This is a genomic window from Klebsiella sp. OBRC7 (genome assembly GCF_000293135.1).
GTDB classification, from domain to species: Bacteria; Pseudomonadota; Gammaproteobacteria; order Enterobacterales; family Enterobacteriaceae; genus Klebsiella; species Klebsiella michiganensis.
In genome coordinates, this window is the sequence record NZ_ALNJ01000151.1 from 1 (window position 1) to 105,181 (window position 105,181).

Sequence of the window (105,181 nt, forward strand, 5' to 3'; positions counted from 1 at the left end):
GATGTTTGCCAATGCGATTATTTCCGGTTGGCTGGTCGCCACTATGGTGTGGATGTTTCCTGCCGCAGGTTCTGCAAAGATTGTCGTCATCATTCTGATGACCTGGCTTATCGCCCTCGCTGACACCACGCATATTGTGGTTGGCAGCGTCGAGATTTTCTACCTGGTATTTAATGGGACGCTATCGTGGCAGGAATTTATCTGGCCTTTTGCTCTGCCAACGCTTGCCGGCAACATATGCGGCGGGACCTTTATTTTCGCTTTATTAAGCCATGCCCAGATTCGCAATGACATGAGTCACGAGAAGAAAGCTCGTGCAGCCGAGGAGGCAAAAAGGCGCTAAATGGCTATAGATTAAGCAGTTGGCCTGTACAAGCTTAACGAGCGCCGAAAATAACGCTATAATCCCGGCGCTTCGTCCCCTTAGTTAAATGGATATAACGAGCCCCTCCTAAGGGCTAGTTGCAGGTTCGATTCCTGCAGGGGACACTTTTGAGTCGTTCACCTCCGTTCACAGCATTCGTTTAACCATCACCACCGCAGAAAAACGCCAGCCCCGTAGCAGATGAATCACAGAGGTTTATCGATACCTGCATAGATCTTATCAAGTTGCTGTAACCGGTCTTCATATGATTTCGTCAAACAACGGCTGTCGCTGCCGCATTTGTGCCGGCTATAGAGCCATGTTTTTTGTGCATCCATCATCTCGCCACGCGTCCCCATTGGAAAAAGCCCCAGCAGAAACGCATACTTCGTCGCCATCACCACATCCATATCGTTCAGGCTCCGGTTAGCGCAGATAGCCTTTTCATCCGCCTGCGTCGCATTCTGACAATCAAAACTCGCGGAGTACCCCGCTATCGGATACAACACAGCAATAGTCATCAATACTTCTCTTATCTTCATATGCGCTCCATTTCTATACTCCCGCCATTTGTGCTACCCGTGTATAACGAGTGGCCCTCGCTACGAAGCCCAGCGTAAGCTTTTGACACACTGACGCTCTGATCTATGCGTGCTGTTGATAATTATAGTTAATCCACCTTAAGGCTCCCATTGAATGAACCGCGCGCCTTCCGCAATATGTTTTTCCCCGACGCTGATGCACCCTACAGCCTGGCTGAATTATTGGTCATAATTGCATCAGCGCGGGTCGCGGCATTGCTTGCCAGCGAGGGGGTATATTTTTCTCGCGCAGCGATTTTCATATTTATGCCTGGCCTGACGTCCCATCAATAAATATAAACTCATTTAAAATCAATGTAATAAATTAAACGCTATCATTCACGGTAGTTATCATTGTTGATTGTTTCCTTGCGTTACGATTCGCAAAACAATGCCGCTAGATTAATCCCCACCGTCAAGTATTCTTCCCGCTGCCGGATGCGCTGAACTGCTGTTCTTTCAGTATCAGTGTTGTTTAAAAGCAGCGCGTCCGGCGATTTATGGCGGATGAAAGGCTATCTTTTCAGCCATCCGCTTCATATTGCGGCAGGATGTCTGCGACAAAAATCGGGTTCTGTGCAGGACTTGCGGACAGCCTGTTGCCTTACCTAAGTTGGTTATACGGATAGATATGATGAAAAAACTCGCAATGGCACTGGGTATCTGTGCGCTTATGGCTTGTGGCGCTGCCAGCGCGGCAAATGGTCAGGTCGTTTCAAAGGCGAAATCAGCCTGCCAGAATAACGCGACGCAGTGCGCCCAGGCAAAGTCCACGGCGAAAGCGGATGCGCAGAAAGAGGCAAAAGCCGCCAAAGACGCCTGTGCTAAAAACCAGGCAGCCTGCGACAACGCAAAAACTGCCGCTAAAAACGCCGTGAAAAAATAAAAACAGTACGGTGGGGTATACCCCACCGTACTTTCAAAAATATGCTCCACCGTACGCCAGCTTGATTCCCGCAGGGAAAATCCTGTTTTGCATATGGCATATTTGGCAGGATTCTTTACACACGATCCCGCATCAAAACAAGCAGTGACACGATACAGGCCTGACCCATGGCGATCCCTCTTCTGTCTATTCACCAGCCGCATCGGCTATCCGAGGATTTTCAAGCAGGTTCCACACTCGATGAATCATCAGATTTTTGACTCAATATCACCCTCCCGTATTATTAGCAATTTCACATAATCACCCAGAATTTAATTCACCCACAAAATAATTAAAACTCATTAATTCTTCACAAGGATAATGAGTGCTGCAGATCTTTTTAGCCGCGATACATTTAATTATTACAGGAAAGCTGATAAGATGCATTAGAGATAATATTATGACCAGATTCAACATGACACGCCAATATCAAAGTTTGATATAAAACATTTGTTTTGATAAAAGTCTTGTATGAATCACAATCTTCGCAACGTCGATAGCGGTCATTTTAAGAAAACCACAACTGCCCAATTTTTCATAAGATGATATAGATCATGGAAAGAAAAGAAAGAAACATATGGAAACTAAACAACCTTCCCCCGCTGGAATATTGTTCTATCTCTCGCGCCAAAAAATTGTTGAATTGTGAAATAGAAGATCTGCTTCATTGGCATGATATAGGTGCGATAAACCTTTGTATAAAAATGGGTAAAACTAACGGGACTTTAAAGGGCGTGTTCCAACATGACCAGAGCAGTAATAATCTCTATTTTCTTAACGCACCCAATATTGATGAATTGAGCATCAACGAAAGATCGTGGTCACGGCATTCAATAATTAACAAAATTTTTAAATTTAATGATAGTGAAGCAAATCAGGAAGCCCAATATGGTATGCCGATTACCCAGCTGAAACTCCGGGTTTCCGTCTCCGGGCTATGGTACTGCCACACAAGAAATTTAATGGAGATCTTAGAAACGCCTGATGGCATGATTACCGAGGAGAGGATAAGCATCATATCACCGGCCACCAATGTCCTCTTCTGTCACTTCATACCCGACGAGGATGAGAGACCAACCATCACGCAGAGTAAGCTTTACATCACGAGTCAGGCGATTGAGAAAATTTATGAACATACCATCAGCAGTCGCCCTCTCGAACTTTCTGAAAAAGCCTTACATTTACCTGAGGAGCAAGATATGGCGACGCCCTCAACGATTATGCAAAATAAGTTGCTCATTGAATTTATCAATCACATCATTCAATCCAATCCACATTTTGGCGATAACATGCTTAACGCGACTGACAACAAAAAAAATAAACTATTTAATAGAGCTATGGATAAACTCAGGTCTGAAGGCGTGGTTTCCAGTTACGGCAGCATTAATCTTCCGACGTCAGAATATACATTCGAATGATACTTCTTTAATTTAATTATATCAGAATGAATTATTTCAGCGCATGGATACAGTAGCGCACAATGCAGTAGTAAATGTGAAATCTATTTCAATGTGAATTCAGGTATAAAACGGACTTTATAATACAGTCGTTCTATACAAACGCTCCTGCGGTTTATGAAACACTTCATATACAGCGAATCAACGTGACGTCGAATCTCCGCCAGTCGATTCCAGCCCCCCCTGCCCTGCGCTCAATATTGACGCAGCCTGATGTGCCATTAATATAAACTCTCGGGCTGCGGCGCTTTGCCAGGCCCCCTTTCGCTGTATCAAACACGCGATTCTTTCCAGCAATGAGGGAGTGAGTTCGATCGCGGTTAAATCGTCACGCCCCTGAACAATGGCAGCAGGAAGCAAGGTTGCCAGCGACGTGCGTTCAACCACGGTCAGCACTGCGCTAATCGAGTTGGCCTCCATCTGCACTTTCGGTTGAATACCATGCTGTCGGCAATCGCGATCGATTTGTTTGCGAGTAGCAAAAGCCCTGCTTAGCAGAATCAGTGACGCCTGATTGAGCGCCGTCAGCGCCACACGGCGGGCCGCCGCCAGAGGATGAGAGCGGCCAACTACCAGCGCCAGGGTTTCAGGGAGCAGCGGCTGAGACACAATATCCCGCGAATCGCTACCGTCGAAAGCCATACCGATATCCAGCTCATCATTGAGCAGCAGAGTCTCCATTCGATCCTGCGCCAGCTCTTGTATATCCAGCGTTATATTCGGGTAACGTTGATAAAAGGAAGCCACCAGCGGCCCGATAAAATAATGGGTAAAGGTTGGCATCATCGCCACACGTAAGGTGCCGCGCTGCAAATCGTCAACATCATGGAGCGCACGCTGCCCCTCGGCCAGTTCCCGTAAAGCCCGGCGCGCATAAATCAACCAGACCTTGCCGGCGTCCGTCAGGCAAGTGTTGCGCCCGCTGCGATCAAAAAGCCGTACTCCCAGAGTCTCTTCCAGCTGTCGAATCTGCTGTGACAAAGCCGGCTGTGAAACATGCAGGATGGCTGCCGCTCGCGTAAAGCCGCCGTATTCAGCAACGGCAATGAAGTAGTTAAGGTGTCGCGGCAACATGAATTCATCCATAAGAAATTCAAATGAACTCAATCATAATTAAGTATTTTAACTTATGAAATAAGTTACGTACTCTGCTCGCGATTCTTTAACAAACGCCACAGGTGATCGGCATGAACTGCCTCAAGACCTTCCCCACTGCGAAACAAACGCCGGCCACTCAACGATGAACCTGACGCAACGTAATGGCACGATGCTGCTGGTACTGGTGCTTATCGGTATCAATATGCGTCCGCTGCTGACCTCTGTTGGACCGCTCCTTCCGCAGATCCAGCAGGCAAGCGGCATGAGCTTCACGCTTGCCTCTCTGCTCACCGCGCTACCGGTGATCGCTATGGGTCTGCTGGCGCTGGCCGGCGGCTGGATTAACCGTCATTTCAGCGAGCGTCAAAGTATCTCCCTCAGCCTGTTAACGATCGTCGCCGGGGCTTTACTTCGCGAACTGGCACCGCAGAGCGCGCTATTACTCAGCAGCGCGCTCCTTGGCGGAATCGGCATTGGTATTATTCAGGCGCTCATTCCCGCAGTGATAAAACGTCTTTTTCATCGCCGGACGCCGCAAGTGATGGGGCTCTGGTCCGCGGCGCTGATGGGCGGCGGCGGCCTGGGCGCGGGATTCACGCCGTGGCTGGCGCAGCATAGCGCTATCTGGTATCACGCGCTTGCGTGGTGGGCGTTACCCGCCGCCGCCGCGCTCGTCTGCTGGTGGCCGCTAAGCCGAACGTTACCCGCCCGGACGCCATCAACAACCCGGGTCACACTTTTTCGCCATCGTCGCGCGTGGACGCTTAGCCTCTATTTTGGTTTGATTAACGGCGGCTATGCCAGCCTGATTGCCTGGCTGCCGCCTTACTATATGCAGTCGGGCTACAGCGCGCAGTTCAGCGGTACCCTGCTGGCGTTAATGACCATCGGCCAGACCGGCGGAGCGCTCCTGCTGCCCATCCTGGCCAGACATGAGGATCGACGAACGCTTCTGATGCTGGCATTGGCCTTACAGCTTGTCGGCTTCTGCGGTTTTATCTGGCTACCGCAGCAGGTACCGCTTGTCTGGGCCATCTGCTGCGGTATTGGGCTTGGCGGCGCATTTCCGCTGTGTCTGGTCCTGGCGCTCGATCATGCCAGGCACCCCGCCATTGCGGGCCGACTGGTCGCGTTTATGCAGGGAGTAGGCTTTATTGTCGCCGGGCTTTCCCCCTGGCTGTCGGGACTGCTGCGGAGTTTAAGCGGCAATTACCAGCTCGACTGGATGCTTCACGCCGCCTGCATCCTGGCCTTAATGGCCATAACGCTGCGTTTTGCCCCCGCACGCTACCCGCAAGAGTGGCAACATCAGGATTCAGCCGCTCGCTAAATCCGCTTGAGGGCAGAAAAAAGCACAAAATCAAACAACTATATCAGTACAAAAACTGTTGTTAATGGCCGTCGCCAGAATTAAATTTAATACCGAATGAAATTAATGTGTCGCCGAATCACGACACTCGTAAGTAACTAAAAATTAATAAAAAAATGGATCTTGTTTCCCTCATTTTTTAGGCGTACATTAGCGCCATCTGGAGCCGTTTACGCTCAGAATTTACAGCTACCGCCCGCTGAAAAAGCGTCGTTTTCTTGAGCGATAGCTGAGCAGGCAATGAAGAGAAAATTCATTTAAGGCGTCTCGCCGAGAGCGCGGAGTGATGAGTCGTGAAATATTTCTTAATGGGCATTTCTTTTATGGTCATCGTTTGGGCCGGTACTTTCGCCCTGATGATCTAGCTTTAACGGTGTTAAAAAAAAGGAGCCTCTCGGCTCCTTTTTTTTATTCGTGGCTTTCGCTGGTCAACTTAGCCGACGCGGGAAGCAGTCCGTCGGCACGGAACATTGATTTAATACCGCGCACCGCCTGGCGGATACGATCGCGGTTCTCAATTAACGCGAAGCGTACATGGGTATCGCCATAGTCCCCAAAGCCAATGCCCGGGGAAACGCAGACTTTTGCATCCTGCAGCAGCTTTTTAGCAAACTCCAGTGAGCCCATCGCCGCATACTGCTCTGGGATCTTCGCCCAGACATACATTGACGCCTTCGGACATTCCACCATCCATCCGGCCTCATGCAGCCCTTTCACCAGCACATCGCGACGACGTTTATACTGTTCGGCAATGTCGCGAACGCACTGCTGATCGCCTTCAAGCGCGGCAATCGCCGCAACCTGTAGAGGGGTGAAAGTGCCGTAATCGTGATAGCTTTTAATGCGCGCCAGCGCATTAACCAACGTTTTGTTACCGACCATGAAGCCGATACGCCAGCCCGCCATATTATAGCTTTTAGAGAGCGTAAAGAATTCGACGGCGACATCGCGCGCGCCGGGGACCTGCATGATAGAGGGCGCTTTCCAGCCATCGTAAACAATATCGGCATAGGCCAGATCGTGCACCACCAGCACGTCATAACGCTTCGCCAGCGCCACGACTTTCTCAAAGAACTCCAGTTCGACGCACTGTGCGGTCGGATTGGAAGGGAAACCGAGGATCATCATTTTCGGCTTCGGGTAACTCTCACGAATCGCGCGCTCAAGCTCGTTGAAGAAATCCACGCCTTCGACCAGAGGTACCGAACGTACCTGGGCTCCGGCAATCACCGCACCATAAATATGGATGGGATAGCTGGGGTTTGGCACCAGTACGGTATCGCCATGGTCGAGCGTCGCCAGCATCAGATGCGCCAGCCCCTCTTTTGAACCAATGGTGACTATCGCTTCTGATTCCGGATCGATCTCAACGTTATAGCGCTCTTGATACCAACGAGAAATCGCCCGACGCAGGCGCGGGATGCCGCGGGAAGTAGAATAGCCGTGGGTATCGGGACGCTGGGCAACGGTGCAAAGTTTCTCAACGATATGCGGCGGAGTGGCGCCATCGGGGTTACCCATGCTGAAATCAATAATATCTTCGCCGCGGCGTCGCGCAGCCATTTTTAGTTCAGCAGTGATATTAAAAACGTACGGGGGGAGACGATCGATACGCGTAAAACGGCGTTCAGGACTGAATTCAGCCATAGATTCCTCGGATTAACGTTAGCGCCCGGACCGTCCGAGCGACGCTGCTGCATGTGCAGCACGTTTAGAAAATAACCCGAAAATTTTCCTGCTGTCGAGAGGGGTAGAGAAAAATAATTTCTGGCGATAAAAACGGGCATCAGTACGTCTAAATACGGCAGCAACGTTCTTTCCCCTCCTCACCTGGCCCATTAAAATTAACATGCTGATATCTTTAATTTTACTTAAATGCTTGCTCATCCGTAGACGCTATTGAATCGCGGGTGTTTGTTATTAATCCCCTTTTATTTGTAAGACTTTTCCCTATTCATGCCTTCAGCTGGCCTTCTGCCGCGAGGTTTTCTATCATGTTGCTTTCTCGCGATTAACACGGCGCACACATGCACGAAATATTTACTATGCTGCTGGCGGTTTTTGACCGCGCGGCATTAATGCTGATTTGTCTCTTTTTCCTCATTCGCCTGCGCCTGTTTCGTGAACTTCTGCATAAATCCGCGCACACCCCTAAAGAATTGCTGGCCGTCACCGCGATCTTCTCTCTCTTTGCCCTCTTTAGCACCTGGTCAGGCGTACCGGTCGAGGGATCGCTGGTCAACGTGCGTATTATCGCGGTCATGTCCGGCGGGATCCTGTTCGGCCCGTGGGTTGGGGCTATTGTCGGCGCGATCGCCGGCGTACATCGCTACCTGATTGATATTGATGGCGTCACCGCCGTCCCCTGCTTTATTACCAGCATTGTCGCCGGTCTGCTCTCTGGTTTTATTGGTCGTAAAGTGCCGAAAGCCCAGCGCTGGAAAGCGGGGATCCTCGCCGGGATGCTATGCGAAACCTTAACAATGATTCTCGTGATCGTGTGGGCGCCTTCATTCGCGCTGGGGATAGACATCGTGTCTAAGATTGGTATTCCGATGATCCTTGGCAGCGTATGTATCGGCTTTATCGTTTTGCTGGTGCAGAGCGTTGAGGGGGAAAAGGAAGCCAGCGCCGCCCGTCAGGCAAAACTGGCGCTCGACATCGCCAACAAAACGCTTCCGCTATTTCGCCACGTCAACAGCGAGTCCCTGCGTCAGGTATGCGACATTATCCGCCGCGATATCAGTGCCGATGCCGTCGCGATTACCAATACCCAACACGTGATGGCCTACGTCGGCGTCGGGGAAATCAACTACCGCGATAACGATGACTTTATTAGCCCAACGACGCAACAGGCGATCCGCTATGGAAAAATCATTATTAAAAACAATGATGAGGCTCATCGGACGCCGGAAATACACTCTATGCTGGTCATTCCTCTGTGGGAAAAAGGCGTCGTCACCGGTACGCTAAAAATCTATTACTGCCACGCGCACCGCATCACCTCTTCATTGCAGGAAATGGCGGTAGGCCTGTCGCAAATCATCTCTACGCAGCTGGAGGTGTCCCGCGCTGAACAGCTGCGTGAAATGGCCAATAAAGCCGAGCTGCGGGCGCTGCAAAGCAAAATCAATCCCCATTTTCTATTTAATGCGCTGAACGCCATTTCATCGTCGATTCGCATGAATCCGGACACCGCGCGCCAGTTAATTTTTAATTTGTCGCGCTATTTACGCTACAACATTGAATTAAAAGATGATGAACAGATAGATATCAAAAGGGAGCTGTATCAAATCAAGGATTATATCGCGATTGAACAGGCTCGCTTCGGCGACAAGCTGACGGTGATTTATGATATTGATGATGAAGTCAGCTTTATGATCCCCAGCCTGCTAATTCAGCCTCTGGTGGAGAATGCTATCGTCCACGGGATTCAGCCCTGCAAAGGAAAAGGCGTGGTGACCATTGGCATCAATGAGTGCGGGAATCGGGTACGAATTAGCGTTCGCGATACGGGAAACGGTATCGATCCTGCGGTGGTAGCGAGGGTAGAGGCTGACGAAATGCCGGGAAATAAAATCGGTTTGCTCAATGTTCATCACCGGGTCAAGCTACTGTACGGGGAAGGACTGCATATCCGACGTCTGACGCCAGGGACCGAAATTGCCTTCTATGTGCCAACCCAACACGCGCCCCAGGTGGCTACGGAGTCGCTGCTGTCATGAGCGGAGATAAAATGAAGGTCATCATTGTGGAAGATGAGTTCCTCGCGCAGCAAGAGCTCACCTGGTTGATTAACACCCATAGCGAAATGGAGATTGTCGGCACCTTTGACGACGGTCTGGATGTGCTGAAGTTTTTACAGCACAACAAAGTCGACGCCATTTTTCTCGATATCAACATTCCATCTCTGGATGGCGTACTGCTGGCGCAAAACATCAGCCAGTTCGCGCATAAGCCCTTTATCGTTTTTATTACCGCGTGGAAAGAGCATGCGGTGGAAGCCTTTGAGCTGGAGGCGTTTGATTATATTCTCAAGCCCTACCAGGAATCGCGCATTATCAACATGCTGCAAAAGCTGACCGGCGCCTGGCAGCAACAGCAGCAGGTCAGCGCCGGTAGCGGGGCAGCGGCCAATCCACCCAGGGAAAACGACACGATTAATCTGGTTAAAGATGAACGGATTATCGTCACCAGCATCCACGATATTTACTACGCGGAAGCGCATGAAAAGATGACGTTCGTTTATACCCGGAAGGAGTCCTTCGTGATGCCGATGAATATCACGGAGTTCTGCAACAAGCTACCGCCGGCGCACTTTTTCCGCTGTCACCGCTCGTACTGCGTCAACCTGAACAAAATTCGCGAAATCGAACCCTGGTTCAACAACACCTATATTCTGCGGCTACGCGACCTTGAGTTTCAGGTTCCGGTAAGCCGCAGCAAGGTGAAAGAGTTTCGCCAGCTCATGCATCTGTAGAGGATTTACCCGAATAATCATTTTATTCGGGTAAGGGACGGGGCTTACAGAATCTGCCCCAGAGTCTGACGCAGGTGCGCGCCGGAGCCCAGCAGTCCCGGATTGTCGTGGACAATCAGATAGACCGGAATATCCTGGACGAAGGCTTTAAATCGGCCTTTATCTTCAAAACCGCCGCGAAAGCCGGAGGCTTTGAAGAATTCAAGGAAGCGCGGCACGATACCGCCAGCAATATACACGCCGCCAAAGGTGCCGAGGGTCAGCGCCAGGTTACCGCCAAATCGGCCCATAATGACGCAAAACAGCGACAGCGCGCGGCGGCAATCGATGCAGGTATCGGCCAGCGCGCGTTCGGTCACATCTTTAGGCTGAAGATTTTCCGGTAGACGCCCGTCAGACTTCACGATCGCATGGTAAAGATTAACCAACCCCGGTCCAGATAAGACGCGTTCAGCGGAGACGTGCCCCAGCTCGCTGCGCAGCTCTTCAAGAATAATGCCTTCCTCTTCGCTATTGGGGGCGAAATCCACATGGCCGCCCTCACCCGGCAGGCTCACCCAGCGCTTATCAACATGTACCAGATGAGCAACGCCCAGCCCGGTACCGGCACCGTAGACGGCAATCGGCTTGCCTTCCACCGGTTCCGCGCCGCCAAACTGAATCAGATGTTCAGCTTTTAGCATGGGGATCGCCATCGATACCGCGGTAAAATCGTTAATGATTTCCAGATGCGAGAAACCCAGGTTCTTTTTCATCTCAGCGATAGAAAATGCCCAGGTGTGGTTGGTCATCGCCACCCAGTCGCCGGTAATCGGACAGGCGATGGCAATACAGCCGTCTTCTACCTGGACGTTATGCTCTTCCAGATAGACCTGAACAACGGCTTCAAGACTGGGATAATCGAGCCCGGAATAGGTCTTAGCACGGGAGATCTCCCCGCTTGCCAGATCGCATAACGCCAGACGAGCATTCGTTCCGCCAACGTCCCCTACTAAAGCAAATTTTGTCATTCCGTTACGGCTCCGCTAAAGTCAAAATGATTCTTTGGCACACTCTAAATTCATGACGTCCTAACAACAACGACCAACGCATAAGCGCCCTTTGTTTAGCGACCTACGTCACAGTTAGGCTGTAATTTATGAAATTATTGTGCGGCCGATCGTCAGGCCAGCTCTTTACTTTATCGTTTCAGCACCATTTGCGCCAACGGCCTTAACGCGCCTGGGCAAAGTAGTGCGTCGAAACCTTCAGAAGGATATTTTCATGCTGCACCCGCGCGCCAGAACGATGCTGTTGTTATCGATACCCGCAATCGTGATTGGTATTGCTGCCAGCCTGGTCTTGATTGTGGCGATGAAAACGGCAGCCATGCTGCAGAATATTCTCTGGAGTAGTCTGCCTGGATTGCTGGGTATGAACGCCAGCGGCCCTTTCTGGACGATAGCTATCCTCACCGGCACCGGCATCGCCGTGGGTCTGGTCGTGCGTTTTAGTCCTGGTCACGCCGGACCCGATCCGGCCACTGAGTCACTCATTGGCGCACCGGTGAGTCCCGGCGCTCTGCCCGGCCTGATCGCTGCGCTGATCGTCGGCCTGGCGGGCGGCGTTAGCCTGGGGCCGGAACATCCTATCATGGTGGTTAATATCGCCCTCACGGTGGCGCTTGGCTCCCGTCTTTTCCCGCGAGTCAGCGCGCTGGACTGGACGATCCTGGCGTCCTCCGGCACCATCGGGGCGCTATTTGGCACGCCAGTTGCCGCGGCGCTGATCTTTTCGCAAACGCTGAACAGCAGTAACGATGTCCCGCTTTGGGACCGACTCTTCGCCCCCTTACTTGCCGCGGCGGCGGGTTCTCTGACCACCGGGCTGTTTTTCCACCCCAACTTTTCGTTACCAATTGCGCACTACGAGCGATGGCAGCTTGTCGATATCTTTAGCGGGGCTATCGTGACGCTGATTGCTATTGCCGTCGGCATGGTTGGCGTTTGGTGCTTACCGCGCCTACACGCGCTGATGCAGCGGCTGAAAAATCCGATCTTAACCCTCGGTATTGGCGGATTTTTATTGGGGATCCTGGGCGTCGTCGGCGGGCATATTACGCTGTTTAAAGGCCTGGATGAAATGCAGCAATTAGCCTTCAGCCAGACGTTAACCGCCAGCGATTACATGCTTATTGCTATGGTGAAGCTGGCGGCGCTGGTGCTGGCGGCCGCCTGTGGTTTTCGCGGCGGTCGAATTTTTCCGGCGGTGTTCGTCGGCGTCGCGCTAGGCCTGATGCTTCACGCACACGTGGATGCCGTGCCGGCAGCCATCACCGTTTCCTGCGCCATCCTCGGACTGACGCTGGTAGTGACGCGTGATGGCTGGTTGAGTCTGTTTATGGCAGCGGTCGTGGTGCCCGATTCCACGCTGCTTCCGCTGCTGTGTATCGTCATGCTTCCGGCCTGGCTGCTGCTGGCCGGTAAACCCTTGATGATTGCCAGGAAGCATGGAGATTAAGCCCGGCTGTTTCTCTCTTCCAGCGCCTGAGTGACCGTGCGCAGAAAGTCGGGAATATCCATTTTTGGCAGCATCACCTCCACCAGCGTCAACCTGTCTGAGGCGACGCTGCTATTCATCGCTTCCTGCAGTTCGTGGGTGCGCGTCACTCGCCAGCATCGGGAAGGGACATCGGGCGCAAAAGCGTCAGGCAGGCGATTCCAGTCCCAGAGCGCAATATCGTTATAGCGCTGCTCGGGGCCGTGAATCGCGCGCTCGACCGTATAGCCTTCGTTATTGAGCAACAGGATCAGCGGGCGCTGCTTGTCTCTGAGCATCGACCCCAGCTCCTGAATAGTTAACTGCGCAGCGCCATCGCCAACAATCAGCACCACCCTTCTGTCCGCTGCCGCGATTTGCGCCCCGTAAGCTGCCGGAAGGGTAAAACCTATCGATCCCCATAGCGGCTGGACAATCAGCGTTGCCTCAGCGGGCAGCTTAAGCGCGGCGGCGCCAAAAGCGGCCGTCCCCTGATCGGCAAGGATAATATCTCCCGGGCGCAGCTGTTTCTGCACCGTACTCCAGAAGTTTTTCTGCGTCAGGCCCCCCTCTGGCGCGCCCCTGACGCCCGGCGCCTGAACATTTGGCGCATGCCATTCTGCCGCCAGGCTGGCAGAGAGTTCGATCAAGACATTGAGCGCCTTTTCCATCGGTATCCGGCTAAACCAGCGATCGCCAACCCGAACGGCGAAGGGCTGGACTTCTATCGTTTTTTCCTGCGGAAGGTGGTGGGTGAAGCCAGCGGTAATAGTATCGGTAAAACGCGTGCCGACGCAGATAATGGTATCCGCGCTTTCAATGGCATCGCGGGTATCCTCTGCGCTGGCTATCCCACTATAAGTCCCGACGAACCCGGGCTGCTGCTCATCAAAAAGCCCTTTGCCCATCAGCATCGTGGCGTAAGCAACCGGCACCTTCGCCACCCACTCGCGCAGAGCGTTTTGTAGTCCATAGCGCTGGGCGAGGAAATCCGCCAGCAGCGATACGCGACGGCTGCTTCTGAGCATCCGCTCGGCGTGCTCGCGGAACCCCGCCAGCTGGTTCTCGTCGGCGGGCAGCGTGTGAATAAGCAAGCGGTGAGCTGGCGGGGTGGCCTTTGCTTTGGCCACATCAGCCGGCAGCATGAGATAACCAGGGCGATGCTGGGTCAGCATTTCACTCAGTACCCGGTCTATTTCATGACAGGCATTTCCCGCCGCCAGCACCGCCTGAGAGCAGGTAATATGTTCACTCATACGCGAAAAGTGGCTGAAATCACCGTCGCCAAGCGTATGGTGCAGCAGCTCGCCGCGCTGCTGTGCGCCGGTACAGGGAGCGCCGACGATATGCAGGACCGGCACATGCTCAGCGTAGCTCCCGGCAACGCCGTTGAGCGCGCTCAGTTCACCGACGCCATAGGTGGTCAACAGCGCGCCCGCGCCCTTAATACGCGCATAGCCATCAGCGGCATAGGCGGCGTTTAGCTCGTTAGCACAGCCTACCCATCCTAAGCTCTGCTGCGCGATAACGCTGTCGAGAAACTGTAAATTGTAATCACCCGGTACGCCAAACAAGCGGTCTATGCCGCAATCTACGAGACGATCCAGCAGATAATCGCCAATGGTATAAGTCGGTTGCATATCCTTACTCTCCTCTCGTGCAGGTAAGTTGAGTATTGAATAAGCAGGTGCGCTGTCCAGATTGCGCTCAACAATGGCGGTGGAAAGCAAAATTTACGCCTTCAGGGTGTGTACTCCGCGGCAAACATTCTTTAGTGTAAACGTATACACACCCTGTTTTATCTGCGGAGGAAGTATGGTTTACCAGGCAAACGCCACGCGATATCAAACGATGGAGTACCGCCGCTGCGGTTATAGCGGACTAAAGCTACCGGCGATTTCTCTTGGGCTTTGGCACAATTTTGGCGACGAAACGCTGGTGGAAACCAGCCGCCAGCTTCTGCGTCACGCATTCGATCTCGGCATGACTCATTTCGATTTAGCCAACAACTATGGGCCACCGCCGGGTTCGGCGGAGAGTCATTTTGGCCGCATCATGAAAGAGGATTTTTTGCCCTATCGCGATGAACTGATTATCTCCAGTAAAGCCGGTTACACCATGTGGGACGGCCCCTATGGCGACTGGGGATCGCGCAAGTACCTGATTGCCAGCCTCGACCAGAGCCTTAAGCGAATGGGTCTCGACTATGTCGACATCTTCTACCATCACCGCCCCGATCCCGAAACGCCGCTGCGGGAAACCATGCGCGCGCTGGACCACATCGTCCGCCAGGGGAAAGCGCTCTACGTCGGATTATCGAATTATCCGCTCGAACAGGCCCGGGAAGCCGTCAATATCCTTAACGATCTCGGCACGCCGTGTCTGATTCATCAGCCCAAATATTCGATGTTTGAACGCTGGGTCGAGGAGGGGTTACTCGATTTCCTGCAGAGCGCGGGGGTGGGAAGTATAGCGTTTTCACCGCTTGCGGGCGGCCAGCTCACCAACCGCTACCTGCACGGTATCCCGGCGGACTCCCGCGCCGCCAGCGGCAGCCGGTTCCTGCAACCGGAGCAGCTTACTGAAAGCAAACTGGAAAAGATTCGTCAGCTGAATACGCTGGCCGAATCCCGCGGACAGAAGCTCTCACAGATGGCGCTGGCCTGGGTACTGCGCGATGAGAAAGTGACGTCGGTACTGATTGGCGCAAGTAAAACTTCGCAGCTCGACGATGCGGTTGGCATGCTGGAAAACCGCCATTTCAGCGCCGAAGAACGGGCCACCATTGACGCGATCCTTGCGGTGTAAATTCATTGTTACTTTAGCAAAAAGTGCTCTCACTTGCGATTTAGGAGTTCCTCCGATGCGGCGGGGCTTTACCGCCCCGTAATATCAGGTTAACAGGCCGACAACGGCCCCGATCGTGAAGGAGAAGAGTATGTTCAGGTCACTGATTTTGGCTGCAGTGCTTCTGGCTTCAGCGCCATTGGTCGCTAACGCTGGTGAAATCACCCTGTTGCCATCAATAAAATTACAAATTGGCGATCGCGACAATTACGGTAACTACTGGGACGGTGGCGGCTGGCGCGACCGTGATTACTGGCGTCGACACTATGAGTGGCGCGATAACCGCTGGCGCCGTCACGACAACGGCTGGCATCGCGGCTGGGATAAAGGCAAAGCCTACGAACGCGGCTATCGCGAAGGCTGGAATGATCGCGATGACCGACGCGGCGGCTGGGGGCGTGGGCCAGGCGGCGGACGCGGACATGGCCACGGGCATCATTGATCGCAAAAGGGAGCCATTCGGCTCCCTTTTTCATCGTCACGCTTAACTGAATATCGTTCCAATAATCAGCCAGCCGTTAAGTAGCACAACGACCGCAACAATCCCCCACCCCAGCAGTTTTACCCACCGTGAATTGACCAGGTCGCCCATTAACCGGGAATCGCTGGTGAATATCAGTAGCGGCACCAGGGCGAGGGCGATACCAAAACTCAGTAATACCTGGCTCATCACCAGAATACGCGTGGGATCCAGCCCCATTAAAATGACGATAAACGACGGCAGCATGGTGATTGCCCGGCGAAACCACAGCGGGATATGGAAGCGGATAAAGCCCTGCATTACCACCTGCCCTGCCAGGGTTCCCACAACCGTGGAGGATAAACCCGCCGCTATCAGGCTCAGACCAAAGATGGTAGCTGCCGCGTGGCTCAGTAAGGGCTCCAGCGTCAGATAGGCCTGATCGAGGTCGGCAATCCCGGTGTGGCCGTTAAAGTGGAAGGCGGCGGCGGCGGTCGCCATCATAGCCAGGTTAACAAAACCCGCGATGGTCATGGCGATGGCGACATCCCAGCGCGTGGCGTTATAGCGCTCTTTGCGCGTCCCCCCGTGCAGGTGCTGAGTGAGCGATGAGTGTAAGTAGATAACATGCGGCATGATGGTCGCCCCCAATACCCCGGCGGCAAGAAACACCGCTTCGCTGGTCGGCAGTGAAGGCACGATCATCCCTTTCGCCAGCGGTGCCAGCGCGGGCCGGGAGAAGATAAGCTCAACGACATACGCTGCGGCGACAAACAGCAGCAGCCCGCCTATCACTTTTTCCAGCGGCTTTTGACCGCGACGCTGCAGCATCAGAATCAGGAACGTCGCAATTCCGGTTAATACAGCGCCCTGAAGCAATGACACGCCGAGCACCAGCTTAAATCCGATAGCCGCGCCAATAAACTCGGCAAGATCGGTCGCCATAGCGATAATTTCGGCCTGCACCCAGTAGAACCAAACCACAGGACGCGGGTAGTGGTCGCGAATTTGCTCCGCCAGATTTTTACCGGTGGCGATGCCCAGCTTCGCCGACATCACCTGAATCAGCATCGCCATCAGGTTAGCCCATACCACCACCCACAGCAGCTGGTAGCCAAAGCTGGCGCCGGCCTGAATGTTGGTGGCGAAGTTACCCGGATCGATATAGCCAATGGCAGCAATGAACGCAGGCCCCATCAGGGCGAGCTTAATCTTGCGCGCTGCGCGACCGCTGCTATTCTCAACGCGACTGTTGGTCATTTTCTGCCTCTGGAAATATAGCCTTTGCTATGTTTCATGCTATCAAAATGCGAATGATTATCAAGTTCATTTGTAGCGATGATAATGATTGCTGTGATAGGAGAGAACGATAGCGGGTTGGCAACGGAAAACCGGGGAACTGATAAACGCTTTTAATTAATCACCAGAATAGTACAACCGAGCAACTTTTAAAACCTTTACGTAACATAACAAAAATGCATGGTTGATCACTATTTTTGCCATTAGTCACATATCCTTGCAATAGTGTGTGCTGGCTCTCGTTTTCTTTGCGCTTGTTACATAGAATGTGCACAGAAATTTAACCTGCCTCATATTTGGAGCAAATATGGACCGCGTCCTGCACTTTATTCTCGCGCTCGTAGTGGTGGCCATTCTGGCCCTGTTGGTCAGCCACAACCGTAAGCAGATTCGTATTCGTTATGTCATTCAGCTGCTTGTCATTGAAGTGCTGCTGGCCTGGTTCTTCCTGAACTCTGACATTGGTCTGGGTTTTGTGAAGGGCTTCTCTGAGATGTTTGAAAAACTCCTCGGTTTCGCCAACGAAGGGACAAACTTCGTCTTCGGCAACATGAACGACAAAGGCCTGGCGTTCTTCTTCCTGAAGGTTTTGTGCCCGATCGTCTTTATTTCTGCGCTGATTGGTATTTTGCAGCATATTCGTATTCTGCCTATCGTCATTCGCGCGATTGGTACCGTGCTGTCCAAAATCAACGGCATGGGCAAGCTGGAATCCTTTAACGCTGTCAGCTCGCTGATTCTGGGCCAGTCCGAAAACTTCATCGCCTATAAAGATATTCTTGGCAAGATGTCCCGCAACCGCATGTACACCATGGCGGCAACCGCGATGTCTACGGTATCCATGTCTATCGTGGGCGCGTACATGACCATGCTGCAGCCGAAATATGTTGTTGCGGCGCTGGTACTGAACATGTTCAGCACCTTTATCGTGCTGTCGCTGATTAACCCGTATCGCGTTGACGAAAGCGAAGAAAATCTGCAGATGTCAAACCTGCATGAAGGGCAGAGCTTCTTCGAGATGCTGGGTGAATACATCCTGGCGGGCTTTAAAGTGGCGATTATCGTGGCCGCCATGCTGATTGGTTTTATCGCGCTGATTTCCGCGCTGAACGCCCTGTTCGCCACCGTCACCGGCTGGTTCGGCTATAGCATCTCCTTCCAGGGGATCCTCGGCTACATCTTCTATCCGGTTGCGTGGGTGATGGGCGTACCGGCAGGTGAAGCGCTGCAGGTAGGAAGTATTATGGCCACCAAGCTGGTTTCTAACGAATTCGTCGCCATGATGGATCTGCAGAAAGTTGCCGCCACGCTCTCTCCGCGTGCGGAAGGCATCATCTCTATCTTCCTGGTCTCCTTCGCCAACTTCTCTTCTATCGGTATCATCGCCGGCGCGATTAAAGGCCTGAACGAAGAGCAAGGTAACGTGGTTTCCCGCTTCGGCCTGAAGCTGGTGTACGGTTCTACGCTGGTGAGCGTGCTCTCTGCGTCTATCGCCGCGCTGGTACTGTAATTCGTCAGCGGTATCGCGAAAGCCGGGCAAGTCCCGGCTTTTTCATGCCCGCAGTTCGCTCAACGGCAGCGGCTTACCCACCAGATACCCCTGGAGATAATCGACGCCTAACTCGAGAAGCTTTTCCCGCTGCTCCGGCGTTTCAACGTATTCCGCCACCACTTTCATCTTCTTAACCTTAGCCATTTCAATAATGGATTTGACCATAATGGCGTCCAGCGGATCGGTCTCAATATCACGTACGAAGCAGCCGTCAATTTTCAGGATATCGGCGCGCAGGCTTTTCAGACGCTCGTAGTTTGCGTAGCCGGTACCAAAGTCATCAATCGCTATACCGCAACCGAAATCTCGCAGCAGCTGGATGTTATGCATGCTGGTCTCGATATCGGAAAACGCCTGCTCTTCGGTAACTTCAATCGTTATCGCCTCCGCCGACAGGTTATAGCGTTTAAACAGCGCGATGATTTGCGCCGCGCTATCCTTTTGCATCAGCGTATAGGGCAGAAGGTTGACGGAGAAATGCTGGCCATGATGGTGATTGAGCGAACTAAACAGCGTTTCCAGCACCTGCATATCAAAACGCTGGCTCAGGTTAAACTGCGCAATCAGCGGGATAAACCGATCGGGCGTAATGATGGTATTACCGCAGCGCATACGACTCAGTATCTCGTAATACCCCTCTCCGGAGGCGTCCCGGATAGGCTGGGCGTACAGCACCAGCCCACGTTCGTTAAGCGCTTGCTTAATCTTCGCCAGCAGCCGTACCTGTTCGCTCGTTTGATCGGAAATCTGCTCTTGCGCCGCGTCCAGCGGTAATACCCGCCGCGCCGCGCCGGCCTGCTCCGATAACCAGCTAAGCTGACCAAGCATCGGGTGAAGCTCAGATTCTATGCCGCGGTAGCCGCCCCACGATGCGCCAAATTCCAGATCTAACGCCTGGTTATTCCAGCTAAACTTTTTATGGTTAAGCGTGGAAACAATATGACTTAACCGCGCCTCTGGCTCCGGCCCCTTCAGTACCAGCAGTAGCTCGCTGCCGGGGAGCTGAAATATTCGCTCGCCGGGAGCTAATAGCGGCTGTAGCTTCCGGGCTATCTGCCGTTTGCTCTCCACCCTCATCATCATGCCATAATGGCGGCTCAGGAAGTCCAGATTCTGAATGCGCAGGCTACTGATGGCCACAGCAGGATTCCGCTGCAGGTAACTCTCCAGCGCGCGCAGATTCGGTAAACCGGTTAGGGGATCTTCTTCCGCCTGATCCCGCCATCTGAACTTCATTCTTTCACTGCGAGCGTAGATATCCGCCATATAAAACAGGCAGATAGTGAAACAAATGAGTACCGAAAGGACAAACGACAGCGAATATTCAGTTTGTACGCCGTGTAAAAAATTCTGGTTATACGCCACGAGTAAAAAGGCTGAAACGGACCATGAAATGCGAATCAGCGTATGCCCCAGGCGGCTAATACCAATGAAGTATAAAATGAAAATAAGCGGGACTAAATAACCGGCAATAAAAACAGAATCATAAGGCGTACACAGCACCAGTAATATTGCCGCCAGGGCCACAAACCAATACAACGTAAATACCCGCTGCTCGCGCGCCCGCCATGAGTGGCAAAGATTGCGCCAGAATGCTCGCGCATAACGTGGACTGATAATCATCCGCAACGGATAATAAAAGAATGTCGTGAAAATTAATGCGGCGCTAATCAGGCTTTGTATATCGATAATGGTGTAAATAACCGACATACTGCCGAAATAGCTGGATATTGCCAACGGAAAAGCAAAAAAACGCCCCGCCAGATACATGGTGACCTTCAAAAGGAGCGGTGCAAAAAAGCCGCCCCAAAAAATCCTCGCGCCCATATGTTTTGCCGTCAGCCCAGCGCGCCAGCGCCTTCCAAGCTGAAAGCGAACAATCGCGCAGGACAAGAAAACCGAGAAGAGCTGGCAAAATAGCAGGATCAGCGCCTGGGTTAGCGTCAGATCGATTATCCAGGCATTAGTGATCGCAAACGCGATAATCAATGGCGCAACGGCGTAGCGGCCAAAAATAAAAAGTACGGAATACATTAAGCTCAGCGGTAGCCACGCCAGATAAATTTGATTTCCGTCAATAATGGTTTGTGGGGAAATAAATCGGGACAGCGGAATTGCGATAAAGCAGACCAGGAGCGCCAGCAGAGTTTTTTTGATCTTAATGTTAAAATGATCAATCATTATTGTTAATTAAAACTCCGGCTGCAATAAATATATCCAGGCAACAGATATTATGTTGCTTAATAAAGGCAGGCAAGATTTTAAATAGTGAAAAAATCTGAAATTACTTAACGCAGAGGTTTGCTGACTTATTCAGAGAATGCTTTACATTTCCTCCGCCAGACAAACAAAAAACCCCCGCCGTAGCGAGGGTTCCGAATTTGGTGGAGCTAAGCGGGATCGAACCGCTGACCTCTTGCATGCCATGCAAGCGCTCTCCCAGCTGAGCTATAGCCCCACAGGACCCCTTTACGAACCAAACCTGATGGGTGCAGGTGTTGGTGGAGCTAAGCGGGATCGAACCGCTGACCTCTTGCATGCCATGCAAGCGCTCTCCCAGCTGAGCTATAGCCCCGTAACGTAAAGCGTGTCGTGTTGACGGGCGGCATAATATGAATTCCTTCGCCAGGTGTCAACGGCAAAATCAATCCCGGCTATTTGATCGCTGAAAAAGCAGGCAAACGGCTGACATTGCGAGCCTTATCGCAGCCAGAAGTTAAACATGTCACCCTTTCCTTTAAAAGGATGCTATAACATGTGCAACTAATTCCCACATATTTACTCAGGAAATAGTATGCTCAAGGAACGAATGACACCTGAAGAAATAGCGCATCTGACTGGCTTCAGTCGGCAAACGATTAACAAATGGGTACGTAAAGAGGGATGGCAAACGTCCCCGCGCCCCGGCGTACAGGGCGGCAAAGCGCGCCTCGTACATGTTAATGAGCAGGTTCGCGAGTTTATTCGCAGCGCGCAGCGCGTGGCTGAAAACCCTGTCCCCTATTCCGCAACGGATAACGATCTCGAATCTCTGCTGCTTACCCTGTGTAAAGAGATGACGCCGGGAGAGCAAAAGCTGCTGATGTCGCTGCTGCTGCGTGAAGGAATCACCGGGTTACTCAACCGACTCGGTATTCGCGATCGGTGAAAGCATGATGAAACTTAAAGATAAAATGACCCCAGCGGAGCTCGCCGAGTGCCTTAACCTCGCCCGGCAAACCATTAACCGCTGGGCCAGAGAACAAAAATGGCGGACGGAACCGATCCCCGGAGTCAAAGGCGGACGCGCTCGCCTTATCGTCATCGACAGGTCGGTGATCGATTTCCTGGCAAATATCCCGGCGCTGCGGCATCTGACCATAGATAACCAGCTGGCGGAACCGACCGTCAAATACTATGTGAACGATGTGGACACAATCTGGCGCCAGATAGTCGAGACCATGCACCTGATGACCCCAACTGAGCAGCTGCACCTGCGGGATTTTCTTGCGCGTGAGGGGATCAGCGGGTTTCTGTCCCGGCTTGGCATTACTGATGCGAATTAACGGGCAAAAAAAACTGCGGGGTTCGCTATCCCCGCAGTTTTACGATGGCTGTATCAGGATCAGGATTGCTGGCTTTCGCGTTCAGCAATAAAGTCCAGCGCCTTGTTGATACGTTCTACGCTACGTGATTTACCGATCGCATGGACGGTCACATCAAGCGCCGGAGACTGACCCGCACCGGTCACCGCGACGCGCAGCGGCATCCCCACTTTTCCCATCCCCACTTCCAGCTCATCGGCCGTCGCCTGAATCGCATGATGGACGTTTTCCGCCGTCCAGTCGCTGATGGCGGCTAATTTGTCGCGCACCACTTCCAGCGGCTGACGGGCAACTGGACGCAGATGTTTTTTCGCCGCATCGGCATCAAACTCGGCAAAATCTTCATAGAAATAACGGCAGCTCGCCGCCATCTCTTTAAGGGTTTTGCAGCGCTCGCCCAGCAGCTTCACCAGCTCAGCCAGCTGCGGGCCGTTACGGGTGTCGATATTTTCCTGCTCAATGTGCCACTGTAAATGCGTTGCCACGTACTCCGGGGCCAGCGAGTTGATATAGTGGTGGTTCAGCCACTGCAGCTTTTCCGTATTGAACGCGCTCGCCGATTTGCTCACCGCCCCCAGGCTGAACAGTTTAATCATCTCTTCGCGAGAGAAAATCTCCTGGTCGCCGCTGGACCACCCCAGACGCACCAGATAGTTCAGCAGCGCTTCCGGCAGGTAGCCGTCGTCGCGATACTGCATAACGCTGACCGCACCGTGCCGCTTGGACAGTTTCTTACCATCATCTCCGTTAATCATCGAGACGTGGGCGTAAACCGGCACCGGCGCATTCAGCGCTTTCAGGATGTTAATCTGGCGCGGGGTATTGTTGATATGGTCTTCGCCGCGAATAACGTGGGTGATTTCCATATCCCAGTCGTCAACCACGACGCAGAAGTTGTAGGTTGGAGAACCATCGGTACGGCGGATAATCAGATCGTCCAGCTCCTGGTTGCTGAATTCGATCGGACCGCGGATCTGGTCGTCAAAAACAACGGAACCCTCTTCCGGGTTGGCAAAACGGACAACGCAAGGTTCGTCATCAGCATGATGTTCGTGGCCATGGCGGCAGCGACCGTCGTAGCGGGGCTTCTCGCCTTTTGCCATTTGCTCTTCACGCAGCGCTTCCAGACGCTCTTTAGAGCAATAGCATTTATAGGCCGTACCCGCTGCCAGCATTTCATCAATAACGGCGTTGTAGCGATCAAAACGCTTGGTCTGGAAGTACGGACCCTCGTCCCATTCCAGGCTCAGCCAGTTCATACCATCCATAATGGCTTCAATGGCCTCCGGCGTAGAGCGCTCAAGATCGGTATCTTCAATACGCAGCACAAACTCACCGCCGTGGTTACGTGCAAAAAGCCAGGAATAGAGAGCAGTACGCGCGCCGCCAACGTGCAGATAGCCTGTCGGGCTGGGCGCGAAGCGAGTTTTGATTTTCATGAAGTGGCCTTACGTTTGATAAAGGTGCCGACACGCGGCAGTGTTCGTTGGATTTTATGGAGGAATATTCTAACACCGTGGGCTGATTCCTCAATGTTGTTACCGTTTCAACGTCACGCTTTCCCCTTTTTGTTTATAAATCATGCGCCACGGATGACATTGCGATCGTTTTGTTTAATTTTACGACGAACAAACAAATTATTTAGAAAAGGCGTTGACTCATTTTCAACTCTCCCTATAATGCGACTCCACACAGCGGGGGTGATTAGCTCAGCTGGGAGAGCACCTCCCTTACAAGGAGGGGGTCGGCGGTTCGATCCCGTCATCACCCACCACTTTCTCGCCAGCTGGATTTCTTGTCGTAAAATGAAGTACCGAAGTGGGTGATTAGCTCAGCTGGGAGAGCACCTCCCTTACAAGGAGGGGGTCGGCGGTTCGATCCCGTCATCACCCACCACTTCGGGTCGTTAGCTCAGTTGGTAGAGCAGTTGACTTTTAATCAATTGGTCGCAGGTTCGAATCCTGCACGACCCACCAATGTAAAAAAGCGCCCTAAAGGCGCTTTTTTGCTATCTGCGATATATAAGATTCGAACCTGCCGCAGGTTCGAGTCGACAAAATTGTCGGGAACAATTTTGCACAACGCGTAGCGTTGCCCGAAGGGCGAGTCTCAGGATGAGACGAGTAGCGAAGAGAGACAATGGAGCCGCCTGCGGCGACAGCCCGGAGGGCGAGCGAAGCGAGTCATCCTGCACGACCCACCAATGTAAAAATGGCGCTGGCGGCGCTTTTTTGCTATCTGCGCTTACAAAGCCGGCACAGGTCTTCATCTTGCTATCCGCCACTGACCATCAATTCACCAGCGCCGTAATCAGCTTCTCCAGCGCGGGCATCGCCTGCTGTTGGTCATAGACGATATACAAATCTGCGGGTATGCGTTCTTCCAGCGGACGAAACACCACCCCCGGCCACGTCATTTGCGCATAGCTATCAGCGATGAGCGTAATACCTATCCCCATACTGACCATCGCCAGAACCGTTTGCGGCTCCATCACTTCACGGATAATCATCGGCGAGAATCCGGCGCTCTGGCACACGCGCTGCAAAAACGTCCAGTCCGTATGTATTGAAGGCATGGTGACAAAATATTCGTTACGCAACGCCGCAAGCGGGATTGCCCTACGCGCGGCAAGCGGATGCTCTTCCGGCATGGCCACCAGAAAAGAGGATTCGTGCAATCGCAGGCTGGTAAATCCAGGAGAAGGCGCTGTCGCCATCCGCCAGACGCCGGCGTCCAGCTCGCGTCGTTCCAGCATCGCCATCTGCATGGCGGGCATGTTCTCGCGGAAAAGCACCTCTACGTTAGGGTTCTCTTTCAAAAAACGCCGCATCACCGGACGCATTTTTCCCCACATAGCCGTACCTATCACGCCCAGCTCTACCCGTCCCGCCTCACCCCGCCCAATCTGTTCCACGCGCGCCAGCGCCTGATTCGCGCTGGAAAGCAGACGACGGGACTCCTCCATCAGGATTTTTCCTGCGTGGGTCAACGCTACGCTGCGGGAGTGGCGAACAAACAGCAGCGTGCCAAGCTGCTGCTCCAGGTCTTTAATGTGAATGCTGAGCGGAGGTTGCGACATGTTCAGACGGGCCGCCGCACGACCAAAATGCAGCTCTTCGGCAACAGCCAGAAAATAGCGCAATAACTTCAGATCGATACGATGCGTGCGTTCCATGGATCATGCGCTCCTGAGGCATAAAGATAATGCGCAAAGTTACCACACTGCATCAGAAAAAATGAAACGGCGGAACATGTGCCCGCCGCGGAAGAGGATTAATGCGTCAGCGCTTTTTTCGTTAACTTCTCAGGTTCATGTTTATATTTGAAGAACACGGCAAAAATAACCGCCAGCAGCAATGAATAGGCCGCGAATACCAGCCAGATGGTCTGCCACTCTTTTACGCCATCAACAGAGAAGTAATCCACGGCCATGCCGCTGAGAACCGAACCTACCCACGCGCCAACACCGTTCACCATGGTCATAAACAACCCCTGCGCGCTGGCGCGAATATGCGCCCCCGCCTCTTGCTCTACGAACACCGACCCTGAAATATTAAAGAAGTCGAATGCGCAGCCGTAAACGATCATCGACATCAGCAGCAGAACAAAACCGAACGGAGACGGATCGCCAAAGGCAAAAAAGCCAAAGCGCAGCGTCCATGCCAGCATACTCATCAGCATGACCGTTTTAATACCAAAGCGTTTCAGAAAGAACGGAATGGTGAGAATAAAGGCGACTTCCGCCATCTGCGAGACCGAAAGCAAAATAGAGGGATAACGTACGACAAAGCTGTCGGCAAACGCCGGGTTGCGGGCGAAATCATGTAGAAAGGGGTTACCGAAGACGTTGGTTATTTGCAGTACCGCCCCGAGCATCATCGCGAAGAAAAAGAAAATGGCCATCCGCGGATTTTTAAACAATACGAATGCATCCAGTCCCAGCCTCGTGGCCAATGTGGTGCCAGGTTTCTTCTCGGTCACAGGAATTTTCGGTAGCGTAAGCGCATAAATCGCCAGTAATAACGACGCGGCAGAGGCGATATAAAGCTGCGCGCTGCTCAACTCCAGCCTCATCAGGCTCACCGTCCACATGGCAACAATAAAACCAAGAGTGCCAAATACGCGAACAGGAGGAAACGCGGTCGCCGGATCCTGGCCGGACTGCGCCAGACATGAATAGGAGATGCTATTAGACAACGAGATAGTCGGCATATAGGCCATCGCGTTAATCAGCATTACCCAGAACATCGTCTCCGGATCGGTGACGGTCGTTGCATAAAGAAGCACTCCCGCGCAGACCAGGTGGCAGAGCATATAGGCCCGCTCTGCACGTAGCCATTTATCGGCAACGATCCCCATAATGGCGGGCATGATAATGGCCGCCAGCCCTTTGGAACTATAGACAATGCCGACATTTGCCCCGGTGAAATGCAGCGTGTTTATCATGTAAGAACCCAGGGTGACCAGCCAGCTACCCCAGATAAAATATTGCAAAAACGACATGAGTTTTAAGCGAGAGGCGATACCCATTTTTCCGTTCCCTGCCATTAAAGTAAGACCCCGCAAGCGGGGTCAATATTTATTATTTTTTCAGGCCAGTTTGCGTAAGAAGCCGCAGATCAGGTTAATAAAGTTCTGCCGGGAGAGTTCGGCCGCCGCCAGGGTTTGCGCGTGAGATAGTTTCACATCGCCGAGGCCCTCAGCCAGATTGGTAATGGCTGAGACGGCCACCACTTTCAGCTCGCAATGGCGGGCAGCGATGACTTCCGGCACGACGGACATCCCCACCACATCGCCGCCGATAATCTGCATCATGCGAATCTCCGCCGCCGTTTCAAAATTCGGCCCGGGATAAGAGACAAATACGCCTTCAGTCAGCGAAAACCCCTCCTCCTCCGCTACGCGCTGCAGAACGGCGCGGTAATCCGCGTCATAGGCGTTGGCCAGGGAGAAGAAGCGTTCGCCGAAGCGCTCATCATTCAGGCCCACCATTGGCGTACCCGGCATCGTGTTAATATGGTCGCTGAGCGCCACCAGGCTTCCCGGCCCCACTTCCGGACGTAAAGAACCGGCCGCGTTAGTACAAAACAGCAGTTCACACCCCAGCAGCTTTAGCGTGCGGATGGCATCAGTCATCACCGTCATGCCCCGACCTTCATAGAAGTGCCCACGCCCTTTCATGCAGGCAACGGGTACGCCGGCCAGATTTCCAAGCACCAGTTCGCCGGCATGGCCGTGGACCGTACTTACCGGGAAGCCGGGCAGCTTCTCGTAGGAAATCGCCACCGCATCTTCAATTTGTTCCGCCAGCGCCCCAAGACCCGACCCCAGTATAAAGGCCACCCGCGGCGTAAAATCCGGCTTATATCCGCGAATAATATCGGCGCTATACCAAGGGTTCTGTGAGAAAAGCGTGTCGCTCATAAGCTGTCCTTAAAAACTGAAGAATGGATAAAATGATTGGCTACCATCTTGTTATAACGATGCGACGCAATCGATTACCAATACAGTTTTCCCGGACGTTTGATACTAAAAAGCTATTGATTTCATTTCTGATACAAGGGGTCGTTCTCGCGTAAGGCGGTAAGCCGGGCCGCCTGCAGCCGCACCACCTCCCACAGCGCCTCTGCGGCTGTCGATAGCGAGCGGTTTTTACGCCGCGCCAGCATCAGCTGGCGTTCCACCACCGGGGTGAGCCGCTTCACCTGCAGATGACTTCCCTGAGGGAGCGGCAGCGCTAACGCAGGTAGGATGCTGATGCCTATCCCCGACTCAACCATTGGAAATAGCGTGGCCGGATGACCAATTTCCTGCACGATATTTGCGGTAACGGCGAATCCCGCGAGCGCGGCGTCAATCAGCGGCCGGCTACCCGAAGCATAATCCTGCAAAACCAGCCGCTGGTCATGCAGCGCATGCCAGCTCACCGCATCCCTTTTAGCGAAAGGGTGATCGCGACGGCAAAGCAGCAGGAAAGGTTCAGCGAGAACCGCCTCACACTGCAAATCGGTCGCGGCGCCAGGGTCGATAACAATGCCAAAATCCACTTCTCCCTGGCGGATGCTCTCCAGCACCCACTGCTGGGGGCGATCGTGCAGAACGAAATCTATCTCCGGATAGCGACGGTTGCTGTAGGCGATGCACTGCGGGATCAAATGGGCGGAAATGGTCTGGCTGGCCGCCACCCGCACGGTTCCCATAAGCTGCTGCCCGACGCGCCCGGCCTCACGCAACGTGCCGTTTAACTCATCCAGCAGGCGCTCAAGCCGGGCCGCCAGCTGCTGTCCGGCTTCCGTGAGCACCACTTCGCGCGTCGTTCGGTCAAGCAGGCGTACGCCGGTCTGATGTTCCAGCTCTTTCACGCTGTGGCTTACCGCTGACTGACTCAGGCCAATACTTTCCCCTGCCCGGCTAAAGCTTTTGACGCGAGCAACGGTCACAAAAACCTTCAACTGACGTAGCGAATAATTCATCTCTTTTTTTCATGAATAGATGCAATAAATCGATTTTATTTCTCAAACTAAAGAAAGCACAATAGCGACATCGATTTTCAGGAGCGTTTATGAAATTTTTCCGCATTCTTGATCCATTCACCCTGACGTTAGTCACCGTCGTCCTGCTGGCCTCCTTCTTTCCTGCGCGCGGCGGATTTGTCCCCTTCTTTGAACATTTAACCACCGCCGCCATCGCGCTGCTTTTCTTTATGCACGGCGCCAAGCTCTCGCGTGAGGCGATCGTTGCCGGGGGCAGCCACTGGCGTTTACATCTCTGGGTCATGTGCAGCACGTTTATCGTTTTTCCCGTGCTTGGCGTGCTGTTCGCCTGGTGGGCGCCCGTTAACGTCGATCCGGCGCTTTATACCGGGTTTATTTATCTCTGCATTCTCCCCGCCACCGTCCAGTCAGCCATTGCATTTACCTCTCTGGCGGGCGGCAACGTGGCGGCTGCGGTATGCTCAGCTTCGGCCTCAAGCCTGCTGGGGATCTTCATTTCGCCACTGCTGGTCGGCCTGTTGATGAACCTGCACGGCGCGGGGGGGAGTCTGGAGCAGGTTGGCAAAATCATGCTGCAGCTGCTGCTGCCGTTTGTGCTGGGACATCTCTCTCGTCCGTGGATTGGCAACTGGGTGGCAAAACATAAAAAGTGGATCTCGAAAACCGACCAGACCTCCATCCTGCTGGTGGTCTATTCGGCGTTCAGCGAGGCGGTTGTTAACGGTATCTGGCACAAAGTCGGCGTCGGTTCGCTGCTGTTTATCGTTATTGTCAGCATGGTGCTGCTGGCGATTGTGATTGCGATTAACGTCTTTGTGGCGCGCAGGTGCGGGTTTAATAAAGCGGATGAAATTACGATTGTCTTTTGCGGGTCGAAAAAGAGCCTGGCGAATGGCATTCCGATGGCCAACATTCTCTTCCCGACCTCTATCCTGGGGATAATGGTGCTGCCGCTGATGATCTTCCACCAGATTCAGCTTATGGTCTGTGCGGTGCTGGCGCGGCGCTATAAGCGCCAGGCCGAAGCGTTACAGGCGCAGGAGAAAAGCCGCGCCTCCGAAGCCTAACGCGGGCGCTTAAGGGGCTCGACCAGGCTGGTCAGCCCCTCCGTTTTAATCAATAGCGTTAATGCCATCAGCTCGCCAAGATGTCCGGCGGGAAATTGATCCTTACGGGCAAACCACAGCAAATACTCTTCCGGCACATCGATTAAGCGCCGCCCTTTGTATTTACCAAACGGCATTTCCGTATTGGCAATCTCAATAAGCCGATCTTTATCCACGCGACTCTCCGAGCAGACGCAGCATTTCGTCTTCATCGATCACCGCAATTCCCAGCTCCTGCGCTTTGGCAAGCTTAGAGCCCGCCGCCTCCCCGGCGATGACCAGGTCGGTCTTCTTCGACACGCTGCCCGCCACCTTCGCACCCAGCGCAGCCAGCCGGGCTTTCGCATCGTCACGGGAGAGCTGACTCAGGCTACCGGTCAGAACCACCGTTTTGCCGGCAAAGGGGCTATCAATCTCTTCCGCGTTGACCACGACCGGCGCCGGCCAGCGGACGCCTTCTTTACGCAGCTGAGCAATCACTTCGCGGTTGCTCTCTTCGGCAAAGAAATTACGCACGTGCGTGGCAACCACAATCCCGACATCGGGCACTTTTTGCAGATCGTCAATTGAAGCCTGCTCCAGCGCCTCAATGGTGCCAAAGTGGGCCGCTAAACCGGCTGCCGTCGCCTCACCGACTTCGCGGATCCCCAGCGCATAAAGGAAACGGGCAAAGGTGGTCTCTTTGGACTTTTCCAGGGCATCCACCACGTTCTGCGCTGATTTGGGCCCCATGCGATCGAGCCCGGTGAGTTTACCCGGCGTCAGTTGAAAGAGATCGGCCGGCGTATGCACGTACTCTTTTTCAACCAGCTGATCGATGATTTTATCGCCCATACCGTCAACGTCCAGGGCGCGACGGGAGACAAAATGCTTGAGCGCTTCTTTACGCTGAGCTCCGCAGATCAGACCGCCGGTACAGCGCGTCACCACTTCGCCTTCCACGCGTTCAACGTCGGAATGACATACCGGACAATGGGTGGGGAACACGATCTCACGCGTCTCCTCCGGGCGTTCTGAGAGCACGACGTTCACAACCTGAGGGATAACATCGCCGGCGCGGCGAATGACCACCTTATCGCCGATACGCAGCCCCAGACGCTCGATTTCATCAGCATTATGCAGCGTCGCGTTGCTGACCAGGACCCCGGCGACGTGTACCGGCTCCAGACGCGCAACCGGCGTGATGGCGCCAGTGCGCCCGACCTGAAACTCAACGTCACGCACGAAAGTCATCTGCTCCTGCGCCGGAAACTTAAACGCCACCGCCCAGCGCGGCGCGCGGGCTACGAAGCCAAGCTGTTCCTGCAGCGCCAGCGAATCGACTTTGATGACCACGCCGTCGATATCAAACCCCAGCTTCGGCCGATCCTCTTCAACCTGGCGATAGTAAGTAAGCACTTCCTCGGGCGTATGGCAGAGCTTTACACGCTCGCTGACCGGCAGCCCCCAGGACTTAAACTGCTGCAAGCGCGCCGAGTGGCTGGCAGGAAGCTCGCCGCCTTCCAGCACGCCCACGCCGTAGCAAAAGAAAGTGAGTGGACGCTTCGCGGTAATTCGCGGATCGAGCTGGCGTAAAGACCCCGCCGCCGCGTTACGCGGGTTAGCAAAGACTTTACCTCCGGTTCGCCGCGCCTCTTCATTAATTTTTTCAAACCCTGCCTGCGGCAGGAACACCTCTCCGCGCACCTCAAGCCGCTGCGGAATATTGTCACCGCGTAGCTTCAGGGGAATCGCGCGGATGGTACGCACGTTGGAGGTAATATCTTCACCGGTCGCTCCATCGCCGCGGGTCGCCGCCTGCACCAGTAGGCCGTTTTCATACAGGATACTGACCGCCAGGCCATCCAGCTTGAGCTCGCAGCAGTAAGTCAGGTTATCGGTATTTTTCAGGCGATCCTGTACCCGCTTGTTGAACGCGAGGAAGCTCTCCTCATCAAAAACGTTGTCCAGCGACAGCATCGGGACTTCATGGCGAATCTGGCTAAAAGAGGCTAACGGTGCGGCACCGACGCGCTGGGTGGGCGAGTCCGGGGTGATCAGCTCAGGGTGCTGAGCTTCCAGCTCGCGCAGTTCGCGCATTAACCGATCGTATTCCGCATCAGGGATTTCCGGCGTATCCATGACGTGGTAGAGATATTCATGATGGCGAAGCGTGGTTCGCAGTTCAGTCAGTTTTTGTTCGTTCGATTCCATATCACACCATCAATGATAAAAAACCCCCGACGGGCGGGGGTTCAGGATAAGTAGATGAAACGCAAGAAGATGAATCAGGCGTTAGCCTCTTTCACTTCACGAATTCGGTCTTGATATTCACGCAATTTTTGCGGCGTCATCATACGACGCTGGTCATCCAGCACTACGCCGCCGACTTCATCGGCAATGTACTGCGCGGACTGCAGCATCAGCTTAAAGTTTTGCAGTTCATCGCCAAAGGACGGAACCTGCATAAAGATAGTCACCCCGGGCGTCATCATATCCGCCATGCTGTCAGGATTGAAGGTGCCAGGCTTAACCATATTGGCCAGACTGAAGAGCACCTGGCCGCTGCCGTCCGGGCTGAGGTGGCGATGGAAGATATTCATATCGCCAAATTTGAAGCCCGCCTGCTGGATGCTATTGATGAGAAGCTCGCCGTTGAGCTGCGAACCGTGGTGCGCAGCGACGTTCATCACGATGACCGTCTCCTTACGCTCTTTAGGCTGCGGCGCGGCCTGCTGCGGCTCAGGGGCCTGAGGTTCCGGCGCCGGGTGCGGCTCTGGAGCGGCGGCAGGTTGTTGAACCGGCTGCTGCACATGCTGAACGGGTTGCTGCACATGCTGAACGGGCTGCTGCACATGCGGAACGGGCTGCGGCTGTACCGGCTGCTGAGGCGGCACGGCGCGCTGCGGCTGCTGGACCGGGGCCTGGGCGTGAACGGGCTGATGTTGCGGCTGCTGCGGTGCACGGACAGGCTCTTCCGGGCGCACAGGTGGCTGTTGCGCCTGACGCTCATAAGGAGGCTGATACTGGTGCTGCGGCTGACGAGGTGCTTCATGCTCCCCATGAACGCCATTCGGCGCATGACTGGTCCGATGAACCCGGACTTCACCAACGCCTTCAACATCGTCATCAAAGTCGTCGCCTTCCGACGCTTCATCGTCGCGAGACTTCATACGTTTCAGTGGGCGATCGCGAAACATCGAGGAGCGTTCTTTACGGCTGGTCCAGAAACCGTGCACCAGTAAAGCGATTATGGCGATCGCGCCAACAATGATTAATATCAGACGCAAATCCTGCATCATTATATTCTCTGTTGTTCTAACACCTTGCCACCACGGCAAACATTTACTCACTAAGAGTATTTGCCGATTACATCAAGTGCAAGTGCGTCGGGGGCTTTCACTACATAAAGATGAACTAAATCGTGCTTTTTGCTGTTTTTTCGAACATTTCCTAACTGGTTATTGTCTGCTAACCCGATAAAATAGCCCGGCATTCAGCCTGGATGTCAAAAAAGGAGCATTACCTGACTATGGTTTCATCATCCGTAACGACCCCGCGCAGTGGCGTCTACTATTTTTCGCAGGGTTGGAAGCTGATCGGGCTGCCGGGGATCCGTCGATACGTATTCCTCCCTTTACTCGTCAACATTATTCTGATGGGCGGCGCATTCTGGTGGCTGTTCACGCGTCTGGACAGCTGGATCCCTTCGTTGATGAGCCATGTTCCTGAATGGCTGCAATGGCTTAACTATCTGCTGTGGCCCATGGTGGTCATATCTATTCTGCTTGTCTTCGGCTACTTCTTCTCAACAATCGCCAACTGGATTGCCGCGCCCTTTAGCGGCCTGCTGGCCGAGCAGCTTGAAGCGCGCCTGACGGGCGCGACGCCGCCGGACGTCGGGGTTTTCGGCATCCTGAAAGATGTGCCGCGCATCATGAAGCGCGAGTGGCAGAAGTTCGCCTGGTACCTGCCGCGGGCCATCGTCCTTTTGCTTCTCTACTTTATCCCCGGTATCGGCCAGACCGTCGCCCCCGTGCTGTGGTTCCTGTTCAGCGCCTGGATGCTGGCGATTCAGTACTGCGATTACCCTTTTGATAACCATAAGGTGCCGTTTAAAACGATGCGTCAGGCGCTGCGCACGCGCAAAGTGACCAATATGCAGTTTGGCGCCCTGACCAGCCTGTTTACCATGATCCCGGTGCTAAACCTGGTCATCCTGCCCGTCGCAATTTGCGGCGCGACGGCGATGTGGGTCGATTGCTACCGTGACAAACACGCCATGTGGAAGTAGCGCTATCGCTTTCGGAGCGGCTTATGCCGCTCCTTATTACTTCTGGCTTGTCATTATTTCTCTTCTGAATATAGATATGCTAAATCCTTACTTCCGCATATTCTTTAAGCGGGTATGCTGAAGCCGTACTCCCAAATTTCATACAGTTAAGGACGGGCCATGAGTAAGATTTTTGAAGATAACTCCCTGACTATCGGCCATACGCCGCTGGTACGACTGAACCGTATCGGTAACGGACGCATCCTGGCAAAGGTAGAATCTCGTAACCCGAGCTTTAGCGTAAAATGCCGTATCGGTGCCAATATGATTTGGGATGCCGAAAAACGCGGCGTGCTGAAGCCGGGCGTTGAGCTGGTGGAACCGACCAGCGGTAATACCGGTATCGCGCTGGCCTACGTGGCTGCGGCGCGCGGTTATAAACTGACGCTGACGATGCCGGAGACCATGAGCATCGAACGCCGCAAGCTGCTGAAGGCCCTGGGCGCTAACCTGGTGCTGACCGAAGGCGCCAAGGGCATGAAAGGTGCCATCCAGAAAGCCGAAGAAATTGTCGCCAGCAACCCGGAAAAATTCCTCCTGCTCCAGCAGTTCAGCAACCCGGCCAACCCGGAAATTCATGAAAAAACCACCGGCCCGGAAATCTGGGAAGATACCGATGGTCAAATCGACGTCTTCATCTCCGGCGTCGGTACTGGCGGTACGCTGACCGGCGTGAGCCGCTATATCAAAGGCACCAAAGGTAAAAAAGATCTGCTTACCGTTGCCGTTGAACCTACCGACTCCCCGGTTATCGCCCAGGCGCTGGCAGGCGAAGAGCTGAAGCCAGGCCCGCACAAAATCCAGGGTATTGGCGCAGGCTTTATCCCAGGCAACCTGGATTTGAAGCTGGTGGATAAAGTGGTGGCTATTACCAATGAAGAAGCCATTTCCACCGCCCGTCGCCTGATGGAAGAGGAAGGCATTCTGGCCGGCATCTCTTCCGGCGCTGCCGTTGCCGCTGCGCTGAAGCTGCAGGAGGATGAAGCCTTTACCAACAAGAATATTGTGGTTATCCTACCCTCTTCAGGTGAGCGCTATTTAAGCACCGCATTGTTTGCCGATCTCTTCACCGAGAAAGAACTGCAACAGTAATGCCAGCTTGTTAATATCGTGTAAAAAAGCACCTTTCCAGGTGCTTTTTTGTGGCGCACATCAAACTTTTACCCCTCCTGGCATTGATTCACTTCGTTGGGTCTGGTATTTAACCAACACATTTATTTCGATGCGCGAAATTATTCCGATTTGGATTTCCATAAGCTGAATCGATTTTATGATTTGGTTCAAGTCTTCCTTTAGCGGCATAATGTTTAATGACGTGGTAGACGTTAACGGCCTGAAGGTTTCCACAGCGATTTTCCGCTGATGGTGCCGGAGCCGGATACGTGATGCCGGCGCTAACGATACAGGCTAAAGTTTGGCCGTTAGGCTAAACTTTAGGTCCACAACACTAAACCTATAAGTTGGGGAAATATAATGTTCCAGCAAGAAGTTACTATTACCGCTCCGAACGGTCTGCACACCCGCCCTGCTGCTCAGTTTGTTAAAGAAGCAAAAGGCTTCACTTCTGAGATCACTGTAACCTCCAACGGCAAAAGCGCCAGCGCCAAAAGCCTGTTCAAACTGCAGACTCTGGGCCTGACCCAGGGTACCGTTGTCACTCTCTCTGCCGAAGGCGAAGACGAGCAAAAAGCAGTTGAGCATCTGGTAAAACTGATGGCTGAACTCGAGTAAGTTCACGGGTTCTTTTTAATATCAGTCACAAGTAAGGTAGGGTTATGATTTCAGGCATTTTAGCATCCCCGGGTATCGCTTTCGGCAAGGCACTTCTGCTGAAAGAAGATGAAATTGTCATCGACCGGAAGAAAATTTCTGCCGATAAGGTTGATCAGGAAGTTGAACGTTTTCTGAATGGCCGCACCAAGGCCTCCGCCCAGCTGGAGGTCATCAAAACCAAAGCTGGTGAAACTTTCGGTGAAGAAAAAGAAGCCATCTTCGAAGGGCACATCATGCTGCTGGAAGATGAGGAGCTTGAGCAGGAAATCATAGCCCTGATTAAAGATAAGCATATGACTGCCGATGCGGCAGCCAATGAAGTTATCGAAGGTCAGGCTACTGCCCTGGAAGAACTGGATGACGAATACCTGAAAGAGCGTGCCGCTGACGTACGCGACATCGGTAAGCGCCTGCTGCGCAACATCCTTGGTCTGGCCATCATCGATCTGAGCGCGATTCAGGATGAAGTTATCCTGGTAGCCGCTGACCTGACCCCGTCTGAAACTGCACAGCTGAACCTGAACAAGGTGCTGGGCTTCATCACCGACGCGGGCGGCCGTACTTCCCACACCTCCATCATGGCGCGCTCCCTTGAACTGCCGGCCATCGTGGGGACCGGTAGCGTGACTACCCAGGTGAAAAACGGCGACTATCTGGTTCTCGATGCGGTGAATAATCAGGTTCTGGTTAACCCGAGCGACCAACAAATCGAAGAACTACGCAACCTGCAGGCTCAGGTCGCTGAAGAGAAAGCGGAGCTGGCTAAGCTGAAAGACCTGCCGGCCATTACGCTGGACGGCCATCAGGTTGAAGTCTGTGCCAACATCGGTACCGTACGCGACGTTGAAGGTGCCGAACGTAACGGCGCGGAAGGCGTTGGTTTGTATCGTACAGAATTCCTGTTCATGGACCGCGACTCGCTGCCGACTGAAGAAGAACAGTTCGCAGCATACAAAGCCGTTGCCGAAGCGTGCGGCTCGCAGGCGGTTATCGTTCGCACCATGGACATCGGCGGCGACAAAGAGCTGCCGTACATGAACTTCCCGAAAGAAGAGAACCCGTTCCTCGGCTGGCGCGCAGTGCGCATCGCCATGGATCGCAAAGAGATTCTGCGCGACCAGGTTCGTGCTATCCTGCGCGCTTCCGCTTTCGGTAAACTGCGCATCATGTTCCCGATGATCATCTCTGTTGAAGAAGTGCGTGCACTGAAGAAAGAGATCGAAATCTACAAACAGGAACTGCGCGACGAAGGTAAAGCTTTTGATGAGGCAATTGAGATTGGCGTGATGGTGGAAACCCCAGCCGCTGCGACAATTGCGCGTCACTTAGCCAAAGAAGTTGATTTCTTTAGTATCGGTACCAATGATTTAACGCAGTATACTCTGGCAGTTGACCGTGGTAATGATATGATTTCACATCTTTACCAGCCAATGTCCCCGTCCGTGCTGACGCTGATTAAGCAAGTTATTGATGCTTCTCATGCTGAAGGCAAATGGACTGGCATGTGCGGTGAGCTTGCGGGCGATGAACGTGCTACACTTCTGTTGCTGGGTATGGGTCTGGACGAGTTCTCTATGAGCGCCATTTCCATCCCGCGCATCAAGAAGATTATCCGTAACACGAACTTCGAAGATGCGAAAGTATTAGCAGAGCAGGCTCTTGCTCAACCGACAACGGACGAGTTAATGACGCTGGTTAACAAGTTCATTGAAGAAAAAACAATCTGCTAATTCACGAGATGCGCGGCCCAAATTACTGCTTAGGAGAAGATCATGGGTTTGTTCGATAAATTGAAATCTCTGGTTTCTGATGACAAAAAAGACACCGGAACTATTGAGATTGTTGCCCCGCTCTCTGGCGAGATCGTCAACATTGAAGACGTGCCGGATGTAGTTTTTGCGGAAAAAATTGTGGGTGATGGCATTGCTATCAAACCTACTGGCAACAAAATGGTTGCGCCGGTAGATGGTACCATCGGTAAAATTTTTGAAACCAACCATGCGTTTTCAATCGAATCTGATAGCGGCATCGAGCTGTTCGTTCACTTCGGTATTGATACCGTTGAGCTGAAAGGCGAAGGCTTCAAACGTATCGCCGAAGAAGGCCAGCGTGTGAAAGTCGGCGACCCGGTTATCGAATTCGATCTGCCGCTGCTGGAAGAGAAAGCCAAGTCTACCCTGACTCCGGTTGTTATCTCCAACATGGACGAGATCAAAGAGCTGATCAAACTGTCCGGTAGCGTAACCGTGGGTGAAACACCGGTTATCCGCATCAAGAAGTAATTCTTGCCGCAGAAGAATGGCGCCTCTCGGGCGCCATTTTTTTATCTCGCCGCTTTAAACGGCCGATAGCACTTCTCCCGCGAAATTATTTTCATCCCTTCTGGGCCGCTTTCCAGAATCCGCTTCTCGCTGTCAGAAACCTGTAAATCACACTGATATCCGCCAATGGCGCCAAATAAAGATCCCACTTCGCAGACATCCTCAAGGGCTTCGCTGCCGGTGGTCTCAAAATGGCCGACGACTCTTCCCTGCTGACGCACCACTAAACGATAGCTCTTCATTCTCCCTCCCTATGCGGCGGAAGAATGAGCTCATCGCAGCCCTGTTCATTGGTCCAGGTCATAACCGCCAGCACCCGCTGCGCGGCAGCGCGGGCGGCCTCGCCCAGCTGCATTCCGCACACCAGGCCGCTCGCCAGTTCGGCGCAAAAAAGGTCACCCGTTCCCTTCAGATCGGTTTCAACGCGCGGATGTTCAACCACCTCGACCGACTGCGCGCTAACCACCAGCACGTTGATCGTGGCGCTATTCTCTCCCGGCGCGCTGGTGATAACGACCCATTTCAGTGAATCAGAGAGCAGACTACGGGCGGCAATAATCGCCTCCTGCTGATTATGGCAAGGCAGACCGCTTAGCGTCTCCAGCTCAAACAGATTGGGCGTGATCCCCTGCGCCAGCGGGAGCAAATGCGTACGATAGGCTTCAGGGATCTCGGCCTTGACGTAGATGCCGCTATCCACATCGCCAATGACGGGATCAACGAGAATACACAGTTCAGGATGCTGCTCGCGAATGCGCAGCAGCCATTGCGCCAGACGCTTAATCTGCACGGCGCTGCCCATATAGCCGGTCGTTACCGCCCGCAGCTCGCGCAGGGCGTCACGCTCCTCCAGCGCCTTTAAATAGCCGGCAAACCACTCTTCCGGGATAACGCCGCCATAGTAAGTATCATAATGCGGCGTATTGCTGAACAGCACCGTCGGCACCGCGATGACCCGCAGGCCGTGCTGCTTTATCGCCGGTATCGCAATACTGTTGCCTACGCTGCCGTAGACCACCTGCGACTGCACGGCCACAATATCGACCTCAAGCGCCCGACTTTTATCGTTGAAGAGCACCGATTGTATTTCATCTTGCTGGCCCATCCTTTCTCCCCCCGCTGGACAGCGGGTCATACTCTGATTATCATTCGTCCTATGCTAAAATTCATTTTGTCATAGGTCAATAATGATCGTTGGAAAAACTGCCAGTGAGATCTTCGATAGCATCCGCCATCTGGTACAAAGTGGCGCGCTCAAGCCTGGCGATGTTTTACCGCCGGTCCGCGAGCTGGCGGGCAAGCTGTCGGTTAACCGCAATACCGTCGCTGCTGCCTATAAGCGACTGGTGACCTCTGGCCTGGCTATCAGCCAGGGGCGTAATGGTACCGCCATTAAAACCCATAATACCCTTCCCGCCCTTGAAGGTGGCGATCCCTCTTCGCCGCTGAAGGATATCTCCAGCGGCAATCCCGACCCCGCTCGCCTGGCAAACCTCAAGCACTATCTCGGCGCAATTGCGCCAGCGCCTCGCCTGTACGGCGATGCGGCGGTTGAACCACGGCTGGCCGCGTGGGCCAGCAGTTGGATTAACAACGATGTGAACCTGGATGCCGATATTAACCTTGCCAGCGGCGCCGTCGATGCGCTTGAGCGCCTGCTATGCGCCCTGCTGCTGCCCGGCGATAGCGTGGCCATCGAAGACCCCTGTTTTCTCAGCAGCATCAATATGCTGCGCTACGCCGGTTTTAGCCCTTCGCCGGTACCGGTCGACGGGGAAGGCATGCAGCCTGAGGCCCTTGAAGAGGCGCTGCGCAACGGCGCCCGGGCGGTCATTATTACCCCGCGCGCGCACAATCCGACCGGCTGTAGCCTCAGCGAATCCCGCGCCCGGGCAATACGCGAAATACTGGCCCGCTATCCGCAGGTTCTGGTGATTGTTGACGACCATTTCGCGCTGCTCTCCGCCACGCCCTGGTACTCCCCTATCGCCGCGGAAAGCCAGCGTTGGGCGCTGGTACGCTCCCTGTCAAAAACCCTGGGGCCGGATATGCGTCTGGCCATCGTCGCCAGCGACGCTGACACGTCGGCGGCGCTGCGACTGAGGCTTAATTCCGGTAGCCAGTGGGTCAGCCATCTGTTGCAGGATCTGGTCATCGCCTGCCTTAACGACAACACCTTTATGGCCTCTCTGGCGCAAACCCGGCGCCACTATCGTCAGCAGCATGAAAAGCTGATTGCCGCCCTCGCCAGCCGCGGAATCACCCACCTGACGCCGGGAGACGGCCTTAATTTTTGGTTCCCGCTGGAAGAGCCGAGCCAGCCGGTAGCGCTCCGTCTGGCGCACGCCGGCTGGCTGGTTCGCGAAGGCGAAACGTTCGGCATTCGCGCCCCTTCGCACGGGCTGAGGCTGTCGCTTGCGACGCTCAGCGACAATGAAATGAATAAGCTCGCCAATGACTTATACCAGATATTACAACAACAGTGACGGGAGTTAACGCTATGCAGATCCATTTTATCGTCCATGAAGTCTTTGAAGCGCCAGGAGCTTACCTGCACTGGGCGCAGGCGCGCGGCTACGGTATCAGCTGGTCGCGGGTTTACGCGGGGGACAGGCTACCGGAAAACGCCAACGCCTTTGATATGCTGGTTGTGCTCGGCGGCCCGCAGTCGCCGCGCACGACATTATCTGAGTGCCCCTGGTTTGATAGCCACGCCGAGCAGCGTTTGATTGCGCAGGCCATTGCCGCAGGACGGATCGTGGTAGGGATTTGCCTGGGCTCGCAGCTTATCGGTGAAGCGCTGGGCGCGCCGGTCATGCAAAGTCCGGAAAAAGAGGTGGGTCACTATCCCATCACGCTCACCACCGCGGGCCTGCAGGATGACAAACTGGCCCATTTTGGCCCCTCGCTGGTCGTCGGCCACTGGCATAACGATATGCCAGGCCTGACGCCGGAGGCGGAAGTGATGGCCTCCAGCGAAGGCTGCCCGCGGCAAATTGTGAAATACAGCGACCGGGTTTATGGCTTCCAGTGCCACATGGAGTTTGATGCTGAGGTCATTGAGCTGCTGATCGCCCATTCGCAGCAGGAACTTAGCGCCGCCAGAGGCAGGCGTTTCATTCGTAGTGAACAGGAGATGCGTGCCTGGGATTATCGCGAAATGAATGAGAAGCTATGGGCGTTTCTTGATAAGCTGACGGCAAAGTAAGCAAAAGGCTTTTATTAAAGCCCGACAGTTTAAGGATCGCCAGAAATGCACAATCCCAACCCACAGCTTAAAGCCGCCATCGAAGCCTGCGATCGCGCTATCTCCCAGGAGGATTACGCGACACTGATGGAGTATTACGCTGAAGACGCCGCGCTGGTCGTCAAGCCAGGCATGGTGGTGCGGGGCAAAGAAAATATCCGCAACGCGTTTATCGCCATTGCCGACTATTTCCAGCACCGGCTGGTGGTGACGCAGGGAAAAATGGAGATTATCGAAGGCGGCGGCAATGCGCTGGTGATTATGGAGACCCGGCTGGATATTCCGACGGCGGAAGCCGGGATAACACAGGTCACGCGTCGCGCAACCTATGTCTTTCGTCAGCAGGGCGAACGCTGGCTCTGCACCGTGGATAACTCCTATGGTACGGACCTGCTCGACGCGCCCGAGGTTTAAATTCCCGCGCCCTGGGTAAAGTGCTCTTCGCCAAATACGCCGGTAGAAAGGTAGCGATCGCCGCGATCGCAAACGATCGCCACCACTACCGCGCCAGGATTTTCACCCGCCACGCGTAGCGCGCCCGCCACCGCGCCGCCGGAACTGACGCCGCAGAAAATCCCCTCCTTCACCGCCAGCATCCGCATGGTGTTTTCGGCATCCTGTTGATGGATATCGAGCACCTCGTCCACCAGCTGCGCGTTAAAAATGCCCGGCATATATTCGGCAGGCCAGCGGCGAATTCCGGGAATACTGCTCCCCTCTTCCGGCTGCAGCCCCACGATGCTCACCGCTTTATCCTGCTCGCGCAGAAAACGCGATACGCCGGTAATGGTGCCGGTGGTACCCATGCTGGAGACAAAATGGGTGATCCGCCCGTCGGTCTGCTGCCAGATTTCCGGCCCGGTAGTGGTGTAGTGCGCGTACGGGTTGTCCGGGTTGTTGAACTGATCGAGCAGCTTGCCTTCGCCGCGCTGCGCCATGGCTAACGCTAAGTCACGCGCGCCTTCCATTCCCTGCTCTTTGGTGACCAGAATCAGCTCCGCACCATAGGCGCGCATGGCGGCACGGCGCTCCTGGCTCATGTTGTCCGGCATCAGCAGCTTCATCTGATAGCCTTTAAGCGCGGCGATCATCGCCAGCGCAATGCCGGTATTGCCGCTGGTCGCTTCAATCAGCACATCTCCGGGCTTAATCTCTCCGCGCTTTTCGGCCTCGACAATCATCGACAGGGCCGCCCTGTCTTTCACCGACCCCGCCGGGTTATTGCCTTCAAGTTTGACCCAGATTTCGCTGCCGTTGTCCGGCCCCATGCGCTGCAGTTTGACCAGAGGCGTGTTGCCGATAGTGTGTTCGAGTGTATTCACGTTTATTGCTCAATAAAAAGCCCGGTAAGCATTACGCCACCGGGCGAAAAACATACGCGATAACCTATCAGGCTGACTCCGCCAGAGCAATATCCTCGCGCGTCTCAATGCGTTCCTTCCCGTGATAAATACGGGCATGCTGCAGACCGACAAACAGGCGCTCTCCCCGGTGCGGCGGGACGTCGTCGCGCATGACCACGGTCAGCGGCTCGGTATACCAGCCCAGCGGTTGTACCACCAATTGCGTGTAGTGACCTTTAGGGCTAGCTTCCAGCACCTGCACAGGCAGCGGTGAATCGAGGCTGGTTCGGCGGCTGACGTCAACTTCCCATGGACGCAGGAACAGATCGACCGGCCCCTGATGCGCGGAGGTATAGCCCAGCGGCCAGCGGTGCGCGCCCACGTGGAATTGTCCGCCGCGAATAGTGCCCTGCAGACGGTTCACCTCGCCCATAAATTCCAGCACAAAGCGGGTCGCCGGTTCGCGCCAGAGCTGCTCCGGCTCGTCAACCTGCTCAATGTTCCCCTGACTCATCACTACCACGCGGTCGGCAACTTCCATCGCCTCTTCCTGATCGTGGGTGACGAAGACGCTGGTGAACTTCAGCTCTTCATGAAGCTGACGCAGCCAGCGACGCAGCTCTTTACGCACCTGGGCGTCCAGCGCGCCGAAGGGTTCATCCAACAGCAGTATCTGCGGTTCAACCGCCAGCGCACGTGCCAGCGCCACACGCTGTTTCTGCCCGCCGGAGAGCTGCGCCGGAAAACGGTCCGCCAGGTGAGCCAGCTGTACCATCTCCAGCAGTTTGGTCACTTTCGCTTTGATGGCCGCCGCATTTGGGCGCTCGCGGCGCGGCAGTACGGTCAGGCCAAACGCAATATTGTCGAACACGGTCATATGGCGGAACAGCGCGTAATGCTGGAATACAAAGCCAACCTTACGATCGCGGGCATGCAGACGGCTTACGTCGGTGCCGTGAAAGCGGATGTGCCCGCTGGTCTGATGCTCAAGCCCGGCGATAATACGCAGCAGCGTGGTTTTACCGGAACCAGACGGCCCGAGCAGCGCCACCATTTGTCCGGAAGGGATATCCAGCGAGATATCATTCAGCACCTGGGTGCGACCAAAGGACTTCTTAATATTGGCAATCTCAATGCTCATGATTTCCCTCCTGATGCTGACGTTTTTCCTGATTTTCTAAACGCCACTGCACCACACTCTTCAAAAACAGGGTCAAAATAGCCATCAGCGTCAGCAACGCGGCGGCAGTAAACGAACCGATGGTGTTGTAGTCCTGCTGCAGCAGCTCAATCTGTAGCGGCAGCGACAGGGTTTCACCGCGAATAGAGCCGGAGACGACGGAAACGGCACCGAACTCGCCAATCGCGCGGGCGTTGGTCAGCACCACGCCGTAAAGCAGTGCCCAGCGGATATTCGGCAGCGTCACGCGGCGAAACATCTGCCAGCCTGACGCGCCCAGCAGCACCGCCGCTTCGTCTTCGTTGCTCCCCTGGCTTAACATCACCGGCACCAGCTCGCGCACCACAAACGGGCAGGTCACAAAGACCGTCACCAGCACCATGCCCGGCCAGGCAAACATAATCTGCAAGTTGTGCTCATCCAGCCAGCCGCCCAGCGGCCCGTTGGAGCCATAAAAGAGCAGATAAACCAGGCCCGCTACCACTGGCGACACGGCAAAAGGAATATCCAGCAGGGTCAGCAGCAGCTGACGTCCAGGGAAGTTAAAGCGCGTCACCAGCCACGCCAGCAGCGTGCCGAACACCAGGTTCACCGGCACGGTGATCAATGCAATCAGCACGGTCAGCCAGATGGCGTGCAGCATATCCGGGTTCGCCAGGTTTTCCAGCGCGGGCATCAGCCCCTTGCTGAAGGCCTGAACGAAGATATATACCGTCGGCACGACGAGAATAAACGCGGAAACCAGCACACCTGCACCGATCAGAAACCATTTACCCCAGTTGATGCGGGGCGCATCGTATCGCTTCAATTGCGTAACTTCCGCCATCAGTGACCTACCACACGTCGACCAAAGCGACTTTGCAGAGTGTTAATCGAGTACAGCAGCAGCAGCGAGGCCGCGAGGATCACCGAAGCAATCGCGCTCGCTGCCGGGTAATCAAACTCCTGCAAACGGATAAAAATCATCAGCGAGGTCACTTCCGTTTTCCACGCAATGTTGCCGGCGATAAAAATCACCGCGCCAAACTCACCGAGGCTGCGGGTAAAGGACAGCGCAACGCCCGCCATCAGCGCCGGTGAGAGCTCCGGCAGCACCACCTTGCGAAAGCTCTGCCAGCGCGTGGCGCCAAGGGTTTCCGCCGCTTCTTCATATTCCGGACCCAACTCTTCCAGCACCGGCTGCACGGTACGCACCACAAAAGGGATGCTGGTAAAGGCCATGGCCACCGCGATACCGAGCCAGGTATAGGTGACTTTAATATCAAATTTCGCTAGCCACTCGCCGTACAACCCGTTCACAGAGAAGAGCGAGGCGAGGGTTAAGCCGGCAACGGCCGTCGGCAGCGCAAACGGCAAATCCATCAGCGCATCAAGCAGCGTGCGGCCCGGGAAGCGGTAGCGGGTTAATATCCACGCCATCAGCAGGCCGAACACGCCGTTAAAAATGGAGGCGACAAACGCCGACAGCAGCGTCACTTTATAGGCCGCCACCACCTGCGGGTTGGTCACTACGTCCCAGTACTGCGCCCAGCTCATCTGGGCAAGCTGCATCACCAGCGCGCTGAGCGGCAACAACAGGATCAGGCAGACGAACAGCAGGCTGGTCCCGAGGCTTAAGGTAAAGCCCGGCAGCACGCGTTTAGTCGATACTGCAAACATTACTTACGCCCCGCCGCCAGCAGTTTGTCCAGCTCACCGCCGCTGGCAAAATGGGTTTTCATCACATCAGGCCAGGAGCCAAATTTATCTTCCACGCGGAACAGTTCGGTCTGCGGGAATTTATCTTGCAGCTTGTTCATCACGTCCGGGTTATTCACGCGGTAGTAGTAATCGGTGATGATGGTCTGCGCCTGCGGGCTGTACAGGTAGTTGAGATAGGCTTTTGCCGCTTTCTCGGTACCGTTGGCCTGGACGTTTTTATCCACCCACGCCACCGGGAACTCGGCCAGGATGTTGGTTTTCGGGATAACCACCTCAAAGCCCTGCGCTTCATACTGTTTGCGGATGTTATTCACTTCCGATTCGAAGCTGATCAGCACATCGCCCAGACCGCGCTCGGCGAAGGTCGTGGTAGCCCCGCGACCGCCCGTATCAAACACTTCGACGTTTTTCAGGAACCGGGTCATGAACTGCTCGGTTTTCGCTTTATCGCCGCCGTCAGCTTTGTCCGCCGCGCCCCACGCCGCTAAATAAGTGTAACGCGCGTTGCCGGAGGTTTTTGGGTTCGGGAAAATCAGCTTCACGTCGGAACGCACTAAGTCATTCCAGTCGTGGATATTCTTCGGGTTGCCTTTACGCACCAGAAAGCCCATGGTGGAGTAGAACGGCGAGCTGTTATTCGGCAGACGGCTTTGCCAGTCTGCGGGGATCAGCTTGCCTTTGTCGTGCAGAATCTGGACATCGGTAACCTGATTGTAGGTCACCACGTCGGCCTTCAGCCCTTGCAGAATCGCCAGCGCCTGTTTTGATGACCCGGCATGAGATTGTTTAATCGTCAGCTTATCGCCGCCGTTATCTTTCGCCCACTGCTGTTCGAACTGCGGGTTAAGGGCGGCAAACAGCTCGCGGGAAACATCGTAGGAACTGTTCAGCAATTCCGTCGCCTGCGCCTGCGCGACCAGCAGCACAGAAGCAGCCAGCGCCAGATATCCTTTTTTTAGTGATTTAACGGCCATTGCGCACCCTTATCAATATGATGATTTTCTGCTGATCATCATATTTATAACGGCTATGAAAGGAGTAACGGTTTTATATACCGTTTGGCGATTTGGAAGTCGAAAAGAGAATAAGGGAATGGCAAAGCTTATCTGAATCACGCATGCAGAACCGGAAAACGTTCGACGCCTGCTGGCCGCGCCGAACGGTCCCCTCTCCCTTCGGGGAGAGGGTCAGGAGAAGATCTTACAGCGCCAGCAGTCTATCCAGCGAAGGCGCGAAGTAGTATCCGCCGGTCACCGGTTTGGTAAAACGCAGCATCGCGTCGCGCTTACCGTCGGTATCGCCGAACATGCTCAGCAGCTGCTGTTCAATATTGTGCAGACGCGCGCAGTAGGCGCAAAAGTAGAGGCCGTGGGTCCCGCTGGCGGTACCGTACGGCAGGCTCTGACGCACAATCTTCAGCCCTTTACCTTCTTCTTTCAGATCCACGCGGCTCAGGTGAGAGGTATCCGGACGATCGTCGCCGTCAATCTCTTCGTTGGCTTCTTTGGTACGGCCGATCATCATCTCCTGATCGGGAACGCTCATGCGATTAAGCTGCTTGAGGTTGTGCTCCCAGCGCTGCACAAATACGTAGCTGCCGCCCGCATCGACGCCATCCTGAATCACCGCCACTTCACGGCGAGTCTCTTCCCCCGCCGGGTTTTCAGTACCGTCGACAAAGCCGCTCAGATCGCGCTCTTCAATCCAGCGAAAGCCGTGAATCTCTTCTTTGACATCAATCGCTGCGCCAAAAGCGGACAGGGCCGCCTGAGCGACAGAAAAATTCAGCTCATGCTGCGCGGACAGAATGTGGATTAGCACATCATACTGGGTGGCCGGGGCCAGACCTTTGCCATAGGACGGGAAGTCTTTTAGCTCTTCAGCCCCGACGCCACCGCTTAGCTGACGCCAGACGTTATGACCAAAAGCGACCACCGCCCCCAGCTTCGCTTCCGGGTATTTCGCCTGAAAGGTGGCTAACTTATCGGCAAACACCTTGCTGGCTTCGCGCAGGGCGTCAACATCGCCTTTGACATTTGCTTCAATCCAAATCGCCGCACGGCAATGTTCCGGCAAAATGCCGCTCTGAACCTGAGACATCGCTCCTCCTGAAATAGTACAACCACAACGCTGTGGCTTTTTAAGGCGCTATTGTACCCGCTTTTTCAGGACCTCGAATCACTTCAGATCAAATTAGCGACGCCAGATAATCTTGCTCACCTTCCAGTTTTTCAGCGTGTCGTCGGAGGGCATTAGCTCTTCAGGGCCGCTCCAGTTGCCGGTGAAGGCATAGCTGATATGCTGGCTACCCTCGGCCTTGCACTCCACCACGGCACCGTTATCGTTGTTGCCTTTCTGGCAGTTACCAAACGCTTTGCTGTAGATATCGCTGAACGGGGTACCGATTTTCACGCCGCTGGCGGCTTTAATATTGCTATCGCGCACGTCGATGCGGCTAATAGTCCCGCTCTCGCCGTTGATGGTCAGCGCGACCTTGTCATCTTTTAACGCTTCGAAATAGCGCACAATATTGCCGTTAGCCGTTTTCATGCCGCTGCGCAGGCGGTAGCTGCTGCCGAGCGCGTCGCCGATCGCCTGCTCGCTCAGCGCCGTTGACGCCGTCAGGTTGCCTACGCCCTGTTCGCTCACCTCCATAGAGGAACCAAACCAGTTCCACGGATAAGCCGCCGACCAGTTCACCGAGCTCATCGTTGAGCAGCCGGTTAAAGCCAGCGGTAGTGCGCAGAGAAGTAAACGTAGCGATTTCATGACTGAGTGTCCTTTCTGATGTATTCAACGCAAGTTGGAGTGCGCGATCGGCAAAAAGTGCCGTTAAACCTGTTCTTCGCGAAAACAGGCTTTCAGCCGACGACTGCTTAACAGCCACCAGAGCGCGTAAAGATCCGCCGCCAGCAGGCCGATGGTCACCGCCGAAGGCGACTCGCCGCTCATCCACAACAGCGGTTGCCAGACCAACAGCAAGAGCTGGGAAAGCACCAGCAGCCAGCGCATCATGGGCCAGAGCCGGGGGAAGCGCTGACGATGCCCGCTAATGATAAACGCCAGCACCGCCGGAATACCGGGGAGCAATCCCAGCCAAAAATTATCGTGGTCCGGATAAAACAGATTCAGCAGCGCGTCGCCCTGCTGGCGTGACGCGCCGGCCATCAGAAATAGCACCCACGTCCGCGCCTGAAGCAGCAGCACGCACCAAAAGAGAAACGGCAAACGCAGGCGGCCGTGGGTATCGAAATCGGCGGGGATAAACTCAGTATTCTTCATCTTCAATTAAGCGCTTGCCGAGGCACAGCACGTCTGAATGCTCATAGCCAAGGCGTTCGTACATTCCCTGCACCACGTCATTATCTTCGCGAACCATAATATTTATTTTCGGACAGCCGCGGGCGATCAGCTTTTTCTCCAGCCGATTAAGCAGCGCATTAGCAATACCGCGACCGCGATATTCAGGATGCACGCCAAGATAATAGGCAGACCCGCGATGCCCGTCATAACCGCCCATCACCGTGCCAACCACTTCACCGTTAACTTCGGCGACCAGAAACAGGCTGGCATCGTGGTTCAGCTTACGTTCAATATCCATTTCCGGATCGTTCCATGGGCGAAGGAGATCGCAACGCTCCCACAGGGTGATGACCTCTTCGAAATCTTGCTGGCGAAAAACGCGTATCTCCATGGTATTCCCCACCATTGACGGTTAAAAACAGAGATTATGGCGTGATTGTGCCCGATAGCCAATATCAGGCGCAATGAGCCGCAAAAAATGGCATACTATGACTTTGTCATGTATTGAAATGAAAAGTAAAACAATTCTTATTTTGAATGGTCGTATCAGAAAAGACGATACGATATAACATCGATTACCACTTGTTTGCAATTCAGGCCGAATGAGCACTTTTAAACCATTAAAAATACTTGCTTCGCGCCGCCAGGTGCTGAAAGCCGGGCTGGCAGCAATCACGCTTTCAGGGATCGCCTCACAGGCCAGCGCGAAAGAACAACAGCCATTGAAAACATCCAATGGGCACAGCACACCCGCAGCGAAGAAAAAAGGCGCCAAACGCGTCGTGATGCTCGACCCGGGCCATGGCGGTATTGATACCGGCGCTATCGGCCATAACGGTTCAAAAGAGAAGCACGTCGTGCTGGCGATCGCTAAAAACGTGCGCAGCATTCTGCGCAGCAACGGCATCGATGCGCGCCTGACGCGCAGCGGCGATACCTTTATTCCGCTCTATGACCGGGTGGAGATCGCCCACCAGCACGGCGCCGATCTTTTTATGTCAATTCACGCCGATGGTTTCACCAACCCGAGCGCGGCCGGCGCCTCCGTTTTCGCCCTTTCCAACCGCGGCGCCAGTAGCGCCATGGCAAAGTATCTCTCGGACCGTGAAAACCGGGCGGATGAAGTGGCCGGCAAGAAAACGACGGATAAAGACCACCTATTGCAGCAAGTGCTGTTCGACCTGGTACAAACTGATACCATCAAAAACAGCCTGACGCTCGGTTCGCATATCCTGAAAAAGATCAAGCCGGTGCACAAGCTGCACAGCCGCAATACCGAGCAGGCGGCGTTTGTGGTGCTGAAATCGCCGTCGATTCCGTCGGTACTGGTAGAAACCTCGTTTATTACCAATCCGAACGAAGAAAAACTGCTCGGCACCACCGCGTTCCGGCAGAAAATCGCCACGGCGATTGCCAACGGCATCATCAGCTATTTCCACTGGTTCGATAACCAGAAAGCCCACTCGAAGAGACGTTAATGAGACCCGATGCGCACCAGGTAAAAGCTTTCCTTCTCCAGCTCCAGGATGCTATCTGCCAAAAGCTCAGCGCCGTTGACGGCAGCGAATTCATCGAAGATAGCTGGCAGCGGGAAGGCGGCGGCGGCGGACGCAGCCGGGTGCTGCGCGATGGCGGTATCTTTGAGCAGGCTGGCGTTAACTTTTCGCACGTGCACGGCGAGGCGATGCCGGCCTCCGCAACCGCGCACCGCCCTGAGCTGGCGGGCCGCAGCTTTGAAGCGATGGGCGTCTCGCTGGTCGTGCACCCGCGCAGCCCCTATATCCCTACCAGCCACGCCAACGTGCGCTTCTTTATCGCGGAAAAACCGGGCGCCGAGCCGGTATGGTGGTTCGGCGGCGGCTTCGATTTAACCCCCTACTACGGCTTTGAAGAAGATGCCGTTCACTGGCATCGCACCGCCCGCGACCTGTGCCAGCCCTTCGGCGAAGAGGTTTATCCGCGCTATAAAAAATGGTGCGACGACTACTTCTTCCTCAAGCATCGTAACGAGCAGCGCGGCATCGGCGGCCTGTTTTTCGATGATTTGAATACCCCGAACTTTGACCATTGTTTCGACTTTATGCAGGCGGTGGGCAATGGCTTCACCGATGCCTATCTGCCCATTGTCGAGCGGCGTAAAGAGAGGGTCTGGGGCGAGCGCGAGCGCGCTTTTCAGCTCTACCGCCGCGGGCGCTACGTGGAGTTCAACCTGGTGTGGGATCGCGGTACCCTGTTCGGCCTGCAAACCGGCGGCCGCACCGAATCCATTCTGATGTCGATGCCGCCGCTGGTGCGCTGGGAATACGACTACCAGCCGGAAGCTGGCAGCCCGGAAGCGGCGCTGAGCGCGTTTATTCAGGTACGCGATTGGGTTTAACGTTGCCAGATGGTGCGGTTCGCAGGCCAGATACGGCGCCGTTTTGCCTGATGGCGCTACGCTTATCAGGCCTGCGATGACGGCGCGAATCGCCATCCGCTAAATAGATCGTCATCACGCCCACTGCCGCATCCGCTGATGCAGCGTCAGCGACGGTTTCTCGGCGAACAGCTGCTGATAATCGGTGGCGAACTGGCCCAGGTGCCAGAATCCCCACTGCATCGCTGCATCCTTAACCGTCGTGCTCTGCGACCACGGGCTAATCAGCTCCCGGCGCACCGCGTTTAAACGAATGCGCTTCAGCCAGGCGTTCGGCCCGATCCCCAGAATGGCGTGAAAGGCGTTTTGCAGCGTACGGCGGCTGACGTGCAGCTGCTGACATAAATCGAGAACCGTCAGCGGCTCCGACATATTCTCCAGCACGTACTCCCGCGCCCGGGAAAGCAGACGCCGATAGCTCTGGTGGCTAATGCTCTCGGCGGTAATCATCGGCTGCGCCTCCTCCAGCATCGCCCCCATCGCCAGCAAGAGATTATCGCCCAACACCTTACGCACCGCGGGCTGATGAAGGTTCTCCGGATTCTCGCTAAACGTCGCCAGCGCCTGCTGCACAAAGCCCCACAGCGCCACCTTGTGTTCCTCTTTGACCTCCAGCGCCGACTGGTTACGCAGCATATGCAGCACCCGCTCCGGGTGATGCAGGAAGCTGGCCTGGCGGGAAATGACATCCTCCGAGATCACTACGCCCAGAATGGTGTAATCATCCGGCGTGCTGAGCTCAAACTCGGTGCCGCCGGGTCGGGTGGCGATTTCGGCGCTGCCGAGGCACTGTGAGCCAATAAACCCCTGCTCGCCGCGGGTTGCCGGAATACCGAACCAGAAGGAGTTCGGCCACACCAGGCAGGACTGACGCAGCGCCAGGCCGGTATATTCGCGAAAGACCTGAATATCATCGAGCAAGATTTCGGTAAATTCACCGTGAAATTTCCCCGGATGCAGCTGATCGTAAATCTGCTGCCAGGCAGTAATCGTCAGGGCATGTTCATAGACATCGGTGGTCCGCCGCTGATGGACGTTGTCCACCTCGACCATCGGCGTCAGTTTAACGTCTTCGGGTAATGCTTCATGATAAAGATGGTGCAGGTTGGCCGGTTTTTTCTTTTTCATGATCTGATAAACCGGGAGCGCTTTCGCGTTCCCGGCACCTCCGACTGGTTAATTTTTTAAGCGATAGCGACTACTGCGTTTACGCAACGCTCCGGTAGAAAAGAGCTGCTCCAGCGCCTTCCTGGCCTCTTCAAGCGACCAGCCGAAATGGGCGGCCACCTCCCCTGCCGTCATTCCCTGACGCGTCGAAGAGAGCAGCGTCAGCAAAGGTTCTGAGGATTCCACGACCACCGGCGGCTCCGGCGTGTGCGGCAGCCGTTGAAAACCGGCGATCAGCCGCTGGGTATCCTCTTCCGGGCGTCCAATCTCCCGACGGCTGATAACGCGCCCCGTACGCTGCGCCGCAGCGCTGCCGGCATCCAGCGCCGCCCGGCACGCCGCCAGGTCGCCTTCCACCACCAGCGTCAGCCTGCCGGGGTCAAGAACCTCATGGCTGAGCAGCCGCACGTTGGCCGCCTTCAGCATCGCATCCGCCGCGTCAACGGCGGCCACCATGCCGTCCACTTCCAGTAATCCCAGGGCGTTGATCATCGCTTCCCCCTTACGCGCGCTGGATTGGATGACGGGCAATATCCAGAACGGCATCGGTAAAGGCGTTACAGGCGGCTTTACAGGCGGCCTGGCTTCCCGTCAAAAAGGCGGCGGAATAGTTGGTTTCCGACGGCGGCGGCACGTAGGTCACCAGCTGCACGTCGGCCGATTTCATTGCCGCATCGATACCGAAGGTCGCCTCCAGCGGCGGCGCCACCAGATAAGCGATAGGATCGCCCAGCGCAATGCCGGAGGTAGACGAGAGATAAGAGCCGGTACGCGACACCACGTGCGCCAGAAACGCCGTATCTTCGGCATCGTTGGCCCACTGGAACGCGGCCCCAGTTTCGATATGCGCCACCATCGCATCCAGACCGGCGCGCACTTCCGCCGGGTTCGGGCCGCCCAGCATAATCAGCACTTCACCTGCGGTTGGCGAAGGGCCGTGGGCCGCGCCGGCGTAAAGAGAACGACCGTAGACCACTTCCACCATCGCCTGTTTTGTCGCTTCGTCAGCGGCAATATAAGTCACATCATCCGAATCCGCCGTGATGAGTCCGAGGCTACGTATATGCGGCGGTAATTTAAGTTCGCGGGCAAAGCCGTCATTCACTGAGGCAATCACGCGCATGGCCGTCACCGAAGGGCGAATTAAATCTAATGCAGGCATGATGCCTCCTTACCGAGTCATGTTGATGCCGGAAGCCTTCTGCTCCAGCATGCGTTTGGCCAAATCGACAATCACCGCCGCGGCTTCTACCGGGGGCGTGCCGCCCTGGTGAATATTGGAAATACAGGTCCTGTCCGCTTCGACGGTGGTCGCCACGCGCGGCGAATACACGGCGTAACAGGAGAGGCTTTCTGACTGCCCCAGCCCCGGACGTTCGCCTACCAGCAGGATGACCACCTTCGCGCCGAGAATTTCGCCAATCTGATCTTCAATTTTGACCCGCCCGTAGCGGACGAAGAACGGCGTACCGACCTTCAGTCCGGCCTGCTTCAGGCCCGACAGCAGCGGCGGCAGGATCTCTTCATAGTTGACGGTAATCGCGTCGGTAGAGAGGCCATCGGATACCACCACCTGAACGTCAGGATTCGCCACGCACTGCGCCTTCAGCGCGTCAATCGCCTCCGGACTCAGCCGACGGCCCATATCCGGGCGCGTCAGGTAGAGGTTTTTGTCGCTAATTTCGGAGCGCACCTCCAGCAATCCCTGGGTTTTCACCCACTCCTCAGGTACCTCTTTCAGCACCGTATCCTTGGAGCGCGAATGGTCGGCGAGGAAGCGCAGCAGCGCGAGGGTACGCGGACGCGGACCGGCGCGGCCGGTACACACGCGCGCCGCGGTGCTGCGCTTCAGTTCGGCCAGCACTTCCGCACGATGCGGCTGCTGCACGCCAATCCAGCCTTTCGCCTCTGGCGAACCTAAATCCAGCGCGCAGCTCTCCGCCGCGACCTCGCACCGGCTGGCGCATTTCGTCACCGTCGCCTCAGGCGCTGCAGCTGCCGTCTGCGGTTGTCCCATTGACGCCATCACGCTACGTACAATTTCTTCAATCTGCTTTTGATCCATCATGTGTCATCCCCGCGTCATCAAAAGAACAGTGACGGATCGCCCGCCCGTTGGGTCAGACGACCGTTTGCCATAATGCCCATGGTTTCCAGCCAGCGTTCGAACTCCGGCGACGGCCGTAGATTCAGCAGCTGACGGACGGTAGCGGTATCGTGAAACGCGGTGGTCTGATAGTTGAGCATGATGTCGTCGCCGAGCGGCATGCCCATGATGTAGTTGCAGCCGGCGGTGGCGAGCAGAATCATCAGGTTTTCATTGAGGTTCTGGTCGGCGTCGGCATGGTTGGTGTAGCAGCAGTCGCAGCCCATCGAGATGCCGCTCAGCTTGCCCATAAAGTGATCTTCGAGACCGGCGCGAATAATCTGCCGATCGTTATAGAGGTACTCCGGCCCGATAAAGCCCACCACGGTATTGACGAGGAACGGATCGTAGTGCCGCGCCAGGCCATAGTTGCGCGCCTCCATCGTCACCTGGTCGGCGCCGAAGTTCGCGCCGGCCGACAGCGCCGAGCCCTGCCCGGTTTCAAAGTAGAGGCAGTTCTCTCCGGCGATACGGTTAAACTCGGCGCCGACCGCCCGCGCTTCATCGAGCATCGCCAGCTCCACGCCGAACTCTTTTAGCCCCTTTTCGCTGCCGCAGATGCTCTGGAAAATAAGCCCTCCCGGCGCGCCGCGGCGGATCGCTTCAATCTGGGTGGTGACGTGCGCCAGCACGCAGCCCTGAGTCGGGATATTAAACTTGTCGATAACGCCGTAGACGGTATCGAGGACGCGGGTCAGGTTCTCCACGTCATCGGTTACCGGGTTAACGCCGATCACCGCATCGCCCGCGCCGAAAGAAAGTCCCTCGTAGATTTGCGCGGCAATGCTCTGCACGTCATCGCGGGTATCGTTCGGCTGCAGGCGGCAGCTAAAGGTGCCCGGCAGGCCGATGGTGGTGTTGGCTTTTTTAATCACCGGCATTTTCTTCGCGCCGTAGATCAGGTCGGCGTTGGAGCAGACCTTCGCCACCGCCGCCACCACTTCTGAGGTCAGCCCTTTGCGCACAAACGCGATGTCATCGCTGGTGACCTCATCGTTGAGCACATATTCGCGCAGGTCGCTGATGGTCCAGTTTTTAATCCGCTGATAGGCGGTTTCGTTGACGTCATCCTGAATCAGACGCGTCACGCAGTCCTCTTCATAAGGAATCACCGGATTGTTACGAATATCGGCGACCGTCATATCGGAAAGCACCTGCTTCGCCGCCACGCGCTGCTGCGAACTTTCCGCCGCCACCCCCGCCAGCACATCCCCCGAACGCAGTTCGTTGGCTTTAGCCAGCACCTCTTTTACATCCTTAAACTGATAAACATTGCCGAACAATGTGGTCTTTAGTTTCATAAGTCGTTCCCTCAGGAAGGAAATGCGAGTGATTTCACCGTCACCGGCACAACCGATCCGCCAAAAAGAGGCGTACCAATGTCGATATAGTCCCCCGCCCTTACGCTCACCTCATCGATGACCGCCAGCGGAAGTTGTTGCAGCTGCGGGCGCAGTAGCATGCCCAGCGCTTTGCCAAAGTCCTGCTCGGCCACCACCAGCAGGGGATGCGGGTTGGGAAAGCGCGCGACAAAAGCCAGTAGCGCGTCAATCACCACCAGCAGGGCGGCGTAGCGCACCGGCAACGAAGCAGGAAGCGCCAGCACGTAAGCATCCGATCCCGGATCCAGATCGAGCTGCATCAGCGCCTGCTGCCAGGCGCTCAGCAGATCGGCTTCATCAAGCGGGATCGCCACCGGCAGATTGCGCAGCGGGAGCTGAACCCCCTCCAGCCAAATGGTGCTGCCGGAAAGCGAGAGCGTATGCGCGCCGGCGCCAATCACCGTGGCGCGTACGGTTTGCGCCGGGAACTGCACGTTCATCTCCTGCAGCCGCGGATGTTCATGCAGCGCCGTGGCCAACAGTGGCCCAATATCAGAAAAACAGAACGGATCCGCGGGCTGGTTGCGATAGCACTCGCCCACTCCGCCGGAAAGGGTAATCACCTCGGGTAGCGCGCCTGCGGGCAGCAGGCCGGTTTGCATCAGCCGTTGCGCCAGCGGAGAGAGCGTGCCGTCGATAACTTCGACGATCAGCTCCGCCATCCGGCGCGCCACCTGCGCCAGCTGCCCGGCGGTCAGCGCCAGCGCGCGAGTGCCGGGACCAAAAACCGCATCGACAATTATCTGTCCCGGCTGATGCGCATGGACCACGTGCCCCTGAGCGTCGGTTTCCAGCAGGCGGCCGCCAACGTTGAGGCAGGCGGTACCGCTGACTTTGCCGGCATCAAACAGGGCATAGTTCGCGGTGCCGCCGCCGATATCGATATTGAGTACCCGACACAGGCGCTGTTCGGACAGGGTCTGCGCGCCGGCGCCGTGACCAGCAATGACCGACTCCAGATGCGGCCCGGCGCTCGCCACCACGAAATCGCCGAGCGACTGCGAGAGCGATATCACCGCCGGGCGGGCGTTACGGGTTTTCGCGCTTTCGCCGGTAATAATGATCGCCCCGGAGTCCACCGATTCGGGGGCAACCCCGGCGGCCTGATACTGCGCCAGAATCAGCGCCTTGAGTTCGGCCTCCTTCAGACCGCCCTGCTTATCAACCGGGGTAAAGAAGACCGGGCTTTGCCAGCTAATTTCGCGTTTGATGAATTCGTAGCGCGGCACCTGCGACACCGCCGCACGGTTAACCAGCTCAAGGCGGGAGAAGATCACCTGAGTGGTGGTAGTGCCGATATCAATACCAACGCTCAGCAGCTGGCGAGTTTTCACGATTGCGCCTCCGCTTCGGTTTTCGCTGCCGCCGGTGCGTTTTCATCCTTCGGCACCAGCAGCATCGCTACGCCAATGGCGGTGACGCCGCCGATCAGCTTGCCGACGATCATCGGGAAGATCATGGCGTTCATGTTGGCGGCGGCGAAGCCTAAGTGGTCGCCCAGCGCGAAAGCGGCGGAGACGGAGAACGCGCAGTTGATGACTTTGCCGCGGGTATCCATCTGCTTCATCATGCCGAACATCGGGATGTTGTTGGCCAGCGTCGCCACCATGCCGCCGGCGGCCATATTGTTGATTTTCAGCAGATTACCGACGCGCATCAGCGGCTTTTCAAACCAGCGGGTCAGCAGCAGCACCATTGGATAAGCGCCGAGCAGCACGCAGGAGATCGAGCCAATGACTTCAATGGCGCGCATCACCTCGCCGGGCTGGTCGCCGGGAGCCATAAAGATCGGGTCGAGCCCCGGGATCAGATCCCAGCCAAGCAGGAACTTGATGACCGCCGCTGCCAGGCCGATGGTGATCAGCGCCACCAGAAATTTGGCGAAGATCTGGAAACCGTTGATCATTTTTTCCGGAATAAACTTCAGCCCCAGCGCCACCAGCACCGCGACGATAAGCACCGGGATCATATTCATCAGGATCAGCGCAAAGGTGAACTCTACCGGCTGACCGTTAATCTCCACGCCGGAGTACATGGCCACCAGGCCGCCGGCAATGCAGCCGATCGGAATCGTGACGATCCCGGCCAGCACGCCCAGCGCCAGATAGCGGCGGTCAGAGGGCTCGATGATGCCGAGCGCGACCGGAATGGAGAACACCAGCGTCGGCCCCATCATCGCCCCGAGGATCAGGCCGGAATAGAGCCATGCCGCCACGTCGCCGCCCGCCAGCTCTTTGGCGAGGAAGAAGCCGCCCATATCGCAGGCCAGCAGCGTTCCGGCGAACATCGACGGGTTGGCGCCGAGCATTTCATACAGCGGAATTATCACCGGCCCGAGCAGGTGCGCCAGTACCGGCGCCAGCGCGGTCATCCCGACCATCGCCAGGCCCAGCGCCCCCATCGCCATAAACCCCTCTTCAAACTGGCCGCCGGATCCTTCGATGCTTTTGCCAAACTTGCCGAGAAAGCGCGCCGAGCCGCCAAACTGCGACAGGATCCTGTCCACGGCGGCAATCAGCATAAAGAACATCATGATGTACATGATGATTTCGTTAATTCCCATAGCCTTTACTCCCTGTCATTTATGATTTGTAGATACTGTGAACGCCGGGGCATTAACCGCGCTCCGGGGACTTTCCCGGGTCGCGGCATGAACGCCTTACCCGGGCTACGGAATAGCAGACGGCTGCGATCCTGTAGCCCGGCTAAGCGCAGCGCGAGCCGGGACAGCCACACGCTTCCGGGAAAATGGCCGCATCAGTGCGCCGCCGCGTACAGATCGATAATCTGCTCCCGGGTGGCGGTGCGTGGATTGGTGCACAGACAAATGTCCTCCTGCGCCGCCTGCGCCCATGCGCTGAAATGTTCTGGCTTCGCCCCGGCGTCAGAGAGTCGTTTGCTCAGGCCGACTTCGGCGATCAGCGCCTCTACGGCGGCGATAGCCTCGTGGTCGTCGGTTTTTTTAGCGGTCAGCGCCCGGCCGATCTGGCTGAAACGCTCGCGGCATACCATGCGGTTAAACCGCATTACCGTCGGCAGCAGCATGGCGTTGGCCTGCCCGTGTGGAATATGCAGCGCCGCGCCGGGCTGATGCGCCATCGCATGACATAAGCCCAGACCGGCGCTGGAAAAAGCCATTCCCGCCATGCAAGAAGCCAGCAGCATGCTTTCGCGGGCGGCGAGGTCGTGACCGTAGCCCACGGCCTTCGGCAGCGCCTGGCCGATCATCGCTATCGCGCCAAGCGCCAGGCTATCGGTGAAAGGCGTCGCGTTGAGCGCGCTGTACGCCTCAACGGCGTGGGTCAGCGCGTCAATCCCGGTCATCGCCGTCACCGGCGGCGGAACGCCTTCGGTGAGGGCGGCGTCAAGAATCGCCACGTCCGGCATGAGCGAGGCGTGGGCCAGCACCTGCTTGCGCCCGCTGACCGCATCGATAATCACCGTCACGTTGGTGGTTTCCGAGCCGGTTCCGGCGGTGGTCGGCACCGCAATGAGCGGCAGACGCGGGCGCAGTACGCTGCTTTCCGTCATCGCGCTAAGCGTCTGCTCCGGGTTGGTGGCCAACAGCGCGACCGCTTTCGCCGCGTCAAGCACCGAACCGCCGCCAAAGGCCACCACGCCGTCGCACTTCGATTCGCACAGCTGCGCCACCGCCGCGCAGACGTCGGTAATGCACGGCTCTCCCGGCGGACAGGGCCAGACGGTCATCGCCACGCCCTTCATCGCCAGGCTGCGCGCAAGCCCGGCGGTCATTCCCGCCTGATGCAGGAAGCTGTCGACCATCACAAACAGATGGTTTACGCCTCGCGCTTGCGCTTCCTGACCGCAGGCGCTCAGCGCGCCGAGGCCGCACAGCGTCACCGGCGGCACGCTGAAGGTTTTCACCCGCTGCAGATTCAGGGTATCGAATGCCTGAAAGAGCGCCGTCTGCAGTTCAGCTTGCATAGATTCCCTCCGCTTTCTCTCTCCCGCTGCTGGCTATCGCCAGCGGGGTCATAAACAGGCTGTGCTGCGGTAAATGCACCCGTAATTCCGGGAAGCGCTTGCGAAACAGCGCGTCAACGCCCGGCTGCATACAGGAGCCGCCCGCCAGCCATAAATCAGCAATGCCCTGACCTTCGATATGGTGAGCAACAATCTCGGCCATCTTTTCGTATACCGGCTTCACCACCGGCCAGATCTCCTGGGCGTTACTGCGCTTGTACTGCTCCGCCTCTTCCAGCGGCATGCGGCGGTTACCGGCGAGGGTCAGGGAGATATGGTGGCCGCCGGTCGCTTCATCGGCGGAGTACGTCACCTCGCCCCGTTTGACGATAGCGATCCCGGTAGTACCGCCGCCGATATCCACCACGCCCGCGTTGTCGAGCTGTAGCAGATCCGCCACTGCGGTCGGTTCATCCAGCACGTGGCTAACTTCCAGCCCGGCAGATTCGAGTACGTTGATCGAAATACGCGGGTCGGTGCCCGGCGGAAACGAGGTCGCAGCATGGCTGAAGCGACAGCCAAGCTGCTGTTCGAGCGTATCGAGATGGCGGCGCACGATGGTGACGGCGCCGAAGAAATCCCAGACGATGCCGTCACGCACGACGTCAGCCCAGTCCAGACACACCGCCACCGGCTGCCCTTCGCTGTCGACAACCATCGACACCACGTCGCAGGTGCCTAAATCCGCGCCCAGCCACAGCGGTGATTCACTGGCGGCAGGCGTCTGATTACACAGGGCGGCCGCTTTTTGCAGTCTGGGGGTGAGCCAACGTTGTTCGTCGTGTGCCATGAGTCATCCCTTATACAATTCGGAAGGCATCCACCAGCACGCAGCGCCGCAGGCGAACGAAGGTGCGCGCACTGGTCACCCCCTCCCCGGTTGGCGTGGTGATGGTCATGGTGGTCCAGCCCTCTCCGCCCAGCCCGAGCCCGGCGATGCACGGCCCGTTTTTAACGAAAATGCTGGTATCAATGGCGTTCGCCATCTGATTCATGTTGTCGATATTGCGCGAGTGCATCGCCGCCGTATGGTGGCAGCCGCCCTCCAGCTGCACCGCCAGCGCAATAGCGTCATCGACGCTGGCCACCCGTACGACAGGGAGCACCGGCATCATCAGTTCCGTCACGGCAAATGGATGGCTGGCCGGGGTTTCCACAAACAACAGGCGCGTCTGCGGCGGCACGTTCAGGCCGATGGCGGCGGCGATCTTGCTCGCGTCACGTCCCACCCAGTCACGGCTGACCGTACCTTTGCCGCGCTCATCGATATTCTTCAGCAGCACCGGCTGAAGCTGCTCGGCCTGGGCCGCGCTGAGCTTCACCCCCTGCTGGCCTTCCATCAGGCGCATTAGCTCGTCGGCGACGCTATCGACCACAATCAGCACCTTTTCGTCGGCGCAGATGATGTTGTTATCAAACGAGGCGCCTTTGACGATGGACTGCGCGGCGCGCGCCAGGTCGGCCGTTTCGTCGACCACTACCGGCGGGTTACCGGCGCCGGCGGCAATCAGACGTTTATTGGTATGCTTGCGCGCGGACTCCACCACCGCTTCACCGCCGGTGACCACCAGCAGGCCAATACCGGGGTACTTAAACAGCCGCTGGGCCGTTTCGATGTCCGGGTTCGCCACGGTGACCAGCAGATTGGCCGGACCGCCCGCGGCAATCACCGCCTGGTTGAGCAGCATAATCGCCCGCTGGGAAACCCTTTTCGCCGCCGGATGCGGGGCGAACACCACGCTATTGCCCGCGGCAATCAGGCTGATGGCGTTATTAATTACCGTCGCCGCCGGGTTGGTGGAGGGGGTGACCGAGGCCACCACGCCCCAGGGCGCGTTTTCAATCAGCGTCAGGCCGTTATCGCCGGTGAGCACCTGCGGAGAGAGGCACTCCACGCCCGGCGTGCCGCGCGCCTGGGCCACGTTTTTGGCAAATTTATCTTCAACGCGACCCATGCCGGTTTCGCTGACGGCAAGCTCCGCTAATTCTCTGGCATGTTTTTCGCCCGCCTCACGGATGGCGTGAATCGCCAGCTGGCGCATCGCCACGCTTTTCAGCCCCTGCTGGGCCACCTTTGCCGCCGCGACGGCGTCATCCAGGGAGGCAAAGACGCCCATCTCATGAACGGCGTCGTCCGGCTGGCTGCTGGCCGTCATTTTCAGCAGTACCGCTTTCACCACCTGTTCAATATCCTGTTGATTCATGATGTTCAGTCCTATTTATGGAAAATCACCTGACCGCCGGCCACCGCTTCATCGACGATACCGATGACGCACAAATCGACAGGAGACGCCTCGCTGCGGTGTGCCTGTCGCGCCGAGCTTCCGCTCACCAGCAGCACCCATTCGCCGGGCCCCGCGCCGATGCTGTCGATGGCGACGGCGCACTGCCCGTCGGGCTTGCCCGCGGCATCAATCATCTCCACCATCAGCAGCTTGTCGTGCGCCAGCCCCTGATGGCGGACGGTGCAGACAATCTGTCCCGTGACGACTGCCAGTTTCATACCGCCTCCCTGAATTGCGTGGTAAGTCGTGGGCCGGATAAGCGCAGCGCCATCAGGCAATGGCGCGCGTTAATGCCGGAGGGCAACGCTGGCGCGCCTTATCCGGCCCGGCCATCAGATGTTGCTGTCGCCTTTAAAACTGATGGGGAACACCTCCTCCAGATCGCCGTGCGGACGCGGAATCACGTGCACCGAGACCAGCTCGCCGATGCGCTGCGCCGCAGCGGCGCCGGCATCGGTAGCGGCTTTGCAGGCCGCCACGTCGCCGCGCACCATCGCGGTCACCAGACCGCCGCCAATCTGCTTCACGCCAACCAGCTTCACGCGCGCGGCTTTCACCATCGCATCAGAGGCCTCAATCAGCGCAACCAGGCCCCGGGTTTCAATCATTCCTAATGCTTCCATTGTGTTTTCCTCTTACTTAAGGGGGGTCCAGAACGGGACCGTTCATTCAACCTGCGTGGGTAAGCGGCACTCGGCGCTTACGTCACTCCGGCGCGGCACGGCTGCCACTAACGCCAGTTCGATAATTTCCTGCACGCTGCAGCCTCGGGAGAGGTCGTGCAGCGGTGCGGCCAGCCCCTGAATCAGCGGCCCGACCGCACGATAGCCGCCCAGGCGCTGGGCGATTTTGTAGCCGATGTTGCCGGCCTCCAGCGACGGAAAAACCATCACGTTGGCCCGCCCCTGCAGCGGACTGGCGGGCGCTTTTTGCGCGGCGACCTCCGGCACGAAGGCGGCGTCAAACTGCAGTTCGCCATCCACCACCAGCTGTGGAGCGCGCTGACGTACGATCTCTGTGGCCTGCTGTACGTTGGCGACGTTGGGATGACGGGCGCTGCCGCTGCTGGAAAACGACAGCATCGCCACCCGCGGCTCCTCGCCGGTAATGGCCTGCCATGTCTCCGCGCTGGCGATGGCGATATCCGCCAGCTGCGCCGCCGTCGGCTGCGGCACCACGCTGCAGTCGGCAAATCCCAGCGCCGGTCCGACGTACTGCGGCAGCATCAGAAAGATCGACGACAGCGTTTTGCAGCCAGGCTGAAGGCCAATAATGCGTAATCCGGCGCGCAGCACGTTCGCCGTCGAGGAGAGATTGCCGGCAATACACACGTCGGCCTTCCCGGCGCTGACCATGGCGGCGGCGAACATCAGCGGGTCGTTGAGTTTTTCCTCCGCGTCCGGCGGCGTTTTTTCTCCGGCGCGTGCAAGCCAGCGCCGGGCAAACGCTTCGCGCATTTGCCGGTTGCTGTGCGGGTCGACGATCTGCATACCGTCCATCGGCAGGCGGTGGCTGAGGGCGAACTGGCGCAGGGCAAAGGGGCTGGCGATCAAAATCGGCTTTGCCAGCCCCTGCTGCTGGAGGTAGTGCGCCGCTTTGAGGACGCGGATATCCAGCGCGTCCGCAAACACCACCCGGGCGGGCGAACGCAAAGCCAGTTGACGGGCGCGTTGAATAATCATTGCTCCCCTCCCAGACGCTGTTGGATCTGACTGACGGTTAGCGGATGTTTCGCCACGCTTAAAATCATCATCACGTAGACGGTGCTGGAGAGGCGGTTGAGCGCCTGCAGAATGTCCGGACGTAAGACCTCAAAACTGCGGGTAATAAAGACCTGCGCGGCGACCGTTTCCGTTTCGCGTATTTTGCTGCGCAGCAGATTGAGCAGCGCGGCATCGCGGCCGTGGCCGGCTTCCGGCACCAGATGATCGTGGTCGAGATAGCGCAGCGGCTGGTGGGAAAGGCGATGCAGTTCATCCTCGTTCAGCCCGACGATAGACTGCGCCGCCAGCGGTTCATCCACGGCGTCGGCGCGCATAATGTTGCCCAGGCGCGAGCGGATATCCGCCAGCCAGGCCTGCCAGGGCTCCGCCAGTTCGATTTGCAGCCATACGGCCAGGGCGATGGTGGCGTCGAGGGCGGCGCGAAAGCCCAGCCGCGGATCGCTTTTGGCGACCATTTTTTCCGCCGTCAGATGGGTCAGGGTGTCCGGTTTTTTGTCTACCGGCTGGCGGCACAGTTCGCAGCAGGCCTGCGGATACGTACCGCTGCTGGTTAAACCGTGTACCGGCTGCGGCTGCTGCGCGTCGTCATCGACAAACAGGCTGCCCTGCTCGTCGAGAAACTTAATGCGCAGACGGCGGCTTTCCAGCAGCTCCCGGGCCGAAGGCGTCAGACGGGCGTCGGCGGGCAGATGAATTTCTGCCCCTTCGCTGAGCGTATGATTCGCTCTGAGCCAGGCTTCGGTGATGAAATCTTTCATAGCGATTGCCAGTTCGCAGGCCAGGCGACGTACAGGAAGCGCACGGTCGACGGCGTGCCGAATTCAATGCTCGAACCTTTCGGAATAAACATCACGTCCCCGGCTTTGGCCACCATGGTTTCGCCTTCATGGCGCACGTGGAGTTCGCCCTCCAGCACCATGTCGACCTCGTCATAGTTCAGCGTCCACGGGAAAAAGGCGTTTTCCCACTGCATAAACCCGGCGGCCATGCTGCTGCCGTCCTGCTCGGTGACCAAATCCGTTAAGCCGACGCGGTGCGGTTCGGCGCCGTCGAAGCGGCCGAATTTCACGCTGCTGCCGTCAATGACCTTTACGCCGCCTTTACCGGTGACCGCCTTAAAGCTGGGCTGCATCGCGTCCATCCCCAGCGACTGCTTCTCCTTCATCACTTTTTCCATCAGCTGCGCCACCAGGCTTTCGGTAAACTGCCCTTCCGGCAGCTGCGCGATAATGGTTTCGCGAATGCGCTGGCTTTCGGTTTTTTCCTCTGCCGCCGGGACTGCCGGCTCTGGCGCGGATTCATCGCACTCCTGGATGGAGACGCCCAGCAGCTCCGCGACTTCGCGGGCTTCCGGGGTGATGATGCTGGCGCGCAGCACAACCGATATTTCCGCTTCGCCTCGCGCGTGGGCCGCACGAATATCGTTAGCTGTGATAAGTTTCTTCACCTGCCCCTTCCTCCTTTTGGCTGAGCTCACTCAGGTAATTCACCAGATGCTCTACGCTTTGCGGGTCGTGAGCGTTGAGTTCGAAAATCGGCTCCTGAAACCCCATCCCGTACAGCAGTTGCCGCACCGCGGCGACGTCGGCGTCCGGCATATCCGTTTTGCTGATCGCGGCGATATGTCGTTTATTCGCGCCAATATCCAGTAGCCCGGCGGGTAAGCGACTTTCGGTATCATTTGCCGCGTGGACATAAATCAGCGTATCGACATCCTGCAGCGTGGTAATTAATGCGTGGTACCAGCGCGGATGGCTGAAATATTCCCCTGGGGTGTCAATATCGCCTTTCTCGTTAAATTCCACGGCCTGCGTTTTTCTCGCGAGGGAATAATTTCCCTGCAGCGCATTAAATAGCGTTGTTTTTCCCGCGCCCACCGTACCGACAAATGCAATACGTTTCATTGCCGCCTCTAATTAGCTTTTGGTTAACTCGCAGAGGGTGTAATTTAATAATCGGCCAAGCCCGCTCACCGTCTGCAGCAGCGCCTCTTCTACCGCGCCGACCGAGCCGTAAATCACCAGCGCGCCGCTAAACCGGTCGAGAAAACCGATATGCACATCGGCGGCCTTCATCGCTAAATCACCGGCGATCATGGCGGTTTCTCCAGGGGTTAAGGTCATAATGCCGATAGCGCCGGATTCGGGAACGCCGATCTTTTTCGCCAGTTCTGCCCCAGGGTGCGCAATCAGATGCGCCAGCGTCACCTGCTTGCCGGGTACAAATTCCTGAATGATGCGTTCTTTATCCATGGCTCACCGCTCCGCTAAAACTTGCGCTTATCGTGACAAGTTTCCGCTGGAGTAAATAACAAAATTCGGCAAGTTGATTTGAAAGGTGAGATAGATCACTTATAAACAGAAATAAAAAAGCGCGGGAGAATTCCCGCGCCTGAAATAATTAAATGAAATTACAGCGGCTGAGTTTGCGCTTCAACAACCGCCAGCGCGACCATATTCACGATACGCCGTACCGAAGCAATTGGCGTCAGGATATGCACCGGCTTCGCGACGCCCATCAGCACCGGTCCGACGGTGACGCCTTCAGAGCTGGAGACGCGAAGTAAGTTGTAACTAATACGCGCTGCTTCCATATTCGGCATCACCAGAATATTGGCCGAACCTTTCAGCGGGCTGTCCGGCATCCGCTCATTACGAATGCTTTCCACCAGCGCGGCATCGCCGTGCATTTCGCCATCGATCATCAGCTCCGGCGCCTGCGCCTTCACCAGCTCCAGCGCCTGACGCATTTTGCTGGCGGACGGGCAGTCCGAGGAGCCGAAGTTCGAGTGCGACAATAGCGCCACCCGCGGTTCAATCCCGAATCGACGAACGGTTTCTGCCGCCATCAGGGTGATCTCAGCAATTTGCTCCGGCGAGGGATCGTGGTTGACGTAGGTGTCGGCGATAAAGGTGTTGCCGCTCGGCAGCAGCAGCGCGTTCATCGCCCCGGCCGCATGAACCCCTTCGCGGTAGCCAAACAGCGGCTGAATGACGCTGTAGTGCTCGTGATAGTCACCGATGGTGCCGCAGATCATCGCATCGGCTTCGCCGCGCTGCACCATGATCGCGCCAATGACCGTGGTGTTGCTGATCACTGCCCGCTGCGCCTGCTCCTGGGTGATCCCGCGGCGCTTCATCAGGGTGTAATATTCATTCCAGTACTCTTTGAAGCGCGGATCGGATTCGTTATTGACGATCTCAAAATCAACTCCGGCTTTGATCTGCAGTCCCAGCTTCTGGATGCGCATCTCAATGACGCCGGGACGACCGATCAGAATCGGTTTCGCCAGCCCAAGGGAGACCAGCTCCTGAGTCGCGTGCAGTACGCGGGTATCTTCGCCTTCCGCCAGTACCACCCGCTTCGGCTCTTTGCGCGCCTGCGAGAAAATCGGCTTCATAAACAGGTTGGTTTTATAGACGAACTCGCTGAGCTTCTCGATGTACGCATCAAAATCGGCGATCGGGCGGGTCGCGACGCCGGAGTCCATCGCCGCTTTCGCCACTGCCGGAGCAATCTTGACGATCAGCCGCGGGTCGAACGGCTTCGGAATGATATATTCCGCGCCGAAGCTCAGATCCTGATCGCCGTAGGCGGAGGCCACCACTTCGCTCTGTTCAGCGTGCGCCAGCTCGGCAATCGCGTGCACCGCCGCCAGCTTCATCTCTTCGTTAATCGCCGTTGCACCGACGTCCAGCGCGCCGCGGAAGATGAACGGGAAGCACAGCACGTTGTTCACCTGGTTCGGATAGTCGGAGCGGCCGGTACAAATAATGGCGTCGGAGCGTACCTCTTTCGCCAGCGGCGGCAGAATCTCCGGCTCCGGGTTGGCCAGCGCCAGAATCATCGGCGCGCGGGCCATTTTCTTCACCATCTCCTGAGTCAACACTTTCGGACCCGAGCAGCCGAGGAAAATGTCCGCCCCGTCAATCACGTCATCCAGCGTGCGTTTGCCGCTGTCTTCTACCGCATAGGCCGCTTTGGTTTCCGCCATATTCGGCTCACGGCCCTTATAGATAACGCCTTTCGAGTCGCAGACCACGATGTTGTGTTTCTGCATTCCCAGCGCCACCAGCAGGTTCATACAGGCGATCGCCGCCGCGCCCGCGCCGGAGACCACCATCCGCACGTCGGAGATGTTTTTCTCCACCACCCGCAGACCGTTAAGAATCGCCGCGGTACTGATAATCGCCGTCCCGTGCTGATCGTCATGGAAGACCGGAATATTCATGCGCTCGCGCAGCTTTTGCTCGATGTAGAAGCACTCCGGCGCTTTGATATCTTCAAGGTTGATACCGCCGAAGGTCGGCTCCAGCGCCGCGACGACGTTGATAAATTTGTCCGGGTCCAGTTCATCGACTTCAATATCGAACACATCGATACCGGCGAATTTTTTAAACAGAACGCCTTTGCCTTCCATCACCGGCTTACCGGCCAGCGCGCCGATATTGCCCAGCCCCAGAACGGCCGTGCCGTTGGAGACCACCGCCACAAGGTTGCCGCGCGCGGTATATTTATAGGCTGCCAGCGGATCCTTCTCGATTTCCAGACAGGGCGCGGCGACGCCCGGCGAGTAGGCCAGGGCCAGATCGCGTTGGGTCGCCAGCGGTTTGGTCGGGGAGACCTGGATTTTTCCGGGGACCGGGAATTCGTGGAAATCAAGGGCGCTTTGTTTTAACTGCTCATCCATTTTATCGTTCCTTTCACGTATCGATCGTAGGGGGTGAAACGTTATCGCGTACCTGGTGTTCACCCTAAAGGGCCACCTAGTATCTCGCCTGACGGCTTCGTAAACTTTGAACACCGCCAAACTCTCGCCATAACAAAGTTATATTTGTTATCGATTTATATTGTTTATGTAACTTAGTTTCAGAAGCAATGATAGCCCCGTCTGCTATGCTTTTTAGTTATGCAACTCATCACCCTCTCTATCCTAATCCAATAAAAAATCATGTAACCTATTGTTTCAGGAGCACATTATGTCCCGTAGAGAACTAGCCAACGCCATCCGCGCCCTGAGTATGGATGCAGTCCAGAAAGCCAACTCCGGCCACCCCGGCGCGCCAATGGGTATGGCCGATATCGCCGAGGTGCTATGGAACGATTTCCTCAAGCACAATCCTGAAAACCCGCAATGGTACGATCGCGACCGCTTTATTCTCTCCAACGGCCACGCGTCGATGCTGCTCTACAGTCTGCTGCATCTGACGGGCTATGACCTGCCCATCGAAGAGATAAAAAACTTCCGTCAGCTGCATTCAAAAACCCCGGGCCACCCGGAGATTGGCTATACGCCGGGAGTGGAAACCACCACCGGTCCTCTGGGGCAAGGACTGGCGAATGCGGTGGGCCTGGCTATCGCCGAGCGCACGCTGGCGGCCCAGTTTAATCAGCCAGACCATGAGATCGTCGATCACTTCACCTACGTGTTTATGGGCGATGGCTGCCTTATGGAGGGGATTTCTCACGAAGTGTGCTCTCTGGCGGGGACGTTAGGGCTGGGCAAGCTGATCGGCTTCTACGACCACAACGGCATTTCCATTGATGGCGAAACCAAAGGCTGGTTTACCGATGACACGGCAAAACGCTTTGAGGCCTATCACTGGCATGTGGTGCATGAAATTGACGGCCACGACCCCGAAGCCGTGAAGAAAGCGATTCTGGAAGCCCAGAGCGTGAAGGACAAACCCTCGCTGATTATCTGCCGTACGGTGATAGGCTTTGGTTCACCGAATAAAGCCGGGAAAGAAGAGGCCCACGGCGCCGCGCTGGGAGAACAGGAAGTGGCGCTGGCGCGCCAGCAGCTGGGCTGGCATCACCCTGCCTTTGAGATCCCGAAAGAGATCTACCGGGCCTGGGACGCGCGTGAAAAGGGACAAAAAGCGCAGAAAAGCTGGCAGGAGAAGTTTGCCGCCTATCAGCAGGCCCATCCGCAGCTGGCGGCAGAGTTTACGCGGCGCATGAGCGGCGGACTGCCTGAGTCGTGGAATGAAACGACGCGGAAGTATATTGCCGATCTGCAGGCTAACCCGGCGAAAATCGCCACCCGCAAGGCTTCGCAAAATGCCCTCGATGCCTACGGCCCGCATCTGCCGGAACTGCTGGGCGGCTCCGCTGACCTCGCGCCCAGCAACCTGACCATCTGGAAAGGATCGACTTCACTGAAAGAGGATCCGGCGGGTAACTATATCCACTACGGCGTACGCGAGTTCGGGATGACGGCCATCGCCAACGGCATCGCGCATCACGGCGGGTTTGTCCCCTATACCGCCACCTTCCTGATGTTCGTCGAATATGCCCGCAACGCGGCGCGTATGGCGGCGCTGATGAAAGCGCGGCAAATCATGGTCTATACCCACGACTCCATTGGTCTCGGCGAAGATGGTCCGACGCACCAGGCGGTAGAACAGCTGGCCAGCCTGCGCCTGACGCCAAACTTCAGCACCTGGCGACCGTGCGATCAGGTGGAGGCCGCGGTGGCGTGGAAGCTGGCGGTCGAACGTCACAGCGGGCCGACAGCGCTGATCCTCTCAAGGCAAAATCTGGCACAAATGGCGCGCACGCCGGAGCAGGTACAGGATATCGCCCGCGGCGGCTACGTGCTGAAGGACGCTGGCGGCAAGCCGGACCTGATCCTGATAGCTACCGGTTCGGAAGTCGAGATCACCGTGCAGGCAGCGGAGAAGCTGCTGGCCAAAGGGGTGAACGTGCGCGTGGTTTCCCTGCCATCGACCGACGTGTTTGATGCCCAGGAGGAAGCCTACCGGGAATCGGTCCTGCCGTCGGACGTCAGCGCCCGCGTCGCGGTTGAGGCCGGCATCGCCGACTACTGGTATAAGTATGTGGGGCTAAAAGGCAAAATCGTCGGCATGACCGGCTACGGTGAATCGGCCCCCGCGGATAAGCTCTTCCCTTACTTCGGCTTTACCGTTGAGCATATCGTTACCGTAGGGGGCGAGGTACTGAACGGGTAACCCAGAGCGTGGGCCAGGCATCTGGCCCCTGCCAGTTATCGCACTGCGGCTGCCGCGCGTAGCGTACCAGGCTAAACCGCTGGCCATCATAGCGCCAGCGCGTTTGCGTCCCGCAGTCGCCGGGCGCACGCCCTTTATCCAGCGTCACCAGTTCCTGGCGTCGATCGTCATAGCGGGCGTTTACCAGTTCGACATCACGCGGCCCGTCGCCGGGGGGCTGGAAAGGCAGAGTGAGCCGTACCGGATGAGCAATATACGGCCGCTGGCGCGACACCAGCCAGGCCAGCCAAATGGTGTTGTAGGCGCCCGCTTCGCAGCTGGTCATCAGCAGCACCCTATCGTCGGTCAGCGCGGCAACCCGCACCTCGCGGCGAAACGGATCCAGCGAACAGGCGCTGCTGTTCATGCGCTCGTTGCCATAATCCATGAGATCGTTAAGTTCATCGCGGCTGAGGGGGGACTCCGCCACGTCGATTCTCGCCACCGAGCGCAGCGCCGGCGCAGGCGGAACGCTGAGCGGCGGCTCTTCCCCCTTCCCTACCCACGCGGTTTCGCTCCCCACGCGCTTCTGCCGGTTATCGATAAACAGCAGGGCGGCTTTCAGCCCCTGCAACGAGATACTCTGTAGGCCATTTTCAAGCGTCATCGTCTGCGCGTCCTGCACCTGCTGCAGGAAAGCATCAATGGTGACGCTATCGTCGGTTTTAAGCAGTTTGTCGGCGATCTGCCAGTGTTTATCGCCCAGAGACAGGGGTTTACCATCGAGGCGAAGGCGCGGCGCAATGGGCGCCAGCGCCGCGACCGGGTTGCCCACGCCGCCGAGTTCAATGCGCAGGCTGGCGCTGGTGGCCGCCCCGGCGCTGCGGGTGAGGGTCATGACCAGGCCGTGATGCAGCCCGACGTTGCGGGCCACGCAGAAGTTCTGATTGTTGCAGGTTACCTGCCAGTCATTGAAGAGCTGTTGTGCCGGCGCCGCCCGCACCAGCGACGTCGGCAGTAAACCGAAAAGCAGAAACAAAATAACCCGATGCAACATGAGCGGCACAACCCCGGAGAAAACGCCATACACAGCGGCTATGTTCACCAGCGGCGAGGTTTTACTCAATCGGATTTATCAGAGATCCCCGTTCATCAGCCCGGAGGTTTGCAAATATTGCAGCAGGATCACCGCTTTGCCATCGCGGATCTCCCCGTTCGCCATCATCTCCAGCGCACGATGATAAGGGAGCTCCAGCACCTCAATATCTTCATCATCAACGCCGCCGCCATCGTTGGCCCGCTGAGTATCGTTATATTCGGCAATAAAGAAATAGATGAGCTCGGTGACGCCGCCGGGCGACATAAACAGTTCAAACAGTTTGCGCACTTCACCGACTTCGAAACCGGTCTCTTCAATGGCTTCTTTGCGCACGCACTCCTCCGGCTCATCGCTGTCCAACAGCCCGGCGCAGGTTTCAATCAGCATCCCGTCTTCGTTGCCGTTTACCCAGGTCGCGATGCGGAACTGGCGAACCAGCACGACGGTCTGCTTATGGCGGTTATACAGCAAGATGGTAGCGCCGTTGCCGCGATCGTAGACTTCGCGTCTATGGCGAACCACGCTGCCGTCGCTGCGCGTCAGTTCATAGGTCATGTTGCGCAAAAGGAACCAGTTTTCGGAGAGGATTTTATCTTTGATAACGTTGATATTGAGTGACATACGAGCCCCACAGCGTGAAATGACGATGCCATACTACGCTGTGAAGCCCGCTTTGTCGTCAGTGAAGCGGAATCGATTTAACCTCGAGGAAGTCCATTATCCCCTGAGCCGCGTGGCGGCCTTCCGCCATGGCGGTCACCACCAGATCGGCGCCACGCACCGCATCGCCGCCGGCAAACACTTTGCGATGGGTGGTCTGGTAGCGGTAGCGGCTTTCCACATTGGCCTTAATTCGACCCCGGCTGTCGAGCTTAACGCCCACCGATTCCAGCCACGGCATACCGTGCGGATGGAAACCAAAGGCCATGATCACCGCGTCGGCGGGCATGACAAACTCGCTTCCCGGGATTGGCGACGGGCTGCGGCGCCCCTGAGCATCGGGCGCGCCCAGCCGGGTACGCAGAAAGCGTACGCCGTTGACGTGTCCCTTCTCGTTCAGCTCCAGGGTGACCGGCTGGACGTTAAATTCAAACTGCGCCCCCTCTTCGCGCGCGTTTTTCACCTCTTTCTTCGAACCAGGCATATTGGCTTCATCGCGACGATAGGCGCAGGTAACCTGCTTCGCGCCGTGGCGCAGCGCGGTACGCACGCAGTCCATAGCCGTATCGCCGCCGCCGAGCACCACGACGTTCAGCCCTTCGGTGTTGACGTAAGGCTCTTCCGGCAGCTCAAGCAGCCCCATCACCTGTTTGGTGTTAGCAATCAGGAACGGCAGCGCGTCATATACGCCGGGCGCGTCTTCATTCGGCAGATCCGCTTTCATCGAGCGATAGGTTCCGGCGCCAATAAATACCGCGTCATAGTCATCAAGCAGCGTCGTCAGCGGGATATCTTTGCCTATCTCGCAGTTCAGCTCAAAGCGCACGCCCATCTGGGTAAAGATTTCCCGCCGCCGGGCAAGCAGAGATTTATCCAGCTTAAAGGCCGGAATACCAAAGGTCAGCAGACCACCAATTTCCGGGTGACGATCAAAGACCACCGGACTCACGCCGTTACGCACCAGACGGTCGGCGCAGGCGAGCCCGGCAGGACCCGCGCCGATAATCGCCACCCGCTTGCCGCTTTCAACGACCTGAGAAAGATCCGGCCGCCAGCCGTTGGCCAGCGCCTGGTCGGAGATATAGCGTTCAATGTTGCCGATAGTCACCGAACCGTGCTCATCGCGCAGCGTGCAGGCCCCTTCGCACAGTCGATCCTGCGGGCAGACGCGGCCGGTAATTTCCGGCAGGCAGTTGGTCTGGTGAGAAAGCTCCACGGCAGCGGAAATATCCCCCTCTTTCACCCGCTCAATCCACTGCGGAATGTGGTTATGCAGCGGACAGGTCCATTCACAAATGCTGTGCTCGCCGCACGTCAGGCAGCGCTCCGCCTCGCGGTTGGCCTGCCCGGCGCTGAACGGCAGATAAATTTCGCTAAAATTGGCCTTACGCGCCTCGGCGGATAGCTTGTCGGGCTCGCCGCGCGGCGGCGTCGCGGCCATCTGCGCGACTTTGCCCGCGGAGCAAGGCGCCATCGCCGCGCCGGGGTGGCCAAGACGCGCCGCGCGCTGACGCCGCTGTTTCGCCAGATTAACCAGCGTGCTGTCCGTTGCCAGCACCAGCGCTTCGGCCGGGCAGTTTTGTACGCAGGCGGGCCCCTCTTCGCGACCGCTGCACAAATCGCATTTATGCGCCGTCGCTTTGACTCTGCCCTCCTGTACCGGCGTCAGGACGATTTGCATCACGCCAAACGGGCAGGCAACCATACAGGATTTACAGCCGATGCATTTCTCCTGATTAACCTGGACGCTATCGTTAAGCTGGCTGATGGCGCCATTGGGACAACTGCGGGCGCACGGCGCCCCTTCACAATGGTGGCAGGTTACGGCGTTACGTTTTTGCTCGTTTTTGATAACCGTAATGCGCGGCAAAAAACGCTGCGGGGTCAAAACATGCTGCTCATCGTTGTGCGCCATGACGCAGGCAACTTCACAAGCCTTGCATCCGATGCACTTATGACTATCGCTTAAAATAAAGTGGTTCATGACATCCTTCAGTCTTCGTGGTGAATAACCCCTCAATTCGCATGCTTATTTATTACCCGACAAAACGGTGCCGGAACAATGTGCATTTGCACAGGTTGCCGATTTTTTGGTAATAACCCGAGGTGGATCAATTTTTTTGACTTAAATGAAATCACGTTTTATTTAGCTAAGTAATAATGCGCTACGCTTGCGTCATCGCGGCGGCGCGCCGAAAGGAAGGAGTAGATAGAGGAAGAAAGAGAGTTCTTTACGCTGCCATAAAAGGCACACGATAAATTACACTATCTCCTTATTTTCTCCACGATTGCCTGAGGGCTTGCCGCTAGAGTGTCACAGGCTGTGCAATAACAAAAAAATGTGCAAAATGAGGTCCTAATTCTGATGGCGAATTTTTTTATCGATCGCCCCATTTTTGCGTGGGTACTGGCAATACTTTTATGCCTGACCGGTACGCTCGCAATTTTGTCGCTTCCCGTTGAGCAATATCCCGACCTTGCCCCGCCTAACGTACGGATCACAGCGAACTATCCGGGCGCTTCTGCACAGACGCTGGAAAATACGGTCACCCAGGTTATCGAGCAAAATATGACCGGCCTCGATAACCTTATGTATATGTCATCCCAGAGCAGCGGCACCGGCCAGGCCACCGTGACGCTGAGCTTTACCGCCGGGACCGATCCGGATGAAGCGGTCCAGCAGGTGCAGAACCAGCTACAGTCTGCAATGCGCAAACTGCCGCAGGCCGTCCAGAACCAGGGCGTAACGGTGCGTAAAACCGGGAATACCAATATCCTGACGATCGCCTTCGTCTCCACCGACGGCAGCATGGATAAACAGGATATCGCCGACTACGTCGCCAGTAACATTCAGGACCCGCTCAGCCGGGTCAACGGCGTCGGAGATATTGACGCCTATGGTTCGCAGTATTCGATGCGCATCTGGCTCGATCCGGCCAAACTCAACAGTTTTCAGATGACGGCGAAAGACGTCACTGATGCCATCTCTTCGCAAAACGCGCAGATCGCCGTCGGCCAGCTGGGCGGCACGCCGTCGGTGGATAAACAGGCGCTCAACGCGACGATTAATTCGCAATCGCTGTTACAAACGCCGGAACAGTTCCGTGATATTACCCTGCGGGTTAATCAGGACGGTTCGGAAGTCACCCTTGGCGACGTCGCCACCGTCGAGATGGGGGCGGAAAAATACGATTACCTCAGCCGCTACAACCGCCAGGCGGCGTCCGGGCTGGGGGTTAAGCTGGCCTCTGGCGCAAACGAAATGGCGACCGCTGAACGCGTCATCAGCCGTCTGAACGAGCTGTCGCAATATTTCCCGCACGGCCTGGAATATAAAGTCGCTTACGAAACCACCTCATTCGTTAAGGCGTCGATTACCGACGTCGTGAAAACGCTGCTTGAAGCCATCGCGCTGGTCTTTCTCGTGATGTATCTGTTCCTGCAGAACTTCCGCGCCACGCTGATCCCGACCATCGCCGTTCCGGTGGTGCTGATGGGAACCTTTGCCGTCCTTTACGCCTGCGGCTACAGCATCAACACCTTAACCATGTTCGCGGTGGTGCTGGCGATAGGCCTGCTGGTGGACGATGCCATCGTGGTGGTAGAGAACGTCGAGCGTATCATGAGCGAGGAGGGCCTCTCGCCGCGTGAAGCGACGCGAAAATCAATGGGGCAGATTCAGGGCGCGCTGGTCGGTATCGCCATGGTGCTATCGGCGGTATTTGTGCCGATGGCCTTCTTCGGCGGCACCACTGGCGCGATCTACCGCCAGTTCTCGATTACCATCGTCTCGGCGATGGTGCTGTCGGTGCTGGTGGCGATGATCCTGACGCCTGCGCTGTGCGCCACATTGCTTAAACCCGTTCATAAAGGCGAAACCCACGGACAGCGGGGCTTTTTTGGCTGGTTTAACCGCACGTTTAACCGCAACGCCAGCCGCTACGAAACCGCGGTCGGCAAAATTCTTCATCGTTCGCTGCGCTGGATAATGATCTACGTCCTGCTGCTGGGCGGGATGGTCTTTCTGTTCCTGCATCTGCCCACGTCATTCCTGCCGCTGGAAGACCGCGGCATGTTTACCACCTCGGTGCAGTTGCCGAGCGGCTCAACCCAGCAGCAAACCCTGAAGGTGGTGCAACAGGCGGAAGACTACTTCCTGAACAATGAGAAGCAAAACGTCGAATCGGTGTTCGCGACCATTGGCTCCGGCCCCGGCGGCAACGGCCAGAACGTGGCGCGTATGTTCGTACGCCTGAAGGACTGGGACGAACGCGATCCCACAACCGGTTCATCTTTCGCCATCATCGAACGCGCAACCAAAGCGTTTAACAAAATTAAAGAAGCGCGCGTCTTTGCCAGCAGTCCGCCGGCCATCAGCGGTCTGGGCAGCTCCGCCGGTTTTGATATGGAGCTGGAGGATCACGCGGGCAACGGACACGAAGCGCTGATGGCCGCCCGCGATACCCTGCTGGAGCTGGCCGGCAAAAATAACCAGCTCACCCGCGTCCGCCACAACGGCCTCGACGATAGCCCGCAGCTTCAGGTGGATATCGATCAGCGTAAAGCGCAGGCGCTGGGTGTCTCTATCGACGATATCAATGACACCCTGCAGACCGCGTGGGGGTCAAGCTACGTCAACGACTTTATGGATCGCGGCCGCGTGAAGAAGGTCTACGTTCAGGCGGCCGCGCCGTATCGCATGCTGCCGGACGATATCAACCTGTGGTACGTGCGCAACAGCAGCGGTACGATGGTGCCCTTCTCCGCCTTCGCGACCTCGCGCTGGGAGACCGGCTCGCCGCGTCTGGAGCGCTACAACGGCTACTCGGCGGTAGAGATCGTCGGTGAAGCCGCGCCGGGCGTCAGTACCGGTACCGCCATGACGATTATGGAAGAGCTGGCCCAGCAGCTGCCGAACGGCTTTGGTCTCGAATGGACGGCGATGTCTTATCAGGAGAGGCTCTCCGGGGCGCAGGCGCCGGCGCTGTACGCCATTTCGCTGCTGGTGGTGTTCCTGTGCCTGGCGGCGCTGTATGAAAGCTGGTCGGTGCCGTTCTCGGTGATGCTGGTGGTGCCGCTGGGGGTTATCGGCGCGCTGCTGGCGACCTGGATGCGCGGTCTGGAAAACGATGTCTATTTCCAGGTGGGCCTGCTGACGGTTATCGGCCTGTCGGCGAAGAACGCCATTCTTATTGTCGAATTTGCCAATGAGCTGAATCAGAAAGGAGAAGATCTACTTACCGCCACGCTCTCAGCCTGCCGCCAGCGTCTGCGGCCGATCCTGATGACCTCGCTGGCGTTTATCTTCGGCGTACTGCCGATGGCCACCAGCACCGGGGCGGGCTCCGGCAGCCAGCATGCCGTCGGCACCGGGGTGATGGGCGGGATGATTTCCGCCACGGTGCTGGCTATCTTCTTCGTGCCGCTATTCTTTGTGCTGGTACGCCGCCGCTTCCCACTCAAGGAACGGCCGCAATAATCGGGACGCGCCCTGACGATATTTTCGCCAGGGCCAAATAACAGAAAAGGCGACCGGACAGGTCGCCTTTTTCATGTGGTCGCTTCAACTGCATTATTATTCTGCCTGTGAAATCGCCATGCTTTTATTGCGGAAAACTATTTACGAAGCATGCCTTCGATAAAGTCTTTCCAGTTCCCCAGTTCGTGTTCAATCATAATAGCCTCTCTTATTATTATGGGTGATTTTATGCAAATTCATTGATGGTTAAAAGCCTGTTTGCGCTATCGTACTGATAACTTTCATTACCCCCTGCGGAACGTCCTCTTTCATTCGTAAGTACTATGAGCCGATTTTGCGCATTTTAATGTGACCGATAGCAACATTTAGCAACATTTGTTCATCAGCCTGAATCACCGGGATCCGCCGCGAGGCCAGGAAACGCCGTCGGAGAGCGTTTAAAAAACAGCCAAAATGTAACGATGAATATATCCCGACGGGAAAAAACGATATTTATTAAAGCATTTCACGTATTATTTATTCAGGGCTTATATATTCGGAACATTCTTAGCCAATCGTTTAATTCAACGGAAAAGGTTTAATCATGCTTACCATGTACGGGATAAAAAACTGCGACACCATAAAAAAAGCTCGCCGCTGGCTGGAGACTCAACAGATAGAATATCGCTTTCATGATTATCGTGTCGATGGTCTGGATCGCACTTTATTAGATACCTTTATCGCTGAACTCGGCTGGGAAGCCCTGCTTAACACCCGGGGGACGACGTGGCGCAAGCTGGATGAAACGGTCCGCGCCGGTATCAATAACGCCGACGCTGCGGCAAAACTGATGCTGGAAATGCCGGCAATCATTAAACGCCCATTGCTCTGCGCGCCCGGTCAGCCTATGCTGCTGGGTTTCAGTGAATCAAGTTATCAGCAGTTTAACGAGGTGTAGTCTATGTCTTGCCCGGTCATTGAGCTGGCTCAGCAGCTTATTCGCCGCCCTTCCCTCAGCCCCGATGATGCGGGATGCCAGGCGTTAATGATTGAACGTCTGCGTGCGATTGGCTTTACCGTTGAACCGATGGATTTCGGGGATACCCAAAACTTCTGGGCCTGGCGCGGGCGCGGGGAAACGCTGGCGTTTGCCGGCCATACCGATGTCGTCCCGTCGGGGGACGCCGATCGCTGGATTAACCCCCCCTTTGAACCCACCATTCGCGACGGTATGCTGTTTGGCCGCGGCGCCGCGGATATGAAAGGCTCGCTCGCGGCAATGGTCGTCGCCGCCGAACGTTTTGTCGCTCAGTATCCAAATCATAAAGGTCGTCTGGCCTTCCTGATCACTTCTGATGAAGAAGCCAGCGCCAAAAACGGCACCGTTAAGGTTGTTGAAGCGCTAATGGCGCGCAACGAGCGCCTGGATTATTGCCTGGTCGGCGAACCATCCAGCACCGAAGTCGTCGGCGATGTGGTGAAAAACGGCCGTCGCGGCTCGCTGACCTGCAACCTGACCATTCACGGCGTGCAGGGGCACGTGGCCTACCCGCATCTCGCCGATAACCCGGTTCACCGCGCCGCGCCGATGCTGGCGGAACTGGTGAATATCGAATGGGATAAGGGCAACGAGTTCTTTCCGCCGACCAGTATGCAAATCGCTAACGTGCAGTCCGGCACCGGCAGCAACAACGTGATTCCCGGCGATATGTTCGTCCAGTTCAACTTCCGCTTTAGCACCGAGCTGACCGACGAAATGATTAAAGCGCGCGTCGTGGCCCTGCTGGAGAAGTACGCGCTGCGCTACAGCGTCGACTGGTGGCTCTCGGGCCAGCCGTTCCTGACCAGCCGCGGTAAGCTGGTTGATGCGGTGGTTAACGCCATTGAGCACTATAATGAAATCAAACCGCAGCTGCTGACCAACGGCGGCACCTCCGACGGGCGCTTCATCGCGCGTATGGGCGCGCAAGTGGTTGAACTGGGGCCAGTGAACGCCACCATTCATAAAATAAACGAGTGTGTGAATGCCGCCGACCTCCAGCTGCTGGCGCGGATGTACCAACGCATCATGGAACAGCTGGTCGCCTGAGGGCATCAATAGAGAAGAGGTAAGCGCATGGATTGGCTAACGAAATACTGGTGGGTTCTGGTGTTGGTATTTTTGGTGGGCGTGATGATCAACGTGATTAAAGATCTGACCCGCGTTGACCACAAAAAATTTCTCAACAATAAACCGGATCTGCCGCCGCATCGCGACTTCAACGACAAGTGGGACGATGACGACGACTGGCCGAAGAACGACCCGTCGAAGAAGAAGTAAGCATTTTATTTGAGATTGCAGCAAAGAAATCGCCCGGCTGGTACGACGCCGGTCAAGTAACCCGGACAGATGCGCAGCATCGCCTCCGGGAAAATATCCCACTCTGCGCTCTCTATCCCGGGGGCGGCGCTTAACGCGCCTTGCCCGGGCTACGGGTCTCCAGCTCGTCTGCAGGTCCGGTAGCCCGGACAGGCGCATCGCGCCGCCTCCGGGTTTATTATTCACAGCAGTTCAATAATATCGCTGTCTTTCGGCGTGCTGCCGCTGAGGGCTTCGTCGAAATAGTGCTTCGGTACGGTAAAGCGCAGATGATCGAGGGCAAACTGCATACTGCGATCGTCAATCGCGTGCCCCAGATCTTCAACAATATCCAGCGTCACATCACCGCCGGCCTGCTGCAGCGCCTCCTGCCCCGCTACCGCCCACGCCAGATCGATCACCCGATCTTCACCGCCGTGGATCAGGTGAACAGTGGTCGCGGTCGTCGCGGTCTCCGGCAGCGTAGCATAGCGGCCGTTAAAGGCGATCACCCGCGAGGCCAGACCCGGCTCGGCTTTAATGCTCTCCAGCGACATAATCGCCCCCTGCGAGAAGCCGATCAGCGCCGTCGCCTGCGGGCTGACGCCGCTCTGCTGTTGCCAGTAGCGCACCGTTTCAATAAAGGTCGGCATGATGGCATCCACCCGCTGCTGGCGGTTTTCTTCGCTAACGCCCTGCACGGAAAACCACTGGCGTCCCGGAGGCGGACCGCACGGCTCAGCGCCGCCGATACTGACAATCAGCGCATCGGGAAACAGCGGCGCAAACCAGCTACCGATTTGCCCCATGGCCACCGGGTTATCACCGACGCCATGAAACAGCAGCAGCAGTTGCTGTGCAGGTGTCGCGGGGCTTTGAACAATAAAATGATCGTGTTTCATGGCTGTCTCCTTAATGTCTGCAAGGAAGTTTACGCCGCAGGCGAAATATGACCATGCCATTTAACTGAAGGAGTTAGTTAAAAAAATTGCAGCATTTGAACCTGCCGGCGCAGGTCGTTGGCGCGGTTTTCATCCAGGCTGAGCATCGCCTGCGCCGCCTCTTCGCGCAGCCTGGCCAGCAGCGCTTTCCGTCCGGATAAACCTAACGTTTGGCAAAGCGCGGTCTCATCCTGCTGCTGCAGGCGGGCCCGCAGCGCCGGAAGCGGCAGCTCCACCAGCATAAGCAGGCGATTGAGGCTACCCGCCGAGGTCAGCAGCGGACGATGGGCAAAAGCAAAACCCGCCACCTCCAGCCAGTCTTCTTCAGTAAGAATAGTCGCTTTCAGCGCCGTCAGCGGCACAGGTTCATCTCGCCACTCGCGCAGCCAGAATTCGTCGCGCTGCAGCCGTTGGGCTTCTTCACTTGCCAGGCGATGGCCCGCTTCGCTGAGAGGATAGAGCGCCATCGCGGTGTAACAGCCGCTGCTGGCCTCCCGATGCGTGCCCAGCCGCACCAGCGTAAAACCGCAGCGTTGCCAGAAACGCCACAGCTCAGGCGTGTAGCCAAAACTCACCGACAGATAATCCCGGTCCGCAGCCTGCGACGCCGCCCGGGCCACCAGCCGCTGCCCCAGCCCTTCGCGCTGGCGAGCCGGATGCACGGCAATACGGCTGATGCGCAGCCCGGCCAACGTAGCCGCCAGTGGGCTACCGCCGTGCGCCGCCAGCGACTGCGCCACCAGATTGCCGCGCGGTCGGCGATAGCCGGCCCACACCGCCTGGCTAAGCGGCGGCTCAAGACCGCCCTCCTCCACCAGCCATAGCGCTCCGGCGATGCGCTCCCCGCTGCGGGCGCAGGTAAAATGCTGCCCCGGCGCATCCATCATGCGCCGGAGGTCCAGCGGCGACGTACGATAGTGGGCCCCGGAGAGCAGCTGATACATCGCTTCCGGTAACGCAGGCTGTCGCCGCCAGCTCTCCTGGCTGACGCTTTCCAGCACGATATCGCCGCCTGGCGCGTGCTGAAAGGTCTCGTCGTTGAACAGCAGCAGCCGCGCAATCGTTGTCTCCAGCGGGCAGCCGCTTGCCCAACGGATGGGCGTCGTCAGGCTAAACTGCCGTAAGTGCGCAAAACTGGCGCAAAACTTAAGCAAAAAGCCGCGTCCCGTCCCCTCATACCCCTGAACGGTAGTGGTCAACAGCGTCCTCGGGAAGCGGGAGACAAGCTGGCGCAGCAGCGGCCCGGGGATGGCCGCGGCCTCATCGACAATCAGCCATCCGGCGGTGCAGCCGGAAGCCAGCAGTGCGTCGGGGGCCATAAAGCGGAAAGCCTCCCCGGCGAATGTCGCCATCACCTCCGCCGCTCCCCGCGCCGGTGCCGTGACGATGGCATCTCCCCCCAGATGGCGAATAAGCATTCCCGCGAGCGCGGACTTGCCTCGCCCGCGCTCGGCGGTTAGCGCCGCAATACCGGGAGGGAACCGGGCCAGTTCGGCAAGCACGGTAGCCTGCTCCACCTGCGGATGGCCGTCGGCGGGATGCCATGCCGGGCGCACGGGTAACGCGGGCACCGCAAGTTCATTGCCCTGCCGCCAGAGAATGGACGCGTTATCCGCACTAATCTGTTGGCAAAAACGATAAACAAAATTTGGCGTGGGAATGGGGTCGGGAGCGTCGCTCCAGCGCAGAGAATCCGCATCAGGACGGGCCGACCATTGCGCAAAGTCGGGCGTGAGCACTACCAGCCAGCTTCCGGCGCGTAGCGTACCGGCTATTGCGGCAAAGGCCGCCACATCAAAACCCTCGCGGGCATCGAAAAAGGCGTGCTGGAATTCGCGGCCTAACAGCGATTTCAGGGCAGCAGACGAGACGTACGGCTCGGGCATCGGACGCGGGCCCACCCACAGCCCGTCTCCGGCCAGCGCGGTGCGTACTCTTTGCGCCTGACGCAGGGTCCAGGCATCGTCGCCGCTGAGAACCAGCAGACGACGAACGCCTTCGCGCGCCATCTGCGCCGTCAGGTGACGCAGTTCATCCATGACAGTAGAGCATTACAGCGCGTTGCCGAAGGTGTTGCACTGCGCCGGGTCGCCGCTATCGAAACCGCGTTTAAACCAGGTATAGCGCTGCTGCGACGTTCCGTGGGTAAAGCTGTCCGGTACGACGCGCCCCTGGCTCTGCTGCTGCAGGCGATCGTCGCCAATCGCCTCTGCGGCATTCAGCGCTTCCTGCAGATCGCCGGTCTCCATGTAGTCTTGCTTCTGCATGTTGTAGCCCCAGACGCCGGCAAAGCAGTCCGCCTGTAGCTCCATTTTTACCGACAGACGGTTCGCTTCCGCCTGCGAAGCGTTTTGCTGCAGCTGGCGCACTTTCGATTCAATACCCAACAGCTTTTGTACGTGATGGCCAACCTCGTGGGCGATAACGTAGCCCTGCGCGAAATCGCCGCCGGCGCCAAGCTTGTTTCTCATCTCATCGTAGAATGACAGGTCGATATACACCGTGCTGTCCGCAGGGCAGTAAAAAGGCCCCATGACCGATTGACCGGTGCCGCAGGCGGTCCGCGTCGCGCCGCGGTACATCACCAGTTTGGGCTGCGGATACTGACGGCCCATATCTTTAAAAATAGCGCCCCAGGTATCTTCCGTGTCCGCCAGGATCACCTTCGTGAATTTCGCGGCCTCTTCATCCTGCGGGCTAATGGTGCGTTGGGTGGTTTGCTGTTGAGATACCGGCTCGCCGGTCAGCATGCCGGTTAAATCCACGCCGTAATAGCCCGCCACCAGAACAATAATCAGCAGTACAATGCCGCCTTTACCGCTGGGGAGACGAAAACCGCCTCCGCCGCCCATCGGTGAACCAGATTGACCACGACGATCTTCCACATTGTCGCTCTCGCGACGTCCTTGCCAGCGCATAAGCACCTCAATTCATCATATTAACCAATGAATAAGATCGTAGGCGGTTCAGCGGAGGATTACCACAGGAAACAGAAAGAAGAGCGCCAGAAGAAGAAAACTTCTTCTGGCGTCGGGGGATTAGTCGAGCTTCACGCCCAGGCGATGAGCGACTTCTTCGTAGGCTTCAATCAGGCCGCCGAGGCTCTGGCGGAAGCGGTCTTTGTCCATTTTATCCATGGTTTTTTTATCCCACAGACGGCTGCCGTCCGGAGAGAATTCATCCCCCAGCACCACTTCGCCTTTGAACAGACCGAACTCCAGCTTGAAGTCCACCAGGATCAGGCCCGCATCGTCAAACAGCTTTTTCAGCACATCGTTAGCTTTGTAGGTCAGCTCCTGCATCCGCGCCAGGTTCTCTTTGCTCACCCAGCCAAAGGTTTCACAGTAGGATTCGTTGACCATCGGGTCGTGCATGGCGTCGTTCTTCAGGAACAGGTCGAACAGCGGCGGGTTCAGCTCGATGCCCTCTTCAATCCCTAAACGTTTCACCAGCGAACCGGCAGCGCGGTTACGTACCACGCACTCCACCGGCACCATATCCAGCTTTTTAACCAGACACTCGGTATCGGACAACAGCGCTTCCATCTGGGTCGGGATACCCGCTTCCGCCAGCTTGCTCATAATGAAATGGTTAAACTTGTTGTTCACCATGCCTTTACGATCGAACTGCTCAATGCGAGCGCCGTCCCCTGCTGACGTATCGTTACGGAATTCGAGTATCAACAGATCCGGGTTTTCGGTGCTGTATACCGTCTTCGCTTTACCACGATACAACTCAGCTTGCTTTTGCATCTTTGTCACTCCAGTGATGATTAACGATAAAAATTTGTGCTTTTCTGCCGACGCACACGTTTGCGTCACTATACATTAAAAAGGGCCGGATTGCTCCAGCCCTGTTAATTACTTACTTAATGCGGCCTGGAATACGGCGACCAGGGCATCATTTTGCGACTGCGTCAGCGTGTGGCCTTTCGGGTCGATGAACTGCAGACTGCTGCGGTTATCGAGGTCCCCGACCTGCAGTTTATAATCGCCGGAAACCAGCTGCGGGTCGCGGGCACCCAGATCGGTCCAGCCGCTGTCGGAAAGCGGTTTGTAGGTGACGGAGAAGCTGCCCTGAGAACGAGAGCTATCGGTGACCTTCATACCCACTTTTTCCAGCGCGCCCGGCAGGCGTTGCCACACCAGGTTAAACGGCGCGCGAACGATCAGCATCGGCAGGCCGGTATCATCAGCGCCGCTCTGCACGTCGAAGGTCGCCCCGGCGTTTTTCTGCGCGGCGTTCTGCGCGCTGGTGGCGTTCAGATCCAGACCTTCGGAGATGACGTTCAGCATGGCGGTACTGTAGCGCTGCAGCGAAGCCGGATCGGCAACAGGTTTACCCGCCTGCTCCAGATTCACCAGCTTCACGATCACCGCCTGCTGATAGCCCTGCTGCTTAACTGAGATTTGATAGCGACCACGATACTGCTGGTCTTCATCGAGGCGATTCCATTCGACCCAGTCGGTATTCAGCGTCTGGCTGGCATCGTCGCGTTTCGCGATAGTGTAGTTTTTCGACTGCACGATGCTTGCCACCTGCGCCCACAGCGAACCGCTGCGCCCGTTTTCCACCATCAGCGTCGCGGTATCACCGTTAAACTGCGTACGCGCGCCGCTGACCAGCGCCAGTGGCTGGGCCGGCGGACGAATGTCCAGGGCTTTGCCAGTGTTACCGGTGCTGGTCGCAACCGGAATATTATAATCACCCACCTGAATCGGCAGGATCATCCCTGCTGGCGCGTGAAGTTCACTAAGCGGCGTAGCCTGCAAATAGGCCTCGTCGCCGCTCACCTGACGCTTGTAGCGCGAGTCAGAACTACAGGCCGCGAGGAGTAGAACCAGCGAAACACCCGCAACCTTCGCCAGGCGCGACTTCTGTACTGAGTAAGCCATCAAATCTCCCTAAACTTTACAGCAAACCGGCATGCTTCAGCGCTGCGGTCACAACCTTAATACCGTTTTCGGTAATCGGGGTCATCGGCAGGCGTAGCGTATCGGTCGCCACAAGACCCAACGCCTTACAGGCCCATTTGACCGGGATAGGGTTGGGTTCGACAAATAATTTGGTATGCAATGGCATCAGACGCTGGTTAATCGCACGAGCTTCGGCAAATTGACCTGCTAGCGCCAGTCGGCACATCTCGGCCATTTCGCGCGCCGCAACGTTTGTCGTTACGGAAATCACGCCATGACCGCCAAGCTGCATAAAGTCCATTCCGGTCGCGTCATCGCCGCTCAGCAGAATAAAGTCATCTGAAACCAGCTCTTTGATCAGATGAACGCGGCTTAAGTTCCCCGTCGCTTCCTTAATACCGATAATATTTTTAATTTCCGCCAGACGACCAACGGTTTCAGGCAGCATATCGCAACCGGTACGGGACGGCACATTATACAGGATTTGCGGCAGGTCAGTATGTTCTGCGATAGCTTTAAAGTGTTGGAACAGCCCTTCCTGGGTCGGACGGTTGTAATACGGCGTTACCGTCAGGCAGCCAACCACGCCGCTATCGTTAAATCGCTTGGTCAGGCTAATCGCCTCTGCGGTTGCATTTGCACCGGTACCGGCAATAACCGGGATACGCCCGTCGGCCAGCTCCAGCGTCTGCATCACCACATCACCATGCTCTTCATGGCTCAATGTTGCGGACTCTCCGGTAGTCCCTACCGAAACGATCGCCGAGGTTCCGCTGGCGACATGATAATCAATCAGTTTTTTCAGGCTTGACCGGCAGACGTTGCCGTTTTCATCCATTGGCGTGACAAGCGCTACAATACTTCCCGTAAACATGGGCCATCCTCAGAGCATAAGTGGGACAAGATTCTCAATGTTACGTTTGGAGTCGTAATAAAAGCAAGAGACCCGATGCCATCAGGGATGTTGTATGCCGGTTTTTTTTATGCTTTCCTAACGTTACCTCACCTTTTTAAAGGAAGAACAGGTTTGACAGCCTCATTACAACACTATCTGGTTATTACCGCGTTGGGTGCTGACCGCCCAGGCATCGTGAATACGATCACTCGTCACGTCAGCAGCTGCGGCTGTAATATTGAAGACAGTCGGCTGGCCATGCTTGGCGATGAGTTTACGTTTATCATGCTGCTTTCCGGCTCGTGGAATGCAATTAACCTGATTGAATCCACTCTGCCGCTGAAAGGCGCCGAGCTGGATCTGCTTATCGTGATGAAGCGTACAACCGCGAGGCCACCTCAGGCGATGCAGAACACCGTCTGGGTTCAGGTTGAGGTGCCGGATTCGCCGCATATCATTGAGCGGTTTACGGCGCTGTGCGATACGTGGAAAATGAACATTGCCGAGCTGGTTTCCCGCACTCAGCCCGGAGCGAACGACGAGTCAGCACAGCTTTTTATTCAAATCACCGCCCACAGCCCGGCTACGCAAAATGCATCAAATATCGAACAAGCGTTCAAAGCCCTATGTACAGAACTGAATGCACAAGGCAGTATTAACATTGTTAATTATTCACAGCATGATGAACAGGATGGAGTTTGAGTGATGAACCCACTGAAAGCCGGTGATATTGCACCGAAATTTAGCTTACCGGACCAGGACGGCGAGGAAGTAAATTTGACCGACTTCCAGGGACAGCGTGTTCTGGTTTATTTTTATCCGAAAGCCATGACCCCGGGCTGCACCGTACAGGCGTGCGGTTTACGCGATAATATGGACGACCTGAAAAAAGCAGGCGTTGAAGTACTGGGTATCAGTACGGATAAACCAGAAAAACTCTCCCGTTTCGCCGAAAAAGAGCTGCTGAACTTCACTCTGCTGTCTGATGAAGATCATCAGGTATGCGAGCAGTTTGGTATCTGGGGTGAAAAAACCTTTATGGGGAAAACCTACGACGGTATCCATCGTATTAGCTTCCTCATCGACGCCAACGGCAAAATCGAACATGTGTTTGATGATTTCAAAACCAGCAATCACCACGACGTGGTGCTGAACTGGCTGAAAGAAAACGCCTGACGCTAAGACAAACGCAAGACGCCGGGTCGTTCTCAACCACCCGGCGTCTTTTTTTAGGGCATTTCTTGCGGCTCCGCGCTAATGCTCATCTTCCACTATCAGGCCATCCGGCCAGGCGTGCACCACCGCTTTGATGAGCGTCGCCAGCGGAATAGCGAAGAACACGCCCCAGAATCCCCACAGACCGCCAAAAATAACCACCGACAGAATAATCACCAGCGGATGCAGGTTAACGGCTTCCGAGAAGAGGACCGGCACCAGCAGGTTGCCATCCAGCGCCTGAATAATCAGGTACACCGCAAACAGGCTCCAGAACTCGGTTCCCGCGCCAAACTGGAACAGCGCCACGCCCACCACCGGAATGGTGACCACAAACGCGCCGATATAGGGGATTAATACCGAGAACCCTACCAGCACCGCCAGCAGCAGCGAATAGTTGAGGCCAAAAAGGATAAAGCCAATCCACGTCGCCACGCCGACGACGATCATTTCCAGCACCTTACCGCGAATATAGTTGGTAATTTGCTGGTTCATCTCTTTCCATACCTGCCCGGCCAGGCCGCGGTTGCGCGGCAGCACCCGGCGTACGGCGTTAAGCATCTGCTCTTTATCTTTCAGCAGAAAGAAAACCATCAGCGGCACCAGCACCAGATAGACCGCCAGGGTCAGCAGCCCGACCAGAGAGGCCAGCGAATATTTCACCACCGAGTCGCCGACGGTTAACATCCGGCTGCGCATATTCTCCGCCATCGCGTCGATAATGCCGGCGTCCATGAGGGCCGGATAACGGCGCGGCACCGTGGCGGCGAAATCGGAAAGTTTATTCAGCATCCCGGGCATATCGCGAATCAGATAAATGCCCTGCTGCCAGGCAACCGGCATCACCACAAACGCCATCAGCAGCAGAATGCCGACGAACAGAATCAGAACGACCGAGGTGGCCCAGGTACGTGAAAACCCGATACGCTCCAGTCTGACGGTGGGCCACTCCAGCAGATAAGCCAGAACAATCGACACTAACAAAGGTGCCAGCAGGCCGCTGAAGAAAAACATAATGCCGAACCCAGCCAGCAAAATGACCAGCAGCGCTATCGCCTCCGGGTCGCTGAACCGACGACGGTACCACTGCATTAACATCTGGAGCATAAAACCCTTCCCTGAAGAGCGGAGCTGTAACAATCTCAGGAATTGTATCGAAATGTCACAAAAAAGACTTCGCTTTTTATGGGTAAAACCACAAACATTACTGGCCGGATGAATATCATATTTGCAACGCCGCGAACGACGGCTAAACTCGCTGGACCTGCTTGCGGTCAGGGAACATTACGCCGCACAATCGGTCAAACTGGCACACCTACATTACAGGACAGAGGTTATGTTCAGGCAGTTGAAGAAAACGCTGGTGGCGACCGTCATAGCGTCGCTGACGCTGGGTTCAATATTACCTGCTTTTGCCGATACCGCAGACACTCTGCCGGACATGGGCACCTCCGCAGGAAGTACGCTCTCCATCGGCCAGGAAATGCAGATGGGAGATTACTACGTGCGCCAGCTGCGCGGCAGCGCGCCGTTAATCAACGATCCGCTGCTGGTGCAGTATATTAACGGTTTAGGCATGCGCCTGGTGTCGCACGCCAATTCCGTTCGCACCCCGTTCCACTTTTATCTGATTAATAACGATCAAATAAACGCCTTTGCTTTCTTCGGCGGTAACGTCGTACTGCACTCGGCCCTGTTCCGCTACTCGGATAATGAAAGCGAGCTGGCGTCGGTGATGGCGCACGAAATTTCTCACGTCACCCAGCGCCATCTCGCCCGCGCGATGGAAGACCAAAAGCGTAACGCTCCGCTGACCTGGGTAGGCGCGCTGGGATCGATTCTGTTGGCGATGGCCAGCCCGCAGGCCGGGATGGCCGCGCTGACCGGCACCCTGGCGGGCAGCCAGCAGGGGCTGATCAGCTTTACCCGTCAAAACGAAGAAGAGGCCGACCGCATTGGCATTCAGGTTCTTCAGCGCTCCGGATTCGACCCGCAGGCAATGCCGGCGTTTATGGGTAAGCTGCTCGACGAGTCGCGCTACTCCACCCGGCCGCCGGAAATGCTGCTGACCCACCCCTTACCGGAAAGCCGTCTCGCCGACGCCCGCAACCGTGCGAACCAGATGCGCCCGGTTGTCGTGCAGTCCTCCGCTGACTTCTACCTGGCGAAGGCGAGAACGCTGGGTATGTACACCTCCGGCGACAATAAGCTGGGCAATGACCTTCTGAGCAGCTGGGAAAAAGGCAATATTCGCGAACAGCACGCCGCCCAGTACGGCCGCGCGCTGCTGGCCATGGGCAATAACAATTACGATCTGGCGCGCAAAACGCTGCAGCCGCTGCTGAGCGCCGAACCGCAGAACGCCTGGTACCTTGACCTGGCGACCGATATCGATCTCGGGCAAAAGAGAGCCACAGACGCGATTAATCGCCTGAAGGGCGCCCGCGAGCTGCGTACTAATCCGGTGCTGCAGCTCAACCTCGCCAACGCCCTGCTGGAAGGCGGGCAGCCGGGGGAAGCGGCGACGATCCTTAACCGCTATACCTTCAATAATAAAGATGACGTCAATGGTTGGGATTTGCTGGCGCAAGCGGAAGCTAAACTGGGAAATCGCGATCAGGAGCTGGCAGCCCGAGCGGAAGGCATGGCGCTGGTTGGCCGACTCGATCAGGCCATTACCCTGCTCAGCAGCGCCAGCTCACAGGTAAAATTAGGCAGCCTGCAGCAGGCCCGCTACGATGCGCGTATCGATCAGCTGCGACAGCTGCAGGAACGCTTCAAACCGTACCAGAAAATGTAAGGAGACCTCATGTCCGATACGGTCAAAATCTATCACAACCCGCGCTGCTCCAAGAGTCGCGACACGCTGAGCCTGCTGAAGGCTAACGGCATCGACCCCGAAGTGGTGCTCTATCTGGAGACGCCGCCGGATGCCGCCACGCTGCGCCAGCTGCTGAAGATGTTGGGGATGGCCAGCGCGCGCGACTTAATGCGCCAGAAAGAAGATCTCTATAAATCCCTCGATCTCGCTAACCCACAGCTTAGCGAAGATGCGCTGATCCAGGCGATGGTTGATAATCCAAAGCTGATTGAACGGCCTATCGTCGTTAGCCACGGCGAGGCCCGTATCGGTCGCCCGCCGGAGCAGGTTCTGGAAATCGTTAACTAAGTTGTTGATCCTCAGGCCGCGGCCCGCTAAAGCTTGAGGATCTCTTTCACGAAAGGAATGGTCAGCTTGCGCTGGGCGGTAATGGAAGCGCGATCGAGCTGATCGAGCGTCATAAACAGCGAACGCATTTCGCGATCCAGCCGCTTAAGCAGGAACCGACAGACGTCTTCCGGCATTTCGAAACCACGCAGTCTGGCGCGAAGCTGAAGCGCCTGGAGCTTGTCTTCATCCGACAGCGGCTGCAGCTTGTAGATTTGCCCCCAGTCAAGACGCGAAGCCAGATCCGGCAGGCCAAGCTTGAGCTGGCGCGGCGGTCGGTCGCCGGTAATCAGCAGCCGGGTTTTACCGGACTCGAGAATGCGGTTGTAGAGGTCGAAAATCGCCATTTCCCACAGTTCATCGCCCGCCACGCACTCAATATTATCGATACAAACCAGCGACAGGTGCTCCATCCCGTCCAGCACTTCAGGAACAAACCACGTCCGTTTATCCAAAGGTACGTAGCCCACCGCATCGCCGCGCTGGGAGAGCTCAGCGCAGGCCGCGTGCAAGAGATGGCTGCGCCCCGCCCCTTCGCGTGACCAGATGTAGATGTATCCGCTATGTTCCTGCCGCAGCACGTTCTGAAGGGCGGCAAGAAGAGAAGGGTTATCGCCCGGCCAGAAACTCGCGAAAGTTTCATCATCGGGAAGATACAGTGGCAAAGAGAGCTGTGCCGGTGCGTTCAGATGGACCTCAACATAGGCTTGCAGAAAAACGCGGAGAGTTTAGCACAGAAATACGCAAGGAGAGAACCGGGCAGGATCGCCGCCCGGTATAAGGATCAATGTTTTGCTTCTTCGCTATCCGCAGCGTCGAGAACCACCTCTTCCGGACGCAGCACGCTAATCAGTTTGAAGATCAGGCTCAGCCCGACGCCAACGATCGTCGCCAGCGCCATGCCTTTCAGCTCTGCGGCGCCGATATGCACTTTTGCCCCGCTGACGCCGATGATCAGGATAACGGAGGTCAGAATCAGGTTCTGCGCCTTGTTGTAATCGACTTTAGATTCGATCAGCACGCGAATACCCGAAGCGCCGATAACCCCGTACAGCAGCAGCGAGACGCCGCCCATTACCGGCAGTGGGATAATCTGGATCGCCGCCGCCAGCTTGCCGACGCAGGAGAGCAGAATCGCGATGATCGCCGCGCCGCCGATAACCCAGGTGCTGTAGACGCGGGTGATCGCCATCACGCCAATGTTCTCGCCGTAGGTGGTGTTTGGCGTGGAGCCAAAGAAGCCGGAGATCACCGTAGACAGGCCGTTGGCAAACATTGAACGATGCAGGCCCGGATCGCGGATCAGATCTTTTTTGACGATATTGGCCGTGACTACCAGATGTCCAACGTGCTCGGCGATCACCACCAGCGCGGCGGGCAGAATGGTGAAAATCGCAAACCATTCAAAGCGCGGGGTGTAGAAGGTCGGCAGCGCGAACCAGTGGGCCTCGGCGATGGGCGTGGTATCGACGACGCCCATCACGAAGGAGAGCGCGTAGCCGACCAGGACGCCGATTAAAATCGGGATAATCGCCAGGAAACCGCGGAACAGCACCGAACCGAAAACCGTCACCGCCAGCGTCACCATCGAAATAATAATGGTTTTGCTGTCCGGCGATTGCCCGTCAGCGGGCAGCAGACCGGCCATATTCGCCGCCACGCCCGCCAGCTCCAGGCCGATAACCGCGACAATCGCGCCCATCGCCGCCGGTGGGAACATCACGTCCAGCCAGCCGGTTCCGGCTTTTTTGACAATAAAGGAGACGATGCAAAACAGCACGCCGCACATGATAAAGCCGCCGAGAGCGACTTCGTAGCCCAGCGGCAGCAGAAGCAGCACCGGGGAGATAAACGCAAAGCTCGATCCGAGATAAGCCGGAATTTTGCCTTTGCAGATGAAAAGATATAACAGCGTTCCGATGCCGTTAAACAGCAGTACCGTGGCCGGGTTGATATGGAACAGAACGGGCACCAGTACCGTTGCGCCAAACATGGCGAACAGATGTTGCAAACTAAGCGGGATTGTCTGTAAAAGCGGCGGTCTTTCACTCACCCCGATAGCACGGCGCGTCATGGCATTTTCCTCTGAGAGTCGTTTGTTGATTGCTGTTGGTCTGTTTTATTCAAAAAAAAGCCGACTCTCAAAGTCGGCTTTTTCTACTTCATCATTTATTTCGTACCAAAAATCTTATCGCCGGCGTCACCGAGCCCCGGAATAATGTATCCGTGCTCGTTCAGGCCCTGATCGATGGACGCGGTGTACAGCTCAACGTCCGGATGCGCTTTCTCCAGCGCGGCGATGCCTTCCGGCGCCGCCACCAGAACCAGCACCTTAATGCTGGAGCAGCCCGCTTTTTTCAGCAGGTCGATGGTGGCGATCATGGAGCCGCCGGTCGCCAGCATCGGGTCAACCACCAGCGCCATGCGTTCATCGATGTTGGATACCAGCTTCTGGAAGTAAGGCACCGGCTCAAGGGTCTCTTCGTTACGATAGATGCCCACCACGCTGATACGCGCGCTCGGCACGTGCTCAAGCACGCCTTCCATCATCCCCAGACCCGCGCGCAGAATCGGCACTACGGTAATTTTCTTGCCTTTGATCTGCTCAATTTCTACCGGGCCGTTCCAGCCTTCGATGGTGACTTTTTCGGTCGCCAGATCGGAAGTAGCTTCATAAGTCAGTAAGCTGCCAACTTCTGAGGCGAGTTCACGGAAGCGTTTGGTGCTGATGTCGTGCTCACGCATCAGGCCCAGCTTGTGTTTGACGAGTGGGTGTTTCACTTCCACGATCTTCATTCTCTTTCTCCTCTGAGGGGCAGCCACAAAAAAAATCGCCGGATTATACCGCCTTTTTCCTTTTACGCCATAGCCGATATGTTTGACCGGGATCAACCAAAATGCTTTACGCTGCCTGAGCCAGTATAAGACAAAATAAAAAAACCCCGCGAAGGCGGGGCTGAATGGGGCTTTACGGCCGTTTATAGCTTTTCGCCGTTGCTGCCGATAACCTGCTGATACCAGGCAAAAGATTTCTTGCGGCTACGCGCCAGGGTGCCGTTGCCCTCATTATCTTTATCCACGTAGATAAAGCCGTAGCGTTTTTTCATCTCACCGGTTCCCGCGGAAACCAGGTCGATACAGCCCCACGGGGTATAGCCCATCAGGTCGACGCCATCCTCAACAACCGCTTTTTTCATTTCGGCGATATGGGCGGAAAGGTAGTCAATACGATACTGGTCATCCACCGAGCCGTCCGCTTCGCGCACGTCGATGGCGCCAAAGCCGTTCTCCACAATAAACAGCGGCAGCTGGTAATGATCCCAGAACCAGTTCAGGGAGTAACGCAGCCCGACAGGATCAATCTGCCAGCCCCAATCTGACTTCTGCACGTACGGGTTGGAGACCAGGCTCTTGCTTTCATCGTAATCCAGCTGCGGATTATCATCCGTTGCTTTCGTGGCGAACGACATATAGTAGCTAAAGCCGATATAGTCGACGCAGCCCTGAGTCAGCGCCACGCGGTCTTCTTCGGTGATGTCCAGCGCAAAACCGCGACGCTCGAAGTAGTTCAGCAGGTGCTGCGGATAGCGGCCGCGCACGTGAACATCGGTAAACCAGTAGCGGCGATGCATGGCGTTCATCGCCATCATCATGTCGTTGGGCGCGCAGCTCAGCGGGTAAATCGGACACATGGCGATCATGCAGCCAATTTGCAATGCCGGGTTAATTTCGCGGGCGGCTTTTACCGCCAGCGCGCTGGCGACCAGCTCATAGTGCGCCGCCTGAAACATGACCGGCTCGCGGTCCTCCCCCGGCAGATATTTCAGTCCGGAGTTGGTGAACGGCGCAAAATCTTCGTGGAAGTTGGCCTGGTTATTGATCTCATTGAAGGTCATCCAGTACTTCACTTTATGCTGGTAGCGGGTAAACACCACCTGGGCAAAGCGGACAAAGAAATCAATCAGTTTACGGTTACGCCAGCCGCCGTACTCCGTCACCAGATGGTACGGCATTTCGAAGTGGGAGAGCGTAATCACCGGCTCAATACCGTGCTTCAGGCACTCATCGAACAGGTCGTCGTAAAACTTCAGCCCGGCCTCGTTAGGTTCTTGCTCATCGCCCAGCGGAAAGATGCGCGTCCAGGCAATAGAGGTGCGGAAGCATTTGAAGCCCATTTCGGCAAACAGGCGAATGTCGTCTTTATAGCGATGATAAAAATCGATCGCTTCGTGGTTGGGGTAGTTTTTCCCCGGCAGCACGCCATCGGTGATTTCACGCGGTACGCCGTGCGCGCCTGCGGTCATCACATCGGCGACGCTCACCCCTTTACCGCCCTCTTTCCAGCCGCCTTCCAGCTGATGCGCCGCCACCGCGCCGCCCCACAGAAAACCTTCTTTAAATCCGGACATGTTCTCTCCCTATGCGCAGTCGCCGCTCTGCGACCGGTATTGCTGATTGAAATGGTAAACCGCGCCTACCAGCCCGGCATCGTTGCCGTGGCTGACGGTGTCGATATATTCCGCAATGCCAAACCAGGCCAGATGTTCGCGCAGCAGCGCCAGAAAGCCCGGTCGTTCCACAATCCCGCCGCCGATCAAAATCGTTTGCGGGTCGAATAAGTTGACGAGGTTGTAAAGCCCGGTACCCAGGCCGTTAAAGAATTCAGCGACCAGACGTCGACAGGCGGCGTCGCCCGCATCGTAGCGGTCAAAAATCTCTTCGCCAGTGACGTCATCCAGCGCCTTGCCGATATGTTCAGCGTAGCGATGGCGCAGCACGCGCAGCGTGCAGTTTTCGTTCATCGAATAGCGCCGCACATCGCGGGTGCCCGGACGCGCGGTTTGCATATAGCCGAACTCGCCGGCGCGGAAGCGCGCGCCGTGGACCAGTTGGTTATTACAGAAAATCGCCCCGCCGATGCCGGTGCCGATGGTCAGGACCAGAAAGTTGCTCATGTCGGCGGCTTTACCCCGCCAGCGCTCGGCCAGCAGCACGCAGTTAGCATCATTCTCAATGGCCACGGGCAGGCGAACCTGCTGCTCAAGCCAGCGCTTGATGGCGAAGTTATCGAATTTACGGATGGCGCCGCCCATTTCGATAAAGCCGGTGTGCGGGTTAACGTAGCCGGGCGCGCTGATTGCCACCCCTTCACACGCCGGGTGAGCGGCGATCCACGCCAGCATCGCCTGCAGGATCTGGTCGCCGTCGCTGTCGACGATGTTCTGCTTTCCTTTCTCCAGCAGCGTGCCTTCGCGCGTCATTACCCCCATTTTTAGCGCCGTGCCACCAATATCAAATGCGGCAATGTTCATCCTCAGCTTTCCTCCAGAATCCATCACATTCGCGGTTTATCTCTCCAGAAATCAGAAAAGAAACCGGTTTCACTGGCATGATGATTATTCCCGACAACGCTGGCAAGCAGAAGAATGTACCCGGTTTCATTTTCGTGAACAGTATCAAATTTGCGCACTTAACGGCCGTTTTGCATCGGCTGCAAAGCAGGCTCGCAAACGTTTGCTATCCCTGTTAGAATTGCGCCGTTTTTTATTGCTACCGCAAACGCGTGGAGACTTCGCAGTGACCGATAAAACCTCTCTCAGCTATAAAGATGCCGGCGTGGATATTGATGCAGGCAACGCTCTCGTCGACCGTATTAAGGGCGTGGTGAAGAAAACCCGCCGCCCGGAAGTGATGGGTGGACTGGGCGGATTCGGCGCGCTGTGCGCGCTGCCGCAGAAGTATCGCGAACCGGTTCTGGTCTCCGGCACCGACGGCGTCGGCACCAAGCTGCGTCTGGCGATGGACCTCAAGCGTCACGACAGTATCGGTATCGACCTGGTCGCTATGTGCGTAAACGACCTCGTGGTTCAGGGCGCAGAGCCGCTGTTCTTCCTTGATTACTACGCGACCGGCAAACTGGATGTCGATACTGCGTCGAGCGTAATCAGCGGCATTGCCGAAGGTTGCCTGCAGTCAGGCTGCGCGCTGGTGGGCGGCGAGACGGCGGAAATGCCGGGCATGTACCACGGCGAAGATTATGACGTGGCCGGTTTCTGCGTTGGGGTGGTAGAAAAATCAGAAATTATCGACGGCAGCAAAGTGGCCGATGGCGACGTGCTGGTGGCGCTGGCTTCCAGCGGCCCGCACTCTAACGGCTACTCTCTGGTGCGCAAAATTATCGAAGTTAGCGGCGTTGACCCGCAAACCACCGATCTCAACGGTAAGCCGCTGGCCGACCATCTGCTGGCGCCGACCCGCATTTATGTGAAATCCGTACTCGACCTGATCGCCAACGTTGACGTGCACGCCATCGCCCACCTGACCGGCGGCGGCTTCTGGGAAAACATCCCGCGCGTGCTGCCGGACAACACCCAGGCGGTCATTGATGAATCCTCCTGGCAGTGGCCGGACGTGTTCAACTGGCTGCAAACCGCGGGTAACGTTAGCAGCCACGAAATGTATCGCACCTTTAACTGCGGCGTCGGCATGGTCATCGCGCTGCCGGCGGAAGCGGCGGATAAAGCCATTGCCTTCCTGAACGACAAAGGTGAAAGCGCGTGGAAAATAGGGTATATCAAAGCCTCTGATTCCGAACAGCGTGTGGTCATTGAATGAAAAACATCGTGGTGCTGATTTCCGGTAACGGTAGCAACCTGCAGGCGATTATTGACGCCTGCGCCCGGAAAAAAATCAACGGCACCCTGCGTGCAGTCTTCAGCAACAAGGCCGACGCGTTTGGCCTTGAGCGCGCGCGCGCGGCCAATATTCCGGCTCACGCGCTCGCCGCCAGCCAGTTTGCCAACCGGGAAGCTTTCGACCGAGAGCTGATGCACGAGATCGATGCTTACGCGCCGGATCTGGTGGTTCTCGCCGGCTACATGCGTATTCTTAGCCCGGCTTTTGTCGCCCACTACCAGGGGCGCATGCTGAATATCCACCCTTCCCTGCTGCCAAAATATCCGGGGCTGCACACCCATCGCCAGGCGCTGGAAAATGGTGATGAGGAGCACGGGACGTCGGTGCATTTTGTGACCGATGAGCTGGACGGAGGTCCGGTGGTTCTGCAGGCAAAGGTGCCGGTTTTCGCTGAAGATACCGAGGACGACATTACCGCCCGCGTACAGGCGCAGGAACACGATATCTATCCCCTGGCTATCAGCTGGTTTGTCGACGGCCGCCTGCGCGCGGAAGGAAACGAAGCCTGGCTTGATAATGTTCCTCTTCCACCGCAGGGATATGCGGCAGAAGAGTAAACTTTCCCGCCTCTGGCGTCCGCTGGAGGCGTTTTTCATTAGCTCAGGTTTCCCGCACGGATGACCGCTCGCATTTTTCCAGACACAGCGCTTGCGTATTCCATCCTGCCGGTAGGGGAACTGGACGCTGCCAATCAAGTTCTCGGATGACTAAATCGGAAACCCCCTGCGCAAACAGGACGGGTAGCCCTCCGGGATAGGGTTCGACTCCCCAGGCCTTTCCCGTTTCTGGGTTGAGGCACCAGGCGTTATCGATACCCATTCCTGTTGGCGAAAGAGGATTACACGGCGGACGAATATCATAATTCCCCTGCCAACCGTGGCAATGCAGTCGCTGGGTAAGCTGAATACTCTCGAGTCGTATTCGGTTGATCATGGAAGGGGTTTCACTGTGCATATTGATGGCGCCTTCACATTCTCCGCAAAGCCCACGAAACTGGATTTGCGTAATCTCACCAGGCTCGATCTGCGGATTCCTGCGACGCGCGGAGAGGAAAATCGGGTCCGCCTCCCCCCAGTGACAGGCTGGCGCCGCCACACACTCAAAAGTCATGCTGGTAAAGAGCATTCTTCGTAGCCGGCCGCCATCTCGTGAAATCAGGCCGATACCGCGATTCGAATCATAGATAGTGCAGTTGCTGACTACAATATCTTCAATATCTTGCCAGGTTTCCGTGCCGATTTTAAAAGCGCAGCTTTTTGAGCGCAGGGTACAATTGACGATCGTCACCTGACGTAAAGGACGTTGGATAGCCGCCGGTTTATCGGTCGTTTTCAGACAAATTGCATCGTCCGCCGCACTAAAAAAACTATTAGCAACGTGTACCTGCTGACAGCTATCGATATCCAGCGCATCAGTATTTGCCATTGTCAGATCGTTATCGACGGTAACGCCATCAATCACCACCTGTGAACATGAAACAAGATGAATTGTCCACATCGGCGCATGGTGTATACAGATATTTTCCAGCCTGACCCGCTGGCAATTTTCCAGAAGAATCATGCGCGGCCGCTGTTCGGCGGGCGTGCGATAGCCCATATCATCAACCGATGAGGAGAACCAACCATCGGCATTACCGTAAATAGTACCGCCCCCACAAATCGAGATATTTTCGGCATCCTGGGCATAGAGGAAAGCCCGGTCTGAGCACTCTGCGCGGCTTAAGGCCACCGCCTGGGTGAAGTCAGCATAATTATCGCTGACGATGAGTTCTGCACCGGGTGACAACCACAGGCAGGTGTTTGACCCCATGCGTAACCCGCCAAGGTAATATTTTCCACTTTCCACCACCAGTGTACCGCCGCCCGCTTGCGATAAGGTATCCAGCGCTTTTTGAAAAATCTCAGTGTCGCGAGTAATACCATCTGCGTGCGGGCGCCAGTTTGAAAGAAAAATGTTCATAGGATTTCCTGAGATGAAATGGGAATGCTATCTGAACACAGTCATTATCGATCGCCGTAGGGCAAAACAGCATCGACATAATTAATCTGTCGCCGTTCTCACAACGTCCTTTTTTCCCGCAGTTCATCTGTGATTTCGGACACATTTCTTTTCGATCCTTCCGCAGAAATAGCGATGGCTATCACATTTCATTTTTTCGCCCGTCCTGATACTGCCGGCCATATCACGCTATTTATTTCATTTAATCCGCTTTCTACGCCCCGCTCTCAGTTCTTAACAAAAGCGCCATGATGACGATTCCGCAAAATTTTCACCTCTTTTACTGTGCTACTTCCTCTTTACTGACAGAAGAGACAGGAAAAATGACGAGGACAGTAACGGCACCACGGGAAGTAAAAACACGCAATATTCTCTGCTGGGGGATGGGCGATATCTTCGGCAGCGGGGCAATGACTATCACCGGGCTTTGGCTGCTTTATTTTTATATTGAAGTGGCGGGCCTTTCTCCCGCCGCCGCCGCATCCATCTTTGCGATCGCCAAAATTTGGGATGGCATCACCGACCCGATCATGGGTTATATCACCGACAATATTCGCACGCGCTGGGGGCGACGCCGAATATTCTTTATTATCGGCGCGCCGCTCTCCTTTTGCTTTGCCCTGATGTGGGTAAGCGGTTTTGGCTATGCCTGGTATCTTGGTACTTATTTGTTATTCAGCACCGTTTTTACCCTCTTGATGGTGCCCTACGATACGCTGCCTGCGGAGATGACATCGCGTTACGATCTGCGTTCAAAAATGTCTGGCGCGCGGATGCTATTTGCCCAGGCGACAGCGTTTTTATCTGCACTTATCCCAGGACAAATTTTGGCGCACGTCGCCGATAAATCGCAGGCATTTTTATATATCGGCCTGGTCTTTTCCGTACTCTTCGCCCTACCGTGGATCTTCGTTTGGCGGGGAACCTGGGAACGAGAGAATCTCCCGCCGCCTTCGACTCAGCGCGGGATGGGGAAAACAATTATCTCGCTGTATCGAGAAATGGCTTCAACTTTCCGTTTACGTACTTTTCGCATTCACATCATGATGTACGTTGGTGGAGCCGTCGCCCTGGATATTTTCGGCTCGCTGTTTATGCACTATCTTACATATGTACTTCAGGTCGGCGCATCCTTAGCTTCCCAGGCAATGAGCCTGATGACGCTATTTCAATTTTTTGCCATCCCTTTCTTTACCTGGCTTTGTATTCGCATCGGCAACGGCAACGCCTACAAACTGGCAATTGCACTGATTATGTGCGCTCTACTGTGGTTCAGCCAGCTCTCCGCCTCCATTAGCCATTTATCAGGGTTCTTATTCGGCGGAGCCATCGTGATGGGCATCGCACGCGGCGGAACCTATCTTATCCCATGGAACGTCTACAACTTTTTACCTGACGTGGATGAAGCTTATACCGGCGTCAGACGTGAAGGCATTTACGCGGGCGTCATGATGCTAACACGCAAATTTTCCCAGGCGCTGGCCCTGTTTATTGTTGGACTGGCGCTCGAGGCGTTTGGCTTTACCAAAGGCGCAGAGTCACAAGATGCCGCCGCGCTAAACGGCATCTGGTGGGTATTCCTTATCGGACCGGGTTTACTCACTCTGCTGGCGATGTACGGCGCGTTTCGCTTTCGTCTAAGCCAGGAGTGTCATAAGACGCTTACCTTCGAGCTAGAGCGTCTGCGGTCTGGCGGTAAACCCGAAGATGCATCAACGCAGGTACGACAAACCGTAGAGTTACTTACCGGACATCCGCATATGAATATCCACTGGCAGCATACAGCTGAAACGACAACGCAAGGGAATCTCTATGTCGCAGAAAATAAGCCATCCTGAAATCATCCGTCTTATCGAAAAACTGATCGATAGCCTCACCGCAATTCAGGATGACAATGGTCAATTCCTGCAGCGCCTGCCTGACGGGCGCGTGATTGATACAAAAGGCTGGGCTGGATGGGAATGGACACATGGTATCGGCTTGTTTGGTCTCTACCGCTACCATGAACTTACCGGCTCATCTCGCGCCAGGCAGATTATTGACGACTGGTTCAGCGCCCGTTTCGCCGAAGGAACGCCGGAGAAGAATATTAATACCGCGATCCCTTTTTTGACGCTTGCCAGTCGCTACCAGCAGGACGCTCGTCACGAATGGCGCGCCTATCTGGAAGTGTGGGGAGATGCGCTTTATCGTCAGATTCCGCGCACTGATGAAGGCTGCATGCAGCATGTCACCTACGAAAACGCGCATTACCAGCAAATCTGGGATGACACCTTGATGATGGCGGTCCTGCCTCTGGCCAGGATTGGGCTTTTATTGCAAAAACCTTACTGGGTAGAAGAAGCAAAATTTCAATTTCTACAGCACATTCACTACCTTACGGATAGAAAAAGTGGTTTATGGTTTCACGGCTGGAATTTCGACGGCAGGCATCATTTTGCCGGTGCCCGATGGGCTCGTGGCAATAGCTGGATAACACTGGCGATTCCTGAACTACTGGAAATGCTCAATCTTGATGAGCATGACGCCTTCTATCGCCAGCTCTGTAACATCCTGCAGGGCCAGGTATCCGCCCTCGCCCGCTGTCAATGTGAAAACGGGCTATGGCCGACGCTATTAGATGATGCAACAAGCTACGCTGAAGCCTCAGCAACAGGGGGATTCGCAGCCGGTATCCTGAAAGCGATACGTCTCGGCTACCTCGACGACAGCTATCTACCCGTTGCCGAACGAGCAATCGCAGGCATTATTGAGCATATCTCGCCGGAGGGAGAATTAACCCAGGTTTCATTTGGCACGGCAATGGGACACGACCTTGACCATTACCGACGAATCCCCCTAACTGCGATGCCATATGGCCAGGCGCTGGCGATACTCAGCCTGGTCGAGGCTTTATACCGCACGCGTTAAAACCTAATGCCTGAGTGCCGATAGTTCGCTACTCAGGCTATCAGCCAGGCTACGAACCCGACCCGCATCGAACATGATATAAAACCCAGGCGATGCTTCATTCATCTGCTGGCAAAGCATCTCCATTTCGGATGCCCCCTGATACAACGCCTGCACGTTGATATGGCAGATTTCTCTCATACTCCAGCTATTCTCCACCTCACGAGCAAAATGCAGCGTAAAAAAAGCTTTCTGTGCATGCGTGAACAGCTGACAGTAGAGTGCGAGCCCCCGCCATTCATTCTGCCAGAGCCGATAGAGCGCCGTGGGAAACGCGGCATTCTCGGCAAACTCCAGCGCCTGCGCGCATAGCTTCAGGGCATCTGCCGCTACCTCATCCTTCTCTTGCGCAATTCGCGTGAGGTTTTCCATCGATATTTGCGGATCGTCACGCGTGAAGTGGATATCCTGGGCCGACCCCGGCAGCCAGTGATTACGCGCCAGCTGGCTGTACAAACTCCATACTGCCTGACCATAGCTTTCCGGTAGCTGACTATGGCGGTGAAAAACGTGATCGCGAACATAAATCGCCTGGTAAAGCACCTCCGATGCCTGCTCAAGTAGCTGCTGAAAACGGCGGGCGACTGTAACATCGGGGCACCAGCCGTAACGCTCAGCCAGCCAGAGATCCAACAGCTGCTCCTGGGTCTTGCCCGCACCATGGCCTAACAGCTGGCTACAGGCAAACAGATTGCATTCGCTTAACGTTTCCGGTATCCAGTGGTTATCAACGCTCTCCCAACTGGTTTTGCATATCGCACCGGTGATTCTGGGATTCGCGCTTTGGCACCACAGCAGTCGGCCTTTTAACTCATCAATGCGCAAGAAAGGCATAACGCCCCAGCCCACCTCTTCGCCTGCTAAATCAATATCAACCCAGACGTCTCGCATAGTGACCTGAAGCAGTGCGGGATTATTTGGAAATGCTGGCCAGAAACGTTCTGGCGTTAACTTGATCGATACCGAAACGGTTGGCGGAAGCGGCTCGATAGCATCGAGAACGGTACCAAGATCATCATTACTTGCAGGGAAAACCCGCAAAACCAGATGTTTATTTTGTGCGGTAACCACCTGGCTGAGCGCTTGAAAACAACGGCGATAGAGCACAAAGCTTTGCGACGGTTGCCGGGTATTTTCAGGCTCATCCCTGGCGTTTATATCCCATTTAGGGCGCGTAATCGGCAATAAACCATCGGTGCTGGAAAGCGCAATAATTAGCCCTGTTAAAGCAGGAATTCCCTGACAAACGCCGCGAATTTTGTCTGTCAGCCAGCGGCTCCAGAAATCCACATCAAAAAGGATCCCTTGCTGGTTATCCAGTAGATACTTATGCGACAACAGCAATTCCGTTGGGAAACCCAGCTCTTTTGCCTGTAAATAAAATCGCAGCCCCTGCTCGCGGCAATACATGGCGAGACGATTAAGGTAGATACAGCGC

At 56.1% G+C, this 105,181-nt stretch carries 98 protein-coding genes, 6 tRNA genes and 1 pseudogene; 41 read left to right on the forward strand and 64 right to left on the reverse strand.

Translation table 11 applies throughout. The features are described 5' to 3' along the window. Window positions 1–343, forward strand: a 343-nt coding sequence (locus tag HMPREF1144_RS29240; RefSeq protein ID WP_009654883.1) for a formate/nitrite transporter family protein, incomplete at its 5' end; no start/stop codon positions are given. Between the two features lie 74 nt (window positions 344–417). Continuing rightward, a tRNA-Arg gene (locus HMPREF1144_RS29245) sits at window positions 418–489 on the forward strand. A gap of 81 nt (window positions 490–570) precedes the next feature. Here the strand turns inward: HMPREF1144_RS29245 and HMPREF1144_RS29250 are convergent. Then, window positions 571–906, reverse strand: a complete 336-nt coding sequence (locus HMPREF1144_RS29250; RefSeq protein ID WP_009654882.1) for a lysozyme inhibitor LprI family protein — start codon at window positions 904–906, stop codon at window positions 571–573. A gap of 670 nt (window positions 907–1,576) precedes the next feature. Between HMPREF1144_RS29250 and HMPREF1144_RS29255 the strand changes: the two genes are divergently transcribed. After that, on the forward strand, window positions 1,577–1,831 hold the full coding sequence (locus HMPREF1144_RS29255) for a hypothetical protein (protein WP_004852922.1): 255 nt from the start codon (window positions 1,577–1,579) through the stop codon (window positions 1,829–1,831). A gap of 593 nt (window positions 1,832–2,424) precedes the next feature. After that, window positions 2,425–3,288 (forward strand): hypothetical protein, encoded by an 864-nt coding sequence (locus HMPREF1144_RS29260; protein WP_009654899.1) that lies wholly within the window; start codon window positions 2,425–2,427, stop codon window positions 3,286–3,288. Between the two features lie 180 nt (window positions 3,289–3,468). Here HMPREF1144_RS29260 and cynR read toward each other — a convergent pair whose 3' ends face one another. Then, window positions 3,469–4,401 carry a transcriptional regulator CynR gene (gene cynR, locus HMPREF1144_RS29265; RefSeq protein ID WP_009654886.1) on the reverse strand — a complete coding sequence of 311 codons (933 nt, stop codon included), beginning with the start codon at window positions 4,399–4,401 and terminating at the stop codon, window positions 3,469–3,471. A 166-nt stretch (window positions 4,402–4,567) separates the two neighbouring features. On the opposite strand from cynR, the gene HMPREF1144_RS29270 reads away from it, so the two are divergent. Further along, a complete protein-coding gene (locus HMPREF1144_RS29270) occupies window positions 4,568–5,755 on the forward strand; it encodes a cyanate transporter (protein ID WP_009654878.1) in 1,188 nt (395 codons plus the stop codon). Window positions 5,756–6,087: 332 nt separating this feature from the next. Beyond that, entirely contained in the window at window positions 6,088–6,159 is a 72-nt protein-coding gene (gene ypdK / locus HMPREF1144_RS33175) for a membrane protein YpdK (RefSeq protein WP_077777854.1), read from the forward strand. 43 nt (window positions 6,160–6,202) lie between these two features. Here ypdK and alaC read toward each other — a convergent pair whose 3' ends face one another. After that, complete coding sequence (gene alaC, locus HMPREF1144_RS29275; RefSeq protein ID WP_009654875.1) at window positions 6,203–7,441, reverse strand: alanine transaminase; 1,239 nt, start codon at window positions 7,439–7,441, stop codon at window positions 6,203–6,205. A gap of 398 nt (window positions 7,442–7,839) precedes the next feature. Between alaC and HMPREF1144_RS29280 the strand changes: the two genes are divergently transcribed. Both HMPREF1144_RS29280 and HMPREF1144_RS29285 read left to right on the forward strand, forming a co-directional pair. Continuing rightward, window positions 7,840–9,519, forward strand: a complete 1,680-nt coding sequence (locus HMPREF1144_RS29280) for a sensor histidine kinase (protein ID WP_161506375.1) — start codon at window positions 7,840–7,842, stop codon at window positions 9,517–9,519. An 11-nt stretch (window positions 9,520–9,530) separates the two neighbouring features. After that, on the forward strand, window positions 9,531–10,274 hold the full coding sequence (locus HMPREF1144_RS29285) for a LytR/AlgR family response regulator transcription factor (protein WP_042928764.1): 744 nt from the start codon (window positions 9,531–9,533) through the stop codon (window positions 10,272–10,274). Between the two features lie 44 nt (window positions 10,275–10,318). Here the strand turns inward: HMPREF1144_RS29285 and glk are convergent, their stop codons facing one another. Next, complete coding sequence (gene glk, locus HMPREF1144_RS29290) at window positions 10,319–11,284, reverse strand: glucokinase (RefSeq protein ID WP_004852938.1); 966 nt, start codon at window positions 11,282–11,284, stop codon at window positions 10,319–10,321. A 253-nt stretch (window positions 11,285–11,537) separates the two neighbouring features. Between glk and HMPREF1144_RS29295 the strand changes: the two genes are divergently transcribed. Then, window positions 11,538–12,773 (forward strand): ion channel protein, encoded by a 1,236-nt coding sequence (locus tag HMPREF1144_RS29295; RefSeq protein WP_009654908.1) that lies wholly within the window; start codon window positions 11,538–11,540, stop codon window positions 12,771–12,773. On the opposite strand, the gene HMPREF1144_RS29300 is transcribed toward HMPREF1144_RS29295, so the two are convergent. Continuing rightward, complete coding sequence (locus tag HMPREF1144_RS29300; RefSeq protein WP_009654891.1) at window positions 12,770–14,431, reverse strand: alpha-keto acid decarboxylase family protein; 1,662 nt, start codon at window positions 14,429–14,431, stop codon at window positions 12,770–12,772. The two genes, HMPREF1144_RS29295 and HMPREF1144_RS29300, sit on opposite strands and share 4 nt — an antisense overlap. A gap of 175 nt (window positions 14,432–14,606) precedes the next feature. On the opposite strand from HMPREF1144_RS29300, the gene mgrA reads away from it, so the two are divergent. After that, entirely contained in the window at window positions 14,607–15,599 is a 993-nt protein-coding gene (gene mgrA / locus HMPREF1144_RS29305; protein WP_009654887.1) for an L-glyceraldehyde 3-phosphate reductase, read from the forward strand. A gap of 130 nt (window positions 15,600–15,729) precedes the next feature. Further along, window positions 15,730–16,080 carry a DUF2502 domain-containing protein gene (locus HMPREF1144_RS29310; RefSeq protein ID WP_004852947.1) on the forward strand — a complete coding sequence of 117 codons (351 nt, stop codon included), beginning with the start codon at window positions 15,730–15,732 and terminating at the stop codon, window positions 16,078–16,080. Between the two features lie 42 nt (window positions 16,081–16,122). Here the strand turns inward: HMPREF1144_RS29310 and HMPREF1144_RS29315 are convergent, their stop codons facing one another. Further along, window positions 16,123–17,358 carry an Nramp family divalent metal transporter gene (locus tag HMPREF1144_RS29315; RefSeq protein ID WP_004852949.1) on the reverse strand — a complete coding sequence of 412 codons (1,236 nt, stop codon included), beginning with the start codon at window positions 17,356–17,358 and terminating at the stop codon, window positions 16,123–16,125. 346 nt (window positions 17,359–17,704) lie between these two features. Here HMPREF1144_RS29315 and HMPREF1144_RS29320 point away from each other — a divergent pair, with 346 nt between their 5' ends. Next, a complete protein-coding gene (locus HMPREF1144_RS29320) occupies window positions 17,705–18,907 on the forward strand; it encodes a NupC/NupG family nucleoside CNT transporter (protein ID WP_009654907.1) in 1,203 nt (400 codons plus the stop codon). Between the two features lie 42 nt (window positions 18,908–18,949). Here HMPREF1144_RS29320 and HMPREF1144_RS29325 read toward each other — a convergent pair whose 3' ends face one another. The 3 genes from HMPREF1144_RS29325 to HMPREF1144_RS29335 all read right to left on the reverse strand — a co-directional run bounded on the left by HMPREF1144_RS29325 (window position 18,950) and on the right by HMPREF1144_RS29335 (window position 21,524). Then, window positions 18,950–21,130 carry an EAL domain-containing protein gene (locus tag HMPREF1144_RS29325; protein WP_009654910.1) on the reverse strand — a complete coding sequence of 727 codons (2,181 nt, stop codon included), beginning with the start codon at window positions 21,128–21,130 and terminating at the stop codon, window positions 18,950–18,952. 201 nt (window positions 21,131–21,331) lie between these two features. Then, window positions 21,332–21,407: transfer RNA gene (locus HMPREF1144_RS29330), tRNA-Ala, on the reverse strand. Between the two features lie 41 nt (window positions 21,408–21,448). Beyond that, window positions 21,449–21,524, reverse strand: a tRNA-Ala gene (locus tag HMPREF1144_RS29335). A 219-nt stretch (window positions 21,525–21,743) separates the two neighbouring features. Between HMPREF1144_RS29335 and HMPREF1144_RS29340 the strand changes: the two genes are divergently transcribed. Further along, complete coding sequence (locus tag HMPREF1144_RS29340) at window positions 21,744–22,097, forward strand: YfeC-like transcriptional regulator (protein WP_004852968.1); 354 nt, start codon at window positions 21,744–21,746, stop codon at window positions 22,095–22,097. Window positions 22,098–22,101: 4 nt separating this feature from the next. Continuing rightward, window positions 22,102–22,494 carry a YfeC-like transcriptional regulator gene (locus tag HMPREF1144_RS29345; protein WP_009654888.1) on the forward strand — a complete coding sequence of 131 codons (393 nt, stop codon included), beginning with the start codon at window positions 22,102–22,104 and terminating at the stop codon, window positions 22,492–22,494. Window positions 22,495–22,553: 59 nt separating this feature from the next. On the opposite strand, the gene gltX is transcribed toward HMPREF1144_RS29345, so the two are convergent. Continuing rightward, on the reverse strand, window positions 22,554–23,972 hold the full coding sequence (gltX, locus tag HMPREF1144_RS29350) for a glutamate--tRNA ligase (protein ID WP_004852972.1): 1,419 nt from the start codon (window positions 23,970–23,972) through the stop codon (window positions 22,554–22,556). Between the two features lie 259 nt (window positions 23,973–24,231). Here gltX and HMPREF1144_RS29355 point away from each other — a divergent pair. The 3 genes from HMPREF1144_RS29355 (at window position 24,232) to HMPREF1144_RS29365 (ending at window position 24,509) form a co-directional block, all read left to right on the forward strand. Continuing rightward, window positions 24,232–24,307: transfer RNA gene (locus tag HMPREF1144_RS29355), tRNA-Val, on the forward strand. A gap of 46 nt (window positions 24,308–24,353) precedes the next feature. Further along, window positions 24,354–24,429, forward strand: a tRNA-Val gene (locus tag HMPREF1144_RS29360). A gap of 4 nt (window positions 24,430–24,433) precedes the next feature. After that, a tRNA-Lys gene (locus HMPREF1144_RS29365) sits at window positions 24,434–24,509 on the forward strand. Window positions 24,510–24,823: 314 nt separating this feature from the next. On the opposite strand, the gene HMPREF1144_RS29370 is transcribed toward HMPREF1144_RS29365, so the two are convergent. The 4 genes from HMPREF1144_RS29370 to HMPREF1144_RS29385 all read right to left on the reverse strand — a co-directional run bounded on the left by HMPREF1144_RS29370 (window position 24,824) and on the right by HMPREF1144_RS29385 (window position 29,006). After that, window positions 24,824–25,708 (reverse strand): LysR family transcriptional regulator, encoded by an 885-nt coding sequence (locus HMPREF1144_RS29370; protein WP_009654893.1) that lies wholly within the window; start codon window positions 25,706–25,708, stop codon window positions 24,824–24,826. Between the two features lie 98 nt (window positions 25,709–25,806). After that, window positions 25,807–27,063, reverse strand: a complete 1,257-nt coding sequence (locus HMPREF1144_RS29375; RefSeq protein ID WP_009654901.1) for a nucleoside permease — start codon at window positions 27,061–27,063, stop codon at window positions 25,807–25,809. A 60-nt stretch (window positions 27,064–27,123) separates the two neighbouring features. Continuing rightward, window positions 27,124–27,957, reverse strand: coding sequence for a xanthosine phosphorylase (xapA, locus tag HMPREF1144_RS29380; protein ID WP_004852982.1), 834 nt, complete (start codon window positions 27,955–27,957; stop codon window positions 27,124–27,126). Between the two features lie 122 nt (window positions 27,958–28,079). Beyond that, a complete protein-coding gene (locus HMPREF1144_RS29385; RefSeq protein WP_009654868.1) occupies window positions 28,080–29,006 on the reverse strand; it encodes a LysR family transcriptional regulator in 927 nt (308 codons plus the stop codon). Window positions 29,007–29,095: 89 nt separating this feature from the next. Between HMPREF1144_RS29385 and HMPREF1144_RS29390 the strand changes: the two genes are divergently transcribed. Further along, a complete protein-coding gene (locus tag HMPREF1144_RS29390; protein WP_004852990.1) occupies window positions 29,096–30,094 on the forward strand; it encodes a bile acid:sodium symporter family protein in 999 nt (332 codons plus the stop codon). Here HMPREF1144_RS29390 and HMPREF1144_RS29395 read toward each other — a convergent pair. The 3 genes from HMPREF1144_RS29395 to zipA form a co-directional block, all read right to left on the reverse strand. Then, window positions 30,091–30,309, reverse strand: coding sequence for a DUF3820 family protein (locus HMPREF1144_RS29395; protein WP_004852992.1), 219 nt, complete (start codon window positions 30,307–30,309; stop codon window positions 30,091–30,093). The genes HMPREF1144_RS29390 and HMPREF1144_RS29395 overlap by 4 nt on opposite strands. Then, complete coding sequence (gene ligA / locus HMPREF1144_RS29400; RefSeq protein WP_009654898.1) at window positions 30,302–32,326, reverse strand: NAD-dependent DNA ligase LigA; 2,025 nt, start codon at window positions 32,324–32,326, stop codon at window positions 30,302–30,304. The genes HMPREF1144_RS29395 and ligA overlap by 8 nt, the downstream gene beginning before the upstream one ends. Before the next feature lie 74 nt (window positions 32,327–32,400). Further along, window positions 32,401–33,414: a cell division protein ZipA gene (gene zipA, locus HMPREF1144_RS29405; protein ID WP_009654895.1), complete on the reverse strand. Its 1,014-nt coding sequence runs from the start codon at window positions 33,412–33,414 to the stop codon at window positions 32,401–32,403. 230 nt (window positions 33,415–33,644) lie between these two features. On the opposite strand from zipA, the gene cysZ reads away from it, so the two are divergent. The 5 genes from cysZ (at window position 33,645) to crr (ending at window position 38,500) form a co-directional block, all read left to right on the forward strand. Further along, a complete protein-coding gene (gene cysZ / locus HMPREF1144_RS29410; RefSeq protein ID WP_009654873.1) occupies window positions 33,645–34,406 on the forward strand; it encodes a sulfate transporter CysZ in 762 nt (253 codons plus the stop codon). A gap of 159 nt (window positions 34,407–34,565) precedes the next feature. Beyond that, a complete protein-coding gene (cysK, locus tag HMPREF1144_RS29415) occupies window positions 34,566–35,537 on the forward strand; it encodes a cysteine synthase A (protein WP_009654894.1) in 972 nt (323 codons plus the stop codon). Between the two features lie 381 nt (window positions 35,538–35,918). Next, window positions 35,919–36,176, forward strand: coding sequence for a phosphocarrier protein Hpr (gene ptsH, locus HMPREF1144_RS29420; protein ID WP_002913505.1), 258 nt, complete (start codon window positions 35,919–35,921; stop codon window positions 36,174–36,176). 44 nt (window positions 36,177–36,220) lie between these two features. Then, window positions 36,221–37,948: a phosphoenolpyruvate-protein phosphotransferase PtsI gene (ptsI, locus tag HMPREF1144_RS29425; protein ID WP_004852999.1), complete on the forward strand. Its 1,728-nt coding sequence runs from the start codon at window positions 36,221–36,223 to the stop codon at window positions 37,946–37,948. Between the two features lie 42 nt (window positions 37,949–37,990). Continuing rightward, a complete protein-coding gene (crr, locus tag HMPREF1144_RS29430; protein WP_000522253.1) occupies window positions 37,991–38,500 on the forward strand; it encodes a PTS glucose transporter subunit IIA in 510 nt (169 codons plus the stop codon). A gap of 41 nt (window positions 38,501–38,541) precedes the next feature. Here the strand turns inward: crr and HMPREF1144_RS29435 are convergent, their stop codons facing one another. Together HMPREF1144_RS29435 and pdxK are read right to left on the reverse strand one after the other, a co-directional pair. Next, complete coding sequence (locus tag HMPREF1144_RS29435) at window positions 38,542–38,781, reverse strand: hypothetical protein (protein ID WP_004853003.1); 240 nt, start codon at window positions 38,779–38,781, stop codon at window positions 38,542–38,544. Then, entirely contained in the window at window positions 38,778–39,644 is an 867-nt protein-coding gene (gene pdxK, locus HMPREF1144_RS29440) for a pyridoxine/pyridoxal/pyridoxamine kinase (RefSeq protein WP_004853005.1), read from the reverse strand. The genes HMPREF1144_RS29435 and pdxK overlap by 4 nt, the downstream gene beginning before the upstream one ends. An 82-nt stretch (window positions 39,645–39,726) precedes the next feature. On the opposite strand from pdxK, the gene ptsJ reads away from it, so the two are divergent. Genes ptsJ through HMPREF1144_RS29455 form a run of 3 tightly spaced genes read left to right on the forward strand, consistent with a single transcriptional unit; the run spans window position 39,727 to window position 42,200 of the window. Then, window positions 39,727–41,025 carry a transcriptional regulator PtsJ gene (gene ptsJ, locus HMPREF1144_RS29445; protein WP_009654906.1) on the forward strand — a complete coding sequence of 433 codons (1,299 nt, stop codon included), beginning with the start codon at window positions 39,727–39,729 and terminating at the stop codon, window positions 41,023–41,025. 14 nt (window positions 41,026–41,039) lie between these two features. Then, window positions 41,040–41,747, forward strand: a complete 708-nt coding sequence (locus tag HMPREF1144_RS29450) for a GMP synthase (RefSeq protein ID WP_009654866.1) — start codon at window positions 41,040–41,042, stop codon at window positions 41,745–41,747. A 45-nt stretch (window positions 41,748–41,792) separates the two neighbouring features. Continuing rightward, window positions 41,793–42,200, forward strand: coding sequence for a YybH family protein (locus HMPREF1144_RS29455; RefSeq protein ID WP_004853011.1), 408 nt, complete (start codon window positions 41,793–41,795; stop codon window positions 42,198–42,200). Here HMPREF1144_RS29455 and cysM read toward each other — a convergent pair. The 9 genes from cysM to HMPREF1144_RS29500 form a co-directional block, all read right to left on the reverse strand. Next, entirely contained in the window at window positions 42,197–43,108 is a 912-nt protein-coding gene (gene cysM, locus HMPREF1144_RS29460) for a cysteine synthase CysM (protein WP_009654909.1), read from the reverse strand. The genes HMPREF1144_RS29455 and cysM overlap by 4 nt on opposite strands. Window positions 43,109–43,175: 67 nt before the next feature. Continuing rightward, complete coding sequence (gene cysA, locus HMPREF1144_RS29465; RefSeq protein ID WP_004853015.1) at window positions 43,176–44,270, reverse strand: sulfate/thiosulfate ABC transporter ATP-binding protein CysA; 1,095 nt, start codon at window positions 44,268–44,270, stop codon at window positions 43,176–43,178. Further along, window positions 44,260–45,135, reverse strand: a complete 876-nt coding sequence (gene cysW, locus HMPREF1144_RS29470) for a sulfate/thiosulfate ABC transporter permease CysW (RefSeq protein ID WP_004853017.1) — start codon at window positions 45,133–45,135, stop codon at window positions 44,260–44,262. The genes cysA and cysW overlap by 11 nt, the downstream gene beginning before the upstream one ends. Beyond that, entirely contained in the window at window positions 45,135–45,968 is an 834-nt protein-coding gene (cysT, locus tag HMPREF1144_RS29475) for a sulfate/thiosulfate ABC transporter permease CysT (protein ID WP_004123378.1), read from the reverse strand. The genes cysW and cysT overlap by 1 nt, the downstream gene beginning before the upstream one ends. Continuing rightward, complete coding sequence (gene cysP / locus HMPREF1144_RS29480; RefSeq protein WP_004853021.1) at window positions 45,968–46,984, reverse strand: thiosulfate/sulfate ABC transporter substrate-binding protein CysP; 1,017 nt, start codon at window positions 46,982–46,984, stop codon at window positions 45,968–45,970. The genes cysT and cysP overlap by 1 nt, the downstream gene beginning before the upstream one ends. Before the next feature lie 226 nt (window positions 46,985–47,210). After that, entirely contained in the window at window positions 47,211–48,110 is a 900-nt protein-coding gene (locus HMPREF1144_RS29485; protein WP_009654897.1) for a Dyp-type peroxidase, read from the reverse strand. A 93-nt stretch (window positions 48,111–48,203) separates the two neighbouring features. Next, window positions 48,204–48,779 carry an RpoE-regulated lipoprotein gene (locus HMPREF1144_RS29490; protein WP_004853028.1) on the reverse strand — a complete coding sequence of 192 codons (576 nt, stop codon included), beginning with the start codon at window positions 48,777–48,779 and terminating at the stop codon, window positions 48,204–48,206. A 63-nt stretch (window positions 48,780–48,842) separates the two neighbouring features. Further along, window positions 48,843–49,292, reverse strand: coding sequence for a DUF2919 domain-containing protein (locus HMPREF1144_RS29495; protein WP_004853030.1), 450 nt, complete (start codon window positions 49,290–49,292; stop codon window positions 48,843–48,845). Beyond that, window positions 49,279–49,704, reverse strand: coding sequence for a GNAT family acetyltransferase (locus HMPREF1144_RS29500; protein WP_004853033.1), 426 nt, complete (start codon window positions 49,702–49,704; stop codon window positions 49,279–49,281). The genes HMPREF1144_RS29495 and HMPREF1144_RS29500 overlap by 14 nt, the downstream gene beginning before the upstream one ends. Window positions 49,705–49,915: 211 nt before the next feature. Between HMPREF1144_RS29500 and amiA the strand changes: the two genes are divergently transcribed. Both amiA and hemF read left to right on the forward strand, forming a co-directional pair. Further along, window positions 49,916–50,791 carry an N-acetylmuramoyl-L-alanine amidase AmiA gene (amiA, locus tag HMPREF1144_RS29505; RefSeq protein ID WP_004853035.1) on the forward strand — a complete coding sequence of 292 codons (876 nt, stop codon included), beginning with the start codon at window positions 49,916–49,918 and terminating at the stop codon, window positions 50,789–50,791. Continuing rightward, window positions 50,791–51,690 carry an oxygen-dependent coproporphyrinogen oxidase gene (hemF, locus tag HMPREF1144_RS29510; protein ID WP_004853037.1) on the forward strand — a complete coding sequence of 300 codons (900 nt, stop codon included), beginning with the start codon at window positions 50,791–50,793 and terminating at the stop codon, window positions 51,688–51,690. The genes amiA and hemF overlap by 1 nt, the downstream gene beginning before the upstream one ends. A gap of 114 nt (window positions 51,691–51,804) precedes the next feature. On the opposite strand, the gene eutR is transcribed toward hemF, so the two are convergent. The 18 genes from eutR to maeB form a co-directional block, all read right to left on the reverse strand. After that, on the reverse strand, window positions 51,805–52,857 hold the full coding sequence (gene eutR, locus HMPREF1144_RS29515; RefSeq protein ID WP_004853038.1) for an HTH-type transcriptional regulator EutR: 1,053 nt from the start codon (window positions 52,855–52,857) through the stop codon (window positions 51,805–51,807). 48 nt (window positions 52,858–52,905) lie between these two features. After that, entirely contained in the window at window positions 52,906–53,388 is a 483-nt protein-coding gene (eutK, locus tag HMPREF1144_RS29520) for an ethanolamine utilization microcompartment protein EutK (protein WP_004853040.1), read from the reverse strand. Between the two features lie 10 nt (window positions 53,389–53,398). Then, a complete protein-coding gene (gene eutL / locus HMPREF1144_RS29525) occupies window positions 53,399–54,058 on the reverse strand; it encodes an ethanolamine utilization microcompartment protein EutL (protein ID WP_004853042.1) in 660 nt (219 codons plus the stop codon). A 9-nt stretch (window positions 54,059–54,067) separates the two neighbouring features. Further along, window positions 54,068–54,961, reverse strand: coding sequence for an ethanolamine ammonia-lyase subunit EutC (gene eutC, locus HMPREF1144_RS29530; protein ID WP_032693169.1), 894 nt, complete (start codon window positions 54,959–54,961; stop codon window positions 54,068–54,070). Window positions 54,962–54,981: 20 nt separating this feature from the next. Continuing rightward, window positions 54,982–56,343, reverse strand: coding sequence for an ethanolamine ammonia-lyase subunit alpha (gene eutB / locus HMPREF1144_RS29535; protein WP_004104373.1), 1,362 nt, complete (start codon window positions 56,341–56,343; stop codon window positions 54,982–54,984). Between the two features lie 11 nt (window positions 56,344–56,354). Beyond that, complete coding sequence (eutA, locus tag HMPREF1144_RS29540; protein WP_009654874.1) at window positions 56,355–57,758, reverse strand: ethanolamine ammonia-lyase reactivating factor EutA; 1,404 nt, start codon at window positions 57,756–57,758, stop codon at window positions 56,355–56,357. After that, window positions 57,755–58,987: an ethanolamine utilization protein EutH gene (gene eutH / locus HMPREF1144_RS29545; protein ID WP_004853049.1), complete on the reverse strand. Its 1,233-nt coding sequence runs from the start codon at window positions 58,985–58,987 to the stop codon at window positions 57,755–57,757. The genes eutA and eutH overlap by 4 nt, the downstream gene beginning before the upstream one ends. A gap of 194 nt (window positions 58,988–59,181) precedes the next feature. After that, the gene (gene eutG, locus HMPREF1144_RS29550; RefSeq protein WP_009654903.1) at window positions 59,182–60,369 is read right to left on the reverse strand and encodes an ethanolamine utilization ethanol dehydrogenase EutG; all 1,188 of its coding nucleotides are present in this window, start codon (window positions 60,367–60,369) and stop codon (window positions 59,182–59,184) included. Beyond that, window positions 60,359–61,198, reverse strand: a complete 840-nt coding sequence (gene eutJ / locus HMPREF1144_RS29555) for an ethanolamine utilization protein EutJ (RefSeq protein ID WP_009654904.1) — start codon at window positions 61,196–61,198, stop codon at window positions 60,359–60,361. Before eutJ ends, eutG begins: the two co-directional genes overlap by 11 nt. A 10-nt stretch (window positions 61,199–61,208) precedes the next feature. Then, a complete protein-coding gene (locus HMPREF1144_RS29560) occupies window positions 61,209–62,612 on the reverse strand; it encodes an aldehyde dehydrogenase family protein (RefSeq protein WP_009654869.1) in 1,404 nt (467 codons plus the stop codon). An 11-nt stretch (window positions 62,613–62,623) separates the two neighbouring features. Beyond that, entirely contained in the window at window positions 62,624–62,911 is a 288-nt protein-coding gene (eutN, locus tag HMPREF1144_RS29565) for an ethanolamine utilization microcompartment protein EutN (RefSeq protein WP_004853058.1), read from the reverse strand. Between the two features lie 114 nt (window positions 62,912–63,025). Beyond that, on the reverse strand, window positions 63,026–63,316 hold the full coding sequence (gene eutM, locus HMPREF1144_RS29570; protein WP_000387720.1) for an ethanolamine utilization microcompartment protein EutM: 291 nt from the start codon (window positions 63,314–63,316) through the stop codon (window positions 63,026–63,028). Between the two features lie 42 nt (window positions 63,317–63,358). Next, on the reverse strand, window positions 63,359–64,375 hold the full coding sequence (gene pta / locus HMPREF1144_RS29575; protein ID WP_004853060.1) for a phosphate acetyltransferase: 1,017 nt from the start codon (window positions 64,373–64,375) through the stop codon (window positions 63,359–63,361). Continuing rightward, window positions 64,372–65,175 carry an ethanolamine utilization cob(I)yrinic acid a,c-diamide adenosyltransferase EutT gene (gene eutT, locus HMPREF1144_RS29580; RefSeq protein WP_004853062.1) on the reverse strand — a complete coding sequence of 268 codons (804 nt, stop codon included), beginning with the start codon at window positions 65,173–65,175 and terminating at the stop codon, window positions 64,372–64,374. Before eutT ends, pta begins: the two co-directional genes overlap by 4 nt. Next, on the reverse strand, window positions 65,172–65,864 hold the full coding sequence (gene eutQ / locus HMPREF1144_RS29585) for an ethanolamine utilization acetate kinase EutQ (RefSeq protein WP_009654900.1): 693 nt from the start codon (window positions 65,862–65,864) through the stop codon (window positions 65,172–65,174). Before eutQ ends, eutT begins: the two co-directional genes overlap by 4 nt. Further along, window positions 65,842–66,321, reverse strand: a complete 480-nt coding sequence (gene eutP / locus HMPREF1144_RS29590; protein WP_009654912.1) for an ethanolamine utilization acetate kinase EutP — start codon at window positions 66,319–66,321, stop codon at window positions 65,842–65,844. The genes eutQ and eutP overlap by 23 nt, the downstream gene beginning before the upstream one ends. A 12-nt stretch (window positions 66,322–66,333) precedes the next feature. After that, window positions 66,334–66,669 (reverse strand): ethanolamine utilization microcompartment protein EutS, encoded by a 336-nt coding sequence (gene eutS, locus HMPREF1144_RS29595; protein ID WP_004123425.1) that lies wholly within the window; start codon window positions 66,667–66,669, stop codon window positions 66,334–66,336. Between the two features lie 158 nt (window positions 66,670–66,827). Then, a complete protein-coding gene (maeB, locus tag HMPREF1144_RS29600) occupies window positions 66,828–69,107 on the reverse strand; it encodes an NADP-dependent oxaloacetate-decarboxylating malate dehydrogenase (protein WP_004853066.1) in 2,280 nt (759 codons plus the stop codon). Between the two features lie 289 nt (window positions 69,108–69,396). On the opposite strand from maeB, the gene tkt reads away from it, so the two are divergent. After that, window positions 69,397–71,391 carry a transketolase gene (tkt, locus tag HMPREF1144_RS29605; RefSeq protein ID WP_004853067.1) on the forward strand — a complete coding sequence of 665 codons (1,995 nt, stop codon included), beginning with the start codon at window positions 69,397–69,399 and terminating at the stop codon, window positions 71,389–71,391. Here tkt and HMPREF1144_RS29610 read toward each other — a convergent pair. The 3 genes and pseudogenes from HMPREF1144_RS29610 to aegA all read right to left on the reverse strand — a co-directional run bounded on the left by HMPREF1144_RS29610 (window position 71,360) and on the right by aegA (window position 75,113). After that, window positions 71,360–72,427, reverse strand: coding sequence for a DUF1176 domain-containing protein (locus tag HMPREF1144_RS29610; protein WP_004853068.1), 1,068 nt, complete (start codon window positions 72,425–72,427; stop codon window positions 71,360–71,362). The two genes, tkt and HMPREF1144_RS29610, sit on opposite strands and share 32 nt — an antisense overlap. A gap of 65 nt (window positions 72,428–72,492) precedes the next feature. Further along, window positions 72,493–73,090: pseudogene (gene nudK / locus HMPREF1144_RS29615) on the reverse strand (GDP-mannose pyrophosphatase NudK). 58 nt (window positions 73,091–73,148) lie between these two features. Continuing rightward, on the reverse strand, window positions 73,149–75,113 hold the full coding sequence (gene aegA, locus HMPREF1144_RS29620; RefSeq protein ID WP_004853070.1) for a formate-dependent uric acid utilization protein AegA: 1,965 nt from the start codon (window positions 75,111–75,113) through the stop codon (window positions 73,149–73,151). Window positions 75,114–75,494: 381 nt separating this feature from the next. Between aegA and acrD the strand changes: the two genes are divergently transcribed. Further along, the gene (gene acrD, locus HMPREF1144_RS29625) at window positions 75,495–78,608 is read left to right on the forward strand and encodes a multidrug efflux RND transporter permease AcrD (RefSeq protein ID WP_009654896.1); all 3,114 of its coding nucleotides are present in this window, start codon (window positions 75,495–75,497) and stop codon (window positions 78,606–78,608) included. A gap of 137 nt (window positions 78,609–78,745) precedes the next feature. On the opposite strand, the gene ypfM is transcribed toward acrD, so the two are convergent. Next, window positions 78,746–78,805: a protein YpfM gene (ypfM, locus tag HMPREF1144_RS33180; RefSeq protein WP_100181659.1), complete on the reverse strand. Its 60-nt coding sequence runs from the start codon at window positions 78,803–78,805 to the stop codon at window positions 78,746–78,748. Between the two features lie 386 nt (window positions 78,806–79,191). On the opposite strand from ypfM, the gene HMPREF1144_RS29630 reads away from it, so the two are divergent. The 3 genes from HMPREF1144_RS29630 to HMPREF1144_RS29640 are packed head-to-tail and all read left to right on the forward strand — an operon-like array spanning window position 79,192 to window position 80,907. Next, window positions 79,192–79,545 carry an ArsC family reductase gene (locus HMPREF1144_RS29630; RefSeq protein ID WP_004853073.1) on the forward strand — a complete coding sequence of 118 codons (354 nt, stop codon included), beginning with the start codon at window positions 79,192–79,194 and terminating at the stop codon, window positions 79,543–79,545. Window positions 79,546–79,548: 3 nt separating this feature from the next. Then, window positions 79,549–80,676, forward strand: coding sequence for a succinyl-diaminopimelate desuccinylase (gene dapE / locus HMPREF1144_RS29635; RefSeq protein ID WP_004853076.1), 1,128 nt, complete (start codon window positions 79,549–79,551; stop codon window positions 80,674–80,676). Window positions 80,677–80,703: 27 nt separating this feature from the next. Next, a complete protein-coding gene (locus HMPREF1144_RS29640) occupies window positions 80,704–80,907 on the forward strand; it encodes a YpfN family protein (RefSeq protein WP_004123464.1) in 204 nt (67 codons plus the stop codon). A 221-nt stretch (window positions 80,908–81,128) separates the two neighbouring features. Here HMPREF1144_RS29640 and ypfH read toward each other — a convergent pair whose 3' ends face one another. The 6 genes from ypfH to dapA all read right to left on the reverse strand — a co-directional run bounded on the left by ypfH (window position 81,129) and on the right by dapA (window position 87,656). Then, on the reverse strand, window positions 81,129–81,827 hold the full coding sequence (gene ypfH, locus HMPREF1144_RS29645) for an esterase (RefSeq protein WP_004853078.1): 699 nt from the start codon (window positions 81,825–81,827) through the stop codon (window positions 81,129–81,131). Window positions 81,828–81,904: 77 nt separating this feature from the next. After that, complete coding sequence (locus HMPREF1144_RS29650; RefSeq protein ID WP_009654881.1) at window positions 81,905–83,905, reverse strand: tRNA(Met) cytidine acetyltransferase TmcA; 2,001 nt, start codon at window positions 83,903–83,905, stop codon at window positions 81,905–81,907. 12 nt (window positions 83,906–83,917) lie between these two features. After that, on the reverse strand, window positions 83,918–84,784 hold the full coding sequence (locus tag HMPREF1144_RS29655; RefSeq protein ID WP_004853083.1) for a neutral zinc metallopeptidase: 867 nt from the start codon (window positions 84,782–84,784) through the stop codon (window positions 83,918–83,920). A gap of 120 nt (window positions 84,785–84,904) precedes the next feature. Next, the gene (gene purC / locus HMPREF1144_RS29660) at window positions 84,905–85,618 is read right to left on the reverse strand and encodes a phosphoribosylaminoimidazolesuccinocarboxamide synthase (RefSeq protein WP_004104417.1); all 714 of its coding nucleotides are present in this window, start codon (window positions 85,616–85,618) and stop codon (window positions 84,905–84,907) included. Between the two features lie 108 nt (window positions 85,619–85,726). After that, window positions 85,727–86,761 carry an outer membrane protein assembly factor BamC gene (bamC, locus tag HMPREF1144_RS29665; RefSeq protein WP_004853085.1) on the reverse strand — a complete coding sequence of 345 codons (1,035 nt, stop codon included), beginning with the start codon at window positions 86,759–86,761 and terminating at the stop codon, window positions 85,727–85,729. A gap of 16 nt (window positions 86,762–86,777) precedes the next feature. Then, entirely contained in the window at window positions 86,778–87,656 is an 879-nt protein-coding gene (gene dapA, locus HMPREF1144_RS29670; RefSeq protein ID WP_009654892.1) for a 4-hydroxy-tetrahydrodipicolinate synthase, read from the reverse strand. Between the two features lie 153 nt (window positions 87,657–87,809). Here dapA and HMPREF1144_RS29675 point away from each other — a divergent pair, with 153 nt between their 5' ends. Both HMPREF1144_RS29675 and bcp read left to right on the forward strand, forming a co-directional pair. Then, complete coding sequence (locus tag HMPREF1144_RS29675; RefSeq protein WP_004853088.1) at window positions 87,810–88,379, forward strand: glycine cleavage system transcriptional repressor; 570 nt, start codon at window positions 87,810–87,812, stop codon at window positions 88,377–88,379. Window positions 88,380–88,382: 3 nt separating this feature from the next. Next, the gene (gene bcp, locus HMPREF1144_RS29680; RefSeq protein WP_004104423.1) at window positions 88,383–88,853 is read left to right on the forward strand and encodes a thioredoxin-dependent thiol peroxidase; all 471 of its coding nucleotides are present in this window, start codon (window positions 88,383–88,385) and stop codon (window positions 88,851–88,853) included. 78 nt (window positions 88,854–88,931) lie between these two features. On the opposite strand, the gene HMPREF1144_RS29685 is transcribed toward bcp, so the two are convergent. Further along, window positions 88,932–89,999, reverse strand: a complete 1,068-nt coding sequence (locus HMPREF1144_RS29685) for an AI-2E family transporter (RefSeq protein WP_004123481.1) — start codon at window positions 89,997–89,999, stop codon at window positions 88,932–88,934. Between the two features lie 229 nt (window positions 90,000–90,228). On the opposite strand from HMPREF1144_RS29685, the gene bepA reads away from it, so the two are divergent. Continuing rightward, on the forward strand, window positions 90,229–91,692 hold the full coding sequence (gene bepA, locus HMPREF1144_RS29690) for a beta-barrel assembly-enhancing protease (RefSeq protein ID WP_004853093.1): 1,464 nt from the start codon (window positions 90,229–90,231) through the stop codon (window positions 91,690–91,692). 9 nt (window positions 91,693–91,701) lie between these two features. Further along, window positions 91,702–92,061 carry an arsenate reductase (glutaredoxin) gene (gene arsC / locus HMPREF1144_RS29695; RefSeq protein ID WP_004853095.1) on the forward strand — a complete coding sequence of 120 codons (360 nt, stop codon included), beginning with the start codon at window positions 91,702–91,704 and terminating at the stop codon, window positions 92,059–92,061. A 26-nt stretch (window positions 92,062–92,087) separates the two neighbouring features. Here the strand turns inward: arsC and HMPREF1144_RS29700 are convergent, their stop codons facing one another. The 5 genes from HMPREF1144_RS29700 to bglK form a co-directional block, all read right to left on the reverse strand. Beyond that, window positions 92,088–92,789 carry a DnaA inactivator Hda gene (locus tag HMPREF1144_RS29700; RefSeq protein ID WP_211800913.1) on the reverse strand — a complete coding sequence of 234 codons (702 nt, stop codon included), beginning with the start codon at window positions 92,787–92,789 and terminating at the stop codon, window positions 92,088–92,090. Window positions 92,790–92,884: 95 nt separating this feature from the next. After that, window positions 92,885–94,174 (reverse strand): uracil permease, encoded by a 1,290-nt coding sequence (uraA, locus tag HMPREF1144_RS29705; protein ID WP_004853099.1) that lies wholly within the window; start codon window positions 94,172–94,174, stop codon window positions 92,885–92,887. 95 nt (window positions 94,175–94,269) lie between these two features. Continuing rightward, complete coding sequence (gene upp / locus HMPREF1144_RS29710) at window positions 94,270–94,896, reverse strand: uracil phosphoribosyltransferase (protein ID WP_004123492.1); 627 nt, start codon at window positions 94,894–94,896, stop codon at window positions 94,270–94,272. A gap of 182 nt (window positions 94,897–95,078) precedes the next feature. Beyond that, window positions 95,079–96,509, reverse strand: coding sequence for a 6-phospho-beta-glucosidase (locus tag HMPREF1144_RS29715; RefSeq protein ID WP_009654885.1), 1,431 nt, complete (start codon window positions 96,507–96,509; stop codon window positions 95,079–95,081). 9 nt (window positions 96,510–96,518) lie between these two features. Then, complete coding sequence (gene bglK / locus HMPREF1144_RS29720; protein ID WP_009654911.1) at window positions 96,519–97,412, reverse strand: beta-glucoside kinase BglK; 894 nt, start codon at window positions 97,410–97,412, stop codon at window positions 96,519–96,521. Window positions 97,413–97,677: 265 nt separating this feature from the next. Here bglK and purM point away from each other — a divergent pair, with 265 nt between their 5' ends. Together purM and purN are read left to right on the forward strand one after the other, a co-directional pair. Further along, window positions 97,678–98,715: a phosphoribosylformylglycinamidine cyclo-ligase gene (purM, locus tag HMPREF1144_RS29725; protein WP_009654889.1), complete on the forward strand. Its 1,038-nt coding sequence runs from the start codon at window positions 97,678–97,680 to the stop codon at window positions 98,713–98,715. Continuing rightward, window positions 98,712–99,353 (forward strand): phosphoribosylglycinamide formyltransferase, encoded by a 642-nt coding sequence (gene purN / locus HMPREF1144_RS29730; protein WP_004853109.1) that lies wholly within the window; start codon window positions 98,712–98,714, stop codon window positions 99,351–99,353. The genes purM and purN overlap by 4 nt, the downstream gene beginning before the upstream one ends. Window positions 99,354–99,396: 43 nt before the next feature. Here purN and HMPREF1144_RS29735 read toward each other — a convergent pair whose 3' ends face one another. Next, the gene (locus HMPREF1144_RS29735) at window positions 99,397–100,755 is read right to left on the reverse strand and encodes a glycoside hydrolase family 28 protein (RefSeq protein WP_004853111.1); all 1,359 of its coding nucleotides are present in this window, start codon (window positions 100,753–100,755) and stop codon (window positions 99,397–99,399) included. A gap of 422 nt (window positions 100,756–101,177) precedes the next feature. Between HMPREF1144_RS29735 and HMPREF1144_RS29740 the strand changes: the two genes are divergently transcribed. Both HMPREF1144_RS29740 and HMPREF1144_RS29745 read left to right on the forward strand, forming a co-directional pair. Then, on the forward strand, window positions 101,178–102,632 hold the full coding sequence (locus HMPREF1144_RS29740; RefSeq protein WP_032721555.1) for an MFS transporter: 1,455 nt from the start codon (window positions 101,178–101,180) through the stop codon (window positions 102,630–102,632). Beyond that, window positions 102,607–103,704: a glycoside hydrolase family 105 protein gene (locus HMPREF1144_RS29745; RefSeq protein WP_004853118.1), complete on the forward strand. Its 1,098-nt coding sequence runs from the start codon at window positions 102,607–102,609 to the stop codon at window positions 103,702–103,704. The genes HMPREF1144_RS29740 and HMPREF1144_RS29745 overlap by 26 nt, the downstream gene beginning before the upstream one ends. Window positions 103,705–103,707: 3 nt before the next feature. Here HMPREF1144_RS29745 and HMPREF1144_RS29750 read toward each other — a convergent pair. Next, window positions 103,708–105,181: hypothetical protein (locus HMPREF1144_RS29750; RefSeq protein WP_042928766.1), on the reverse strand; the 1,474-nt coding region annotated here is incomplete at its 5' end.

Excerpts from the sequence above, each read along its gene's own strand:
- HMPREF1144_RS29250 (WP_009654882.1), bottom strand. The coding sequence starts at position 906 with ATGAAGATAAGAGAAGTATTGATGACTATTGCTGTGTTGTATCCGATA.
- HMPREF1144_RS29255 (WP_004852922.1), top strand. The coding sequence starts at position 1,577 with ATGATGAAAAAACTCGCAATGGCACTGGGTATCTGTGCGCTTATGGCT.
- HMPREF1144_RS29260 (WP_009654899.1), top strand. The coding sequence starts at position 2,425 with ATGGAAAGAAAAGAAAGAAACATATGGAAACTAAACAACCTTCCCCCG.
- cynR (WP_009654886.1), bottom strand. The coding sequence starts at position 4,401 with ATGTTGCCGCGACACCTTAACTACTTCATTGCCGTTGCTGAATACGGC.
- HMPREF1144_RS29270 (WP_009654878.1), top strand. The coding sequence starts at position 4,568 with ATGAACCTGACGCAACGTAATGGCACGATGCTGCTGGTACTGGTGCTT.
- alaC (WP_009654875.1), bottom strand. The coding sequence starts at position 7,441 with ATGGCTGAATTCAGTCCTGAACGCCGTTTTACGCGTATCGATCGTCTC.
- HMPREF1144_RS29280 (WP_161506375.1), top strand. The coding sequence starts at position 7,840 with ATGCTGCTGGCGGTTTTTGACCGCGCGGCATTAATGCTGATTTGTCTC.
- HMPREF1144_RS29285 (WP_042928764.1), top strand. The coding sequence starts at position 9,531 with ATGAAGGTCATCATTGTGGAAGATGAGTTCCTCGCGCAGCAAGAGCTC.
- glk (WP_004852938.1), bottom strand. The coding sequence starts at position 11,284 with ATGACAAAATTTGCTTTAGTAGGGGACGTTGGCGGAACGAATGCTCGT.
- HMPREF1144_RS29295 (WP_009654908.1), top strand. The coding sequence starts at position 11,538 with ATGCTGCACCCGCGCGCCAGAACGATGCTGTTGTTATCGATACCCGCA.
- HMPREF1144_RS29300 (WP_009654891.1), bottom strand. The coding sequence starts at position 14,431 with ATGCAACCGACTTATACCATTGGCGATTATCTGCTGGATCGTCTCGTA.
- mgrA (WP_009654887.1), top strand. The coding sequence starts at position 14,607 with ATGGTTTACCAGGCAAACGCCACGCGATATCAAACGATGGAGTACCGC.
- HMPREF1144_RS29310 (WP_004852947.1), top strand. The coding sequence starts at position 15,730 with ATGTTCAGGTCACTGATTTTGGCTGCAGTGCTTCTGGCTTCAGCGCCA.
- HMPREF1144_RS29315 (WP_004852949.1), bottom strand. The coding sequence starts at position 17,358 with ATGACCAACAGTCGCGTTGAGAATAGCAGCGGTCGCGCAGCGCGCAAG.
- HMPREF1144_RS29320 (WP_009654907.1), top strand. The coding sequence starts at position 17,705 with ATGGACCGCGTCCTGCACTTTATTCTCGCGCTCGTAGTGGTGGCCATT.
- HMPREF1144_RS29325 (WP_009654910.1), bottom strand. The coding sequence starts at position 21,130 with ATGATTGATCATTTTAACATTAAGATCAAAAAAACTCTGCTGGCGCTC.
- HMPREF1144_RS29340 (WP_004852968.1), top strand. The coding sequence starts at position 21,744 with ATGCTCAAGGAACGAATGACACCTGAAGAAATAGCGCATCTGACTGGC.
- HMPREF1144_RS29345 (WP_009654888.1), top strand. The coding sequence starts at position 22,102 with ATGATGAAACTTAAAGATAAAATGACCCCAGCGGAGCTCGCCGAGTGC.
- gltX (WP_004852972.1), bottom strand. The coding sequence starts at position 23,972 with ATGAAAATCAAAACTCGCTTCGCGCCCAGCCCGACAGGCTATCTGCAC.
- HMPREF1144_RS29370 (WP_009654893.1), bottom strand. The coding sequence starts at position 25,708 with ATGGAACGCACGCATCGTATCGATCTGAAGTTATTGCGCTATTTTCTG.
- HMPREF1144_RS29375 (WP_009654901.1), bottom strand. The coding sequence starts at position 27,063 with ATGGGTATCGCCTCTCGCTTAAAACTCATGTCGTTTTTGCAATATTTT.
- xapA (WP_004852982.1), bottom strand. The coding sequence starts at position 27,957 with ATGAGCGACACGCTTTTCTCACAGAACCCTTGGTATAGCGCCGATATT.
- HMPREF1144_RS29385 (WP_009654868.1), bottom strand. The coding sequence starts at position 29,006 with ATGAATTATTCGCTACGTCAGTTGAAGGTTTTTGTGACCGTTGCTCGC.
- HMPREF1144_RS29390 (WP_004852990.1), top strand. The coding sequence starts at position 29,096 with ATGAAATTTTTCCGCATTCTTGATCCATTCACCCTGACGTTAGTCACC.
- ligA (WP_009654898.1), bottom strand. The coding sequence starts at position 32,326 with ATGGAATCGAACGAACAAAAACTGACTGAACTGCGAACCACGCTTCGC.
- zipA (WP_009654895.1), bottom strand. The coding sequence starts at position 33,414 with ATGATGCAGGATTTGCGTCTGATATTAATCATTGTTGGCGCGATCGCC.
- cysZ (WP_009654873.1), top strand. The coding sequence starts at position 33,645 with ATGGTTTCATCATCCGTAACGACCCCGCGCAGTGGCGTCTACTATTTT.
- cysK (WP_009654894.1), top strand. The coding sequence starts at position 34,566 with ATGAGTAAGATTTTTGAAGATAACTCCCTGACTATCGGCCATACGCCG.
- ptsH (WP_002913505.1), top strand. The coding sequence starts at position 35,919 with ATGTTCCAGCAAGAAGTTACTATTACCGCTCCGAACGGTCTGCACACC.
- ptsI (WP_004852999.1), top strand. The coding sequence starts at position 36,221 with ATGATTTCAGGCATTTTAGCATCCCCGGGTATCGCTTTCGGCAAGGCA.
- crr (WP_000522253.1), top strand. The coding sequence starts at position 37,991 with ATGGGTTTGTTCGATAAATTGAAATCTCTGGTTTCTGATGACAAAAAA.
- HMPREF1144_RS29435 (WP_004853003.1), bottom strand. The coding sequence starts at position 38,781 with ATGAAGAGCTATCGTTTAGTGGTGCGTCAGCAGGGAAGAGTCGTCGGC.
- pdxK (WP_004853005.1), bottom strand. The coding sequence starts at position 39,644 with ATGGGCCAGCAAGATGAAATACAATCGGTGCTCTTCAACGATAAAAGT.
- ptsJ (WP_009654906.1), top strand. The coding sequence starts at position 39,727 with ATGATCGTTGGAAAAACTGCCAGTGAGATCTTCGATAGCATCCGCCAT.
- HMPREF1144_RS29450 (WP_009654866.1), top strand. The coding sequence starts at position 41,040 with ATGCAGATCCATTTTATCGTCCATGAAGTCTTTGAAGCGCCAGGAGCT.
- HMPREF1144_RS29455 (WP_004853011.1), top strand. The coding sequence starts at position 41,793 with ATGCACAATCCCAACCCACAGCTTAAAGCCGCCATCGAAGCCTGCGAT.
- cysA (WP_004853015.1), bottom strand. The coding sequence starts at position 44,270 with ATGAGCATTGAGATTGCCAATATTAAGAAGTCCTTTGGTCGCACCCAG.
- cysW (WP_004853017.1), bottom strand. The coding sequence starts at position 45,135 with ATGGCGGAAGTTACGCAATTGAAGCGATACGATGCGCCCCGCATCAAC.
- cysT (WP_004123378.1), bottom strand. The coding sequence starts at position 45,968 with ATGTTTGCAGTATCGACTAAACGCGTGCTGCCGGGCTTTACCTTAAGC.
- cysP (WP_004853021.1), bottom strand. The coding sequence starts at position 46,984 with ATGGCCGTTAAATCACTAAAAAAAGGATATCTGGCGCTGGCTGCTTCT.
- HMPREF1144_RS29485 (WP_009654897.1), bottom strand. The coding sequence starts at position 48,110 with ATGTCTCAGGTTCAGAGCGGCATTTTGCCGGAACATTGCCGTGCGGCG.
- HMPREF1144_RS29490 (WP_004853028.1), bottom strand. The coding sequence starts at position 48,779 with ATGAAATCGCTACGTTTACTTCTCTGCGCACTACCGCTGGCTTTAACC.
- HMPREF1144_RS29495 (WP_004853030.1), bottom strand. The coding sequence starts at position 49,292 with ATGAAGAATACTGAGTTTATCCCCGCCGATTTCGATACCCACGGCCGC.
- HMPREF1144_RS29500 (WP_004853033.1), bottom strand. The coding sequence starts at position 49,704 with ATGGAGATACGCGTTTTTCGCCAGCAAGATTTCGAAGAGGTCATCACC.
- amiA (WP_004853035.1), top strand. The coding sequence starts at position 49,916 with ATGAGCACTTTTAAACCATTAAAAATACTTGCTTCGCGCCGCCAGGTG.
- hemF (WP_004853037.1), top strand. The coding sequence starts at position 50,791 with ATGAGACCCGATGCGCACCAGGTAAAAGCTTTCCTTCTCCAGCTCCAG.
- eutR (WP_004853038.1), bottom strand. The coding sequence starts at position 52,857 with ATGAAAAAGAAAAAACCGGCCAACCTGCACCATCTTTATCATGAAGCA.
- eutK (WP_004853040.1), bottom strand. The coding sequence starts at position 53,388 with ATGATCAACGCCCTGGGATTACTGGAAGTGGACGGCATGGTGGCCGCC.
- eutL (WP_004853042.1), bottom strand. The coding sequence starts at position 54,058 with ATGCCTGCATTAGATTTAATTCGCCCTTCGGTGACGGCCATGCGCGTG.
- eutC (WP_032693169.1), bottom strand. The coding sequence starts at position 54,961 with ATGGATCAAAAGCAGATTGAAGAAATTGTACGTAGCGTGATGGCGTCA.
- eutB (WP_004104373.1), bottom strand. The coding sequence starts at position 56,343 with ATGAAACTAAAGACCACATTGTTCGGCAATGTTTATCAGTTTAAGGAT.
- eutH (WP_004853049.1), bottom strand. The coding sequence starts at position 58,987 with ATGGGAATTAACGAAATCATCATGTACATCATGATGTTCTTTATGCTG.
- eutG (WP_009654903.1), bottom strand. The coding sequence starts at position 60,369 with ATGCAAGCTGAACTGCAGACGGCGCTCTTTCAGGCATTCGATACCCTG.
- eutJ (WP_009654904.1), bottom strand. The coding sequence starts at position 61,198 with ATGGCACACGACGAACAACGTTGGCTCACCCCCAGACTGCAAAAAGCG.
- HMPREF1144_RS29560 (WP_009654869.1), bottom strand. The coding sequence starts at position 62,612 with ATGAATCAACAGGATATTGAACAGGTGGTGAAAGCGGTACTGCTGAAA.
- eutN (WP_004853058.1), bottom strand. The coding sequence starts at position 62,911 with ATGAAACTGGCAGTCGTCACGGGACAGATTGTCTGCACCGTCCGCCAT.
- eutM (WP_000387720.1), bottom strand. The coding sequence starts at position 63,316 with ATGGAAGCATTAGGAATGATTGAAACCCGGGGCCTGGTTGCGCTGATT.
- pta (WP_004853060.1), bottom strand. The coding sequence starts at position 64,375 with ATGATTATTCAACGCGCCCGTCAACTGGCTTTGCGTTCGCCCGCCCGG.
- eutT (WP_004853062.1), bottom strand. The coding sequence starts at position 65,175 with ATGAAAGATTTCATCACCGAAGCCTGGCTCAGAGCGAATCATACGCTC.
- eutP (WP_009654912.1), bottom strand. The coding sequence starts at position 66,321 with ATGAAACGTATTGCATTTGTCGGTACGGTGGGCGCGGGAAAAACAACG.
- eutS (WP_004123425.1), bottom strand. The coding sequence starts at position 66,669 with ATGGATAAAGAACGCATCATTCAGGAATTTGTACCCGGCAAGCAGGTG.
- maeB (WP_004853066.1), bottom strand. The coding sequence starts at position 69,107 with ATGGATGAGCAGTTAAAACAAAGCGCCCTTGATTTCCACGAATTCCCG.
- tkt (WP_004853067.1), top strand. The coding sequence starts at position 69,397 with ATGTCCCGTAGAGAACTAGCCAACGCCATCCGCGCCCTGAGTATGGAT.
- HMPREF1144_RS29610 (WP_004853068.1), bottom strand. The coding sequence starts at position 72,427 with ATGTTGCATCGGGTTATTTTGTTTCTGCTTTTCGGTTTACTGCCGACG.
- aegA (WP_004853070.1), bottom strand. The coding sequence starts at position 75,113 with ATGAACCACTTTATTTTAAGCGATAGTCATAAGTGCATCGGATGCAAG.
- acrD (WP_009654896.1), top strand. The coding sequence starts at position 75,495 with ATGGCGAATTTTTTTATCGATCGCCCCATTTTTGCGTGGGTACTGGCA.
- HMPREF1144_RS29630 (WP_004853073.1), top strand. The coding sequence starts at position 79,192 with ATGCTTACCATGTACGGGATAAAAAACTGCGACACCATAAAAAAAGCT.
- dapE (WP_004853076.1), top strand. The coding sequence starts at position 79,549 with ATGTCTTGCCCGGTCATTGAGCTGGCTCAGCAGCTTATTCGCCGCCCT.
- HMPREF1144_RS29640 (WP_004123464.1), top strand. The coding sequence starts at position 80,704 with ATGGATTGGCTAACGAAATACTGGTGGGTTCTGGTGTTGGTATTTTTG.
- ypfH (WP_004853078.1), bottom strand. The coding sequence starts at position 81,827 with ATGAAACACGATCATTTTATTGTTCAAAGCCCCGCGACACCTGCACAG.
- HMPREF1144_RS29650 (WP_009654881.1), bottom strand. The coding sequence starts at position 83,905 with ATGGATGAACTGCGTCACCTGACGGCGCAGATGGCGCGCGAAGGCGTT.
- HMPREF1144_RS29655 (WP_004853083.1), bottom strand. The coding sequence starts at position 84,784 with ATGCGCTGGCAAGGACGTCGCGAGAGCGACAATGTGGAAGATCGTCGT.
- purC (WP_004104417.1), bottom strand. The coding sequence starts at position 85,618 with ATGCAAAAGCAAGCTGAGTTGTATCGTGGTAAAGCGAAGACGGTATAC.
- bamC (WP_004853085.1), bottom strand. The coding sequence starts at position 86,761 with ATGGCTTACTCAGTACAGAAGTCGCGCCTGGCGAAGGTTGCGGGTGTT.
- dapA (WP_009654892.1), bottom strand. The coding sequence starts at position 87,656 with ATGTTTACGGGAAGTATTGTAGCGCTTGTCACGCCAATGGATGAAAAC.
- bcp (WP_004104423.1), top strand. The coding sequence starts at position 88,383 with ATGAACCCACTGAAAGCCGGTGATATTGCACCGAAATTTAGCTTACCG.
- HMPREF1144_RS29685 (WP_004123481.1), bottom strand. The coding sequence starts at position 89,999 with ATGCTCCAGATGTTAATGCAGTGGTACCGTCGTCGGTTCAGCGACCCG.
- bepA (WP_004853093.1), top strand. The coding sequence starts at position 90,229 with ATGTTCAGGCAGTTGAAGAAAACGCTGGTGGCGACCGTCATAGCGTCG.
- arsC (WP_004853095.1), top strand. The coding sequence starts at position 91,702 with ATGTCCGATACGGTCAAAATCTATCACAACCCGCGCTGCTCCAAGAGT.
- uraA (WP_004853099.1), bottom strand. The coding sequence starts at position 94,174 with ATGACGCGCCGTGCTATCGGGGTGAGTGAAAGACCGCCGCTTTTACAG.
- upp (WP_004123492.1), bottom strand. The coding sequence starts at position 94,896 with ATGAAGATCGTGGAAGTGAAACACCCACTCGTCAAACACAAGCTGGGC.
- HMPREF1144_RS29715 (WP_009654885.1), bottom strand. The coding sequence starts at position 96,509 with ATGTCCGGATTTAAAGAAGGTTTTCTGTGGGGCGGCGCGGTGGCGGCG.
- bglK (WP_009654911.1), bottom strand. The coding sequence starts at position 97,412 with ATGAACATTGCCGCATTTGATATTGGTGGCACGGCGCTAAAAATGGGG.
- purN (WP_004853109.1), top strand. The coding sequence starts at position 98,712 with ATGAAAAACATCGTGGTGCTGATTTCCGGTAACGGTAGCAACCTGCAG.
- HMPREF1144_RS29735 (WP_004853111.1), bottom strand. The coding sequence starts at position 100,755 with ATGAACATTTTTCTTTCAAACTGGCGCCCGCACGCAGATGGTATTACT.
- HMPREF1144_RS29740 (WP_032721555.1), top strand. The coding sequence starts at position 101,178 with ATGGGCGATATCTTCGGCAGCGGGGCAATGACTATCACCGGGCTTTGG.
- HMPREF1144_RS29745 (WP_004853118.1), top strand. The coding sequence starts at position 102,607 with ATGTCGCAGAAAATAAGCCATCCTGAAATCATCCGTCTTATCGAAAAA.